This window comes from Aeromonas sobria (assembly GCF_006243315.1).
Classification (GTDB): domain Bacteria; phylum Pseudomonadota; class Gammaproteobacteria; order Enterobacterales; family Aeromonadaceae; genus Aeromonas; species Aeromonas sobria_A.
Map to the genome: position 1 here is coordinate 1 of NZ_NKWE01000042.1, position 91,368 is coordinate 91,368.

Consider the following 91,368-nt stretch of genomic DNA (forward strand, 5'->3'; position numbering starts at 1 on the left):
GAGAGTAGGACACTGCCAGGCTTTAATTAAGCAACTACAGCGATGTGGTTGGTCGCGATACAACGTAAGGTTGTGTTGGACGGAAGATTTAGATAACGCACACAGTGTGTTCTTTACCGGTTAGTGTGCTGATATGGCTCAGTTGGTAGAGCGCATCCTTGGTAAGGATGAGGTCCCCAGTTCGACTCTGGGTATCAGCACCAGTATTAAGTAATAAAGCTTTTGCCTGACGGCAATAGCGCCGTGGAACCACCTGATCCCATGCCGAACTCAGAAGTGAAACGCGGTAGCGCCGATGGTAGTGTGGCATTCGCCATGCGAGAGTAGGACACTGTCAGGCACCTATTTAGAAGAGGCCTCCCATTCGGGAGGCCTTTTTGCATTTGCGCGTTCCAAAAATCCGCTCTGCTGCCGGCATTTTAGTAAAAATGCTGGGCTATCAAGGGATTGCCCGTTACTCTTTAGCCGTTACCGATTAACAAGTGATGCTGCCAGAGAGGTATTGATGGCTACGTTGAAGGAAATAGCACAGGAGGCGGGGGTTTCGCTCGCCACGGTATCCCGGGTACTGAACGAGGATCCCAGCCTGAGCGTCAAGGAAGAGACCAGGCAGCGGATCTTCGAGATTGCCGAACGGCTGGAGTACAAGACCAGCAGTGCCCGCAAGGGGGTTCACAAGAGCAAACTGCACTTTCTGGTGGTCTACTCCTACCCGCAGAGTACTGAGGTCAATGATCCCTACTATCTCGCCATTCGCTATGGCATCGAGACCCAGAGTGCCCGCCTCAATATCGAACTGACCCACCTCTACAATTGTGGTGAGGGACGCGAGCTGACCGCGGTGGATGGTATCCTGGTGGTGGGGAGCCTCTCTGCCGAGCGTCTGGCGCAGCTGCGAACCTGCTCCAGCATGCTGGTCTTTGTTGACTCCCGTGCCATGGAGGAGTTTGACTCGGTCGACGTGGATCTCGCTCTGATCAGCCAGCAAGTAGTGGATTACTTTATCGCTCAGGGACACCAGCGCATCGGCTATATCGGTGGGCAGGATGAGAACCCGGATCTGCGTGAGTTGGCCTTCCGGGATTATGGCCAGCGGTTGGGGGTAGTGCAGGAGAGTGATCTCTATCGCGGCGACTTCTCCAGTGCCTCTGGCTACCGCTTGGCAAAAGAGATGCTGACAGGGGATTGGCCCAAGGCGCTGTTCGTTGCCTCCGACTCCATCGCCATCGGGGTGCTGCGTGCCATCCACGAGAGGGGATTGGCCATTCCCCAGCAGATCGAGTTGATCAGCGTCAACGATATCCCGACCGCCAAGTTTACCTTCCCGCCGCTCTCTACGGTGCGGATCCACTCCGAGTTGATGGGCTCCCAGGGGGTCAATCTGCTGGTCGAACGGCTGCGTGACGAGCGTGACATTCCCCTGCGGGTACTGGTGCCGAGTCATCTGACCCTGCGTGGCACAACTCGTTAGTTTTACTAAAACCCTGCATTATCTTGGCTACATCATGGCATTCATGATGTAGCCAACCCCGCCTACATTCCCCACATCTATCAAATAAACCCCTTTATAATCAGTGAATTACCATCTGGATATAGTTAAATACATCAATAACCGTGCCATATCTGTTCTTGTCGGTGCGCTTTAAGCCAGTAATCTGAGATAGCTCACAAAGTGGGTCACCGGATGTGATCTGGTTAAAAGTTTACCAATCATTCGCTGATATTTAGTAAATGTTTATCTAGAGTTTACCCAGTCAAAGTTGCCTTGTTCCGGGAGGACATGTGAATAACTGGGAAAACGTTCAATTCGTTGGTGAAAACAGGCTGGCTCCGCGCGCCTACTTCTTCTCTTATGCCGACCACGCGCTGGCGGCCACCATGCAGCGCGAGCTGAGCCGCCGCTTTCTCTCCTTGAGCGGCCAGTGGCAGTTCAACTACTTTGCGCACCCCCTGCAGGTGCCGGAAGCCTTCTATCACAGCCCCATGAGCGAGTGGGGCCAGATCACAGTGCCCAACATGTGGCAGATGGAAGGGCATGGCAATCTGCAGTACACCGACGAAGGTTTTCCCTTCCCCATCGACGTGCCTTTCGTGCCGACCAACAACCCCACCGGCGCCTATCAGCGCAGCTTCACGCTGAGCCCGGCCTGGGACGGCGAGCAGGTGATCATCAAGTTTGATGGTGTGGAGACCTACTTCGAGGTCTATGTGAACGGCCACTATGTCGGCTTCAGCAAGGGCAGCCGCCTCACCGCCGAGTTCGACATCAGCGCCTACGCCAACACCGGCGAGAACCTGCTGTCGGTGCGGGTGATGCAGTGGGCCGACTCCACCTATATCGAAGATCAGGATATGTGGTGGATGGCAGGGATCTTCCGCGACGTCTATCTGGTGGGCAAACCGGCCGCCCATGTGCAGGACTTTTTCATCCGCACCGCGCTGGCCGATGACAATCAGATTGCCGGCCAGAGCGCTACCCTGAGCTGCGATATCCAGCTGGAAAATCTGGGGGCGGCTGCCCGTGATCACCGTCTGGTCTGGTCGCTGCTGGATCAGGGCAGCGAGATCGCCAGCGGTTCGCTCGATCATCTCGCCATCGACGGCAAGTGTGATTGCCGCTTCACGCTGGATCTGGCCAACCCTCACCTGTGGAGCGCCGAAGACCCTTACCTCTATCAGCTGCAACTCTCCCTCTACAACGGTCAGGGCGAGCTGCTGGAAGTGATCCCGCAGCGGGTCGGGGTGCGTGAAATCAAGGTCAAAGATGGCCTCTTCTACGTCAACGGCCACTACCTCAAGCTGCACGGGGTGAACCGTCACGACAACGATCACCTCAAGAGCCGTGCGGTCGGCATGGATCGGGTGGAGCGCGACATCGTGCTGATGAAGCAGCACAACCTCAACTCGGTGCGTACCGCCCACTACCCGAACGACCCGCGCTTCTACGAGCTGTGCGACCAGTACGGTCTATTCGTGATGGCGGAGACCGACGTGGAGACCCACGGTTTTGCCAACGTCGGCGATCTCAGTCGTATCACCGACGACCCCTTCTGGGAGCCGGTGTTCGTGGATCGCATCGAGCGCCACGTTCACGCCCAGAAGAACCACCCCTCCATCATCATCTGGTCGCTGGGTAACGAGTCCGGCTACGGCTGCAACATCAGAGCCATGTACCAGCGCTGCAAGGCACTCGACCCGACCCGGCTGGTGCACTACGAAGAGGATCGCGATGCCGAGGTGGTGGATGTGGTCAGCACCATGTATTCGCGCGTCTCCCAGATGAACTGCTTCGGCGAGTACCCGATGGAGAAGCCGCGCATTATCTGTGAATACGCCCACGCCATGGGCAACGGCCCGGGTGGCCTGAGCGAGTACCAGCAGGTGTTCGACCGCCATCCCCACATTCAGGGTCACTACATCTGGGAGTGGTGCGATCACGGCATTCTGGATCAGGACGAGCAGGGCCGCCCCGTTTACAAATACGGTGGCGACTACGGCGACTACCCCAACAACTACAACTTCTGCATGGATGGCCTCATCTATCCGGATCAGACCCCGGGGCCGGGCCTGCGCGAATACAAGCAGGTGATCTGCCCGGTCAAGGTTCGGGTCTTGGATCTGGCGAACGGCAAGCTTGAGCTGGAAAACCGCTACTGGTTCTCCAATCTCGACGACATCCGCCTGTTGGTTGAAGTGAAGGCCGAGGGCGAGCTGCTGGCCAGCCAGCAAATCCGGCTGGAAGGGGTTGCTCCAGGTGCCATCACAGAGTTGCAACTCGAGCTGCCCTCTCTCGATGGGCGGGAAACCTTCGTCCAGCTGCGGGTCATCAAGGCCACCGCCACTCGCTACAGTGCTGCGGAGCACGAGTTGGGCCAGTACCAGTTCCAGCTGAAAGAGTCGACTCGCCAGCTGCAGCCTTTTGCCAATCCCAACGCCACTCCGTTGCAGATTGCCGATGAGCGGCTCGACCTGACCCTGAGCGGCAGCGGCTTCACCCTGCGCTTCTCGCGCCTCGACGGCAAGCTGGTGAGCTGGCAGCAGGATGGCATCGAGCTGATTGAGCGGTCGCCGCGCCTCACCTTCTTCAAGCCGATGATCGACAACCACAAGCAGGAGTACGAGAGCCTGTGGCACCCGAACCACCTGCAGATCATGCAGGAGCACTTCCGCACTCTGAGCTGGCGTCAGCTGGGTGAGGCGGTCGAGGTGACGGTAGAGAGCCTGATCGCGCCGCCGGTGTTCGACTTCGGCATGCGCTGCCGCTACGTCTACACCCTGAGCCCGAACGGCCAGCTGCATGTGGCACTGTCCGGTCAGCCCTACGGCGGCTATGACGACATCATTCCCAAGATCGGCTTTGAGCTGGGTATTCGTCAGGATCTCGACCGGGTGCACTACCTTGGCATGGGTCCGGGTGAAAACTATCAGGACAGCCGCCAGAGCAACTGGATCGACCGCTTCAACAGCACGGTGGGCGAGATGTGGGAGCACTACCCCTTCCCGCAGGACAACGGCAACCGCCAGCAGGTGCGCTGGGCGACCCTGACCAACCGTCACGGTGCCGGTCTCTATGTGCGGCCCGATGCTCCCATCAACCTGAGCGTCTGGCCCTACAGCTGGGAGCATATCCACGGGGCGCAGCACATCAACGAGCTGGAGCCGAGCGGTTATCTCACCCTCAATCTGGATCACAAGGTGCTGGGGTTGGGCTCCAACTCCTGGGGCTCCGAGGTGCTGGACTCCTGGCGGGTGCGCTTCGAGCCGTTCAGCTTCGGCCTGACCCTGCTGCCCATCGCCCGCGGCAACCTCAATCCGGCTGCACTGGCCGGGCTCGATCTCACCATCAACGGCGGGAGGAACCTCGCATGATCACCCTGGACAACCTGACCCTGTTCAAAAACATCTACCGGGAGGGCAAGAAGTGGGGCCGCTGCGTGGAGGCCATCAACAATCTGGCCAACCTCAAGCCCGGTATCTGCCACTCCATCGGTGACTCCCTCACCTACCGCTTGCAGGAGGGGGCCAGCCCGGCCACCTCACTGTTCGAGGGGCAGCGTCGCTACTTCGACGTCCACTACTACCTGGAAGGGGAAGAGACGGTGGAGTGGGCTGCCAAAAGCGAGCTGGGAGTAGAGCAGGCCTATGACGACACCACGGATCGCGAGTGGCTGGCTGGTGAGGTGAGTGAGCGCCAGAAGGTCGGCAACGGTCAGGTGGTGATCTTCGAGAACGACGAGGCTTACCGGTTCACAGGCGACAGCCCGGTGCGCAAGCTGATCATCAAGGTCACCGTCGAAGGCGGCTACTTCAAGAACAAATAACACGCCGCTGGTTCTGCACTGATAAAAACCGGAAGGGCGGGGCTCACCCTACAACCCACGCCCCGCCCTTTCGCTGCAATAACTACAGGTCTGGAGATGCACCATGTCTGATTCCAAACGGAATACGATAGGCAAGTTTGGTCTGCTGTCGCTCACCTTCGCGGCGGTATTCAGCTTCAACAACGTCATCAACAACAACATCGAGATCGGTCTGGCCTCGGCCCCGATGTTCTTTCTGGCCACCATTTTTTACTTCATTCCGTTCTGCCTGATCATTGCGGAATTTGTGTCATTGAATAAGAACTCCGAAGCGGGCGTCTATGCCTGGGTGAAGAGCTCCCTCGGCGGGCGCTGGGCCTTTATCTCCGCCTACACCTACTGGTTCGTGAACCTGTTTTTCTTCACCTCGCTGCTGCCGCGGGTCATCGCCTACGCCTCCTATGCCTTTTTGGGCTACGAATACATTTTCACCCCGCTGGCGACCACGGGTCTGAGCATGGTGCTGTTTGCCTTTGCCACCTATGTCTCCACCAACGGCGCCAAGATGCTCGGCCCCATCACCTCGGTGACCTCGTCCCTGATGCTGCTGCTGACTCTTTCCTACATTCTGCTGGCAGGTGTGGCGTTAGTCGGTGGTGTACAACCGGCCGACCCCATCACGGTAGAGGCCATGATCCCCGATTTCAGCTGGGCCTTCCTCGGCATTACCACCTGGATCTTTATGGCAGCCGGTGGCGCCGAGTCGGTGGCGGTCTACGTCAATGACGTGAAAGGGGGCTCCAAGTCGTTCGTGAAGGTGATCATCATCGCCGGGCTCTTTATCGGGGTGCTCTACTCCATCGCCTCCCTGCTGATCAACGTGTTCGTGCCGAGCGATACCCTGCATTTCACTGGCGGCTCGGTACAGGTGTTCGAGGGGTTGGCGGCCCATTTCGGTCTGCCGGCCGTGTTTATGAACCGCTTCGTGGGTCTGGTCTCCTTTACCGCCATGTTCGGTTCCCTGCTGATGTGGACGGCTACGCCGGTGAAGATTTTCTTCTCCGAGATCCCGGCCGGCATCTTCGGCAAGAAGACGGTCGAGCTGAACGAGAACGGCGTGCCCGCCCGTGCAGCCTGGATCCAGTACCTGATCGTATTTCCGCTGATGCTGATCCCGACCCTGGGCTCCAACACCGCGCAAGAGCTGATGAATACCGTCATCAACATGACCGCTGCCGCCTCCATGCTGCCGCCGCTGTTCATCATGCTGGCCTACCTCAATCTGCGCCTGAAGCTGGATCACTTGCCACGGGATTTCAAGATGGGTTCGCGTACCACAGGTATCGCAGTGGTCTCGGTGCTGATCGCCATCTTCTCGGTGGGCTTCCTCGCCTCCACCTTCCCGACCGGCGCCGACATCATGACCATCATCTTCTACAACGTCGGCGGGATCGTGATTTTCCTCGGCTTCGCCTGGTGGAAGTACAACCGCTACGAAGCCTCCCTGAGTGCTGACGCGCGGGTGAAAGAGGCCCAGCCGACCAGCCAGATTTCCGTCCGGGCATCCTGACGATAACCCTGATCAAACCGGCCCGCGTGGCCAAGAGAGATCAACCGGGTGGCTGCGGCCACCCGTTACCCGTTGCACCATTGAGCACAAGAACTGAACACAAGGAGAAAGGAATGAGCGAGACGATCGAGTTTGCCGAATTCAAACGGGTCGAGATGAAGGTGGGCAAGGTGCTGGAGGTGGTGCGCCACCCCGGGGCCGACAAACTCTATATCGTCCAGATCGACGTGGGCGGCGAGCGGCCGTTGCAGACCGTCACCAGTCTGGTGCCCTACTACAGCGAAGAGGAGTTGATGGGCAGCGAGGTGGTGGTGTTGACCAACCTCAAGCCGACCAAGATGCGCGGCGAGCGATCCGAGTGCATGTTGCTCTGCGCCGAGACCCCGGACGAGAGCCAGAGCGTGCTGTTGCAACCGCGGGTGCCGATGGCGCCGGGTACCCCGATCGTTTAAGCGAGCGACTGATTTAACACCGGGGCAGCAGGGCTGCGCCTGTGTGCGCGAAGGGGCGCCATGAGCTGCCCCTCTGACCATAACAAGAGAGTAAACGGCGCGGCCAGCTGGCTGGTGCCGAACACATTCAGAGTCAAAGCGCCCCGTGCGAAGGGGCGTGAATCCACCGGAGGACATCATGTCTGAATCAGTACGCGGCACCATCGGCAAGTTTGCCCTGTTGTCGATGACCTTTGCCGCCGTGTTCAACGTGCGCAACATCGTCAACAACAACATCGAGCTAGGGCTCAGTTCTGCCCCCATTTTCCTGCTGGCGACGTTGGTCTACTTTGTGCCATTCGTCTTCATCATTGCCGAGTTCGTCTCGGCCAACAAAGATTCCGAGTCAGGGATGTACGACTGGCTGAAAAAGCCGCTCGGCACCCGAATGGCCTATCTGGGCTCCTTCCTCTACTGGTTCGTTAACCTGTTCTGGTTTATCTCGTTGCTGCCCAACGTCATCGCCTACGCCTCCTACGCCATGCTGGGCTATGAGTACAGCTTCTCGCCCATGGTGACGTCGATCATCTCCATCGTGCTGTTTGCGGCGGCGACCCATATCTCCACCAAGGGGGCGACCTGGCTCGGCAAGATTGCCGAGATGGTGGCCTACGGGGTGTTTGCCCTGTTCGCCATCTATGTGTTGGGTGCCCTGACTGCGCTCGGCGGTGACCATGTGGCGGCCCAACCCATCACCATGGCAGCCATGACCCCCACCATCAACTGGGCGACCCTCGGCATCATGTGCTGGATCTTCCAGGCGGCGGGCGGTGCCGAAACGGCGGCGGCCTATCTCAATGATGTGAAGGGCGGCCAGAAGTCCTTTATCAAGGTGATCATCACCGCCGGTATCGTCATCGGTGCCATGTATGCGCTGGGTTCCCTGCTGGTGAACGTGTTCGTGCCGCGTGAAAGCCTCACCTATGCCGGTGGCATGGTGGAGATCTTCACCGGCATGGCCCAGTACTTCGGGCTTTCCGAGACGTTGGTGGGTCGTGCGGTCGGTATCGTGCTGTTCATCGCCATGTTCGGTTCCATGATGATGTGGACCTCGGCGCCGGTGAAGATCCACTTCTCCGAGATCCCGCAGGGTGTCTACGGTGACAAGACCACCCGCCTCAACAAGCATGGCGTGCCGGTGCGCGCCGCCTGGTGGCAGTTTGTCTTCGTGTTTGTGATGCTGGTGGTCAACGGCTTTGGCTCCGAGTCGGTGCAGCAGATGATGAACACCGCCATCAACCTCACCGCCGGTACCGCCATGTTGCCGCCGATCTTCATCATGGTGGCCTACTTCGTGTTCCGCTGGAAACATGACGACACCCCCCGCGATTTTCGCATGGGATCGCGCAAGTTCGGCATGGCGGTGGTCTCGGTGCTGATCGCCATCTTCGTGGTGAGCATGAGCGCCTCCGCCTTCCCGAGCGGGGTGGATCTGGTGCGCGCCTTCTTCATCAACGTCTTTATGACCGCAGTCTTCTCGGCGCTGGCCTACTGGTGGATCTCCCGCTTCGAGAAGCGTCAGGCCCGCAAGCTCGGTGGTAGTGACAAGAAAAGCGGCAACGGCAAGCTGGCCAGTCAGCGCTGATCGGCTGACAGTCAACGGGAGACGGGCGGCCATGGTCGCCCGTTTTTTTATCCATTTCTCGCCGTTGGGGGGGGGCGGTCAGGGCAGTCTGGTCGTCAACTTTTGCTATTTGGCAGAGCAAAGACGTTAAGCATTGATTAACAATTAACCGCCGTGCAACGCCGCGTAACGTTGCGCCTCTTTGATATCGGGGTAAGCTGGAGGTTCGTTTCAACGGGAGGTGCCAGACACCTCCTGTTGTGTTTCTTGTCCTCCCCGCTCCTGACCTTCCGCCACGAAGGCAGGATGCCCGCTGATGGAGACTCCTTGTGCGTCTGGATCCCTTTACTGTTGTGCTGATTGCGGTGGTCACCCTGGCCTCCCTCTTCCCCTGCGAGGGGCAGGTGGCCGTCTGGTTCGGTCTGCTGACCAAGCTGGCGGTGGCATTGCTCTTCTTCATGCACGGCGCCAAGCTGTCGCGCCAGAACCTGCTGGCGGGCCTCGGCCACTGGCGGCTCCATCTGGTGGTGATGCTGAGTACCTTTGTGCTGTTCCCGCTACTCGGGCTGCTGCTCACCCCGCTGGTGCCGAGCTGGCTGAGCCCGGCCATCTACCTTGGCTTCCTCTACCTCTGCGCTTTGCCTGCCACAGTGCAGTCGGCCATCGCCTTCACCTCGATGGCGGGGGGCAATGTGTCGGCGGCGGTGTGCAGTGCCTCGGCCTCCAGCATCCTCGGCATCTTCCTCTCGCCGGTGCTGGTGGGGATGATGATCCACGTGCAGGGGGAGGGGATCGACACCTGGCACTCCATTCAGGCGATCATGGTGCAGCTGATGCTGCCGTTCGTGCTGGGCCATTTGTCGCGGCCGCTGATCGGCGGCTGGGTCGACAGCCATCGCCCGATGATCGGCAAGCTGGATCAGAGCTCCATTCTGCTGGTGGTCTACGTCGCCTTTAGCGAGGCGGTGGTGCAGGGGATTTGGCGTCAAGTAAGTTGGTACGATCTGGCCAGTATCGTGCTGCTGAGCTGCGTCTTGCTGGCACTGGTGCTCTGCTGGAATGTCTGGATCAGCCGTCGCCTCGGCTTCAACAAGGCGGACGAGATCACCATCGTCTTTTGCGGCTCCAAGAAGAGCCTCGCCAACGGGGTGCCGATGGCCAACGTCATGTTCCCCGCCGCCAGCGTCGGGGTGATGGTGCTGCCGCTGATGATCTTCCACCAGATCCAGCTGATGGTCTGCGCCGTGCTGGCCCGCCGCTACCACGAGCAGGGACATTGATACTCGCGCCGTTTTTGCTGCCATAACAAGAGGGAGGCCCGTTGGCCTCCCTCTTCACATCTGCATGCCGATCGGCGGGTTAGCGTTTGCGCCAGACGGTCAGCTGCGCCACCGTGTGCTGGTATTTGCGGGCGGTTTCGCGGATGACGAAGGGCACATCCTGGGGCGGGCAGTGTTCCTCGAACTCCGCTGCCAGCAGCCGTTGCAGCGCTTGATAGGTGGTGAGCGCTTCGCCGTTTTCACGAATGCCGCCGAGCCAGTTGGCGGGCGGGGTATATTCCGCCAGCCAGGTGTAGGGGCTGGTGAGCACCAGCAGGCCGCCGCTGCGCAGCCGGGGAGCGATATCCCGCAGGAAGCGAGCTGGCTCCCGCAGCCGGTCGATCAGGTTGGCGGCGAGCACCAGATCGTAGTGGTCATATTTGGGCTTGAGGTTGCAGGCATCCCCCTGACTGAAGTGGATGCGCTCAATCTCGCTCGCCCCCAGCCCATGGCTCGACAGGCGCGCCTCGCAATACGCCACCAGTTCGCCCTCCTGCGGGATGGCATAGCGGAAGCTCTCTTGGCTGGCGAGGGCCTGCGCCACATCGATGAAGCGGGCCGAGTAGTCCACCCCGTCCACATGCTGGAAGTGGCGGGCCAGCTCGAAGCTGGCGCGGCCGGTGGCACAGCCGATATCCAGTGCCCGCTGGTGGTTGCTGCACAGCTCGCTGGCCAGTTCGGCCAGGGTCTTGGCGTAGTTGGCTACCCCGAAGTGGCTCGGGCCGTACTGGAAGTCGAGGTACTGTGCGACCAGGGTGTCGGTTTCATAAGGATTCACGATAACGGGTTCCTGATAACGGGAGACCAGATAGCGGAAACCCGCATGCTGGAAGAAGTGACGCCGGAAAGCGTAACGGGATGATTTGAGCGCCTCGTTGCCGGTGCTGATCCAGCTGCCGCCCTTGATGAGGGTGTGTTTGCCATCAAAGGTGGGGGTGGAGAAGTCATCGTAGAGCGGATGGATCCGAAAGCCGTCGAAGCCATCAATGGCGGTGCTGGTCCACTGCCAGACATTGCCCACCAGATCGAAGAACTCCCCCTGAGGAGAGGCATCCACCGCACAGGGGGAGGCAAAACGGGCCAGATTGATATTGCCGGGGGCCTCCGTCCAGTCCGGTTGATCGCCGGGTACCTGCTTGCGCAGCAGCTGCCACTCTGCCTCGCTCGGCAGTTGGACTGGCAGACCGGTGCGGGCTGCCAGCCAGCGGCAGAAGGCGGCAGCTTCCAGTTGGTTTACCTCGGCGGGCCAGTCCCAGGGCATGGCGACCTGCTCGGTCATCAGCCGCAGCTGCAATTGCGCTGGTTCGGTGGGATCACCGACCCAGAAGGTGGGCATCTGCGCCTTGGCATACTGGCGCCAGCTCCACCCCTCCTCATCCCACCACTGCTGCTGGTCATAACCCCCCGCATGTACGAAGGCGAGGTACTCGGCATTGCTCACCAGCATGCGGCTGGCCTGAAACGGGGTCAGTTCGATATGGCGCTCGCCATATTCGTTGTCCCAGCCGTAGGTGGCGTCCTGTTTGCCAAGGCGCACCTTGCCGCCAGCTACCGGCAGCAGGCTGTTGGCGGGCACCTGGTCAATCCGGTGGCGCGCTACGGTGCAGGCGGGCCAATAAGGTTGTGGCCGCACCCAGGTCAGTGGTAGCTGGCGGATCAGCACGCTGGAGGTCTCGAGGTGGATGCGCTCGTGTTCTATCCCCATCAGGATCACCCATGCCGGGCTCTGCCAGTGGATGGGCAGGGTGATTGGCATCTGGCGGATGAAGTCGCAAACCAGCGTACGGACTTTGGCCCGATAGCTGCGCAGCTCGGTGACCTTGGGCCAGTCGTAGTGGGTCTCGTCCAGATCGTCCCAGCTCATCTCGTCTACACCGATGGCGACCATGGCCTCGATGCGGGCATTTAGCCGCTGGTCGATCAGGCGGGCTGCCAGCAGCTTGTTGATGAAGAAGGCGGCGGTGTGGCCGTAGTAAAAGATCAGCGGGTGGCGCAGCGGGATCGCCTTGGTGAACCAGGCACGTTCGTCAGCCAGGCAGTCGAACAGCGAATCGTAGAGATCGAAGGTCTGGCAGAAGTAGCTGAGCAACTCGCGCCGTTTCTGCTCGGGATCGCTGCCGGTCAGCAGCGGGGTGCGGGTCGATGCAGGCAGACCGATGGCAGTGGCATGGTGAGGGCTTGCTTGTGTCACGCTCTGATTCCTTTTGGCAGTGAGGACTGACAAGACAGTGGTAAGACATTACCGCTATGGAGAGCTTGGTACGCACGAGGCACCACTATTGGCTCAACAGACCGGTACGGCAATCAAAATATTACACGGCTTGTCAGCATAGTGAGCCGCGGGACGACCCGCCAACCCAGCATGAGGAGAGGGGTGAGGAAAGTGGTGAGGTGAGTCGAGTTGGCTGCTGAGCCGCCCCGATCATCATATCTGGCAAGCAAACAGGCCCGTGACGGGCCTGGGTTGATCAGAGGTGGCGGGCGTGAAAGCGCAGGTGCGCCTCGATAAAGCTCGCCACGAAGTAGTAGCTGTGGTCATAGCCCTCGTGGCGGTTGAGCTCCAGCGGCCACCCCTTGCTGGCGGCCGCTTCTGCCAGCGCATCGATGTGCAGTTGCTCGGCAAGGAAGGGATCATCCAGCCCCACATCCACCAGGGTCGGCAGCTGCGTGACCGGCTGGTGGCGCAGCAGCTGGCAGGCATCCCACTCCTGCCACAACAAGGGATTACTGCCGAGGTAGGCACCAAGCGCCTTCTGGCCCCAGGGGCAGCGGCTCGGGTGGCAGATGGGGCTGAACGCCGAGACCGAGCGGTAGCGACCCGGCTCCCGCAACGCGGCGATCAGTGCACCGTGACCGCCCATGGAGTGGCCGCTGATGGCGCGCCGGGTCGAGACCGGGAAGTGGGTCTCTATCACCTCGGGCAACTCGCGGGTGACGTAGTCATACATCTGATAGTGCGCCTGCCAGGGGCTCTGGCTGGCATTGACGTAAAAACCTGCGCCCATGCCGAGGTCATAACCGGGATCGTCGGCTACGCCGTCGCCGCGGGGGCTGGTGTCCGGCGCCACCAGGGCGATGCCGAGCTCGGCGGCGATGCGTTGGGCACCCGCCTTCTGCATAAAGTTCTCATCGGTGCAGGTGAGGCCGCTGAGCCAGTAGAGCACGGGCACCTTCTGGCCGGAGAGGGCCTGGGGCGGCAGATAGATGGCAAAATTCATCTCGCAGCCGAGCACGCTGGCGTGGTGGCGATAGCGCTTGTGCCAGCCGCCGAAGCTTTTGTTGCTGCTGATAATCTCCAGATTCATCGAAGAACTCCTGCACCCCGCCCACGATAGCGGGCGGGGCGATCATGCTCAGTAGTGGATGACGGTGCGGATGCTCTTGCCTTGGTGCATCAGATCGAACGCCTCGTTGATCTGCTCCAGCGGCATGGTGTGGGTGATGAAATCGTCCAGTTGGAACTCACCTTGCATGTAGCGCTGCACATAGCTCGGCAGTTCGCTGCGACCGCGTACCCCGCCGAAAGCGCTGCCGCGCCAGACCCGACCGGTCACCAGCTGGAACGGACGGGTGCTGATCTCCTGACCCGCTCCGGCGACGCCGATAATGACCGACTCGCCCCAGCCCTTGTGGCAGCACTCCAGCGCCGCCCGCATCACCTTGACGTTGCCGATGCACTCGAAGGAGAAGTCGACGCCGCCATCGGTCAGCTCGACGATCACCTCCTGAATCGGTTTGTCGTAATCGTTCGGGTTGATGCAGTCGGTGGCACCCAGCTTGCGGGCCAGTTCAAACTTGCTCTCGTTGATGTCGATGGCGATGATGCGACCGGCCTTGGCCAGACGGGCTCCGATCACCGCCGAGAGGCCGATCCCCCCCAGCCCGAAGATGGCGACGCTCTCGCCCTCTTTCACCTTGGCGGTGTTCATCACGGCGCCGATGCCGGTGGTGACGCCGCAACCGAGCAGGCAGACCTCTTCCAGCGGGGCGGCCGGGTCCACCTTGGCGATGGAGATCTCCGGCAGTACCGTGTATTCGCTGAAGGTGGAGGTGCCCATGTAGTGATAGATGGGCTGGCCATCCTTGGAGAAACGGGTGGTGCCGTCCGGCATCAGCCCCTTACCCTGGGTGGCGCGGATCTTCTGGCACAGGTTGGTCTTGCCGGATTTGCAGAATTTGCACTCGCCGCACTCGGGGGTGTAGAGCGGGATCACGTGATCGCCGACCTTGACGCTGGTCACCCCTTCGCCGATGGACTCGACGATGCCGCCCCCCTCGTGGCCAAGGATGCAGGGGAAGACCCCTTCCGGATCCTCACCAGACAGCGTGAAGGCATCGGTGTGGCAGACGCCGGTGGCGACGATGCGTACCCTCACCTCACCAGCCTGGGGCGGCATGACCTCCACTTCTTCGATGGAGAGGGGCTGGCCCGGTCCCCAGGCGATGGCGGCTTTACACTTGATGGTTTGAACCTGTGCCATGAATGACATCCTTCTTGTTGCGGTAGGTGAACAGAAATGAACTCAGGTATGCAGTGTAGTTTCTCTTCTATTTGGTGATAATAAGGCTAAATATCAAATCACTTTTACACACAGGTAATAATGCTCGGCTGGGAAGGGATCTGTGAATTTGTCAGCGTGGCGGAGCAGGGTGGCTTTACCCCGGCGGCGCGCAAGCTGGGGGTGTCGGTGGCGCAAGTCAGCCGACAGGTGGCGCAGCTGGAAGACAGGCTGCAGGCCAAGCTGCTGCTACGCACCACCCGTCAGGTGCGGCTCACCGAGCTTGGTGAGATCTACTATCGCCACTGCCGCCAGCTACTCGACAATCTTTACGAGGCGGAGCTGGCGGTAGGGCGCCATCAGGCGGTGCCGCAAGGGTCGTTGCGCATCACGGCCCCCGTCTCCTACGGCGAGAGCCGCATCGCCCCGTTGGTGAACGACTTCATGGTGCGCTTCCCCCAGCTGGAGGTGACCCTCAACCTCACCAACCAGCTGCTGGATCTGGTGCACGAAGGCTACGATCTGGCGCTGCGGCTCGGTCACCTCAAGGACTCCAGCCTGGTGGCGCGCAAGCTGGCGCAGCGGGTGCCCTATGTTTGCGCCTCACCGGCCTACACCGCCCGTCACGGCATGCCCAACAGCCTCTCCGAGCTGACCCGCCATACCTGTCTGGTGGGCAACGGCGACGAGTGGCACTTCACTCTGGATGGTCGCCCCCACAGCGTGCGGGTGCGCGGCCTGTTGCAGTGCAACAGCGGCCACGCCCTGCTGGATGCTGCGCTCAAGGGGATCGGCATCATCCAGCTGCCGGACTACTACGTGAGCGACCATCTGGCCCGTGGCGAACTGATCGAACTGCTGCCCGAACTGCGGGCCCCGGCGGAGGGGATCTGGGCCCTCTATCCCCACAATCGTCACCTCTCCCCCAAGGTGCGGCTGCTGGTGGACTATCTGTCCGAACGGCTGAGCGATCCTCACCAACCGGCGCTGGTGATGCCGATAGGCTAGGGCGCCCCTCGCTCGTTGACTCACCGGCGGTGGGCGACAGGTGCGCTATCGCTATGGCCGCAAAATAAAAGAGCCCTTGAGGAATCAAGGGCTCTTTTACAGGTAACAACCGGATAGTCAGCGACCCATCACTCGATGTTCTGGATCTGATTAGATGATGGATTGTAAATAACTATAAAAATCATAGGCATGATGAGATTTTTATTATTTTTTTAAGAAAAATCACCCAAAGTACTACCCAGACAATGGTGATAGCCCCCTATTTATGCTGAACCATCCCCACGCTGGCCAGGTAGAGGTGGGAAAAGTGGGAAACCGGGAAAACTGGGCCCGGATGTGAGGTGGCAATGGTTGGTGCTTATGTTTTGTCTCTGGCCAGGATTCATTTCACTTGGTTGACTACCGAGTTAAGCGCTGCGCTCTGGTGCTGAGCCCATCCAGAATCGAGTCCGCAATCTGGGCGGGAAATGTATCTGGTAACTGCTGACGGACGGCCAAGATCACTTCATCCACCCTGCTTGCCATTTCGTTTAGGATCATTTCCATTTGCACCTTTTCAAATCCCACCGCTTTGGCAGTCTGATAGAAATGGCGAGGAAATATCTGCCATGACTCATGGTACTGAAACTGATGGGCACCACTGGTAGTTTTGGTGAATGTGCCTACCCGATAGCCGTTCATGTAGACAGCCAGATGGGCCATTACCACTCCTCCTTCCAGCCCGATGCCGGACTATCGGATGACTCATTGCGGGGTTTGATATCCAGTGACAACTCGAGTGCTGCGAGGATTTTGAACAGGGTCTCCAGCTTGGTGGACTCAGGGTTGAGCTCGAAGCTGGAGACTGTGTCTTGCCTAATCCCCACTTTCTCGGCCACTTTGCCTTGAGAGAGCTTCTGAGAAAGCCTGGCATCCTTGATACAGGCGCTGAGCTGCTTGGCGCTGGTTACTTTCATGATTCGCCTACCTGGTCGCGTGCGTTCTTCCAATTTACACGCTATGGCAGGTATATCAATATTTACCTGTTACAGAGGGTAAGTATCATTTACACGCCATAGGCGGTATTTAACATTTATCAGCACAACATTAAGGCGTCATTGCCAGACGTTTCCTGGGCCAGAAGGCTCGCTATCAAGAGCAGCTCTCCTTGTTGCTTTATGAGTCTGAAATCAACAAAACCCGGCTGATTTTATGAGAGAATCTTGAGCAATATTGTCCCCCGACCGGAAGAGTGCTCATGGCCGAGATCAACAAAGCGACCCTCACCGAAGCCGACATCATCTCCAAATACTTGCTGCCTGCCATCAAGGCGGCAGGGTGGGATGACCTGACCCAGGTCCGCCAGGAGGTGAAGCTGCGGGATGGCAAAGTGGTGGTGCGCGGCCAGATGGCGGCACGTAAAAAGGTCAAATCGGCCGATATCGTGCTCTATCACAAGATGGGCTTGCCACTGGCGGTGATCGAGGCCAAAGCCAACAAGCATGAGATTGGCAAGGGAATGCAACAGGGGCTCGATTATGCCCGCCTGCTGGATGTGCCGTTCGTATTTGCCAGCAACGGCGATGGCTTCGTCTTTCATGACAAGACCAATCCGGCCAAGCTGGAATCCGAGATCGCGCTGGAGGAGTTCCCCGGCCCGGGCCAGCTTTGGGATAAGCTCTGCACCTGGAAGGGCTACACCCAAGCCCAACTGCCTGTCATCAGTCAGGACTACTACTCGGATGGCAGCGGCAAATCTCCCCGCTACTACCAGCTGCAGGCTATCAACAAGACCGTAGCAGCCATCTCGAAAGGTGAGGATCGGGTATTGCTGGTGATGGCCACCGGCACTGGAAAGACCTACACCGCATTCCAGATCATCTGGCGTTTGTGGAAGGCGGGCGCCAAGAAGCGCATCCTGTTTCTGGCCGATCGCAACATTCTGGTCGATCAGACCAAGATCAATGATTTTCAGCCCTTTGGCTCGGCCATGACCAAGGTCACCGGGCGAATGATCGACCCCGCCTATGAGATCCACCTTGCCCTCTATCAGGCGCTCACCGGGCCGGAAGAGTCACAAAAAGCCTTTAAGCAGGTCTCTCCCGACTTCTTCGACCTGATCGTGGTGGATGAGTGCCATCGGGGCAGCGCCGCCGAAGACAGCGCCTGGCGCGAGATCCTCGAATACTTCTCATCGGCCACCCAGATTGGTCTCACCGCCACGCCCAAGGAGACCGAAACCGTCTCCAGCACCGATTACTTCCGTGACCCTGTTTATACCTACTCCCTCAAAGAGGGGATCGAAGATGGCTTTCTTGCCCCCTACAAGGTGGTGCGGGTCGATATCGATGTCGATCTGCAGGGGTGGCGTCCCACCAAAGGGCAGATGGACAAACAGGGCAACCTGATTGAAGACCGTATCTATAACCAGAAGGATTTCGACCGCACTCTGGTGATCGACGAGCGTACCCAGCTGGTGGCTGAGACCATCACCAACTACCTCAAGAAAACCGACCCGATGGCCAAGACCATAGTGTTCTGCAACGACATAGATCATGCCGACCGGATGCGACGGGCGCTGGCAAACCTCAACCCCGAGCAGATGTTGAAAGATGACCGCTATGTGATGAAAATCACCGGCGATGATGACCTTGGCAAGGCCCAGCTCGACAACTTCATCAACCCGAAAAAGCCCTATCCGGTCATTGCCACCACTTCCGAGCTGATGACCACCGGCGTTGATGCAAAGACCTGCAAGCTGGTGGTGCTGGATCAAAACATTCAGTCCATGACCAAGTTCAAGCAGATCATCGGCCGTGGCACCCGTATCGACGACAAGTACGGCAAGCTCTGGTTCACCATTCTCGATTTCAAGAAGGCCACCGAGCTGTTTGCCGATCCCCGTTTCGACGGCGAACCGGAGCGCGTCATGGTGGTCAAACCGGCAGACATCAACAATCCGGATGAAGGCCTGGACGATATCATCGACGGAGCCGATCCACTGCCAGCCGATGAACCCAGCAACAATGACGATCCGCTTGCCCCCGGGGTTGATGAGCAACCCGGCACTTACACAACCGGTAGTGACGGTGGCCAGAGTGGCGCAGGGGGGCAGGGCGCAGGCCCGCTGGGTGGTCCAACGCCTGGAGTCAGCAAGTATTATGTCAATGGCGTGGCGGTCAGCGTCATTGCCGAGCGGGTGCAGTATTACGATGCCGATGGCAAGCTGGTGACCGAATCCTTCAAGGACTACACCAAAAAGACCCTGCTCAAGGAGTTTGCCACCCTCGATGCCTTCACCAAACGCTGGCAAGGCGCGCAGCGCAAGCAAGCCATCATGGATGAATTGGCTCAGGCGGGCGTGCTGTGGGAGGTGCTGGAACAGGAAGTGGGCAAGGAGCTCGACCCGTTCGACCTTATCTGCCACGTGGTATACGATCAGCCGCCACTGACCCGCCGCGAGCGGGCCAACAACGTCAAAAAGCGCAACTACTTCACCAAGTACAACGACACCGCCCAGCAGGTGCTTACCAGACTGCTCGACAAGTATGCCGATCAGGGGGTGACCGAGATTGAGACCAAGGATGCGCTAAAAGTCGCCCCTTTTACCGAGTTGGGGCGCCCGCTGGAGTTGGCCAAGAAGGGGTTTGGTGGTCCCAAACAGTTCGAGCAGGCTATCACCGAGCTGGAGCAAGAAATTTACCGTGAGCAGCAGAGCGCCTGACGCCGGGGCTGCAACAGAACAACAGTGCGGCCATGGCAATCATGGTCGCTTGTTTTATCGATATTCCTGACGCATTCGCCCCTGTTTTCGTCACCATTTTTGTAAAAAGCAGAGAATCCCATGTCATCCATCAGCTCAGTCATCAAATCCATTCAGGACATCATGCGCAAGGACGCCGGTATCGACGGCGATGCCCAGCGTCTTGGCCAGCTCTCCTGGCTGCTGTTTTTGAAAGTGTTCGACGCCCAGGAAGAGGAGCTGGAGTTTGAGCAGGATAACTACCGCTGCCCCATCCCCGAGCGCTTCCTGTGGCGCAACTGGGCGGCCGATAGCGAAGGGCTGACTGGCGATGCTCTACTTGCATTCGTCAACGATGACCTGTTCGACAGCCTGAAAAACCAGCCTGCCAATATCAGTCTCAACCCCCGTGGCTATGTGGTGAAAGAGGCGTTCAGCGATGCCTTCAACTACATGAAAAACGGCACCCTGCTCAAGCAGGTGATCAACAAGCTCAACGAGATCGACTTTACCGACAGCAGCGAGCGCCACCTGTTTGGCGACATCTACGAGCAGATCCTGCGCGACCTGCAAAGCGCCGGTAACGCGGGTGAGTTCTACACCCCGCGCGCCGTCACCCGCTTTATGGTCAACCGCATCGACCCCAAACTCGGCGAGCGGATCATGGACCCGGCCTGCGGCACTGGCGGCTTTCTCGCCTGCGCGTTTGATCATGTCAAAGAGCACTATGTCGAGACCTCGGCTGATCATCAGACCTTGCAACAGCAGATCCTGGGGGTCGAGAAGAAACAGCTGCCGCACCTGCTCTGCACCACCAATATGCTGCTGCACGGCATCGAGGTGCCGGTGCAAATTCGCCACGGCAACACCCTCGACAAGCCGCTGTCGAGCTGGGATAGCGATATCGATGTGATCCTCACCAACCCGCCCTTTGGTGGCACCGAGGAGGATGGCATCGAGCAGAACTTTCCCGCCGATCTGCGCACCCGCGAGACCGCCGACCTGTTCCTGCAGCTGATTATCGAAGTCCTTGCCCCTGCAACAAATGGCAAGGGCGGTCGCGCCGCCGTGGTACTGCCCGATGGCACCCTGTTTGGCGAAGGGGTCAAAACCAAGATCAAGCAACTGCTTACCAGCGAGTGCAACCTGCACACCATAGTGCGGCTGCCCAATGGGGTGTTTGCCCCCTATACCGGCATCAAGACCAATATCCTCTTCTTCACCAAGGGCCAGCCCACCAAGGATGTCTGGTTCTACGAGCACCCCTATCCGGCCGGGGTGAAGAACTACAGCAAAACCAAGCCGATGAAGTTCGAGGAGTTCGAAGCCGAGATCGCTTGGTGGGGTGATGAGGCTGACGGCTTTGCCGCCCGGGTAGAGAACGAGCAAGCCTGGAAGGTCGGTATCGACAACATTATCGAGCGTAACTTTAACCTCGATATCAAAAACCCCCATGTCGGCGAGCAGATAAGCCATGACCCTGACGAGCTGCTGGCGCGCTATGCCACAGAACAGGCTGAAATCCAGTGCCTGCGTGACCAGCTAAAAACCATTCTGGGTGACGCCTTGGGCAACAAGGCGCCGCTCGGCAAGGGCGAGGCAGGTCAAGACCATGAGTGACACGGCGCAACAGATTGCCATCTTCGAGGGGGAGAGCGGCGAGATCAACGTCACTTTGCAACAGGAGACCGTCTGGCTCAATCAGGCCCAACTGGCCCAGCTGTTTGCCAAAAACAAACGCACCATCTCCGAGCATATTCGCAACCTGTTTAAAGAGGGCGAGCTGGAAGAGAGCGCAGTTGTCCGGAATTTCCGGACAACTGCCAGCGATGGTAAAAGCTACGATACCCAACACTACAACCTCGATGTCATCATCTCGGTCGGCTATCGGGTCAAATCACCGCAAGGAGTGCGCTTTCGCCAGTGGGCCACCCGGCTGTTAAAAGAACACCTGCTCAAGGGCTACACCCTCAACCAGCAGCGCTTTGAGCAGAACGCTAGCGAACTGGTGGCAGAGTCGGCCCCGGCACAAAAAGAGACCCTGATCCGCCTGATTATCAATATGTTGACCCCCGCACTGACCGCGACCAACTTTGGAACGACCCCATGAGCCATCTCGATACCCTGATCACCGACCATCTGGATCTCTGGAGTGCGGCGGTGCGCCCGAAAAGCAGTGCCGGGCGCGGCAGCAATAGCAAGCTGGAGCTGACCGGCATCAAAAAGCTGCGAGAGCTGATCCTGGAGTTGGCCGTGCGCGGCAAACTGGTACCGCAAGACCCCAGCGATGAACCCGCCTCCGCCCTGCTGGAACACATCGCTGCCGAAAAGGCGCGGCTGGTGAAAAAGGAAGGACTAAGGACATCCGCCAATGAGGTTGTCGATATTGCTGATGAATATATTGAATGTCCAAGTCACTGGAAATGGGTTCGACTCGGCAATATAGCAAAATTTATTGATTACAGAGGAAAAACCCCAAATAAAATTGATGCTGGTGTTAGGTTGATTACTGCCAAAAATATTCGGTATGGCTACATTGACCTTGTCCCAGAGGAGTTCATTTCAGAAGCAGATTATGATCAATGGATGACAAGGGGATTTCCAAGGGTTGGGGATACACTATTTACAACCGAAGCTCCGCTAGGTAATGCAGCTGTAATTGATATAAATGAACGTTTTGCGCTTGCCCAAAGGGCAATTTGTTTTCAGTGGCATTATTCTACTGTTAGTAGGTTTATGCTTATTCAGATATTAGCATCACCATTTCAAAATCAGCTGATTGATAATTCTTCAGGGATGACAGCTACAGGGGTAAAAGCTTCACGGCTAAAAGAAATACCTGTAGTAATTCCTCCAGCTGAGGAACAACAACGTATCGTAGCCAAAGTGGATGAGCTAATGGCCCTCTGCGACCAGTTGGAGCTGCGTAGCGAATCACAGCTGGCGGCCCATCAGACGCTGGTGGAGACCCTGCTCGCTACGCTCACAGACGGTGCCGATGCCGACGAGTTGGCGCAAAACTGGGCGCGGCTAAGCACTCGCTTCGATACCCTCTTTACCACCGAGGCCAGTATTGACGCCCTGAAACAGACTATCCTGCAATTGGCCGTGATGGGTAAGCTGGTACCGCAAGACCCGAGCGATGAACCCGCCTCCGCCCTGCTGGAGCGCATCGCCACCGAAAAAGCGCGACTGGTCAAAGAGAAGAAAATCAAAAAAGAGAAACAGCTACCTGTTATCAGTGAGGATGAAAAACCATTTGAGCTACCGCAGGGGTGGGAGTGGTGCAGATTAGGTTCGCTGATGCCACAGTTTCAGAATGGAGCCTCTAGTCGTGGTGATAATGAAGGTATCCCAATCACGGTATTAAGACTGGCTGACATTAAAGATTGGAAAGTATCCCTTGTTGATACAAGAGAACTATCTATAGATTCCAAATCGATAGATAAATATCTATTAGAGAAAGGTGACACATTAATCATTCGCGTGAATGGTAGCTCTGATATTGTGGGTAGATTTATTGGTTGTGATGAAAGTTATGATGCAATTTACTGTGATCACTTCATCAGAATGCGTTTCTTGATAGAGGTGTTTAATACTAAATATCTATATCTACTTGGTTCTAGCAATATTGTCCGCGCTAAGATTGCGGATCTTTTTGTCAGTACTGCAGGGCAAAAAACTGTCAATCAAGGCCATATATCTTCAATTGTATTACCACTACCATCGATAACAGAACAGCATCGCATCGTCGCTAAAGTCGATGAACTGATGACCCTCTGCGATCAACTAAAATCTCGCCTGCAAACCAGCCAGCAGACCCAGCTTGCCTTGGCCGAGTCGCTGGTGGAAGGTGCTCTGGTCTGATAAGCCCCTTGCTGGCCTTCGCCCGATGATAAGAGGCATTGATGATGAAACTCAGTCGTAACGATCCTTGCCCCTGTGGTAGCGGTAAAAAATTTAAACGTTGTTGTATGACCCGCGAGGGCAAGCTGCATGCCGACGTGCAGGATGAGGTCGCCGCCATGTTGGCCATGAACCCACATTTGAGCCTGGCCGATCTCAATGTGGCGTTACAGCACAAAATGGCGGATCGTAATCATCAACCGCATCCCGATTTTTGTGGGGTGACGCCAAGCCAAATGGCCAATTGGCTTTATGCACCGTTCGATCAATTACAGTGGCTCACCATCAGCACCCCAGACAATCTTTCTGCCAGCCCGGTGATGCGCTATCTAGGCCTCATGCTTGATGAGGCCATGGCGCAAGAGGGGTCATTCAACGCCACCAGCAAAGGCAACTTGCCGACCAAATTAGTCAAACAGGCCTGTGCGTTATTGCCGGAGTTTGCCGTGGCGCAATGCATATCTGACCTCGGTATCTGTGAGTTTGCGGGCAATAACGAAGACAAATTCAATGCCCTGCACTACACCAGAGTGTTAGCCGAACTCAGTGGGATTATTTATCGCCGTAGCGGTCGCTATCATGTGAAAAAAGCAGCGCAAAAGCAGTATCAGGCGGCAGGGATACAGCCCTTTTTTAAACCTATGCTAGCGGCTGCCGTCAGCCAATATAACTGGGCGTATTTTGACCAACATCCATTCGATGTCGATGTGCGTATATTTTGGGTGTTTATGCTGTGGCGCCTGCAACACCACCACAGTGCTGCCGAGTTGGTGCAAGAGGTGATGACGGCGTTCCCCGATCTGCTCTTGACCATCCCTACCGACCATTACTTTTCACCGGAACAAACCTTATCCATGATCATCGAATCACGGTTTATTGAACGATTTTTACAATACTGGGGATTTGTGACGGTTGAGCCGAGGCGTTATATCAACGCTGAACCGGTCGCCAGAAGGGTTCATATCCAGCCTTTGTTGCAGCAAACCTTTCAATTCACCCTTAACCGATAGCAAGGTCATCGTGAGCGAATATCAATACTACAAATTTGAGCGTGTCGACGGGCAGTTAGCCCCTCACGCCCGCCAAGCACTCAGAGCCATTTCAAGTCGAGCCGAGATTACCGCGACCGCTTTTCAGGTCTATTACACCTACAGTGACTTGAAGGCTGAGCCTGCTGAGCTGATGTTGAAATATTTCGACATCGGTTTTTACTATGCCAATTGGGGCTCTATTTATGCTTATATCAAGCTGCCTGCCGGCACGATCCCCGATGCGTTACTTGGCTTTTCGCTCGATGGCCTTCATGTAGATGAAAGCGATGAATGGCAATTGCTGACTTTTTCCATCGAAGAGTATGGCGAATATTTTGACGATGAACAGGCTGACCACTTTTTCCAACATTTAGCCGCTTTGCGCAGTGCCTTAATTCAGGGTGATTGGCGTCTTATCTATTTTATGTGGCTGAAAGCGTGCGAATTTAATGAAGAAGTTGATGGGGTACCTTTAATTCATTTCGATTTTGAGCACCTCAGTGAGGAGCTGCAGGCGTTTGTCACCCTTTATGATATTCCCTTAGCTTGGGTTAACGCACTGGCGATGGTGCTGAAGGCACAACCCAGTCACCCAGCCAAACAGGCCGAGTTGCAATTTGACGGCTGGTTCCATCAGCTTATTGACGCGGAGAAACGGACGCTATTAAGCACGCTGTTTGAACAAGGCCAGTTAACCCGTCATCAAGCCTTGGCGATGACGCGAAAAGAATCGGCCAACCAAGACCCAGCCTATCACTATTGGTTAACTCCCGACGTGATCACTCCTTACGTTGCACAAGCGCAACGCCAATTACAGCAAGCGCAAGCCGACGCGCTCGCAAAGAAAATGGCGATTGAAAAAGCGGAAAAAGAGAAAGCATTGACGGATATCTACCATCAGCGCGAACACACTTGGCAGCAAGCACAAGAACAAGCGGATCGCACCTGCGCCAGTGGCTACGATGCGGCATCACGCTATGTGCATCAGTTATGCGAAGCCTATCAGTGCAAAGGCGATAGCCCCGCGTTTGCCCAGCGCTTTAAGCGATTTGTGGTGGCGAATAACAGCCGTAAAGCGCTGTTAACCCGGCTGAAAGATCTCCTGTAGGCGGGTATCCGGTTACGCAACATGAGCCTGAGTTGTTGCGTGATGTTCCCTGCCGCCATGGTGTTCGCCTCAACATGACCCCTGGCGGCGAGCTGGGAGCCATCATCGTCGAACAAAACAAGCAGGCGCGGCATGTCGGTTGTCACCGACATCTGCCACATCTATGTGGCCGGTAAAATGAAAAAGCCCTGTATCTACCCTGCTATTCACAAGGTAATACGGGGCTTTCAAGAGCTGCTTGGGCGGGTGAAAAAATTATTCGATGTTTTGAATTTGTTCCCGCATTTGCTCGATCAGGACCTTCAGCTCGACGGCGGATTGGGTCACTTCGGCGTTGATGGACTTGGAGCCCAAGGTGTTCGACTCGCGGTTGAACTCTTGCATCATGAAGTCGAGACGACGGCCACAGGCGCCACCTTTCTTCATGATCTTGATGGTCTCGCTGATGTGCATCTCCAGACGATCCAGCTCTTCGGCTACGTCGATCTTCTGGGCCAGCATCACGATCTCCTGCTCGATGCGGGCCGGATCCAGCTCCACCTTGGCTTCGGCCAGACGGTCGGTGAGCTTCTGGCGCTGCCACTCGATGATCTGCGGCAGGTGGACGCGCACCTTCTTCACTTCCACCTGAATGCCATCCAGACGCTGCTGGATCAGGTTCTTGAGGTTGGCACCTTCGCTGGCGCGGGAGGCGAGGAAATCTTCCATGGTCTGATCGAACCCGCCGAGCAGCTCGGTGGCGACCGCGTCCATATCCTGTTCGGCGGCGGCCATGACACCCGGCCAGCGCAGCACGTCGACCGGGTTGAGCTGGCCCTGGCCTGCTTCTTTCATTACCCAGTTGGCGCTGTCGATGATCAGTTTGGCCAGATCTTCATTGATGTGCAGCTGGCTGGCTGCGGCTTGTGCGGCTTCGAAACGCAGGTTGCACTCCACCTTGCCGCGCTGCAGCTTGGCGCGGAAACGCTCACGCAGTACCGGCTCCAGGCTGCGCAGTTGCTCCGGCAGGCGAATGTAGGTTTCCAGATAGCGCTGGTTTACCGAACGAATTTCCCAAACGGCTGTGCCCCAGTCGCCCTTGAATTCCTTGCGGGCGTAGGCGGTCATGCTGTGAATCATTGATTGTTCCGGGCTTGATGAAGTGTGCGGCCAGTATACTCAGCCCGGCCCTGCTCGTCAGCCGATGCCGTGGTTTTAGCGGCTGATATTTGGGGCCTAATGACTTATACTCCTTCGCCAATTTGAGCCAGCCCAGAGGTCCATTCCATGTCACGTCCAAGCGATCGCAGTGCCGCGCAACTTCGCCCGGTTACCATTACCCGCAATTTCACCAAACATGCAGAAGGCTCAGTGCTGGTGGAGTTCGGTAACACTCGCGTGCTCTGCACCGCCAGCGTCGACACCAGCGTTCCGCGCTTCCTGAAAGGCAAGGGTCAGGGTTGGATCACTGCCGAATACGGCATGCTGCCGCGCTCCACTCACTCCCGGATGAACCGCGAAGCGGCTTCTGGCAAGCAGAGCGGCCGTACTCTGGAGATCTCCCGACTGATCGCCCGCTCCCTGCGTGCAGCGGTAGACCTGACTGCGCTGGGCGAGCACTCCATCACTGTGGACTGTGACGTGCTGCAAGCAGATGGTGGCACTCGTACTGCAGCTATTACCGGTGCCTGTGTGGCGCTGGTGGATGCACTGAACTGGATGGTGGCACAGGGCAAACTGAAGCAGAGCCCGCTCAAGCAGATGATCGCCGCCGTTTCTGTCGGTATGTATCAGGGCGAAGCCATCTGTGATCTGGAGTACATCGAAGACTCCGCCGCCGAGACCGACATGAACGTGGTGATGACCGAAGATGGTCGGATCATCGAGGTGCAGGGCACCGCGGAGGCCGAGCCCTTCACCCATGAGGAGCTGCTGGCGATGCTGGGGCTCGCCAAGGGCGGCATTGCCGAGATCATTGCGCTGCAGAAGCAGTCACTCTCCTGATTTTAAAAACGCGGCATTGGCCGCGTTTTTTTATACCCCCACACAAGTAAACGACAAGCCAAGCAAGGAGCCAGAATGAAAGCCTACCAGCGTCAATTTATCGAGTTCGCCCTGGAGAAACAGGTCCTCAAATTCGGTGAATTCACCCTGAAATCCGGTCGTAAAAGCCCCTACTTCTTCAACGCCGGTCTGTTCAACAGCGGCCGCGATCTGGCCCGCCTCGGCCGCTTCTATGCCGCTGCCCTGATGGATGCCGGCATCGAGTTCGATGTGCTGTTTGGCCCGGCCTACAAGGGTATCCCCATCGCCTCCGCCACCGCCGTGCAGCTGGTGGAGCAACACGATGTGGATGTGCCCTGGTGCTTCAACCGCAAGGAGGCCAAGGATCACGGTGAGGGCGGCAATCTGGTGGGCAGCCCGCTCAAGGGTCGCATCATGCTGGTGGACGACGTCATCACCGCTGGCACCGCCATTCGCGAATCCATGGATCTGATCCAGGCCAACGGCGCCTCGCTGGCGGGCGTGCTGATCGCGCTGGACCGTCAGGAGAAGGGCAAGGGCGAGCTCTCCGCCATTCAGGAAGTGGAGCGTGACTACGGCGCCCACATCATCGCCATCATCCAGATGAGCGATCTCATCGCCTATCTGGAGGAGAAGCAGGCCGAACAGCCGGAGCTGGCAGCACAGCTGACCGCCATGCAGGCTTACCGCGCCCAGTACGGTATCTGATAAGCCCCGAAGCGAAATGAAGTGAAACAGGATGGCGCCACTCTCGCCGAGGGTGGCGCCATTTTTTATCCGCGTTTTTCCCACACATTCTTAAAAAGCGGCTGTGAACTGCTTGAGCTTGCCCTTAAGGTAAAGGTTAGGGTTTGCCGGTCGGCGTTTTTTGGTGCCGACGGGTTCCGGGGAGGAACAGCATGACGACTCAACAGCAACACCTCATTCATCTGCAATTGCCGCTCAGCGGCATGAGCTGCGCCAACTGCGCCAGCCGCATCGCGGCCAACCTCAACAAACTCGACGGGGTCGCGGCGACCGTCAACTTCGCGCTGGAGCAGGCGGCCATCGAGCTGACCAGCCCCGACCGTCTGCCTGTGGTGCTCGACAGCATCAAGAGTCAGGGTTACGACTACGGCCGCGAAACACTGTCTTTCCAGATCCGCGGCATGACCTGCGCAGGTTGTTCGGCGCGACTGAACAAGATGCTGGCAGCGCTGCCCGGCGTGATCTCTGCCGAGGTCAACTTTTCCATCGAGCAGGCCCGTATCGTGCTGGTGCCCGGTATGCAGACCCCGGCCGCATTACGCGAGCAGATCGAGGCGCTCGGCTTTGGCGCCCAGCTGGCACAGGGTTCGGCCAGCGGCCGCCGCCAGCAGTTGCTGGAGCGGGAAGCGCAGGATGCCGCCAGCGCCGGTCAGGCGCAAACCCGGGTCATCGTCTCGGCCCTGCTGACTCTGCCGCTGCTGGTGGGGATGCTGGCCATGGCCGGGCTGTTCCCCTGGCATCTGCCCGCCTGGCTGGAGCTGCTGCTCGCCACCCCGGTGCAGTTCTGGATCGGGGCCCGCTTCTATCGCGGCGCCTGGCTTGCCCTCAAGAACCGCGCGGCCAATATGGATGTGCTGGTGGCCACCGGCACCAGCGCTGCCTACTTCTACAGCCTCTATCTGCTGCTGACGCTGGGGATGGCCGCCAGCGGCAAGCTCTATTTCGAGGCGAGCGCCATCATCATTACCCTGATTTCGTTGGGAAAACTGCTGGAAGCGCGGGCCAGACGCAGCACCCAGTCAGCCATTCGCGAGCTGATGGCGCTGCGGCCGGAAACTGCCACCGTCTGGCATGGCGAGAGCTGGCAGAGCGTGGCCATCGACGAGGTGCTACGCGGCGATCGGCTGCGGGTGCTGGTGGGGGAGCGGGTGCCGGTGGATGGCAGGATAGTGAGCGGCGCCAGCGAGCTGGACGAGTCGATCCTCACCGGCGAGAGCCTGCCGGTGCCGCGCAGTGCGGGCGACAAGGTGCTGGGCGGCGCCATCAACCGCTCCGGTGTGCTGGAGATCGAAGCCACTACGGTGGGGGAGGAGTCCAGCCTCAGCAAGATCATCGCGTTGGTGGAGAGCGCCCAGATGGGCAAGGCACCGCTGCAACAGCTGGTGGACAAGGTTTCCGCTGTCTTTGTGCCGGTGGTGATGGCCATCGCCCTGTTTACCCTGCTGGTGTGGTACGCCATCAGCAATGATTTCGGTCAGGCGCTGCTGGCGGCGGTGGCGGTACTGGTGATTGCCTGTCCCTGCGCCCTCGGGTTGGCGACCCCCGCTGCCATCGTCACCGGCACCGGGGTGGCGGCCCGTCACGGCATTCTGATCAAGGATGTCGATACTCTGCAGAAGGCCCACGCCATCAAGGCGCTGATCTTCGACAAGACCGGCACCCTGACTCAGGGTCGGCCGCTGCTGGCGAGCTGGAGCGGCACTGCCGAGCAGCTGCACCTCGCCGCCGCCCTGCAGCAGGCGAGCGAACACCCGCTGGCGCTGGCGATGCGCGAGGCGGTCGGCAAAGGGCTGACGCTACCCCAGCCGGAGACGGTAGAGGTGCGGGTCGGTGCCGGTATTGTCGGTCAGGTGGCGGGCCACAGGGTCGCCATCGGTAATAGCTCCCTGCTGGCCCAGCTCGGCATTGCAGCGCCGCGACAGGATGAACAGCCCACCGACGGCGCAACGCGGGTCTGGGTCGCCATCGACGGCGTGGTGGCTGGCATTGCGGCACTGGCCGACACCTTGCGCCCCGAGAGTGCGGAAGCCATCGCCACCCTGCGCCAGCGCGGCATCGCCAGCTGGCTGGTGAGCGGCGATGCGCCAGCGCCGGTGGCGCACATCGCCGCCCAGCTGGGGTTGGACGGAGCGTTTGACTCGGTGCTGCCAGCCGGTAAGGTTGAAAAAGTCGAGGCGCTGCGAGTGCAAACCCGCGGGCTGGTAGCCATGGTGGGGGATGGGGTGAACGATGCCCCGGCGCTGGCGGCAGCAGACGTGGGCATCGCCATGGGCTCCGGCTCCGATGTGGCGATGGAGACCGCCTCCATCACGCTCATGCGATCTGACCCGCGGCTGGTGGCCGATGCCATCGACATCTCGGCGGCCACCTGGCGCACCATCCAGCAGAATCTGTTCTGGGCCTTCGTGTTCAATATCATCGGCATTCCGTTGGCGGCGCTGGGCTATCTCAGCCCCGAGCTGGCGGGGGCCGCCATGGCCCTGAGCAGCATCACTGTATTGAGCAATTCCCTGTTATTGAAACGCTGGCAGCCCAAGGCGGCGCACGGGCCAGCATCCAACCAGATCAGTAAGGAGGCATAAATGAACATCAGCAAGGTTGCCAAGGCCACGGGGCTGACCGCCAAGACCATCCGCTACTACGAGAGTATCGGTCTCATCAAGGCGCCAGTGCGCAGCGACAACGGCTATCGCAGCTATACCGAGGGTTCGCTGCGGGAGTTGCGCTTCGTCAAGCGGGCGCGGGAGACCGGCTTTAATCTGGAGGAGTGTCAGGAGCTGCTGGCGCTCTATCGCAACGAGCATCGCACCAGTGCCCAGGTGAAGAAGCTGGCACAGGAGAAGATCGTCGATCTGCGGGCCCGTATCAGCGGTCTGCAGGCGATGCTCAGCTCGCTGGAAGGGTTGGTCTGTTGCTGCCACGGTGACGAAAATCCCGAGTGCCCGATCCTCGACGAGCTGGAGCGGGGGTGAGCAAGGACTCACTGGCCAGCGTCGGAGAAAACGCCGATGATTGATTAAATTCTTAATAAACGGCGCTTTATTGTTGCTGGTCAGGGGGGAGTGGTAGACTGCTCGGCTCTTGTACAGGAGTACTCAGTTGACCCAGAGTGTGACACACCAGGTTAAGCAGGCCATCATGGCCCAGCTCTATACCCACGCATCCTTCAGTCTCCCCTGTTTGGGCGTGTTGGCATTTGGTTGGAGTCTGCTGTTTCACGACTATCTGCCCGCCAGCGAGGCGCTGGGCTGGTTGGCCGGGGTGCTGTTGCTGCTGCTCTGTCGGGGCTGGCACTTGCGCTGGCGGCAATCCCGCCTGCAACAGATACCGTTGCCGGTGCTGGAACGCGAGCTGTTTATCGGCGCCACCATCACCTCCATCGCCTGGGCCCTCGGGGTGCTGCTCTACATGAATGCGCTGCCCGATACCTACCGGGCCGCCATGATGATGCTCTCCAGCCTCATTCTCACCGGCAGCGCCATCATGCTGTTTGGTAGCCGTCGCACCCTCTATGGCGACGTGTTGCCGCTGGGCATGGCGATGCTGTTCGAGCTGGGCAATGGCAACGAGCAGGAGCGGATCGTCTCCTGCATGCTGGCGGGTTATCTGTTCGTCTTTCTGCCAACCCTGTTGCGGCGGATGCGGCGGGATCAGATCGCCTCGCTCCATCACCGTTTTTCCAACGCCGAACTGGTGGCCGAGCTGAAGGTGGTCTCCGAGCATCTGCGCCTCACCTCTCGTCTCGATGGCTTGACCGGTATCGCTAATCGCGCCCATCTTGATGACTGTCTGGAGCTGACCTGGCGTCGCTGCCATCGGGCCAAGGTGCCCCTGTCACTGGTGCTGGTGGATGTGGATTACTTCAAGCAGTTCAATGACCATTATGGTCATCAAGCGGGAGATGACTGTCTGCAACAGGTGGCCGCCTTGCTGGCCGAGGTGGAGCGGCGGGAGGATGATCTGGCGGCCCGTTACGGGGGCGAGGAGTTCGCGCTGCTGCTGCCCTGTACCGGCATGCAGGGGGCGTTGCAGGTGGCGGATCATGTGCGGCAAGCCCTCAAGGAGCTTGATATTCCTCATCAGAAGTCGCTGGTCTCCGGTCGGGTCACATGTAGTTTTGGTGTTGCCACACTGATACCGGATAACAGCATGAAAATCGCCGATTTGATCCAGAAAGCGGATGCGGCCCTCTATCAGGCCAAGCATAATGGGCGGGATCGAATCGAAGTAGCCTTGATGGGTAAGGTTGCCTGAGTTTAACGTGACAGATTAAAGAGGTTGTCTATGCAATGTCATCGTATCGAAGAGCTGCTGGAGTTGTTGCAGCCTGCCTGGATCAAGGAACAGGATCTCAGCCTGGTGCAGTTTGTAGCCAAACTGGCCAACGAAGCGGGATTTGAAGGTCCTCTGTCCGAGCTGACCGACGACATGCTGATCTATCACCTCAAGATGCGGGAATCCGACAAGCAGGCGATGATCCCCGGTCTGGCCAAGGATCATGTGCCCGATTTCAAAGAGGCACTGCTCAAGGCTCGCGGAATCAAGTGAACCTTTGTTGGAAGCGCACCACCCCGGGGTGGTGCGCTTTTTTGTTGCTAAAAATTGCGATCAAACGCCAATATTAGATACATCTAATCCACACAATTAGCATGCTGTTTAAGATATAATCCGCTCCATAACAAATAAGGGAGCGATGTCTTGCAATGGCCGACCACGACAAAATCGATATCAAGGACGTTACCGACAAGGGCGTAACCGGGACCTACAATCCCAACACGTTCAAAGCCAGCGACGACAGGTTCAACCCCGGCAACCGTATCTATGTGCGGGCCCAGACCGGAACATGGCAGCGGGTGCGCAAGGCCATGGGCTGGTTTTTCGTCGCCCTCTTTGTGCTGCTGCCCTGGCTGCGTTATGACGGCCGTCAGGCGGTGCTGTTCGATCTTGGCCATCAGCAGTTCCATATTTTTGGTGCCACCATCTGGCCGCAGGATCTGACCCTGCTGGCCTGGATCTTCATGATTGCCGCTTTTGCCCTGTTCTTTGTCACCACCTTTCTCGGCCGGGTCTGGTGCGGCTATCTCTGCCCGCAGACGGTATGGACCTTCACCTTCATCTGGTTTGAAGAGAAGCTGGAGGGGGCGGCCAACAAACGACGCAAGCTGGATGCCGGTCCCTGGTCGGCAGAGAAGCTGGCCCGCAAGGGGGCCAAGCATCTGGCCTGGCTGCTCATCTCGCTGGTAACCGGTCTCACCTTCGTCGCCTACTTCCAGGATGTGACTGAACTGGTGCCCGATTTCTTCACCCTGCAGGCGGGTGGCTGGGTACTGTTCTGGGTGCTCTTCTTCACAGTGATCACCTACGGCAATGCGGGCTGGATGCGCGCCATCATGTGCATCCACATGTGCCCTTATGCCCGTTTCCAGTCCGCCATGTTCGACAAAGACACCTTCATCGTCGGCTACGACAGCAAGCGTGGCGAAACACGTGGCGCCCGCTCCCGCAAGGCGGATCCCAAGGCGCTGGGGTTGGGGGATTGCATCGACTGCGACCTCTGTGTGCAGGTCTGTCCGACCGGCATCGATATCCGCGATGGTCTGCAGTACGAGTGCATCAACTGCGGCGCCTGCGTCGATGCCTGCGACCAGACCATGGAGCGGATGGGTTATCCGAAAGGGCTCATCAGCTACACCACTGAGCACAAGCTGGCCAACGACTCCACCCATGTGGCGCGGCCCAAGCTGATTGGCTACGGGCTGGTGATGGCGGTGATGCTGGGGGTATTTGTTTATAACGCCATGTCCATCATGCCGATGGGGCTCGATATCCTGCGGGATCGCAACCAGTTGTTCCGTGAAAACAGCGAGGGGCTGATCGAGAACACCTACACCCTCAAGATCCTCAACAAGACCCTGCAACCCCAGACCTACCAGCTGGATGTGGAGGGCTTGCCCGAGTATCAGTGGTTCGGGCCCCGTGAAGTGACCCTCAAGGCGGGCGAGATCTACACCCTGCCGGTCAGTCTGGCGGTTGACCCCTACAACCTGAAGCGGCCGACGCTGGACATCAAGTTTGTGCTGAAACGGGAAGGGGCGGCGCCTGATGACAGCAAGGGCAACCTGCGTCAGGGCAGCAAGTTTATCAGCCGCTTGTAATGTCCGCCGGTTGCCGTGGACTGCCCTCGGCGCCGGAGTTACATAAGTCCGGTCACCAGCGAGCAGGGTAATAGCGGGTAGTAGTGATAGAATGGGGCGCAACGGCGCCCCTTTCTTATGGTGGATGACATGCGTTTCAACTATTCCGATCTCACACCCGACCTCATCATGGACGCGCTCGACCTCAGCGGTCTGCGGCTCGACTCCGGTCTCATCGAACTCAACAGCTATGAGAACCGGGTCTACCAGTTTCAGGATGAGGAGCGTCGCCGCTATGTGGTGAAGTTCTACCGTCCCGGTCGCTGGAGCCGGGCCCAGATCCTCGAAGAGCATGAGTATGCTGCCCGGCTTTGTGATGCGGAGATCCCGGTGGCCGCCCCGATCGCCTTCGCGGGCGAAACCCTGCTGGAGCATCAGGGCTATCCGTTCGCCATCTGGCAGAGCGTCGGTGGCCGCCAGTTTGAGGTGGATAACCTCGAGCAGCTGGAGTGGGTCGGGCGCTATCTTGGCCGCATCCATCAGATTGGTGCCAGCAAGCCGTTTCACCATCGAGTGCGGCTCGATGTGGAGAGCATGCTGCACGAACCGCGTCAGCTGTTGGCGTCCGGCGAATGGCTGCCAAGCGGGCTGGCGAAGCAATTCTTCGGGGTACTCGACGAGCTGATCAAGCACGTTTGCGATGCCATGACCCTGGATGTGGCGCAGATCTCGCTGCATGGTGACTGTCATCCGGGCAACATTCTGTGGCGCGACGGCCCCATGTTTGTCGATCTCGATGACTGCCGCACCGGCCCTGCCATTCAGGATCTCTGGATGATGCTGAGCGGCGAGTGTCACGAGCAGCAGATCCAGCTCGATACCCTGCTGGCGGGCTACGAGGAGTTCATGGAGTTTGATTCGCGCGAGCTGGCGCTGATTGAGCCGCTGCGGGCGATGCGGATCGTCCACTACATGGCATGGCTGGCGCGACGCTGGGAAGACCCTGCGTTTCCCCGTCACTTTCCCTGGTTCAACACCGATCACTACTGGCGCCAGCAGATCGCCACGTTGCATGATCAGCTCGATGCATTGAAGGCACCGCCGTTGACCCTTATGCCGGGGTGGTAACTTATCCGGTGGCCAGCAGATCGCCCCACCTGCGGCACGATCAGCTGGAGGCACTGAAGGCGCCACCGTTGAGCCTGATGCCAAACTGGTGAAATTGAAGGGATCTTGCGTGGCAAGTGTGACTCGATCTCCGGCCCTGACCATTGACGTCAGCATGGCGAAACAATAGGCTTGGCACTGCTTCGGTTCGCCGGGCGTGCCTCACAGTGATCCCTTAACAGGAAACATCATGAAAAAAGTTTTATTTTTCCTCGCAGCCATGCTGATGGTCCCCATGGTTCACGCCGCCCCCGAATTCAAGGAAGGCGTCAACTACGATGTGGTCAAGCAGACTGCCTCTGCCAAGCCAGAAGTGATGGAGTTTTTCTCTTACTTCTGCCCGCATTGCGCGACGTTTGAACCGATCGTTGAGCAACTGCAGGCTGGCTTGCCAAAAGATGTGCCCCTCAAGAAGAACCCGGTGAACTTCATGGGTGGCGAGATGGGGCCAGAGATGCAGCGTGCCTACGCGGTTGCCACTTTGCTCAATGCAGAGAGCAAGGTCACTCCCGCCATCTTTAGCAAGATGCAACAGCGCCAGTATCCGACCAGCCGTGACGATGTGAAGAAAATTTTTGTCGACAACGGTGTTCCGGCCGAGGAGTTTGACGGTGCCGTCGACAGCTTCGCGGTTTCCGGCATGGTCTCCCAGTTCGATCGCAACATGCAGAGCTACAACATCCGTGGTGTGCCTGCGTTTTTGGTCAACGGCAAGTACATGGTGAAGATTGAATCCATCACCTCTCAAGAGCAGTTCAACAAATTGGTGCAGTTCCTGCTGACCAAGAAAGACTGATACCCCTTGAGTCGATAAAAAAGCCCGCCGGTGTGAACCGGCGGGCTTTTTGTTTTCTGGCAGCCTGGAAGATCAGACCCCGACGTGGAACGCCTGCTTGAGGTTGCGAATAAACTCCGCATCCCGACAGAGGGTCTTGCCCGGGCTGTCGGAGATCTTGGCAACCGGGCCGCCGTTGCACTCCATCAGCTTGAAGACGATGTTCATCGGGCTGACACCGGGCAGGTCGCAGGTGAGCTTGGTGCCGATACCGAAACTGGTATTGATGCGGCCGCGGAAGTGACGCAGCAGCTGTACTGCTTTGTCGAGATTGAGCCCATCGGAGAAGACCAGGGTCTTGTCGGTGGGGTCGATACCGAGGCGCTGGTAGTGGCTGATGGCCTTCTCACCCCACACCACGGGATCGCCGGAGTCGTGGCGTAGCCCCTGATAGCGGCTGGCCAGCTCGAAATCGAAATCACGCAGGAAGGCATCCATGGTGATGCAGTCGGTCAGGGCGATGCCGAGATGGTCGGTGAACTCTTCCAGCCAGCTGGTGAGGGCGGCGCGTTGGCTGTGTTCGAGCGGAAAACCGAGCTGCTGGTGGGCCTGGAACCACTCGTGGGCCTGGGTGCCCACGGCGGATAACTGGTACTTCTGGGCCAGCAGGTAGTTGCTGGTGCCGCGAAACGCTGGCAGCCGCTCCTTGAGGCGGCCTACCACCGCATCTTGCACCCCATGGGAGAAGCGGCGGCGGGTGCCAAAATCGATGAGGTTGAACTCGCTCATCTCTTCGGGACTCAGTTCCCGCTCCAGCTTGTCGAGCTTCTGGTCGAGTCGATCCAGCGCATGGCTGACGCCAAACTGGGGATAGCGGAAGCGGTTGCGCATCTCGCTGATGATGGCGAGCACCGGGATCTCCCACAGGATCACATCCTGCCAGGCCCCTTCGACCCGCACATTGATGCGGCCATCCTGCTCGAACACCTTGAGCAGGGAGGCATCGAGCGGCTTGCGACGGAGGTGGTCGAGGTAGTCAGGGGTGAAGAAGGGACGTTCGGCGAGAAAATCGAGCTCGGGTTTGGTCAGTCGCAGGGAGCCAGCGAGGCGCAGTTGCTCCTCGATCTGCCCCATCATGGGCAGCAGATCCTCTTCATTGCGGCTGTGGAATTCTGCCACCACCTCGGCATCCGGATAGCGATGGAACACCGCCTGCTGCATATGCAGCTTGTAGGCATCGGTGTCGAGCAGGCTGGTTAGTATGGGTGGCATATCAGACTCCCCGCAGGCGGGCGAACGCCAGTCGCATAGGTAGATTGCAGGCGCCGGTATCGAGCAGGCTGGTGAGGATAGGGGGCATATCAGGCGTCCAGCAGGCGTTGTACATCGATCAGGGTCTGAGCCAGTTCGGCGCCAGCCTCGATCATCTGGGTGTGGGCGCTGGCAACCGTCGCGGGAGCGATGCCACGGCAGGCATCGAGATGGACGATCACCCGGAAACCGGCGCGGCGCAGTTGCAGCACGCTGGTTTTGACACAGTAGTCGGTGGCGAGGCCGCCGACCAGCACGGTATCGACCTTGCGGGCTTGCAGAAATTCGATGAGTCCGGTGCTGCGCCGTTCGGCCAGGTCGTGGAAGCAGGTGCCGTAGGGATGCAGATCCGGCTCGACCCCCTTCCAGACGAAGAAGTCATAGTCGATGGGGGCAGGCAGGCCGTCGAGCAGTTCGAAGCCCTTGCTGCCCGGCACGCAGTGCACCGGCCAAGTGAGGTCGGCGTTGGGCAGGTCTAGCGGCAGCAACATGCCAGCGGGGTCACTGACGGCCCAGTCGGCATTGGCCGGGTGAGCGTCCTTGCTGCCGATCCGCAGCGTGGCGAGGGTGGCCTGAGCGTTGAGCGCGGCCACAATATCATCACCGCCCGCGACGGGCAGTTCGTTCGGGCAGAGAGGGGTAAAGCCCTTCTGCGCATCAATATCCAGGCTGGCGACGGTTCCCATGATTGGCTCCTGCACATACTATTCGTGTGATATTATCTACCAAACATTAATGGAAGGCGAGCAGGGCGATCGGCATGCTGAGAATGAGTCTGGATATGGTGGTGCTGCGGTTGCATGACGAGCGGCTCGAGCTGCTGCTCGAGACCCGTGATCGCCCCCCCTTTGCCCACAGTTGGCAGCTACCCGGCTTGCGCATCGATGAGGCACTGGATCGGGATCTGGATGCCGCCCAGCGCCGCCTGCTGGCGGAGTGGGGGCTCGGTCACTGCTACAGCGAGCAGGTCTGCACCCTCGGCAGTCTGGAGCGGGATCCCCGCGGCTGGTCCACGACCCTGGTCTATCTCTGCTTGGTCGATCCGGAAGTGGAGGCCATCCACGGCTGCTGGCATCCGCTCTGCAACCTGCCGGGGCTGAGCCTCGCCTTCGACCATGTCCAGCTCATCGCCAAGGGGCTGGAGCGGCTGCGGATCAAGAGTCGCTACAGCACCTTGCCGCTGCAACTGCTGGGGCCCGAGTTCACCCTCTCCGAGGTGCAGCGCGCCTTCGAAATCATCCTGCAAACCCCGATGAACACGGCGGCGTTTCGCAAGCGGATCCATCGTGCCGACATTCTGGTGGACAGCGGCCGCAAGCGCACCGGCAAACAGCGCCCCGCTATCCTTTACCGGTTGGAGAGTCCCTGCTGCGTGATGTTCGATCAGGTGATGCATGGAGCAGAAGCGTGAGTATCAATTCCGTTCGCGTGCTGGTAAGCGCTTGCCTGCTGGGCCAGCCAGTGCGTTACGACGGTCAAAGCAAGGGGATTGTCAGCGACTGGCTGAATGAACTGGGTGCCGAAGGGCGAGTGCTGGCCTTCTGCCCCGAAGTGGCGGGCGGTTTGCCGACCCCGCGCCCTCCTGCCGAGCGGCAAGGTGAGCGGGTGGTGACGGCGAGCGGGCTGGATGTGACCGCCGAGTTTGATCGCGGCGCCGAGCTGGTGCTGGAAATCTGTCAAGCGCAGGGCATTCGCTTCGCGCTGCTGAAAGAGGGCAGCCCCTCATGTGGCAGCGGCCGTATCTATAACGGCCGCTTCGAAGGGGTCTCTGTGGCGGGCGAGGGCAAGACCACCGCCCTGCTGCGCCGCCACGGGATTGCAGTCTTTTCCGAAGATCAGTTGGCCGAGTTGGCCTCGGTGCTCTCTGTGGATGCCTCTTGGTTGGATATCCCTTCGGTAGCAACCCGCAGCGGCGCCTGACCGCGCTGCCACCCCTCCAGCACCTCGTCCTTCTCCTGCCAGCGCTGGTTTAGCCACTCCTGAAAACCCCGTTTGAACTGCTTGTCATTGAAGTAATCACCGACCAGCGCCTCATCCACCGGCAGCTCCTCAATCCGCACCTGAATGCGCTTTACCCGTCCCATCAGGAAGTCCTTGAACGGGGTCTCGGCGTTGTCCGGATAGCGGATGGTGACGTTGATCAGGCTGTCAAACTGCTCCCCCATGGCCGCCAGGGTGAAGGCCAGACCCGCCGCCTTGGGCGGCATCAGATGACGGTAGCGGGAGCGGGCCGCGTCCCGTTTCTGCTCGGTGAAGCGGGTCCCTTCCACGAAGTTGATGACGGTGGTGGGGATGTGGCGAAACTTCTCGCAGGCATTGCGGGTGGTCTCGATATCCTTGCCGCGCAGGTGCGGGTTGCGTAGCAAAAACGCCCGTGAATAGCGGCGCATAAAGGGCATGTCGAGCCCCCAGCAGGCGAGCCCCAGCAGCGGGATGTAGATCAGCTCGTGCTTCATGAAGAACTTGGGCACCGGCAGCCGATCGCGGAACAGATGACCCAGCACCACTATGTCGGTCCAGCTCATATGGTTGCTGATGACGAGATACCAGCCATCCTTGCGCAGTCGGGTCTCATCTTCGATCTGCCAGTCGATGCGCATGGTGAGACGGATCACCAGGGCGTTGCAACCGAGCCACAGCCTCATGAAACGGTTGTTGAGCCGGCTGCAGGCGCGGCCAAAGGCCGGGATCGGCAGCAGCAGCTTGGCCAGCGACACCAGCAGGATCAAGCTGGCGCACAAGGCGGTGAACAGGATGGTCAGGCCCGCGCTGATGATCAGCACCAGCGGGCCGGGAAGCAGGGATAGCATGAATGTCTACTGCGCCTTGGTTGCCAGCAGTTGGCTCAGGGTCTGGTCCTTCTCGTGCCAGATCCCGTTCAACCACTGTTGAAACTCTTGTTGGAACTCGGGGTCATTGAAGTAATCCCCCACCAGCTTACGGTCGATCGGCAAATAGCGGACCTGAACCTTGATTTGCCCGACCCGGCCGCACATGAAGTCCCAGTAGCTGGGAATGCCGTCCGGATAGGCGATGGTGACATCAACCAGTTGCTGCAACTGGTCACCCATGGCTGCCAGGGTGAAGGCGATGCCCCCCGCTTTCGGGAGCAGCAAGTGGCGATAGGGCGAGCCCTGCTTCTGATGCTTGCTGCCGGTGAAACGGGTGCCTTCGACAAAGTTCATCACACTCACCGGAATATGGCGGAATTTGGCACAGGCCTGGCGCGTTGTTTCTATGTCTTTTCCCTTCAAATGTGGTCTTTTTTCCAGAAATTTACGGGAATATCGCCGCATGAAGGGAAAGTCGAGCGCCCACCATGCCAGACCGAGAAAAGGTACCCAAATCAGCTCTTTCTTGAGGAAAAACTTCAGGAAGGGGATTTTTTGGTTAAAAACCCGCTGCAATACCAGTATGTCGACCCAGGATTGATGGTTGGCAATCACCATATACCACTCATTCCGGTGCCCTTTGTCCACTCCGACCACCTCGAAAGGGGTCTGGATGATGGTTTTCTGGATCAGATTGTTGAAACCGATCCAGCAGCTGGCACAGCCATCCAGCAGAGTGTTGCAGAGGGTTCGCCACCCCTTGAACGGTAGCGGCAGCTTGAGCAAACCCAGCAAGAAGATGGGGACAAACCAGAAGAGGGTATTGAAAAAATAGAGCAGGGTAGAGAGGCTGCCGCGCAGTCGCTCTGTCAGCTTGTTGGGCATGAGTAAGGGTCCGTCTTGCTGTCGATAAAGGGCCATCAAGTGGTCAGATCTGTGGCCATAATATCAGCCGATGGCGCGCTAGACCATGCAGAGGGCGTTTGGCAGCAGGAAACCCTCGTTTCGTCATCTTGCAGCTTCAGCCGTTACGTAGCCGCGACAGCAGCCGATCCATGGCGCGATAACCGAGCGCCTCGATAAGATGCTCCTTGCCGATGGCCGGTTGCCCCGCCAGATCGGCGATGGTGCGCGACACCCGCAAAATGCGGTGCCAGGCCCGGATGCTGAGCCCCAGCTTCTGGATGGCGTTTTCCAAAAATTCGGCATCTTGTGGCGATAGTCGGCAAATATCTTCTATCTCGCGACTATCCAGCAGATTGTTGAGTTTGCCGTTACGGCCAAGCATGCGCTCCCGCGCCGCCAGTACCCGATCGCGGATCTGCTGGCTCGACTCTCCCCGCTCCGCCTTGCCGGTCAGGCTCCCCTTGGGCAGCAGTGGCACCTCTACTGTCAGATCGAACCGGTCGAGAAAGGGGCCGGAGAGCTTGCCGAGGTAGCGCAGGATCTGATCCGGGCTGGAGCGGGTCTGGCCGTCGCCATAGTGGCCACAGGGGCTGGGGTTCATGGCGCCCACCAGCTGGAAGCGGGCGGGAAAATCCACCTGACGGGCGGCCCGACTGATGGTGATGTGGCCCGTCTCCAGCGGTTCGCGCAGGGAATCGAGTACCTTGCGTTCGAACTCCGGCAGCTCGTCGAGAAACAGTACCCCATTGTGGGCCAACGAAATTTCGCCGGGTCTTGGGTGGCTGCCGCCTCCCACCAGCGCCACCGCCGAGGCGCTGTGGTGGGGCGTGCGATAGGGTCTGTGGTGCCAGCGTCCGGCGCGCGGGGTCAGGCCACCGATGGAGTGGATGGCGGCAGTCTGCTGCGCTTCCTGTTCGCTCAAGGGCGGCAGAATGCCGGGCAGGCGGCTCGCCAGCATGCTCTTGCCGGTGCCGGGCGGGCCGATGAACAGCAGGTTGTGACTGCCGGCGGCGGCGATCTCCAGCGCCCGCTTGGCCTGTGACTGGCCGATCACATCTTGCAGATCCGGCACGTCGGGCAGGCTCTCCGCGCTTTGGGGATCAGGCAGTGGCAGCTCGTACTGGCCTGCCAGCCAGGCGGTGACGGCCAGTAGCTGGTGGGCGGTGCGCACCTCCGCATCCTGAATGAGGGAGGCCTCCGGGCCGTTCTCTCGTGGCACCAGCAGGGTGCGTCCCGCATCGCGGCAGGCGAGCACCGCGGGCAGCACTCCAAGCACGGGACGGATCTCGCCGGTCAGGGCCAACTCCCCCAAAAATTCATGATCGAGCAGGTATTTTGCCGGTATCTGCTTGGAAGCGGCGAGAATGCCGATGGCGATGGCCAGATCGAAACGGCCGCCCTCCTTGGGCAGATCGGCGGGGGCCAGATTGACCGTGATGTGTTTGCTCGGGAACTCGAAATTACCGTTGAGCAGAGCGCTGCGCACCCGATCCCGCGACTCTTTCACCGAGGTTTCCGGCAGGCCGACCATGTTGAAGGCGGGCAGGCCGTTGGAGAGGTGAACTTCCACTGTAACTTGCGGGGCCGCGATCCCGAGGCTGGCACGGCTATAAACCACAGCTAATGACATAAATCCCGTCCTTGAGTTGATATATGTTCTGACTAACTGCTTTTTGTTGGTTTTTTATTCCAGAGTTCCGGCTGGGGAATAGCCAAAATCAGTGGGTTGTCACAGAAAAAATCCTTGCCCAATAAAAATCACCGTGCTAGTTCTAATAGCCATTCGCGGTGCAAACCGCCCCAATTTCACAGGATTTCCGGTTGTAACTATGAACATGGCCTCCCGTTTCGTCAGCATTATTGTGGTCCTAGTGGTGATTATTATCTCACCGCTCGGGGCTCGTTTAGCTGCACGGAACAAGGGATAGACCCACCACCGGACAGAACGAAACAAGCGACCCCCGAGCCTCACAGCTCGGGGGTTTTTTTTCGACCAAAGGACAGGATTCTCCACATGAACGGCGCGCAGTTTTTGGTACAGGCTCTCAAGAAACAGGGTGTGACCCAGGTGTTTGGTTACCCGGGCGGGGCCATCATGCCGGTCTACGATGCCCTGTATGACGGTGGTCTGGCCCATCAGCTCTGCCGCCACGAGCAGGGCGCCGCCATGGCGGCGGTCGGTTATGCCCGCGCCTCCGGTCAGGTGGGGGTCTGCATCGCCACCTCCGGCCCCGGTGCCACCAATCTGGTGACCGGTTTGGCGGAGGCGCTGCTTGATTCCGTGCCGCTGGTGGCCATCAGTGGACAGGTGCCCTGTTCCGCCATCGGCACCGATGCGTTTCAGGAGGTCGATGTGCTCGGCATGTCCCTCTCCTGCACCAAGCACTCCTTCATGGTGACGGATGTGGCGGATCTGCCGCAGGTTATCGCCGATGCCTTTGCTATCGCCAGCGAGGGGCGTCCGGGGCCGGTATTGATCGATCTGCCCAAGGATGTGCAGCTGGCCGCCGTGACTACCCAGAGCCCGCTGTTTGCGGTGGCAGAGCCAGAAGCGCTCAATCCTTCAGAATTGGCCGCTGCCCGCACCTTGCTGGCTGCTGCCGAGCGCCCGCTGCTCTACGTCGGTGGCGGGGTGGGCATGGCCAATGCCGAGCAGCAGTTGCGCGACTTTGCCGCCGTCACCGGCATGCCTGCGGTCACCACCCTCAAGGGGATTGGTGCGCTCGACCCCGACAGCCCCGTTTATCTCGGCATGCTCGGTATGCACGGCACCAAGGCCGCCAACTACGCGGTGCAGCAGTGCGACCTGCTAGTGGTGGTCGGTGCCCGTTTCGACGACAGGGTGACCGGCAAGCTGGAGGAGTTCGCCCCCGAGGCGAAAGTGATCCATCTGGATGTGGATGCTGCCGAGTTCGGCAAGCGCCGCGCCGCCGAGGTGGGCATCACCACGGATCTCAAGCGGGTGTTGCCCGCCCTCGCCATGTCCCTCTCCATTGACCCCTGGCGTGAACACTGCGCCGCCATGGCCCGCGAATATGCGTTTCGCTACGACCACCCGGGGCAGGCCATCTATGCGCCGGCGCTGCTCAAACAGCTATCCGCCAAGCTGCCGGAGAGCAGCGTGGTGGCCTGCGACGTGGGTCAGCACCAGATGTGGGTAGCCCAGCACATGCGCTTCACCAGCCCGCGCAACCACCTCTCCAGTGCCGGTCTTGGCACCATGGGCTTCGGTCTGCCCGCCGCCATCGGCGCCAAGATGTCGCGCCCGCAGGATGAAGTGGTGCTGGTGAGCGGTGATGGCTCTTTCATGATGAATGTGCAGGAGCTCGGCACCATCCGCCGCGCCCAGCTCAAGGTGAAGATGGTGCTGCTGGATAACCAGCGCCTCGGCATGGTGCGTCAGTGGCAGGAGCTGTTCTTCGACGGCCGCTACAGCGAGACCATCCTCTCCGACAACCCCGATTTCGTCGCGCTGGCTGCCGCCTTCGGCATTCCGGGCGAGACCATCACATGCAAGGAGCAGATAGCCGGTGCCCTCGACCGCCTGCTGAAGAGCGAAAGCGCCTATCTGTTGCATGTGGCTATTTCAGAGGAAGAAAACGTCTGGCCCCTGGTTCCGCCGGGAGTCGCCAACCACAAGATGATGGAGCAACGCCCATGAACCCGCACACCCTTGCACAGCCAGCATTTGCACAGCACACCCTGCATATCCACGCCCAGCCCAGGCCCGAAGTGATGGAGCGGGTGCTGCGGGTGGTGCGTCACCGCGGCTTCAATCTCTGCGCCTTGAATATGGAGCAGGATTGCCAACAGCTGCGGATCACGGTTACTGTCGAGTCGGCGCGTCCTATCCAACAGTTGTGGAGCCAGCTGGTGAAGCTGGTGGACGTCTCCCGGGTCGATGCACTGGAACAGCAACCCCGGATCAGAGCTTAAGGAGCAAAGCCAATGTCACAGCCTTCCCAATCAGCCACTCACCCACAATACATCTGGTTCAACGGCAAACTGGTGCCCTGGCAAGATGCCCAGGTACACGTCATGAGCCACGCCCTGCACTACGGCTCCTCGGTGTTCGAGGGTGTGCGCGCCTACGATACCCCCAAGGGCACCTGTATCTTCCGCCTGCAGGAGCACACCCGCCGCCTGTTCGACTCCGCCAAGATCTACTGGATGGATGTGCCCTACAGCGAGTCTGACGTGAATGAAGCCTGCCGCACCGTGGTGCGCGAGAACGGCCTGAAGAGCGGCTATCTGCGCCCGCTGGCCTTTGTCGGCAACGTGGGGCTGGGGCTGCATCCGCCGCTGGATGCCAAGGCCGACCTGATGGTGGCCGCCCTGCCGTGGGGCGCCTATCTGGGTGAAGAGGGGCTGAAAAACGGGGTGGATGTCTGCGTCACCTCCTGGAGCCGGCTTGCTCCCAATACCATTCCCACCGGCGCCAAGGCGGGCGGCAACTACCTCTCTTCCCAACTGATCAGCCGTGAGGCCAAACGCAACGGCTTTGCCGAGGGGTTGGCACTGGATGTGAACGGCTATCTGAGCGAAGGGGCGGGGGAGAACCTGTTTCTGGTGAAGAATGGCGTGCTGTTCACCCCGCCTGCCACCGCGGCCATCCTGCCCGGCATCACCCGCGACACCATCATGACGCTGGCTCGTGATCTGGGTTACGAGGTGCGTGAGCAGGCGCTGCCCCGCGAGGCGCTCTACGTGGCGGACGAGATCTTCATGACCGGCACCGCCGCCGAAGTGACCCCGGTGCGTTCCGTTGATCGGATGAAGGTGGGCGCTGGCAGCCGTGGCCCGGTGACCGAGCAACTGCAAAACGCCTTTTTCGGCCTATTCAATGGCCAGACCGAGGACAAGTGGGGCTGGTTGACGCCAGTTAACGACTGATGAGAGAGGGGAGGTGATGTGCCTCCCCGAGTCGCTTCTGGTGAGAGCTTCCCAGAGGAGCCTTCACCAGGATCGATTCCGATCCACTCGTATCATCACCGCATAACGCATCGAGCCCATATGGGCATTCAGGGAGTAGAGACAATGCCGAAGTTGAGATCCGCCACCACCACCCACGGACGTAACATGGCCGGGGCCCGCGCCCTGTGGCGTGCCACCGGAATGACTGATCAGGATTTTGGCAAGCCCATCATCGCCGTGGTCAACTCCTTCACCCAGTTTGTACCGGGCCACGTCCACCTCAAGGATCTGGGCCAGCTGGTGGCGCGGGAAATTGAAGCCGCGGGTGGCGTTGCCAAGGAGTTCAACACCATAGCCGTGGATGACGGCATCGCCATGGGCCACGGCGGCATGCTTTACTCCCTGCCATCGCGGGAGCTGATCGCCGACTCGGTGGAGTACATGGTCAACGCCCACTGCGCCGATGCCATGGTCTGCATCTCCAACTGCGACAAGATCACCCCAGGGATGCTGATGGCGGCTCTGCGTATCAATATCCCGGTCATTTTCGTCTCCGGCGGCCCGATGGAAGCGGGCAAGACCAAGCTCTCCGACCAGATCATCAAGCTGGATCTGGTGGACGCCATGATCCAGGGCGCCGATCCCAAGGTCTCCGACGCCCAGAGCGATCAGATCGAGCGCAGCGCTTGCCCCACCTGCGGCTCCTGCTCCGGCATGTTTACCGCCAACTCCATGAACTGTCTGACCGAGGCGCTTGGCCTCTCCCAGCCGGGTAACGGCTCCATGCTGGCGACTCACAGCGATCGCGAGCAGCTGTTCAAGCTGGCGGGCCAGCGCATCGTGACGCTGGCCAAGCGCTGGTATGAGCAGGATGACGAGAGTGCCCTGCCGCGCAATATCGCCAACAAGGCAGCGTTCGAAAACGCCATGGCGCTGGATATCGCCATGGGCGGCTCCACCAATACCGTGTTGCACCTGCTGGCGGCGGCGCAGGAGGCTGGGGTGGACTTCACCATGGCCGATATCGATCGCATGTCGCGCAAGGTGCCGCAGCTGTGCAAGGTGGCGCCCTCCACCCAGAAGTACCACATGGAAGATGTGCACCGCGCCGGTGGTGTGGTCGCCATTTTGGGTCAGCTGGAAAAAGCGGGTCTGGTGCATGGCGATACCCGTACCGTGCTGGGTTGTTCGCTGGCCGAGCAGCTCGATGAATATGATGTCAGCCGCCAGCCGAGTCAGGCGGTGGTGGACTTCTACCGCGCTGGCCCAGCTGGCATCCGCACCACCAAGGCCTTCAGCCAGAATTGCCGTTGGGATGAGCTGGATGTGGATCGCGCCGGGGGCTGCATCCGCTCGCTGGAGCACGCTTACAGTCTGGAAGGGGGCCTTGCGGTACTTTCCGGCAATCTGGCCCTTGATGGTGCCATCGTAAAAACGGCCGGGGTGGATGACGAGAACCTCACCTTCCGCGGCCCGGCCCGGGTGTTCGAGAGTCAGGATACGGCGGTCGCCGGCATTCTGGACGGCACGGTCAAGGCCGGTGAGGTGGTGGTGATCCGCTATGAGGGGCCAAAAGGGGGCCCCGGTATGCAGGAGATGCTCTACCCCACCACCTATCTGAAATCCATGGGATTGGGCAAGCAGTGCGCCCTGATCACCGATGGCCGCTTCTCCGGCGGTACTTCGGGTCTCTCCATCGGCCACGTATCACCAGAAGCGGCCTCTGGCGGCACTATCGGTCTGGTGGAGGATGGCGACATCATCAGCATCAACATCCCGGCCCGCAGCATGGTGCTGGAGGTGGCCGACAGCGTGCTGGCCGCCCGCCGCGTTGCCGTCGAAGCCCGTGGCTGGAAGCCGCTCGATCGCCAGCGTCAGGTCTCCTTTGCCCTGCGCGCCTACGCCATGCTCGCCACCAGCGCTGACAAGGGCGCGGTGCGTGACCGCAGCAAGCTGGAGGAGTAAACCATGGTCTCTGCGGCTGATTATCTGCGCAAGGTGTTGCTCTCCCCCGTCTATGAGGCGGCGCGGGTGACCCCCTTGCAGACGCTTAAGAAATTGTCCGAGCGGCTCGGCAATCACGTCAGTCTGAAGCGGGAGGATCTGCAACCGGTTCACTCCTTCAAGCTGCGCGGCGCCTATCACAAGATTGCCACCCTGACTCAGGAACAGAAGGATCACGGCGTTATCGCCGCCTCTGCGGGCAACCATGCGCAGGGGGTCGCCCTGTCTGCCGCCAAGCTCGGCATCAAGGCGATCATAGTGATGCCCAACACCACGCCGGACATCAAGATCGACGCAGTGCGCCGTCAGGGCGGTAACGTCATGCTGTTTGGCAACAGCTTCGACGAGGCCTATGCCGAGAGCCGCCGCCTCGCCGAACTGGAGGGCTATACCCTGATCCCTCCATTCGACGATGTCGAGGTGATAGCCGGGCAGGGCACCATCGGCAAGGAGCTGCTGGATCAGGACATCCACCTTACCCACGTCTTCGTGCCGGTGGGGGGCGGCGGTCTGGCCGCCGGGGTAGCGGTCTACATCAAGCAACTGCTGCCGGATGTGAAGGTGATCGGGGTGGAGGCGGAGGGCTCCGCTTGCCTCAAGGCGGCCATGGCGGCGGGCGAGCCGGTCAATCTGGAGCGCGTCTCGCTGTTTGCCGACGGGGTGGCGGTCAGGCGCATCGGCGAGGAGACGTTTCGGCTGTGCAACCAGTATCTGGACGAGGTGGTGACCGTCTCCAACGATCAGATCTGCGCCGCACTGAAAGATATCTTCGACGACTGCCGCGCCATCGCCGAGCCATCGGGGGCCCTGTCGTTGGCGGGGCTCAAGGCCTACAGCGAGCGGGAGCAGGTCAAAGGGGGGCGGATGGCGGCCATTCTGTCGGGTGCCAACGTCAACTTCCACAGCCTGCGCTACGTGTCGGAGCGCTGCGAGATCGGCGAGAAGCGCGAGGGCATGCTGGCGGTGACTATCCCCGAGCGCAAAGGGGCCTTCCTCGACTTCTGCCGTCAGCTTGGGCCCCGCATGGTGACCGAGTTCAACTACCGCTATTCAGATGCGGTGCAGGCGTCGCTGTTCGTCTCGGTGCGTCTCACCGGCGGCGACCAGGAGCTGGGCCAGATCATCGATCAACTCGGCGGCAACGGCTATCCGGTGGTCAACATGACCGAGAGCGAGCTGGCCAAAAACCACGTACGCTACATGATTGGCGGCCGCCCGGCCCGGCCTTTGGGTGAGCGTCTCTACAGCTTCAAGTTTCCGGAGCAGCCGGGCGCCCTGATGCGCTTTCTCGAGACCCTCGGCTGTCGCTGGAACATCAGTCTGTTCCACTACCGCAACCACGGCGCCGACTACGGGCGGGTGCTCTGTGCCTTCGAACTGCCGGACGAGGATATCGCCGCCTTCCACGACTACCTGCGGGAGATTGGCTACCGTTGGAAAGAGGTGAGCGACGATCCCGCCTACCGGCTGTTTCTGGCCAGTTGATGGGGATGAAGAGAGAGGGAGGCTGTGGCCTCCCTCTGTTTTTCAGGCTGTTGCTAGCCACCTTCGTCTGAGCCATTGAAATCCGTTGGCCAGCACCATTAGCAGCAAAGTACCGGGCAGTACTGTCTGCCACAGGAACGCCGGCTCTTGTCCTGTCATCAGGATCAGCAAGGGATTGGCGCCTGCCGGAGGGTGGATGACATTCAGTCCCTGCATCAGGGCGATGGCCAGCCCGGTTGCCAGAGCCATCTGCACTTCAACGGGGAGGGGAAGCAAGCCGATGAGCAGCCCGATGCTGGCCGTCAGCAGGTGACCACCCAGCACGTTTTTGGGGCGCGCCAGTGGACTATCGGGCAGGGAAAACAGCAACACGCAGCTGGCCCCGAAAGGTGCCATTATCAGCGCCACCTGCCAGCTCAGATTGAGCCATTCCAATATGCCGATGGTGAGTGCAGCGCCCACGCCTGCCCATAATGGGCCATACCATTTTGTCATCATGTTTTCCTCTTGGTTTGCCAGCACTGATTAGGCACATTAGGTAGACAGATCGGTGTACTTCAAGAGGAAAATCATGAGCGAGAAGCGTCAACAGCTGGTGGCGACGGCCTACCGTCTGTTCAACCGTCATGGCTTCCATGCCACCGGCATAGATCGCATCTGGGCCGAAGCGGGCAGTACCAAACGCACCCTCTATCGCCACTTCCCGACCAAGGATGCCTTGATTGAGGAGGTGCTGCTCGCGCGTGACCGGGAGTTCTTCGCCCTGCTTGAGCAGCGGCTGGCCGGCGTGACCGGACGCGAGGCTCGCCTGCAGGGGCTGTTCGATGGTTTCGCAGAGTGGTTTGGCCGCTCTGATTTCTATGGCTGTAACTTCATCAACGCCAGCGCCGAGTTTGCCGAGCCGCGCCATCCGGTGCGCAAGCTGGTGATGGCGCACAAGCAGGCGTTGCTGAGCTGGGTGATGACCCAGCTCGAGTGCTCTCTGGCTCAGGCGACCGGGCTTTGCCTGTTGCTGGAGGGGGCGATTGTGATGGCTCACAGCTATCAGCAGCCGCTGGCTCTGGAGCAGGCCAGAATGCTGGCAAAGAGCATTTTGGCCGACGATGCCGTGATAATGCTGGCCGCTTCACACTCCTGAGCTGCTGGTCATTTGAGGCTGCGTTCGGATGGGATACTCTGGAATGCGGGAAGCTGCCTGACGGCTTCACACAGGGAGAGTGCGCACTCAGGCGCCCATAACGACTTATTGCAGAGGCGAAAATATGAATAAATCCATGCTTGCCGTATTGGTCAGTGGTTTGCTGGCGGCCGGGGCCGTGCAGGCCGCCGCGCAGGACAATACGTGGTATGTCGGTGGCAAGGCCGGTTGGTCCAATTACTATGGCGTTGATTACAACCAACAAGTTAAGGATGTAGTCGATTTTGTATCACCCAGTGATAAACAAAGTGATCTCGGTTTGGGTGGTTTTGTCGGCTATCAGCTTAATCAGAACTTGGGTTTTGAGTTGGGTTATGACTGGCTTGGTAAGTACCAGCTTGATAAAACTGCGTCCTTGGGAACCCTGTCTGCCGGGTTGCATGGCGAAGCTAAAGCGCAAATGATACAGGCCACCATGAAGATTAGTTTCCCTGCTACATCTGTATTGGATGTCTATGGTCGCTTGGGCGGCGCGTATGCCTGGACGGAGAGCTCTTATTCCGGTTGGTATAAAGATTCCGCTGCTCCAGCCAACGATGCTTCATTTGACAATAATGGACACAAATACCATGGAGCTGCGTTTGTTGGCGCACTTGGTGTTGAATATGCCATCGATAAAGACTGGGCTGCTCGCCTTGAATACCAATACACCACCCCGTTGGGCAGCACATCTGAAGATCGTTCCGGTATAGAAATGGATAATGGTCTGCTCTCTGTTGGCATGCTCTATCGCTTCGGTCAGCAAGGTGGCGAGGTTGTCGTGCCTGCGCCGGCACCAGCAGTTGAACCAGCTCCGGTAGCCGTGGTTGAGCCCAAGACCTTCAGTTTGAGTTCCGATGTGCTGTTCGAGTTCAACAAGGCGACCCTGAAGCCTTCGGCCAATCAGGCGCTCGACGCCCTGTTCAGCCAGATTGTGGCGGCCAATCCGAAGGATGGCGTCGCGACTGTCATCGGTTATACCGACCGCATTGGCTCCGACAACTACAACCTGGCCCTCTCCGAAAAACGGGCCCAGAGCGTGGCCAGCTATCTGGTCTCCAAAGGCTTGTATGCCGACAAGGTGCGGGTCGAGGGGCGTGGCAAGGCCAATCCGGTCACTGGCAGCAACTGCGCCAGCAACTCCAAGCAGGAGTTGATCGCCTGTCTGGCACCGGATCGCCGGGTGGAGATCAATCTGGAAGGGGTCTCCCAGCCAGTCCAATAAGCAGGGCGACGGGATCGATAAATACAACAACGGGAGGCCTGGCCTCCCGTTTTCTATGGTGCGTTTGCGATATCGCGTGTCAGAGCCCGAACAGCGGGCGCAGGCGAATGCCGATCAGGCTGCCTGCCAGTGCCATCAGCATCCAGACCCAGCCGTGCAGGCTGCCAGACGCAGTGCCATCGAAGAAACCGCCGAGGTTGCAGGCGGCGTACATGGCCCCCATCCCCATCAACAGGCCGCCGATGATGGATGCCAGACTGTTACCGAGTCGCATCGGGGCGAAGTTGCCACCCCCGCTGATGCAGCGCGCCAGCATGGCCCCCAGAATGCCAAGCCAGAACATACCGACCATGGGGTTGATAAAGAGCGGCTGGGCCAGTTTCGGGTTCCCCTCGAACAGGCCAAACAGGGAGGCGCCGCGCAACGCCATGTCATAGACGGCGCCGGTAATGGTCCAGGCCGAGCCGTGCAGGGCGACCACGGTCGAGTTGAGCACCGCGATGATGATGCCACCGGTCAGCACGGTGAAGCGGCCATCGCGCCAGAACAGGTTGCCGCCGCTGAAGAGGGGCTTGAGTTCGCCGGTGCGTTTGAGCTCGCTGTTGCGAAACAGCAGGAACAACACGGCGACCAGCGCCAGGTTGAGCAGCATGCCGCTCCAGATATTGCCGGTCAGGTCTTTGGCCAATACCACATGGCTGGAGAAGGTGGCGGTCAGTTCTGGCCGGAACTGGTTGCTGATGAGGGTGCCGATGCCGTAGCAGATCAGCACCAGCCAGAAGCGGGGTTGCCCCTCGCCACAGCAGTAGAGAGTACCGGTGGCGCAGACGCCCGCCAGTTGCATGCCGATGCCAAACAGGAAGGCACCGCCGATGAAAGGAATGCCGATAGCCATCACGTTGCCCACCATGGCATCGCCAAACAGGGCGTGGCTAAAGGAGAGGAAGCAGGTGAACAGCAGAATTTCGATGGCGATGGTGAGCAGGTGAACCCGCACGTAGTAGCTGTTGCGCTTGGTCAGCATTTCGCGCCAACCGAAGACGATGCCGAAGCGGCTGAAGGAGAGGGTGAAGCCGAAGCCGAATCCGATCAGGGCCATCAGAGCCCATTTCATACCAAAGGTGTTGCCAAGCCAGAGTAACGCTCCCCCCGCGAGTGCCACGATGGGGAGCGACCATTTTCGATTCATGTCAGTTGATCCTTGCAATTGGTTTTTTAGAGGGGCGGATCCTATTCCCTCATGGAGTCCAATGCTACCCATTTTGCCAACGCAGCGGAAAATGGGGGCGCTGACTCCCGTCATCGCCGCAGATCAGTGGTGGGTGGTGTCGAGATGGAAATGGTGAGTCTGCTTGGTCAGGATGCGGGCATGCTGGGCGACCATGGTCGCCTCTTCGGCGGCGTGGCTGGCGCTCTGGTTGACCTCGGCCGCCAGCCGGGACATCTCACCGACCTGATGATTAATCCCCTGAATGAGGCGGGTCTCATCGCTCATCAGCTGATCGACCTGAGCGATGCGCTGGTTGATCTCCTCGCAGCTCTGGCCGATCCGGGCGACGCTCTGGCGAGCTGTCATCGCGTGGGCGACCGCCTGTTCGACCCGGGCCAGCTCGGCATCCATCTCGCTGGCGGCGCGCAGGCTGACATCCTGGATCTTGCCGATGATGGTGTTGATCTCGGTGGTGGCGCTACCGGTACGGGTCGCCAGCGAGCGGACCTCATCGGCCACCACGGCAAAACCGCGCCCCTGTTCGCCCGCTCGGGCGGCTTCGATGGCGGCGTTGAGCGCCAGTAGATTGGTCTGTTCCGCAATGCCGTGGATAGCGCCCGCCAGCCCGGCAATTTGCTGCGAGAGTCCGGTCAGATCCGAAATGGTGCGAGATACCCGCTTCACCCCCGCCGCTTGCTCCTCGATCACCTGTTCAACGGTGTGCATGGCGTGCGTGGCTTCTTGTGCGCGGGTGGCGGACTGCAGGGTTTGCTCCCCCACTTGATGCAGCTGGCTACCCGCCTGCTCGATGGCGTGGGTGAGTTGCTCTATGGCTTGTTCAATATGTTGGGCTGCGCCGACCTGTGCCTCACTGTCATTGGCGTGGCGCTGTGCCATGGCTGTCAGGTTGGTGGCGCGATCATCCAGGGTGCTGGCGCTGCGCTGCAGCGATTCCACCAGAGTGGCAAGCTGGTCGCGCATTGCCCCGATCTGGTGGATCAGTTCACCGATGGCATCAAGACCCGGCTCCGGCATAGGGCTGTTTAGCTCTCCTTTGGCGATGGCGGCGGTGGCTTTGCCGGCGGCCAGCAGTCGCTGCAGGGTGGGGCGTCCCAGCCAGAAGATGAGCCCGGCGCCCAGCAGTGCGGCGCACAGCAGCAGGCCATAGCAGAGGCGAGTGGTGTCGGTCAGATGCGTCATCTGGTCGGCGGCATATTGGTTGCCGCTGATGACGGTGGCGTCCACTCCCAGCCGGTGGGCGTTATAGAGGGTGTGCAGGCGCGCGGCAATCGCTCCCGCCTGCGTCAGATCGCCCGCCTTGATGGCGGGGACAAACTTGGCGTTGAGCAGTTGCCAGAACAGCTCCCCCTGTACTTTTTGCTCCCCCAGCAGCAGCTCCCTGAGGGGCTCGTTCAGATTGCTCTCTTGCCAGAAGCGGTTGCGGCTCTCGAACTCTTGCTGCAGCCGGGTGAGGGTTTGCAGCAACGCTTCCCGCTCCTCCGGTTTGGCATGGAGCAGGGTGTAGACCTGCAACTGGGATTCGATGAGGTAGAGGGGCGGCGGCAGAATATCGGCCACCACGTCCTTCCCCTGTCCCATCTGGTCGGCTGCACTCCGGACCGAGTAAAGCCCGAAAAAGCTGATGGAGATCAGCGTGATAATGACCATGATCCCCAGAACCTGGCCAAAAAGCAGGGATCTGTCGTGAATTTGCTTGAGCATGTTGCCTCCATTCGGCTCCGTTCATGGATAGCATAGCTCTCTGTGAGGAGGATATGACTCGGATGTGGCCTTTGGAGCGTCAGGTAGCCGGTTGTCGGCTCTGATGAGCGTCAAGGGGGGCTGGCGGCGCAAAAAAGAACCCCGGCTGATGAGCCGGGGCAGAGGGTCGGTGGCGTTATGCCTGTTTTGGCGCGGCTCTGCCGCTGCGCAGCCCATCCAGACTGAACAGCACCAGCGCGCTCCAGATGCAGGCAAAGGTGAGCAGTTTGTCCATCGCCAGTGCTTCCCCATAGAGGGTGACGGCGAGGATGAACATCAGGCTGGGGCCTATGTACTGGAAGAAGCCCAGGGTGGAGAGCTTGAGCCGGGTCGCGGCGGCGGTGAAGCAGAGCAGGGGGGCCGTGGTGACGGCGCCTGCGGCGATCAGCAGCAGGTTGAGGTGCCAGTCGTTCTGGGTGAGATGGCTGGTCGGACTGTCGGCAAAGCCCCACAGATAGATGGCCGCTGGCGGCAGCATGATCATGGTTTCGATCAGCAGGCCGGTGAGGGCATCGAGGGCCAGTTTTTTGCGCATCAGACCATAGATGGCAAAGCTCGACGCCAGCACCAGCGCAATCCAGGGGAGCGAACCAAAGGCGATGAGCTGGATCGCCACCCCGGCAAAGGCCAGTGCGACGGCCCACCACTGCAGGCGGCGCAGCTTCTCGCTCAGAAACACCATCCCCAGCAACACGTTGAACAGCGGGTTGATGTAGTAGCCGAGGCTGGCATCCAGCATGTGGCCGTTGTTGATGGCCCAGATAAACAGCAGCCAGTTACCGCCGATGGTGATCGAGGTAAACGCCAGGGTCAGCAACACTTTTGGCTGGCGTAGCACCGCTTGCACCTTGTGCCACTGGCGACCAAGCAGGGTCAGCACCATCAGCAAGGCGCAGGACCAGATCATCCGGTGGGTCAGGATCTCGGCGGCCGGGACGGCAGAGAGGGTCTTGAAATAGACAGGGGCTATGCCCCAAAGGGTATAGGCGCACAGGGCGTAGATGACGCCCTGACGCTGGATCTGTTGCGGCATGGGGATGACCTTTACTGAAGCGTTGGATGCGGGAAAACATCGCAAAAAATCAGTGTAGCGATCCTTTTGCGGGGAAAGAAGCGAATAAACGAAGTTTGAGGGGAAGCGAGTGGCTGGCTGGTCAGTCAGCCTTTACCGCGGCGGATCTTGTCGACATCCATCAACAGCCACAACATCAGGGCGATGGCGGAGATCCAGGGGCCCCAGGTCACGTAGGCCTCGCCGTGCCCCAGCACGAAGAACAGCAGGGGCAAACCGATCACCAGAAAAAGTACGCTTCCCAGAAAAAATAGCATTTTTGTCTTTATATTTAACATGTTGGCTTTTTTATCATTATAAGGATTGAGCCCGGTGATGGAAGGCCAAAAATGCAAAAGGGGGATTTCTCCCCCTTTTTGATCCGATAGTGCTGCTTTGTCGTGTTAATCCAGCTGAATCCAGGTGCTTTTCAGCTCGGTGTACTTCTCCAGCGCATGAAGTGACTTGTCGCGACCGTTGCCGGACTGTTTGAAGCCGCCAAACGGCATGGTCATGTCACCACCGTCCCAGTTGTTGACGAACACGGTACCGGCGCGCAGGGCGCGCGAGCCTTTCACCGCCTTGTTGAGATCCGCCGTCCAGATCGCCGCCGCCAGCCCATAGTCGGTGTCGTTGCCCAGCGCAATGGCTTCTTCCAGGGTATCGAAGCCGGTCACCGCCAGCACAGGGCCGAAGATCTCCTCGCGGAAGATGCGCATCTGCGGGGTCACGTCGTCGAAAATGGTGGGTTCGATATAGAAGCCGCCACTCTCCATATTGGTGCGGTTGCCGCCCAGCAGCAGCTTGGCCCCCTCCTGCTTGCCAATCTCGATATAGCGCAGCACCTGCTCCATCTGGATGTGGTCCACCATGGCGCCGATGCGGGTGGCAGGATCGAGCGGGTCGGCCGCAATCCACTCCTTGGCGTGGGCCAGCAGCCGCTCCATAAATTGCGGCTTGATGCTGTTTTGCACCAGTAGGCGAGAGGCGGCGGTACACACCTCGCCCTGGTTGTAGAAGATGGCGCCAGCGGCGCTCTTGGCTGCGGCGTCCAGATCCGGTGCATCCGCCAGTATGATGTTGGGGCTCTTGCCGCCGCACTCCATAAAGGCGCGCTTGAGGTTGGACTTGCCGGAGCACTGCACCAGATGCTTGCCGATCTTGGTGGAGCCGGTGAAGGTGATGCAGTCCACATCCATGTGCATGGCCAGCGCTTCACCCACGGTATGGCCAAAGCCCGGCAACACGTTGAACACCCCATCCGGAATGCCCGCCTCTTTGGCCAGACCCGCGATGCGCAGGGCGGTCAGGGGGGATTTTTCGGAAGGTTTGAGGATCACCGAGTTGCCGGTGGCCAGCGCCGGACCCAGTTTCCAGCAGGCCATCACCAGCGGGAAGTTCCACGGCACTATGGCGGCGATCACCCCGAGCGCCTCGCGGGTCACCAGTGCCAGGGCGGACTCCTCAACCGGGGCGACTTGATCGTAGATCTTGTCAATCGCTTCGGCGTTCCAGGCGATGCAGTTGGCAGCGGCGGGGGCGTCATAGCCCATGGCATCGCCGATGGGTTTACCCATATCCAGCGACTCCAGCAGCGCCAGCTCCACCTTGTTGAGGCGCATCAGCTCGGCGAAGCGCTGCATGATCAGTTTGCGCTGTTTCGGGGCCAGCCCGCTCCAGCGTTTGTCGTTAAAGGCGTCACGGGCGGCCTGCACCGCCAGTTCGGCATCGGCGGCATCGCAGGCAGCCACCTTGGTCAGCAGCTTGCCGTTGGCCGGGTTGATGCAATCGAAGGTGGCGCCATTGACGGCATCCCTATAGCTGCCGTTGATAAAGGCTTGCGAGGGCAGGGTCAGATGGGCGGCCTTGTGTTGCCACTGGGCCAGGGTCAGGTCACTCATGTTCACTCCTTGAACCGGCAAAAGTCAGTTTCCGCGTATCAATATGCTAAACATCCTGCCGCTTGTAAATCCATCTTGTAACAATTCATTAAACATTCGCTCCCTGCCAGACTCGCGTCTGGATGTCAGAAGCTGGCGGGGGTGTTGGCTGAAATCAGCATGCACTCCTGCTCGCCACTATTGCGAAAACGGTGGGGTGTGCGGCTGTCGAAGTAGTAGCCGTCCCCGGCGCCCAGCAGGTAGATCTGTTCGCCCACGGTCACTTCAACTTCGCCCTTGATGACGATGCCGCACTCTTCACCCTCGTGGCTCAGCATGTCGTCGCCGGTGTCGGCGCCCGGTGGCAGTACCTCCTGCAACATGCCGATGGCGCGGTTGGCACGGCTATGCCCGACCAGCCGGTAGCTGATGGGGTGAGTGCCGAGATCCGGCATATCGGCGGCACGGAAGATCACTTCGGTGCTCATTTCGGTCTCTTCGGTGAAGAAGCTGGCCAGCGACATGGGGATGCCTTCCAGCACCTTGCGCAGGGAGGAGACAGAGGGGCTCACCTGATTTTTCTCGATCTGGGAGATAAATCCGTTGGTCACACCGGAGCGCTTGGCCAGCTCGCGCTGAGAGAGGGCTGCCGTGGTGCGAACCGCCTTGAGGCGGTGACCGATATCCATCTATAGACACTCCTTGACTGTTTACTATTATTAAAATTGTGTTAAATATCTTATACCACCCTGTTGATGCGTCTAGCTAGGGGTGGCACCAGACAGGGCGATAACGGGCCCTTTTTTATGGATTCAGGTGTTTAATTTAATAGGCATTGGCCGACAGTTGCTAAACACCTTAAGGATGAGGTGACCATGAAACCGATCAGCGACATCAATACGCCCTCCGACATGTCCGCGTTCTGGATGCCGTTCACCGCCAACCAGCAGTTCAAGGCGACGCCGCGCATCCTGAAGTCGGCAGAGGGGATGTATTATCACTCAGAGGATGGCCGCAAGATACTGGATGGCACAGCCGGACTCTGGTGTTGCAACGCGGGCCATGGTCGGCGCGAGATTGCCGAGGCGGTCTCCCAGCAGATTTCCCACCTCGATTTTGCCCCTACTTTCCAGATGGGCCACCCCCTGCCGTTCGAACTGGCCAACAAACTGGTGGAGATTGCCCCCAAGGGGTTTGGCCACGTCTTCTATACCAACTCCGGCTCAGAGTCGGTCGATACTGCGCTGAAAATCGCGTTGGCCTGGCAGCGGGCCCGCGGTCAGGGCACTCGCACCCGACTGATTGGCCGCGAGCGTGGCTATCACGGGGTCGGCTTTGGCGGCATCTCGGTGGGGGGCATTCCCGGCAACCGCAAGTGGTTCGGCTCCCTGCTGACCGGGGTGGATCATCTGCCGCATACCCTCAACATCGCCAAGAATGCCTTCACCAAAGGGCTGCCCGAGGAGGATGTGGCGCTGGCCGACGAGCTGGAGAAGATCGTCTTCCTGCACGATGCCAGCAATATCGCAGCGGTGATCGTCGAGCCCATCGCCGGCAGTACCGGCGTGCTGATGCCCCCCAAAGGCTACCTCAAGCGGTTGCGGGAGATCTGTACCAAACACGGTATTCTGCTGATTTTTGACGAGGTGATCACCGGTTTCGGTCGTCTCGGCTCCCCCTTTGCGGCACAGGAGTTCGATGTCATACCCGACATGATCACCTGCGCCAAGGGGCTCACCAACGGCGCTATTCCGATGGGGGCGGTGCTGGTGCAGAAGCACATTTATGACGACATGATGGCGGCAGGCAAGGGGGCTATCGAGCTGTTCCACGGCTACACCTACTCGGGCCATCCGGTGGCGGCGGCAGCCGGGCTGGCGACACTCGAGATCTATCGCAACGAGAACCTGCTCAGTCGCGCCGCCGATCTGGCGGGCTACTGGGAGGAGGCGGCGCATTCGCTGAAGGGCTGCAAGCATGTGAAGGATGTGCGCAACTACGGGCTGGTGGCGGGTATCGAGCTGGAATCGATGCCGGATGCGCCGGGCAAGCGCGCCTATGAGGTGTTTGTGCGCTGCTTCGAGAAGGGTCTGCTTATCCGGGTGACCGGCGACATCATAGCTCTGTCGCCACCCCTCATCATCGAACGCAGCCAGATCGACGATCTCTTCACCCTGCTGCAGGATGTCCTGCAGGCACAACCCTAACCCATTTGATGGCCCCGCACTGGCGGGGCCTTGCGTTGGCGCACATCGGCAAGCGCAACGCAGTCACCACATCAGTTATCACGGAGGATACATGACATACAGGGTCAGCAACTTCATCAATGGCCAGCTGCAGGAGAGTCGCAGCGAGCGCCAGGGTGCCATCTTCAATCCCGCCTGCGGCAAGCAGCAGGGGAGCGTCGGGCTGTCGAGCGCCGCCGAGTGTCAGGAGGCGATCGCCATCGCCGAGCGCGCCTTTGCCGACTGGTCGCAAACCCCGCCGCTGGTACGGGCCCGGGTCTTGTTCCGCTTCAAGGAGTTGATGGAGCAGCACAGGGACGAGCTGGCCCAGCTCATCAGCCGCGAGCATGGCAAGGTCTTCTCCGATGCGCAGGGTGAGCTGACCCGTGGGCTGGAGGTGGTGGAGTTTGCCTGCGGCATCCCCCATCTGCTCAAGGGGGAGCACTCCCTCAACGTCGGCCGCGGGGTGGATAGCTACTCCATGATGCAGCCGGTGGGGGTTTGCGCCGGTATCACCCCGTTCAACTTCCCGGCCATGGTGCCGCTCTGGATGTTTCCGGTCGCCATCGCCTGCGGCAATACCTTTATCCTCAAACCCTCCGAGAAGGATCCCTCCCTCTCCCTGCGGATGGCCGAGCTGCTCAAGGAGGCCGGTCTGCCGGACGGCGTGCTCAACGTGGTGAACGGTGACAAGGAGGTGGTGGATGTGCTGCTGACCGACCCGCGAGTGGGTGCCGTGTCGTTTGTCGGCTCCACCCCCATCGCCCAGTACATCTACGCCACCGCCTCGGCCCACGGCAAGCGGGTGCAGGCGCTGGGTGGCGCCAAGAACCATATGCTGGTGATGCCGGATGCGGATCTCGATCAGGCGGTCTCCGCCCTGATGGGGGCCGCTTATGGGGCGGCGGGCGAGCGCTGCATGGCCATTTCGGTGGCGGTGGTGGTGGGTGACGAGACCGCCGATGCGCTGGTGGCCAAGCTGACGCCGCTGGTGGAACAGCTGCGAGTCGGCCCGGGGCTGGGCCAGAGCCCGGAGAACGAGATGGGGCCGCTCATCAGCCGGGAGCATTTGGCCAAGGTGCGCGGTTATGTGGATCAGGGGGTGGCCGAAGGGGCCGCGCTGCGGGTCGATGGCCGCACGCTGAACCACGAGGAGGGTTACTTCATCGGTGGCTGCCTGTTTGACGAGGTGACGCCAGAGATGCGCATCTACCGCGAGGAGATCTTCGGCCCTGTGCTCGCCATCGTGCGGGTGCCGGACTACGAGACGGCGCTGCGGCTCATCAATGAACATGAGTACGGCAACGGCACCGCTATCTTTACCTGTGATGGGGATACCGCGCGGGACTTCACGGCGCGGGTGCAGGTCGGTATGGTAGGGGTGAACGTTCCCATTCCGGTGCCGATGGCGTTTCACAGCTTTGGTGGCTGGAAGCGCTCCATCTTCGGGCCGCTCAACATGCACGGGCCGGACGGGGTTCGCTTCTATACCCGGATGAAGACGGTGACGGCGCGCTGGCCCCAGAGCCTGCGCAGTGGTGCCGAGTTCTCCATGCCGACCATGAAGTGACGCGCTGGCGCGTGCTCATGGCCTAACCTTCTTGCCCCCGCCAGTCGTTGATTGGCGGGGGCGAACTCTGTAAAGGAACAACAGATGCGATTGGGAATTCTCGATTGTGACCGGCTCGATCCCGATCTGGCGGATCGTTTTGGCCCCGTTTACTCCGAGATGTTTATCAGGGGCTTTGCGGCCCTGGCCCCCGAACTGGAATTTCGGGTCTGGTCGGCTCTCGATGGGGAGCTGCCGGAGGATCTGCACGAGTGCGATGCCTGGCTCATCACAGGTTCGCGCCACGATGCCTACAGTGACATCCCCTGGATTCAGGCGCTGCGGGCGTGGATCCGCCAGGCGCACGATGCCGACGTCAAGCTGGCCGGTGTCTGCTTCGGTCATCAAGTGATCGCCCAGGCGTTGGGTGGCGAAGTGGTGAAGTCCACCAAGGGGTGGGGGCTGGGGGTGGCGGTGCATCCCATGCTGGCGGATGCCCCCTGGATGGCGCCGGCGCGGGATCAGATCCGCATTCTGGCCAGCCATCAGGATCAGGTGGCCCTGCTGCCGCCGGGGGCGACCCGACTGGCGGGCAACGATTTTTGCCCCAACTTCATGTTTTTGCAGGGGGATCACATAGTCGCCATTCAGGGGCACCCGGAGTTCTCGGTGGAGTACAACCGGGCGCTGATCGAGCGGCGGCGGGGCCTGTTGCCCGACGAGCGTTACCGGAGCAGCCTCTCTTCGCTGGAGGGAGAGGTGGATTCCGCCACCATGATGCAGTGGCTGCTACAGTTTTTGGGGATTTTGTCGCTGCAGGCTGGCGCGGCCTGAACCCGGTTTGTGGTTTGTCAGCCCCCTCTTCGGGTGCTAGATTCTGTAGCAAAATGAAGGACCAAGCACTGCGATGTCGGGATCGGGTGATACACTGGCCACCCTTTGTGGCGGCCAGTTTGTCTGGCTTGATCGCCGCACCAGTCTGAGCCAACCCCGCCTGAGCACAGAGAGTGAAGCCGTGAAACTACAGCAGTTAAAGTATTTGATCGCGATCCGGGACCACAACCTCAATGTGTCCGTGGCATCTGATGCGCTTTATACCAGTCAGCCCGGGGTCAGCAAACAGATTGGCCTGCTGGAGGGCGAGCTGGGGGTGCGGATCTTCGAGCGCCGCGGCAAGCACCTGCACCGCATTACGCCGGTGGGGGCAGAGATCATCAAGTGTGCCGAGGCGATGCTCAACATCGAGAGCAAGATCAAGGCGATCTCCCGCGAGTATTTGGACCCGACCGTGGGCACCCTCAATATTCACACCACCCACACCATAGCCCGCTATCTGCTGCCCAAGTCGGTCACCTACTTCACCAAGAAGTACCCCAAGATTTCGTTCCACCTCCATCCGGTGATGTCGGCGAGCAAGGAGCAGATCAGCAAGGGTTACTCCGATTTTTCCATCGTTGCCCACGAGATTGGCTGTGACAAGGAGCTTATCGCGCTGCCCGCCTATCTTTGGACCCTCTCGCTGGTGGTACCGCAGGACCACTCGTTGGCCAAGGTGAAGAAGCCGACCCTGGAGCAGCTCTGCCACTACCCGATCCTCAGTTACGAGAGTGGAGCAACCGGTCGGCAGGTGCAGGACGAGGTGTTCCATGCCGCCGGTCTCACCCCGAGCTACTACATGACGGTGATGGATGCCGGGGTGATCAAGCGCTACGTGGAGTTGGGCTTTGGCATCGGCATCATCTCCTCGCTGGTGGCCAATGACACCGATGCACCCGGGCTGGTCTCCATCAATCTGGAGCACCTGTTCAAACCCTGCCCGGCGCAGATCTGTTTCAGCAAGAGCATACTGCTGCAAAACTATATGTATGACTTCATCAGCTCCTTCTCGCCTCACCTCACCAAGGAGGTGATCCAGAGCGTGATGCAGCAGCCGAGTCAGGCGCGCATCGACGAGCTGTTGACGGGGGTGGAGCTGCCCATCTATTGATCCCGATCGGATTCCCGATCGCCGCCGGTTGTCTCTTCTGTCAGGCTGGGCTCTACTCGGGGTTCAGCCTTCTTTTCTGGGCTATCTCCATCGTCCGAGGTCTCTATGTCCCGCATTCTGCTGCTTGCCAATCTCAACTGTGATCATGTGCTCTCCCTCTCCGAACCGCTGGTGGCGGGGGCCCGGCTGCAATATGTGGATCAGGGACGCAGGCTGGGCGGCGGCGCCGCCAACACCGGCATCGGGCTGGTGTGGGCGGGCCACGAGGTGACCATTGCCTCCCGCATCGGACTGGATGAGGCCGGTGACTGGCTGCTGGAGCAGGCGGCCGGTTACGGGCTGGATTGCAGCCATGTGGAGCGTTTCGGCGGCGAAACCGGCGAGCTGCTGATTCTGGTGGACTCCACCGGCGAGCGCACCATACTGCGCCGCCCGCGGCGCCCCGATCTGCCCGGCGATCTGCCGCTGGAGGGGGTGGATTGCCTCTATGTGAACTATCCCGGCACCGCCATCATCAGCTATATGCGTCAGATGCTCGGCAAGAGCTTCGTGGTGGCCCAGTATCCCAAAGGGGGGCAGGCGCGCCGCCCCTGCCATGTGCTGGTGGCCTCCCGCTCCGATCTCGGGGAGGTGAGCGACCCCTGGCAACATGCCCGTCAGCTGGCGGGGGAGCAGCTCGAATGGCTGGTGCTGACTGAGGGCAAGGCAGGGGCCGTTGCTATCCACGGTGACGAGCAGATCCGGGTTGCTGCCCGGCCGGTTTCGGTGGTCGATACCACCGGGGCGGGGGATGCCTTCGCTGGCGGTCTGATCCACGGGCTGGCGCGAGGCATGGCGATCAAGGATGCCCTGCAGTGCGCGGTGGATTGGGGCGCGTTTGCTGTGGCATCCGAGAGCTCCATCCCCTCGATTGCCCTGAAAAACTGGCTGAAACAGCCCCACTGAGCCACCTCGCTGGCGGTCGATTGAGGATCGGATCGCGGGCCATATGGCTGCTCGTAGAGGGGGCTTGGCGAGGGGGACGGTTCGGGAGATTTACCCGCAATAAAGCGGGTAAACGTTGGGTTAACCCGGCAAGTTTGCGATCAATCAAAGAAAGTGTCGATTTATGTGCATCTTCATCGACACCCGCTGGTGCTGCTCTTAACCTGTCACTCCGCAACTCAGATTAAGAGACAGGTCCCCTTGGTGAACAGGGACGATCCGGTTGTCTCCTGCCTCTTAGCTCAATGTTGTCGTCCTGATTCCTGGCTTGTAGTAAGAGGCAAGTGAGACCATGCAACTGACACGATTTACCGACTACGCCCTGCGTACCCTGACCTTTCTGGCGATTCAGCCAGGGGATCGCCTGTCGACAATTACCGAAGTGGCCGACACCTTTGCGATCTCGCGCAACCATGTGGTCAAAATTGTGCACCAGCTTGGCATCAAGGGGTATATCGAGACGGTACGTGGCAAGCACGGTGGCATCCGCTTGGGTCGCTCTGCGGTCTCCATCAATTTGCGGGATGTGGTGATGGACATGGAGCACGTGCTCTGCCCGGTCGACTGCAAGCGCGAGAACTGTCGTCTCTCCGGTGGCTGCCGCATTCAGGGCATTCTGCGCCGCGCCATGAATGCTTTCCTCGAAGTACTGGGTGAATACACCCTGGCCGATGCGGTGCGTGATCCTAATCGTCTCTGCCACCTGCTGGGTATCGAGCAGGATCCCATCGTGACCATGGCCTGACGGGGCGGACAATAACGAACAAGATATGAAAGGGGCCTGATGGCCCCTTTTGCTGTTGTGCACAGCTGGTTTTTAACGACTGCCCGGCTGGCGGATCAGGGTGATGGCGCCGTGCAGGCAGGCGAGGCCGCAGGCACCGCAGCCGTTGCAGGCATCCATGTTGACGTTGATGCCATCGGCGCTGGCCTTGATCGCCTGCTGGGGGCAGGCATCTTCACAGAGCAGGCAGTAGAAACCCTGTCTGGCCTGACAGCTCTCCTCGATCTGGACCCGGGTCTGCACCTGACGGCCCAGTTGCAGATCGAGGGCGCCGGTGGGACAAGCTCTGGCGCAACTGCCGCAGTAGCTGCACTGGCCGCAGGCGAGATCGAGCACCGGGGTGCCCTCAATGGGGCTCCCCTCGTACTCCTCTTGGGTGGCCGGTTTGAGCAGGCCGCGCGGGCAGGCCTTGAAGCACTCGCCGCAACGGTTGCACAGCGAGAGGTACTGGGACTCCTCGATGGCCCACGGCGGGCGCGCTTCATGGCAAACCACGGCGGGCTTGCGGGAAGCTTGCCAGCCTTGCGTCAGCCAACGGAGGAAATAGTGAGTCATGCGCGCCCCTGATACCTATTAGGGGTTAATTTTATCGAAGTTTCGGCAAGCAGGCCAGAGAATAGCGGCCGCCAGGATCGCAAGCGCAGTTGCCCTTGTGTAAGCTAGGCGGGTCTTTTTGCCTGGTTGAATGAAACATATGTGGTTATTTCTCTGGCGTGCTTCCCTGCTCTACGTCTTTCCGCTGCTGATGTGGGCCTATTGCCGCATCAAGGATATCGAGTTCGCCGAGCTCGATACCGGCGTCAACAGCCACAAGTGGGTGGTGCTGGCCGCCTACCTGATCTACGTGGTGCTCTGGATTTTGGCTAACCGCTATCTCGAGCTGTTCTTGCGTCAACGGAGTCGCAAATGATCGACCCCGGGCTCTGGGGGATCTTGCTGCCTGCCGCCGTGCTGGCCCTCGGGCTTGGTTGGCTGGTCGGGCGGCGAGCGGCCACTGCGCAGGCTCAGGAACTGATGCTGGTGCAGGAGCGCCATCAGGCGCTGCAAGATCGCTTCGACGAGTTGCAGGAGGAGCGGATGCAGGGCCAGCAGAAGCTGGATCAGCAGCAGACCCTGTTGATCAAGCTCACCGCTCGCCTCAAGGATGCGGAGGCGACCCTGCGCAGCGAGCGGCTGGCCGCCGCCGAGAAGCTGCAACTGCAACAGGAGGCGGAACAGCGCCTCAGCCAGCAGTTCGAGAATCTAGCCAACCGGATCTTCGAGCAAAACTCCGGTAACTTCCGCGAACTGAACCAGAACAGCCTGGATCTGCTGCTCACCCCGCTCAAAGAGCAGTTGGAGGGTTTCCGCCGTCAGGTGGGAGAGACCCACGCCCAGGAGACGGTCCAGCGCCACAGCCTCAAGTTCGAGCTGGAGCGCCTCGCCGAGCTCAATGCCCGCATGACCGAAGAGGCGGCGGCGTTGACTCGCGCCCTCAAGGGGGACAGCAAGCAGCAGGGCAACTGGGGTGAAGTGGTGCTGGCGCGGATCCTCAGCGAGTGCGGTCTGCGCGAGGGTCACGAGTACCACACCCAGGTCAATATCGAGGTGGAGAAGGGCAAGCGCTACCAGCCCGACGTGATCGTCCACCTGCCGCAGGAGAAGGACATCATCATCGACGCCAAGGTGTCGCTGACCGCCTACGAACGCTGGTTCAACGCCGGGGATGAGCTGGAGAAGGCGGTAGCGCTCAAGGAGCACGTTGCCTCGGTGCGCAACCATATCCGCGAGCTAGGCCGCAAGGATTACCAGCAGCTGCCCGGGGTGCGCACCCTCGACTATGTGCTGATGTTCGTGGCGGTGGAGCCTGCCTTTTTCACCGCGCTGGAGGCCGATCCCTCGCTGGTGCGTTACGGTCTTGACCACAACATCCTGCTGGTGAGCCCTACCAACCTGATGGTGGCGCTGCGCACCATCGAGAACCTGTGGCGCTATGAGCGGCAGAACCAGAATGCCCGCCAGATTGCCGAGCGGGCCGGTCGCCTTTACGAGAAGCTGCGGCTGTTTGTCGAGGAGATGCAACAGATGGGCGGCAGCCTGCACAAGGCGCAGGAGAGCTACGACAAGGCGATGGGACGGCTGGTCAACGGCCGCGGCAACCTGATCGCGCAGGTCGAGCGCTTCCGCGAGTTGGGGGTGGAGGTGACCAAGAGCCTGCCCGAGCCGCTGGTGGAGCGGGCGCTGGAACGTGACAAGGATCGGGAGTAGTTATTTCCCTGCGCCGCCCTCAGCCAAGGCCCAAACCCGGTTTGGGCCTTTTGCTATCTGCCAGTTGGCCCCGTGCTCACTTGTCATCAGAAATCCGAAAAGCAAACGGCCCACCGAAGTGGGCCGTTGTTATTTGCAGTGCCGGTGTGGATCAGCGGCTGGCGGCGCGGGCGCTCAGCGCTGCTTTCTCGCTATCGCTCAGGAAGGCCAGGGTCAGGCCGTTCTGCTGGGCGGTGCGGATCTCGCTCGCCGTCATGCCCGCGGCCGGAGCGGCCACCTCATATTCGTGGGGCAGGTCGATGCCCTCTACCGCCGGATCGTCGGTGTTGAGGCAGGCCAGTACCCCGGCAGCCAGGAACTGGCGGATCGGGTGGTCGGTCAGGCTCGCCACCGTGGTGGTCTGGATGTTGGAGGTGAGGCATGATTCGATGCCGATGCGGTGCTCGGCCAGATAGGCCATCAGGGCCGGATCCGCAATCGCCTTGACGCCGTGGCCGATCCGCTCGGCGCCTAGCTCGCGAATGGCTTGCCACATGCTCTCGGGGCCAGCGGCTTCACCGGCGTGCACGGTGACACGCAGGCCGGCATCGCGCACCTTGCGAAAGTGCTCGGTAAAGAGGGTGCCCGGGAAGCCCAGCTCATCACCGGCCAGATCGATGGCGACCAGCTTGTCGCGAAGGGCCAGACAGGCGGCCAGCTCCTGATTGCACTGCTCGGTGCCAAAGGTGCGGCTCATAATGCCGATCAGGTTGGTCTTGATGCCGAAGTCACGGCTGCCAGCGGCCACGCCGTCGATGATGGCTTCCACCACGCCCTGCGGGTGCAGCTTGTGGGCCATCGCCATATAGGCCGGGCTGAAACGCAGCTCGGCATAGTCGATACCGGCGCGTAGCAGATCTTCCACGTTCTCGTAGGCGACCCGGCGGCAGGCGTCATAATCGGCCAGCACGGCAACACCCCAATCCAGCTTCTTCAGGAAGGCAACCAGACTCGGCTCGTTCTCGACGATCTGCACGTGAGGGCGCAGCGCTTCCAGCTCAAAGGCGGGCAGCTGGATATTGTGTTGGCGACCCAGCTCGAGGATGGTTTGCGGGCGGATGTTGCCGTCCAGATGGCGGTGCAGGTCGGTCAGGGGGAGAGATCTGTCAATCATGGGGGCGCCCTCGTCGAGTCAGGTTTGAAAGCCTGCCATTCTAGGCGGGGCTTTCAAAAAAGATACCCCGTTTACGGCTAAACGGGGTTCTGGCATGCGGTGATTTGTCAGGGCGTGATGGGAATCGTTTTTCCCCGGGACTCATGAGAGATCGAGTTCCTTCAGCTTGCGGGTCAGGGTGTTGCGACCCCAACCGAGCAGGCGCGCCGCCTCCTGCTTGTGGCCATGGGTGTGCTCCAGTGCCGTCTCCAGCATGATCCGCTCGAACTGGGGCATGGCATCGGCCAGGATGTCGGTCTCCCCCAGCGCCAGCTTGGCGGCAATCCACTCCTGTAACTGCTGTTGCCAGCAACCGGGCATGGCCGGTTGGCCCGGTTCGGCACTATTGCTGATCGGGGTCAGCAGTTCGGCAGGCAGGTCGCCGACCAGCACCTCCTGACCAGAGGCCATCACGGTGAGCCAGCGGCAGACGTTCTCCAGCTGGCGCACATTGCCCGGCCAGGGCAGACGGCTGATATAGGCCTGGGTGTCCGGGTGCAGGCTCTTGGCCTCCACGTTCAGCTCTTTGGCCGCCCGCAGCAGGAAGTGGTGGGCCAGCTGGGGAATATCCTCGCGGCGCTCCCTGAGGGCCGGGATGTGGATGCGGATGACGTTGAGACGGTGGAACAGATCCTCGCGAAACTCGCCATCGGCCACCCGTTTTTCAAGATTCTGGTGGGTAGCGGCGATGATCCGCACATCCACCTGCACCGGCTGGTGACCACCGACCCGGTAGAACTGGCCATCGGCCAATACCCGCAGCAGCCGGGTCTGCACATCCAGCGGCATGTCGCCGATCTCGTCGAGGAACAGGGTGCCGCCGTCGGCCTGCTCGAAGCGGCCGTGGCGGATATTGTTGGCGCCGGTGAAGGCCCCCTTCTCGTGGCCGAACAGCTCCGATTCGATGAGATCTTTCGGAATAGCGGCCATGTTGAGGGCGATGAAGTTCTTGTGAGCGCGCGGGCTGTGCTTGTGCAGCGCATGGGCGACCAGCTCCTTGCCGGTACCGCTCTGGCCGTTGATCAGCACAGATATGCTGGAGCGCGACAGGCGACCGATGGCGCGGAACACCTCCTGCATCGCCGGTGCCTCGCCGATGATCTCCGGTGTGGCGGTGGTCTCCTGCTGGCGTACCTTGCGCTTGGTGCGCTGCTCTTTGAGGTGATTCTCGGCGCGGCGCACCAGGGTCACTGCTTCGTCGATATCGAACGGTTTGGGCAGGTACTCGAAGGCACCGCGCTGGTAGGCGTTGACCGCGCTGTCGAGATCCGAGTGGGCGGTCATGATGATGATGGGCAGATCGGCCTGACGGCGGTGGATCTGCTCCAGCAGGCTGAGGCCATCGATACCGGGCATCCGGATATCGGAGAGGATCACATCGGGCGAGCGCAGCTCAAGGGCGTGCAGCAGCGCTTCGCCATCGGCAAAGCTCTCGCAGTTGAAGCCTTCGCTGCCGAGGGTGCGCTCCAGCACCCAGCGGATAGAGCTGTCGTCATCGACGATCCACACTTTGGCGGTCATGGGGTTCCCTTACTTGCGAAGCGGTAGAAAAATGGTGAATTCGGTGTGACCCGGCCAGCTGATGCAGTCAATCCGCCCCTTGTGCTGGTCGATCAGGTTCTGGGCGATGGAGAGGCCGAGCCCGGTGCCCCCCTCCTTGCCGGTGATCATCGGGTAGAACAGGGTGTCGCGGATGGCATCGGGAATGCCGGGGCCGTTGTCGATGATCTTGATCTCCGCCGCCAGCCGGTAGCGCTGGCCGTGGATGGTGATCTGGAAGGCGGTGCGGGTCTTGATGCGGATAAGCCCGGTCTGATCGCCCAGCGCTTCGGCGGCGTTGCGCACTATGTTGAGAAACGCCTGCTGCAGCTGGTCCGGCTCCATCTCGAATTCCGGGATGCTGGGGTCGTAATCCCGCTCGATGCGTACCGTGGGCGGCAGCTCCAGCTCTACCAAGCGACGCACTTGCTCCAGTACCGAATGGACATTGTGCATCTGGTGGCGGCCGGGGCGCTGGGGGCCGAGCAGCCGATCGACCAGTACCCGCAGCCGGTCAGCCTGTTCGATGATGATGCCGGTGTATTCGCGCAAGGCCGGGTCCGGCAGCTCTTTTTGCAGCAGTTGGGCTGCGCCGCGCAGGCCGCCGAGGGGATTCTTGATCTCGTGGGCCAATCCGCGCACCAGCTCCTTGGCAGCCAGTTGCTGGGCATGTTGCTGCTGCTCCTGGCTGATCTTCTTCTGCTGGTCGATTTTACGCAGCTCCACCACCATCAGTCGCTGCTCATGGTCGGCGAGCGGGCTGACGCTGATCTCCACCAGTCTGGGTTCTCCCTCCACCACCAGGGTCACTTCGCTGTCGGTAAAGCCTTGCCCTGAAACGAGGCAATGCTTGAGCCGCTGCAAGTCGAGGGAGATATGCTCCAGCAGATGGGGCAGTTCGATGCCGATCAACCGGCGTTCACTGAGGGAAAGTAGCTGTTCCGCTGCCGGGTTGACGAATTGAATGCAGAGCCGCTCATCCATCAGGATCACGGCGGTAAATAAATTATCCAATAGGGTCTTGGCATTATCCGAGCGGGTTGGCACAGGTTTCTCCCTAAAACGGTGCTATGCACCTGTAATGCACCGACATGGTGCATTGAGTTTACCCGCATCGGTGCGCTATATCACCCCTAGTCGGCCTTGGGGGTGGGTGTGGGAGCGGGAGTCACGCTTGCTCTATGCAGGTAAAAGGTGACTGAGCTGGATTTAGCAAGGATCGTACCGTCTTTGGCGAGCAGCTCGAGCTGCGCCTCGTGGGCACCGCGATCGACGTTTTCTACCCGGATCGACAGGCTGTTGCTGACGATGGGGGCGGCTTTGCCATCCAGGGTCAGGCGCACATCGTACTGGGTGGGTGGTTTGGGGCTGATGGTGCCCTGAAAGACGATGTTGCCGGTGTTGTCGCGCAGCGTACTGCCCTGCTCAGGGGAGAGCAGTTCAATCGCCAGCTTGGCCGCCTCTTTTTCCTTCTTGGCATCGGCGCCGGTCAGGCTGTTGAAGTTGTCCACCTGTACCGAACGGGGCGAGCTACCGATGAGGGGGGCGACCCGCAGATCGACCTCTTTGGCACTCTTGCCCGGTGGTGGTGCATCTGTGTAGTGGGTGACGCCACTGCCATCGACCCAGGAGTAAACCTTGGCCGCATCTGCAGCGAACGAGGTCAGCAACAGGAGGGCGAGAGTCCCTATGCCATGTTTGTTGTTCATCCATCTCTCCTTGACGGTATCTCGCTTAATCCTATCAGAGAAAAAACCCGCCAGATGGCGGGTTTGGTCACGATTAAGCAAGCTGGCCGGATTTAAACGGGCAGGCTGTTCTGACTTAAACGGAGTAGTACAGTTCGAACTCCAGCGGGTGCGGGGTCATGCGCACACGGTCAACGTCATGCTGCTTCAGCTCCAGATAGGAGTTGATGAAGTCATCGCTGAACACGCCACCACGGGTCAGGAACTCGCGGTCTGCATTCAAGGCTGACAGCGCTTCGTCCAGAGAGCCAGCAACGGTCGGCACTTCTGCGGCTTCTTCCGGCGGCAGGTCATACAAGTTCTTGTCCATGGCATCGCCCGGATGGATCTTGTTGATGATACCGTCCAGACCGGCCATCAGCTGGGCTGCGAAGGCCAGGTACGGGTTGGCGGCCGGATCCGGGAAGCGTACTTCGATACGACGGGCTTTCGGGCTCGGTACCACCGGGATACGGATGGAGGCAGAGCGGTTGCGGGCAGAGTAGGCCAGCATGACCGGTGCTTCATAACCCGGCACCAGACGCTTGTAGGAGTTGGTGGTCGGGTTGGCGAAGGCGTTGATAGCCTTGGCGTGCTTGATGATACCGCCGATGTAGTGCAGAGCCATCTCGGACAGGCCGCCGTACAGGTCGCCTGCAAACAGGTTGACACCGTTCTTGGCCAGCGACTGGTGGCAATGCATGCCGGAGCCGTTGTCACCGAACATGGGTTTCGGCATGAAGGTGACGGTCTTGTTGTAGGCGTGGGCCACGTTGTGGATCACGTACTTCAGTACCTGTACTTCGTCAGCCTTCAGGGTAAGGGTGTTGAAGCGGGTAGCGATCTCGTTCTGACCGGCCGTGGCCACTTCGTGGTGGTGAGCTTCAACGACCTGGCCCATCTCTTCCAGCACCAGACACATGGCGGCGCGGATATCCTGGGAGGAGTCGACCGGTGCAACCGGGAAGTAGCCGCCTTTTACGAACGGACGGTGGCCCTTGTTGCCGTGCTCATACTCGGTGCCGGAGTTCCATGCAGCCTCTTCAGATTCGATTTTCACGAAGCTGTGGCCCATGGTGTTGGAGAAGGTGATGTTGTCGAACATGAAGAATTCCGGCTCCGGCCCGAACAGCACGGTGTCAGCGATGCCGCTGGACTTCAGGAAATCTTCGGCGCGCTTGGCGATGGAGCGCGGGTCACGGTCGTAGCCCTGCATGGTGGCAGGCTCGAGTACGTCACAAACGATGTTCAGGGTGGTCTCTTCAGTGAAGGGATCCAGCTTGGCGGAGGCTGCGTCCGGCATCAGTACCATGTCGGATTCGTTGATACCTTTCCAGCCGCCGATGGAGGAACCATCGAACATCTTGCCGTCTTCAAAGAAATCTTCGTTGACCTGATGAGAAGGGATGGATACGTGCTGCTCTTTACCCTTGGTGTCGGTAAAGCGCAGATCAACAAACTTGACTTCGTGTTCCTGGATCAGGGCCAAAACGTTCTGGGCTGACATGCTAAGTAACCTCCGGTGTTAAAAATCTTTGGGTGAATGCGTCATCGTATTCACATAAGCCAGTATCGTGCCAAGTTTGTGGCAGCGTGATTTCAGCGTCATCCCGCAGGAGACGTGCCCCAAAATCAGGCGGTCATGACTGGTAACGCATCAAATTAGTGCAACGATGGATCGTTTTGGTGCTCTAAAGTGGTGCATATCATACGGTCACTTCCCATCTAAGCAGGGTTTGTCGGGGCGGTCTATGATCCAGATCTGTTGTTGTGCGTGAATGGACTGCAATTCTGCTAGGCAGATCACAAAGGCGAGAGTACAATTAGCGCCCAATTTTACCCGGTGATTGAGGCGAGAATGTTAGAGAATTTACGCAATATTGCGATTATTGCGCACGTAGACCACGGCAAAACTACCCTGGTTGATAAGCTGCTGCAGCAGTCTGGAACCCTGGACCGTACCACTGATGGTCAAGAGCGTCTGATGGATTCCAACGACCTGGAAAAGGAACGTGGTATTACCATTCTCGCCAAGAACACCGCGATCCGCTGGAATGACTACCGCATCAACATCGTTGATACCCCGGGTCACGCCGACTTCGGTGGTGAGGTTGAGCGTGTTCTGTCCATGGTTGACTCCGTGCTGCTGCTGGTTGATGCCGTTGACGGCCCGATGCCACAGACCCGTTTCGTGACCCAGAAAGCATTTGCCAAGGGTCTGAAGCCGATCGTGGTTATCAACAAGGTTGACCGTCCGGGCGCTCGTCCTGATTGGGTTATGGATCAGGTGTTTGACCTGTTTGACAACCTGGGTGCCACTGATGAGCAGCTGGACTTTAAAGTTGTTTACGCCTCTGCGCTGAACGGCTGGGCCTCCATGGATCAGGACGTTGAGTCTGACAGCATGGAGCCGCTGTTCCAGGCTATCGTTGATAACGTGAAAGCACCGAACGCCGACCCTGAAGGCGGCTTCCAGATGCAGATCTCCCAGATCGATTACAACTCCTACGTGGGTGTTATCGGTATCGGCCGTATCAGCCGTGGTCGCGTCAAGAGCAACCAGCAGGTTACTGTTGTTGGTGCTGATGGCAAGACTCGTACTGGTAAGGTTGGTCAGGTACTGGGTTATCTGGGTCTGGCTCGTACTGAAGTTGCAAGCGCACAAGCGGGCGACATCATCGCTATCACCGGTCTGGGTGAGCTGAAAATCTCCGACACCATCTGTGATAACAACGCAGTTGAAGCCTTGCCGGCGCTGTCTGTTGATGAGCCGACCGTGAACATGACCTTCCAGGTCAACACCTCACCGTTTGCCGGTAAAGAAGGTAAGTTCGTTACTTCCCGTAACATCCGTGAGCGTCTTGACCAAGAGCTGGTTCACAACGTGGCCCTGCGTGTTGAAGACACTGATGACCAGGACAAGTTCCGTGTATCCGGTCGTGGTGAACTGCACCTCTCCATCCTGATCGAAAACATGCGTCGCGAAGGCTACGAACTGGCGGTATCCCGTCCAGAAGTTATCCTGCGCACCATCGATGGCGTGCTTCACGAACCGTATGAGACAGTCACTGTCGATGTGGAAGAAGCGAACCAGGGTTCCGTGATGGAGCAACTCGGCCTGCGTAAGGGTGAGATGACCAACATGACTCCGGATGGCAAAGGCCGTGTGCGTCTTGACTTCATGATCCCGAGCCGTGGCTTGATCGGTTTCCAGACCGAGTTCCTGACCATGACCTCCGGTACCGGTCTGCTGTATCACAGCTTCGACCATTACGGTCCGCACAAGGGTGGCAGCATCGGCGAGCGTCAGAATGGCGTGCTGATCTCCAACGCAACCGGTAAGGCTCTGACTTTCGCCCTGTTCGGTCTGCAAGACCGCGGTCGTCTGTTTATCGGTCACGCTACCGAAGTGTACGAAGGCCAGGTGATCGGTATTCACTCCCGTTCCAACGACCTGACAGTTAACTGCCTGAAGGGCAAGCAGCTGACCAACATGCGTGCCTCCGGTACCGATGAAGCTCAAGTGCTTACTCCGCCGATCCGCATGACCCTGGAACAGGCTCTCGAGTTCATCGACAACGATGAACTGGTAGAAGTTACTCCTAAGGCAGTCCGCATTCGTAAGAAGCTGCTGACTGAGATGGATCGTAAGCGCGCAGGTCGTGCTTAATCCAACGGCTTGAGCTGTTGATGGTCGTCACTGACTGCTAATGGTTTATTGCAAAACACCCCCAAGCCCCTGGCTTGGGGGTGTTTTTTCATGTCTGGCTATCAGGAGATGGCGCTCAAGCCAGCTGGCTGTCAGCCGATGGGTCGATGGTTCTGTGCCCTATATGAAAAAGCCGCAGCGGGTGAACGCTGCGGCTTTTTGCTGGCATGCAGAGAGGAGTTACTGACGCCAGAAGGAGGGGAAGAACAGCACGGCGACCGTCAGGATCTCCAGTCGGCCCAGCAGCATGCCGAACGACAGCAGCCATTTGGCCGAGTCGGGCAGGCTGGCGAAGTTGGTGCTGGGGCCGACTACGGGGCCCATACCCGGCCCTACGTTGGCGACGGCGGTGATGGAGCTGGAGATGGAGGTCAGGGGGTCGAGTCCGATGGCCGCCAGCAGCGCCGCAATCACCAGAATGATGGCGAAGTAGGCTAACACGAAGGAGATCATCGAGCGGATGATGGCGTCATTGACCGTCCGGCCGTTGTATTTTTGCGGGAACACCGCAGAGGGGTGCATCAGCTGGCGCATCTGTTTTCTGAACAGGGCAAATGCCACCTGTACCCGGAAGATCTTCAGGCCACCCGCGGTGGACCCGGAGCAGGCGCCCAGTGCCAACAGCACGATGAAGACGATGCTGGCCAGCGGCCCCCAGGTGCCGAAGTCACCGAGACCGAAGCCGGTGGTGGTGAGTACCGAGACGATATTGAAGCAGCTGATGCGCAAGGCATCCATAAAACTGAACAGGTCCCGCTGCCACAAATAGAAGGTCATGATGGCCGTCACCCAGACGACCAGCCAGAAAAAGCCGCGTACCTGGGCATCCTGGAACAGGCTGTAATCCTTGTGGTTGAGGCTCTGCACGTAGAGCAGGAAGGGCAGGCCACCGAGGAACATGAACAGGGTGCCAATCCAGTGTGCCGAGTTGGAGAAGTGGGACATGGATTGATCGGAGGTCGAGTATCCACCGGTACTCAAGGTGGTCATGGCGTGGTTGATTGCCTCGAACATGTTCATGCCGCTGGCCCAGTAAGCCATGAAGCAGAGCATGGAGAGCACCAGATACACCACGACTATGTTGTTGGCCACCGTTTTGGCTCGTGGCGCGCTCTTGTCAGACCAATCCGAGCTCTCGGTCTGGAACAGCTTCATACCCCCCACGTTGAGGTAAGGCAGGATGGCGACCGCCATGACGATAAAGCCAACGCCTCCCAGCCACTGCAGGATAGATCGCCACAACAGGATGCTGTGGGCCATATTGTCGAGCCCGGAGAGCACCGTAGACCCTGTGGTGGTCACCCCTGACATGGTCTCGAAATAGGCGTCCGCAAAGCCGATGTGATTGATGAAGACAAAAGGCAGGGCGCCAAAGATACAGGCCACTACCCAGACTGAGGTGGTGAGCAGGAACATCTCCCGCACCCCCAGATGAAATTCTGCCTTGCGGCCATAGTGCAGGCAGAGCAGCGCAGCACCGTGGGTGATCAGCACCGATTTGAGAAACTCGACGAATCCTTCAGAGCCGGTGAGTAGCGCCAGCAAGGTGGGCAGCCACATGAAGAGCGCCAGCTTGGAGAGCACCAACCCGAGGGTGAAGATAATGGGACGCAGCTTGATCATGTTCGATAACCTGGTCGTTGATTAAAAAAGACCCGGACAATTCCCTTCAGGGAGCCGGGTCTGGTTTGACAGCCTGTGCGCATCAATACGTTACAGGAAGAAAGGACTTGGCTGAAACAGCCGTTCCACTTCAGGGATGTACTTCTTGTCCACCAGGAACATGACGACGTGGTCATCCTGCTGGATTTTGGTGCGATCGTGGGCGATCAGCACCTCATCCCCGCGAACGATGGCGCCAATAGTAGTACCTGGTGGCAGCCTAAGTTCACCCACTGTCTTGCCGACCACCTTGGAGGTATTCTCATCGCCATGGGCGATCGCCTCAATGGCCTCAGCAGCGCCACGGCGCAAACTGTAGACGTTGGCGATGTCTGCCCGGCGTACGTGAGTCAGCAGGGCTGAAATGGTGGCCTGCTGGGGTGATATGGCGATATCGATCGGACCACCTTGCACCAAATCCACGTAGGCACCGCGCTGGATCAGCACCATGGTCTTCTTGGCGCCCATCTTCTTGGCGAGCAGTGCCGACATGATGTTGGCCTCGTCCTCGTTGGTCACCGCGATAAAGACGTCGATCTGATCGATATGCTCCTCGGCCAGCAGTTCCTGGTCTGACGCATCGCCACAGAAGACGATGGTGTTTTCCAACAGCTCGGAAAGCTGTTCTGCCCGCTTCTGGTTGCGCTCAATGAGTTTGACGCTGTAACGCTTCTCCAGCTGGCGTGCCAGACCGGCGCCGATATTGCCACCACCGACGATCATGATGCGGCGGTAGGGGCTCTCGAGGCGCTGTAACTCCGACATCACTGCGCGGATATGGCCTGCCGCCGCCACAAAGAACACCTCGTCATCCGCTTCGATGATGGTGGTGCCTTGCGGGCGGATCGGGCGCCCCTGACGGAAAATGGCCGCTACCCGGGTCTCGATGTTGGGCATATGTTCGCGCAGGGTGGAGAGGGCATTGCCCACCAGTGGACCGCCGTAGTAAGCCTTTACCGCCACTAAACCCACTCTACCACCTGCAAAATCAACCACTTGCAGGGCACCCGGATACTCGATCAGACGACGGACATAGTCGGTGACCAGTTGCTCGGGGGCGATTAGGTGATCGACCGGCACAGATTCAGGCAGGAACAGGCGGTCCCGCTCGCTGAGATAGGCAGGGGAGCGGATCCGCGCCACCTTGTTCGGGGTGTTGAACAGGGTGTAGGCCACCTGACAGGCAATCATATTGGTTTCGTCACTGTTGGTGACGGCTACCAGCATGTCAGCATCTTGCGCTCCCGCTTCGCGCAGTACCTTGGGGTGAGCACCGTGGCCGTTGACCACCCGCAGGTCAAACTTGTCCTGCAGCTCGCGCAGGCGTTCGCTGTCGGTATCGACGATGGTGATGTCGTTGTTCTCCCCGGCCAGGTTCTCGGCCAGGGTGCCGCCGACTTGGCCGGCTCCCAAAATGATAATTTTCATAGGGAACGTCTACTCACATTGGTGCAGTAAAAGGGGCAGCCAGCGGATGTCTGGCTGCTTTCCTGAACGAGGGGCGTCATCTCAGGTTCAGAGCTTGATCAGTTTGGCGTAGTAGAAGCCATCCATCTCGGCTTCACCCGGCAGGAACTGACGACCCGGGCAATCCGGGGTGTCTTGCGGGTGCAGCGGTACCAATTTGGCACCTTTGGTGGCCGCAAGGAAGGCGCGGATCTGCTCGCGGTTCTCTTCCGGCAGTACCGAGCAGGTGGCATAAAGCAAGGTGCCGCCGCTTTTCAGCTTGCCCCAGAGGGCATTGAGAATGCGGCGCTGCAGTTCGGCCAGCTCACGAATGTCCTGATCCCGGCGCAGCCACTTGATGTCGGGATGACGACGGATCACGCCAGTGGCGGAGCAGGGCGCATCCAGCAAAATGCGGTCGAACTGGCCCTCTGGCCACCACTGATCCGGGGTGCTGGCATCGCCATGGATCACCTGAGCGGTGAGGCCGATGCGAACCAGGTTCTCTTGCACCCGTTTGAGGCGTTTTTCGTCAGCATCGACGGCAACTACACCGGCAAGCTTGGGCTGACGCTCCAGCAGGTGGGCGGTTTTGCCACCGGGGGCGGCGCAGGCGTCGAGTACCCACTCACCCGGTTGGGGGTCGAGCAGTTGTGCGGCCTGCTGTGCGGCGCCATCTTGTACCGAGCAGTCACCGGCCTCGAAGCCGGGCAGCTTGGTCACATCGCAAGGGCGTTCCAGCAGGATGCAATCTTCCCCTTCCTCGCCGGCTACTGCATTGATGCCCACTTCGGCCATGCGGGCCAGCATCTGTTCGCGGCTCTGGCGCTGGCTGTTGTTGCGGATCCACATGGGCGGGCGCTGGTTGTTGGCCTCCATGATCAATTCCCACTGATCAGGGTAAGCCTGGCGCAGCCGTTTGGTCAGCCACTCTGGATGACCGAGGCGAATATTGGGGACCCGGTCGATGCGCAGCAGGATGACTTCAGCGCTGCGCTGGAAGTTGCGCAGCACGCCGTTGATCAGGCCACGCAGGGAGGTACCCTTAAGCAATTTGACGGCATTGACCGTCTCGGCCACCGCGGCGTGGGCCGGAATGCGGGTATAGATGAGCTGATAGAGGCCGACCAGAATGAGGTAATGAAAGATGCGGCTCTTGTTCTTGAGCGGCTTGTCCATCATCTCGCTCACCGCCGCATCGAGGCGGGGTAGCCAGCGCAGGGTGCCATAGCAAAGTTCTTGCAGGAGGGCGCGGTCGCGAGGCGCAACCTTCTCCTGGGCAGCAGGCAGAACAGCGGAGAGAGATTGACCCTGATCCAGCACCTGTTGAATAACGAGAGCAGCCTGTGCGCGTGTTTTCATAATGTTACCTTAGATGCGCAAGTCGGGGCCTTGGCCCCGCTTGTGTCAATTCAGTTCAATTGCGTGCCGGGTTCAAACCAGTCGCGGCGAGAGTTCAGCAGATCTGCAACCGACATGGCTTTTTTGCCGGGTGGCTGCAGGGCCAGCAGGCGCAAGATGCCTTGGCCGGTGGCGATGTCGATCCCCTGTTTGTCTGCGTTGAGCAGGGTGCCGGGTTGCTGACCGTGCTCGCTGGCGATGACCTCTGCTTGCCATACCTTGATGGTTTGGTCAGCCACCTCAAACCAGCTGATAGGCCAGGGGTTGAAGGCACGGATACAACGCTCAATCGTCACTGCGTCCATTGACCAGTCGATGCGAGCCTCCTCTTTGGAGAGCTTCTCGGCGTAGTTGGCCAGCGCATCATCTTGCGCGTCGGCGGCGGTTTCACCGGCCGCCATGGCATTGATGGTATCGACCAGTGCCTGCGGGCCCAGTTCCGCCAGCTTGTCGTACAGGCTGGCCGAGGTGTCGTCGGCCGAGATGGGGCAGTGTACCTTGCGGATCATGGCGCCGGTATCGAGCCCCACATCCATCTGCATAATAGTGACACCGGTTTCGTCATCGCCCGCCCAGATAGCGCGCTGGATCGGCGCAGCACCGCGCCAGCGTGGCAGCAGCGAGCCGTGGACGTTGATGCAGCCCAGCAGGGGGGTATCGAGCACAGCCTTGGGCAGGATCAGGCCATAGGCCACCACCACCATCAGGTCGGCACTCAAGGCGGCCAACTCGGCTTGCGCCTCTTCTTTGCGCAGGGAGGCTGGTTGGTAAACCGGCAGATTGTGGGTCAGGGCCAGCTCTTTGACCGAGCTGGCGGTGAGCTTCTGACCGCGACCGGCAGGCTTGTCAGGCTGGGTATAAACGGCAACGACCTCGTGGTCGGAAGACAACAACGCCGCCAAGTGACGGGCGGCGAAGTCGGGAGTACCGGCAAAAATCAGTTTCAGTTTCTTCAATGCAACAGGTCCTCAGAGGGCTTTGCGATCTTCACGGGCCATTTTTTCCAGCTTCTGACGAATGCGCTGGCGCTTGAGTGGGGACAAGTAATCCACAAACAGCTTGCCGACCAGATGATCCATCTCATGCTGGATGCAGATAGCGAGCAGATCGTCCGCTGCCAGTTCGAATGACTTGCCGTGACGATCCAGAGCCCTGATGGTGAGCTGTTCGGCGCGAGGCACCAAGGCACGATGTTCCGGAACTGAGAGGCAACCCTCTTCAATGCCGGTACTGCCGCTCTGCTCGAGGATCTCCGGATTGATCAATACCAGAGGATCTTCACGGTTTTCAGAGACATCGATCACTATGATGCGCTGATGAATGTTGACTTGAGTTGCGGCCAGGCCAATGCCTTCCTCCGCATACATTGTTTCGAACATATCATCTACAATGTGTTGTAACTCGGGTGTAAAGGTCTCGACAGGGGCTGCTACAGTGCGCAGACGTTCATCGGGAAAGCGCAATACATCTAGAATGGCCATAGTTTTTTCTTTCGTTTCGTATAAATGCAGTCAAATATTGGCGTAATTCTAGTCATTTACGCCGACAAAAAACAGCAACACTTTGCGTGCAGAAGTAACAGGGAGTGTTATGTATCTGAAGCAAACCATCTTCGCCTGCTTGTTGGTGACAGTGGGCCAGTCAGCCTTGGCCGAGCCGTTGCAGCTGAAGCAGGGTTATCCCGACAGTTATGTGGTGCAAAAAGGCGACACCTTGTGGGATATCTCCGGCCAGTATCTGGCAGAACCCTGGCTGTGGCCGCGCCTCTGGAACATTAATCCGCAGATTGCCAACCCGCACTGGATCTATCCCGGCGATGTGCTGCATCTGACCTGGGTCAACGGGGAGCCCCGTCTTGGCAAGGAGATACAGGGGGGCAAGCAAGTCATCCGCCTTAGCCCCAAAAACCGCTATGAGAACAAGGCCAACCCTATTCCGACCTTGCCCATCAGCGAGATCGGCCCTTTCTTGCAAACCGACCATATTTTGGCAGACAGCCAGCAGCAGAAGACTCTGCCTTATCTGCTGGGATCGGACCAGAAACACATAGGCATGCTGGAGGGGGATACCCTCTATGTGCAGGGTTCACTGACGCCGGGGCAGGTCTATGGCATCTATCACCCCGGGGTGATCTACAAGGATCGTGAAACCGGTGAACTGCTGGGCCAGGAGGCGATCTTCGCCGGTGTGGTGCGTGCCGTGGCTCGTCTTGATGGCGACCGGACCAAAGTAACCCTGACCCACAACCAGCGCGAAGTGCTGCAGGGTGACAAGGTGATGCCATTACCCGCTCAGGAGAACATGCCTGCTGTATTTATGCCCCGAGCCGCGCCTGCTATTGCCCCCGGTTACATTATCGGCTTGCCAAACAAGACCCGTGGAGGGGGCAAGTTTGATGTGGTGTTGATCAATCGGGGTGCCCGTGATCAACTGGTCGCTGGGGATGTGCTGGATGTCAAACGCCCAGGGGCCGCGTTGGTAACCAAAAATGGCGATGTGCAGTACAAGGAGCTGTCGTCGGTCTTTAACCGGGTGTTTTACAGCAGTAATAACAAGGCACCGCTGCCTTCCGAAGCGATTGCCCGAGTCATGTTGTTTAAGGTCTATGACAAGCTGAGCTACGGTCTCATCATGCAGAGTAATGACATGGTGAGCTCGGGTTATCAGGTCACTCATTTCTGACGTGACTTATCCAGATGAGCGTCTGGCGCTCTGGCTGACCCTGGATGCAGTCGCCGGTATTGGCCCGGTGACTGCTGCCCGCCTGCTGGAGCGGGTTGGGAGAAGCATTGATGCGCTGTTTCAGTGCGACGAAACAGAGCTTCATGGCTTGGGGCTATCCTCGGAGCAGATAAGGCAATTGCGGTGGCCATCACCAGTTGTCGAGCAGAGCCTGGCTTGGGCGGCACTGTCCGGTAACGCCCTGATCCCGCAAGATCATCCGGTTTATCCTCCCTTGTTACGTGAAATTCCCGCCGCCCCTTTGCTGCTCTACTGTCGCGGCGATCTTGCTGCCCTGTCACTGCCTCAGTTGGCGATGGTCGGGACGCGCCATCCTACCTATGCCGGCAAGGATAATGCGTCCCGTCTCTGTGGCGAGCTGGTTGGGTATGGGTTGGCCATCACCTCGGGCCTTGCGCTCGGTATCGATGGTGTCTGCCATCAGCAGGCGCTGGCTTGTAGTGGCATCACCCTTGCGGTGTTGGGGTCGGGTCTCGACAGCCTCTATCCCAAACGCCATCAGGGGTTGGCCGGCCAGATTCTGGAGAATGATGGTTTGCTTATCTCCGAGCTGGCGCCCGAGAAAGGGCCGCTCGCTGAACATTTTCCTCGGCGCAACCGTATTATCAGTGGACTCTCTCTGGGCACCCTGGTGGTGGAGGCGACCGAACAGAGCGGTTCATTGATCACCGCCCGTTATGCATTGGAACAGGGGCGCGAGGTGTTTGCGGTGCCCGGCGCGCCACAAAATGCCCAAGCCATAGGGTGCAACAGATTAATTCAGCAGGGGGCCAAACTTGTGCTGAGTGCGGCCGATATAGTGGAAGAGCTGCCTGAGTGGAGCGTTCGGTCGCAGTGGCCGGCTGCATCATCTGAGCAACAGCATAATAGCGAATTGCCTTATGCCGATTTGTTGGATAACGTAGATTATGAGACCACGAGCGTGGATACCGTTGCCGAGCGGGCCCAGCTTCCTGTCGAAGTGGTATTAGGCAGGTTGGTAGAGCTGGAGCTGGCCGGTGCAGTGATGGCGGTAGCCGGTGGATACGTCAGAGCGAGGAGGGCGAATCATGTTTGATGTATTGATGTACCTTTTCGAGACCTACATCCACAGCGATGCAGATGTGATGGTCGAGCAGGATGAGCTCAGCGACGAGTTGACTCGGGCCGGTTTCGATAAAGATGAAATCGACAAGGCACTGAATTGGCTGGAGCGACTGGCCAACTTGCACGATAGCGAACGGGAGATCTATGTCACCGCCAGCGCGCAAGGCTCGATGCGTATCTATGCCCCGCAGGAGCTGGCTCGCCTCGGCACTGAGTGCCGTGGTTTCCTGCTCTTCCTGGAGCAGGCTCAAGTATTGAATGCCGAAACCCGCGAGATCTGTATCGAGCGCCTGCTCGAGCTGGATAAGCCGGATATCGAGCTGGATGACCTGAAGTGGGTCGTCATGATGGTGCTGTTCAACGTACCGGGCAGTGAAAATGCCTACCAGCAGATGGAAGAGCTGGTGTTTGATGAGTCAGACGGCGTCATTCACTGACAGTCCGGTGCCGCGCTGGTAGAATTCAGGCCATCTGGATTTCAAGGCGCGGCCCATGTCAAAAATCGATCATCACCTCTTTTCAGCCCACGAACATGCCTTCGAGCGCGAGCCGTGCCCGCAGTGTGGAGCCGAACTGGTGATGCGCCAGGGCAAGCATGGCCTGTTTCTTGGCTGCTCCACGTACCCTTCCTGTGACTATATCCGCTCCCTGACACCATCCGGCCGCGACATCGAAAAGGTGCTTGAAGGCTCTGCCTGTCCCGATTGCGGACAGCCGTTGGCGATCAAGAAGGGGCGTTACGGTCTGTTTGTCGGCTGCACCCACTATCCGGCCTGTCAGCACATCGCATCCTTGCAGGAGAGTGACGATACCCAGATCCTCTGCCCCGCGTGCGGCAAGGATCATCTGGTGAGCCGAACCTCCCGCTATGGCAAGCAATTTTACTCCTGTGATGGGTATCCCCATTGCAAATATGTGGTGAACGACAAGCCGATCCCCATGCCGTGCCCTGCGTGTGGTTGGGGCATCATGGTCGAGAAAAAAGTGCGGGGAAATCTGCGCTGGGTCTGTCCGCAAAAGAAATGCGGCCACCAAAGTGAGCGGGTATAATCGCGCCGCCGCAAGCAGATAAAAACGTTTTCGGTGAACATCATCCCCCACTTGGAGTAAGGACATCTTCACCATGAGTAAACCCTTTGTTGCCGTCTTGATGGGCTCTGATTCTGATTTTCCGGTGATGCAAACCACCCTTGAGGTGCTCAAGTCGTTTGATATCACTGTGGAAGTTAAAGTGACCTCCGCGCACCGCACTCCGGCAGCGACCCATCAGTATGTGACTGATGCCGAGGCCCGTGGCTGCAAGGTCTTTATCTGTGCGGCCGGTCTGGCTGCTCATCTGGCTGGTGCCGTTGCTGGCATCACCACTCGCCCGGTGATCGGCGTGCCTATCGATGGCGGCCCGCTCAAGGGGCTGGATGCGTTGCTCTCTACCGTGCAGATGCCGGGCGGTGTACCGGTGGCGACGGTGGCAATCGGCAAGGCCGGCGCCAAGAACGCAGGTTACCTGGCCGCGCAGATGCTGGCGGTGGCTGATGATGAACTGGCGGTCAAGGTTCGTGCTGAACGGCAGAAGAATGCCGAAGAGGTAATGGCCAAGGATGCCGCTCTGCAGGCTCTACTCAAATAAGTCGGTTGGTCGCGATCTGAAGATGACGTATTTTTCTGTGCTTCAGCCAGCACGTCTATCCGCCATGATCGCTGCCACCTTGATTCAATTTGCAACCAAGTGATGAGGCGGCAGCCAGACTGCCGCATTTTTATATGCCAAACAAATTTGAACTCGCAGTTACCGCTCTCCAGCAGGATGGGGTGATTGCCTACGCAACCGAAGCCGTGTTTGGCTTGGGTTGTGATCCTGACTCCGAGGTTGCGGTGCAGCGGCTGCTGGCCATCAAGCAACGCCCGGTGGAGAAGGGACTGATCCTGATCGCGGCAGATCTGGAACAATTGCAGGATTATATCGATTTGAGCCTGCTCACCTGCGAACAGCTGGCACGGGTTGAGGCTAGCTGGCCCGGCCCTTTCACCTGGATCATGCCGGCCCGTGCGACGACACCGGCCTGGCTGACCGGACAGTTCGACACCCTGGCGGTGCGCGTCACTGCCCATCCTCAGGTACAGGGGTTGTGCCGCGCCTTTGGCAAGCCGCTGGTCTCCACCAGTGCCAACCTGACCGGTGAGGAGCCGGCCCGCCGGGTGGCCGATATCGGTGAGCTGCTGGCAAGCAAACTGGCCTACATCCTGCCCGGCGAAGTCGGAGGGAATGCCAATCCGTCCGAAATCAAGGATGCGCGCACTGGTTCCATTATTCGCCCCTCCTGAGCGGGCGGGGCATGCTGATTTACCGTCATGGTGATGAGATCATGACGTGATACCACAACAAAAATGGACAGGACGTTCAAGATCCTGCCTGACTGGAGACAAGATGAGCAAACCGGATGTGGCCCAGGTCAAGGCCTTCCTGTTGCAGTTGCAGGATGAGATCTGCCGTGGTCTGGAGCTGGCTGACGGCGGCGGACACTTTGTGGAAGATAGCTGGAGCCGTGAAGGCGGTGGCGGCGGCCGCACCCGGGTGCTGCGTCACGGTGCTGCGATCGAACAGGGGGGCGTCAATTTCTCCCATGTCTATGGCGATGCTATGCCTGCCTCTGCTACGGCCCATCGCCCCGAGTTGGCCGGTCGCAAGTTCGAGGCGATGGGTGTGTCGCTGGTGATTCATCCGCACAGCCCCTATGTGCCGACCAGCCATGCCAACGTCCGTTTCTTCATTGCCGAGAAGGAAGGCGAAGAGCCGATCTGGTGGTTTGGCGGTGGTTTCGATTTGACGCCCTTCTACCCGTTTGCCGAAGATGTGCAGCACTGGCATCAGGTCTCCCGTGATCTTTGCCAGCCTTTTGGTGATGAGATCTATCCCGAGTTTAAATCCTGGTGTGATCGTTACTTCTTCCTCAAGCATCGCAACGAGACTCGAGGGGTCGGTGGCCTTTTCTTCGACGATCTGAATCGCTGGCCCTTTGCCGACTGCTTCGCCTTTATGCAGGCGGTAGGTCGGGGTTATCTCGATGCCTACCAGCCGATCATTGAGCGACGCAAGGCGCAGCCCTTTGGCGAGCGGGAGCGGGAGTTCCAGCTCTATCGCCGCGGTCGTTATGTGGAGTTCAATCTGGTGTATGACCGGGGCACCCTGTTCGGCTTGCAGACCGGCGGACGTACCGAGTCGATCCTGATGTCGATGCCGCCACTGGCACGTTGGGAGTATGACTGGCAGCCGGAAGTGGGCAGCCCGGAAGCCTTGCTCTACAGTGACTACCTCACGCCACGAGAGTGGTTGTGACCCGAGGGGCCATGATGGCCCCTTTTTGCTGGCCGATATTCGGCTTGTTCCTGAGTGCGAAAACCCGTTAAATCGGAATATTGCCCTCTGATGGAACTCTTTGATGGATCGTTATCTGGTTTTTGGCCACCCGGTGCGCCACAGCAAGTCCCCCTTCATTCATACCCTGTTTGCCAGACAAACCCAGCAAGAGCTGGAGTATGGGCTGGCCGAGCCTGCCGTCGACGAGTTTGCTGACACCCTGCACAGCTTCTTTGCCGAGGGAGGGAAGGGGTGCAATGTCACCGTGCCCTTCAAGGAGCAGGCATTCGCGCTGGTCGATCAGTTGAGCCCGAGAGCCAAGCGGGCGGGCGCAGTCAATACCATCAAGCTGACCGATGATGGCGTACTGCTGGGCGACAATACTGATGGCGCAGGACTGGTTGCCGATCTTAAAGCTCATGGTGTGACGTTGGCGGGCAGCCGGATCTTGCTGCTGGGGGCTGGTGGGGCGGCCCGCGGTGCATTGGCGCCGCTGCTGGCCGAGAAGCCGAGTGAGCTGGTGATTGCCAACCGTACGCACGGGAAAGCGCAACAACTGGCTGCCGAATTTCACGATCTGGGTACGGTCACTGCCGAGACCTATGAGTTATTGACTGGGCGATTCGATCTCATCATCAACTCCACTTCGGCCAGTTTGCAGGGTGAGCTGCCGCCGCTGGCTCCCGCCATTATCCATGCGGATATTGCCATCTACGACATGATGTACGGTGCAACGCAGACTCTTTTTATTCGCTGGGCCAAACAGCATGGTGCACGGCTGGCAATGGATGGACTCGGCATGCTGGTGGAGCAGGCAGCGGAAGCCTTTACCGTGTGGCGTGGAATCCGTCCAGGGACTAAACAGGTATTGAGAGAGTTGAAACGTAATCTGGGGATCCTATGAACCAAAGCATTTTGTTTCCCGACCTGATGGAGTGGCAGGCTAGCGAACAGCGGGTGCGTTTTCCCGCCCAGCAAATGGGGGCGCTGATAGATTGTTACATCAGCCAGCGGCGACTGGAGAAAATGACGGGTCTGGTGTTGACCAAGGAAGATGACATCGTCAGAGCCTTCGAAAGTGTGCGCTTTGACATCGAGGATGTTGCAGAAAAACTCATTGAAGAACAAGAGTTTGCTGAGGATGGCGCCATCTACCTCTGATCTTTTAAAGTTTTTTTGTTTTGTAGCGGAACTACTTTGAAATGGTGCTGACTAACTAGATAGTTGAGGTAGTGCTAGCTAGTCACCTTTATAACTCCCCGGTATTCGTACTGGGGATTTTTTTATCTGCATGAAAATAAAAGATTTTTTCTTAACCTGTGAATTGTGAAACTAAATTACAGAAATTACTTTCACTTTCTGCTGCTTTGTCGTACAGTTATCTGCGTAGGGTACAGAGGTAAGATGTTCTATCTTTCAGACCTTTTATTTCACGTAATTGAATGTAGCTGAATAGCTGCCCCGGTGAGGTTCTCGTCGGGGTATTTTTTTATGGGTGGCGTTTAGAGTAAATGCTTTAAAATACTGGTGCGTTTGATAGAATAAGGCTGCTGCTTGAGGGATACCTGTCGTCTGGTACTCTAAATTCAGCTTCTTCTCAATTTTTGAACTTATTGTTTCAGGCTGGATGGCATCACTGTCGTCCGGCCTCATTTTTATCCGTCGCTTTAAGTTGTGTAATTTAATTTCATATTTTGAGATTTTTTGTTATTTGGCTTGGTGTTAAAAGAACAAAGTTGAAAACGCTATCAGCATAAAATCATGTTAATTCTCGATGCGAAATTTTAATCTAACCATATGAAAAATATGAATTAATTTGTTTTTATTGGATTTTGGAATTGAGATGATGCCGCAATAACAATGAAAGCGGCAATCTGAAACCCTTTCAATCAGCGGAGGAGTACTCCGCTAATTGCAAGGACGGCGAGGAGTAGATTATTCCCCGGCGGGTTCGTGTTGATCGGCGTCTGCGAGTTGTTGATCATCACCGCTGAGATACCATTCGGTGAGAGTTTGTTCCAACTTGTCCAAACCAATGTTGGTAGTAGACGAGAAGGCGGCCACCTGGATCTGTGAGCCCAGATTGGCAACGGCTTGGCGCACCTTGATCACCTGATTATTGCGCGGACCCGGACTCAGTTTGTCGGCCTTGGTCAGCAGCAGCATCACAGGTAGATCACGGTGGGAGCTCCACTCCAGCATGTTCATGTCGGTATCTTTGAGCGGGTGGCGAATATCCATCAGGATCACCAGACCTTTCAATGATTCACGACACTGCAGATACTCTGCCAGTGACTTTTGCCACTTGAGCTTCATTTCTAGCGGAACTTGCGCATAACCGTAACCCGGCAGGTCGACCAGGCGCTTGCCCGGCTCCAGTTCAAACAGGTTGATTAGCTGGGTTCGACCGGGTGTTTTACTGGTACGAGCCAGGTTCTTGTGTTTAGTTAAGGTGTTCAATGCAGATGACTTACCGGCGTTGGAACGGCCGGCAAACGCGATCTCGACACCCCCATCATTTGGCAGGTGGCGGATGTCGGGTGCGCTGGTCACAAAATGCACCTTATTGAAATTCAGAGTTTGTGTATCCAACGTAAATTCCCCATGGAGATAGAGGGTTATAGAGTTACTTTTTTGTAAAATGGTGTAAAATAGCGTCGCTTAAACGCGTTTATTTTAACATGCCTTCAGCGGCATGGGATCTGGAAGCCTAATAACGAAAAGTTGGAACGCCATGAAGAACCTAGTCATTACTCTTGCTCTGATGGTTGGCGTAACGGGGATGGCACAAGCCAAGGGCGATGCCGCTGCGGGACAAACCAAGGCTGCCGTTTGTGCGGCGTGTCATGGACCGGACGGAAACAGCCTGATTGATATGTACCCCAAAATTGCTGGTCAGCATGCATCATATATCAAAAAGCAGTTAGTTGAACTGAAGGCTGCCGCTTCTGGTCAAATTGGCCGGGTTGCACCTGTGATGGGGCCCATGGCATTGCCCTTGTCGGAACAGGACATGGACGACCTGGCGGCTTACTTCTCCAGCTTGAAAGTCACCCCGATAGCCGTGCCTGACGACGTGGTCGAAGCTGGCAAGGCGCTCTATATGGGTGGTGATATGAGCCGTGGTTTGGCGGCCTGTACGGCTTGCCATGGCCCCCGAGGCTCGGGTGTCGAACAGGCCAAGTATCCAAGCCTGTCCGGCCAGCATCCTGCTTATATCAAAGCTCAGCTCACCGCATTTCGTGCAGCTGCGCGGGATAACGACCCCAATGGTATGATGCGGGACGTTGCCAAGAAGCTGACTGATCAGGATATCGAAGTCCTGTCTAAATATGTGGCGGGTCTGCACTGATACCGCCGATATGGTCGATTTGAGTTGAAACGGGGAGCCTTTGCTCCCCGTTTTTTATGGCTCTGTCCCAATTATGTGTTGAAAGGCTAAGCTTGAAGTAGGCCATCACCTTGAGGTCTACCATCATGGATACCCCAGCCTTTCAACACCTGTTGTCTCTCTTTCCACAGCTTACCCTGCGCCAACGCCGTGTTGCCCGGCAGGAGCTCACTGCGCCCCACGCCATTACCTCACTCAATACCCAGTTACCGGCATGCTGTGGCTGCCCACATTGTCAGGCCG

81 protein-coding genes, 1 tRNA gene, 1 rRNA gene and 1 pseudogene are annotated in these 91,368 nt (G+C 59.1%); 54 read left to right on the forward strand and 30 right to left on the reverse strand.

Annotated features, from left to right (window positions below; all coding sequences use genetic code 11):
* Nucleotides 1–127 precede the first annotated feature (127 nt).
* From CF137_RS13620 to CF137_RS13660, 9 genes are all read left to right on the forward strand, one after another.
* Nucleotides 128–203 (forward strand) — tRNA-Thr (locus CF137_RS13620).
* 22 nt (nucleotides 204–225) lie between these two features.
* A 5S ribosomal RNA gene (gene rrf, locus CF137_RS13625) occupies nucleotides 226–340 on the forward strand.
* A 165-nt stretch (nucleotides 341–505) separates the two neighbouring features.
* A complete protein-coding gene (ebgR, locus tag CF137_RS13630; protein ID WP_139719659.1) occupies nucleotides 506–1,471 on the forward strand; it encodes a transcriptional regulator EbgR in 966 nt (321 codons plus the stop codon).
* 311 nt (nucleotides 1,472–1,782) lie between these two features.
* Entirely contained in the window at nucleotides 1,783–4,869 is a 3,087-nt protein-coding gene (gene ebgA, locus CF137_RS13635) for a beta-galactosidase subunit alpha (RefSeq protein WP_139719661.1), read from the forward strand.
* The gene (locus CF137_RS13640) at nucleotides 4,866–5,321 is read left to right on the forward strand and encodes a beta-galactosidase subunit beta (protein WP_139719663.1); all 456 of its coding nucleotides are present in this window, start codon (nucleotides 4,866–4,868) and stop codon (nucleotides 5,319–5,321) included. The genes ebgA and CF137_RS13640 overlap by 4 nt, the downstream gene beginning before the upstream one ends.
* A gap of 103 nt (nucleotides 5,322–5,424) precedes the next feature.
* Nucleotides 5,425–6,870: an amino acid permease gene (locus CF137_RS13645; RefSeq protein WP_139719665.1), complete on the forward strand. Its 1,446-nt coding sequence runs from the start codon at nucleotides 5,425–5,427 to the stop codon at nucleotides 6,868–6,870.
* 113 nt (nucleotides 6,871–6,983) lie between these two features.
* Nucleotides 6,984–7,322, forward strand: a complete 339-nt coding sequence (locus CF137_RS13650; protein WP_005342042.1) for a tRNA-binding protein — start codon at nucleotides 6,984–6,986, stop codon at nucleotides 7,320–7,322.
* Between the two features lie 178 nt (nucleotides 7,323–7,500).
* Entirely contained in the window at nucleotides 7,501–8,946 is a 1,446-nt protein-coding gene (locus tag CF137_RS13655) for an amino acid permease (protein WP_139719667.1), read from the forward strand.
* Between the two features lie 308 nt (nucleotides 8,947–9,254).
* On the forward strand, nucleotides 9,255–10,205 hold the full coding sequence (locus tag CF137_RS13660; RefSeq protein ID WP_139719670.1) for a bile acid:sodium symporter family protein: 951 nt from the start codon (nucleotides 9,255–9,257) through the stop codon (nucleotides 10,203–10,205).
* A 79-nt stretch (nucleotides 10,206–10,284) separates the two neighbouring features.
* Here the strand turns inward: CF137_RS13660 and ovoA are convergent, their stop codons facing one another.
* The 3 genes from ovoA to CF137_RS13675 form a co-directional block, all read right to left on the reverse strand.
* Entirely contained in the window at nucleotides 10,285–12,435 is a 2,151-nt protein-coding gene (gene ovoA, locus CF137_RS13665) for a 5-histidylcysteine sulfoxide synthase (protein ID WP_139719672.1), read from the reverse strand.
* Between the two features lie 277 nt (nucleotides 12,436–12,712).
* A complete protein-coding gene (gene fghA / locus CF137_RS13670) occupies nucleotides 12,713–13,549 on the reverse strand; it encodes an S-formylglutathione hydrolase (RefSeq protein ID WP_139719674.1) in 837 nt (278 codons plus the stop codon).
* Between the two features lie 48 nt (nucleotides 13,550–13,597).
* Nucleotides 13,598–14,725, reverse strand: coding sequence for an S-(hydroxymethyl)glutathione dehydrogenase/class III alcohol dehydrogenase (locus CF137_RS13675; protein WP_139719676.1), 1,128 nt, complete (start codon nucleotides 14,723–14,725; stop codon nucleotides 13,598–13,600).
* A gap of 120 nt (nucleotides 14,726–14,845) precedes the next feature.
* Here CF137_RS13675 and CF137_RS13680 point away from each other — a divergent pair, with 120 nt between their 5' ends.
* Nucleotides 14,846–15,751: a LysR substrate-binding domain-containing protein gene (locus CF137_RS13680; RefSeq protein ID WP_139719678.1), complete on the forward strand. Its 906-nt coding sequence runs from the start codon at nucleotides 14,846–14,848 to the stop codon at nucleotides 15,749–15,751.
* A gap of 399 nt (nucleotides 15,752–16,150) precedes the next feature.
* Here CF137_RS13680 and CF137_RS13685 read toward each other — a convergent pair whose 3' ends face one another.
* Nucleotides 16,151–16,453, reverse strand: coding sequence for a hypothetical protein (locus tag CF137_RS13685; RefSeq protein ID WP_240038553.1), 303 nt, complete (start codon nucleotides 16,451–16,453; stop codon nucleotides 16,151–16,153).
* Complete coding sequence (locus CF137_RS13690) at nucleotides 16,453–16,707, reverse strand: helix-turn-helix domain-containing protein (RefSeq protein ID WP_042047685.1); 255 nt, start codon at nucleotides 16,705–16,707, stop codon at nucleotides 16,453–16,455. The genes CF137_RS13685 and CF137_RS13690 overlap by 1 nt, the downstream gene beginning before the upstream one ends.
* A gap of 281 nt (nucleotides 16,708–16,988) precedes the next feature.
* On the opposite strand from CF137_RS13690, the gene hsdR reads away from it, so the two are divergent.
* The 6 genes from hsdR to CF137_RS13720 all read left to right on the forward strand — a co-directional run bounded on the left by hsdR (nucleotide 16,989) and on the right by CF137_RS13720 (nucleotide 25,517).
* Nucleotides 16,989–19,454: an EcoAI/FtnUII family type I restriction enzme subunit R gene (gene hsdR / locus CF137_RS13695; protein ID WP_139719680.1), complete on the forward strand. Its 2,466-nt coding sequence runs from the start codon at nucleotides 16,989–16,991 to the stop codon at nucleotides 19,452–19,454.
* Between the two features lie 120 nt (nucleotides 19,455–19,574).
* A complete protein-coding gene (locus CF137_RS13700; protein ID WP_139719681.1) occupies nucleotides 19,575–21,092 on the forward strand; it encodes an N-6 DNA methylase in 1,518 nt (505 codons plus the stop codon).
* Nucleotides 21,085–21,582 carry a virulence RhuM family protein gene (locus CF137_RS13705; protein ID WP_139719683.1) on the forward strand — a complete coding sequence of 166 codons (498 nt, stop codon included), beginning with the start codon at nucleotides 21,085–21,087 and terminating at the stop codon, nucleotides 21,580–21,582. The genes CF137_RS13700 and CF137_RS13705 overlap by 8 nt, the downstream gene beginning before the upstream one ends.
* Entirely contained in the window at nucleotides 21,579–23,339 is a 1,761-nt protein-coding gene (locus CF137_RS13710) for a restriction endonuclease subunit S (RefSeq protein WP_139719685.1), read from the forward strand. The genes CF137_RS13705 and CF137_RS13710 overlap by 4 nt, the downstream gene beginning before the upstream one ends.
* A 41-nt stretch (nucleotides 23,340–23,380) precedes the next feature.
* Nucleotides 23,381–24,388, forward strand: a complete 1,008-nt coding sequence (locus tag CF137_RS13715; RefSeq protein ID WP_204787373.1) for a YecA family protein — start codon at nucleotides 23,381–23,383, stop codon at nucleotides 24,386–24,388.
* A 10-nt stretch (nucleotides 24,389–24,398) separates the two neighbouring features.
* Nucleotides 24,399–25,517 carry a hypothetical protein gene (locus CF137_RS13720; protein WP_139719687.1) on the forward strand — a complete coding sequence of 373 codons (1,119 nt, stop codon included), beginning with the start codon at nucleotides 24,399–24,401 and terminating at the stop codon, nucleotides 25,515–25,517.
* A 255-nt stretch (nucleotides 25,518–25,772) separates the two neighbouring features.
* Here the strand turns inward: CF137_RS13720 and CF137_RS13725 are convergent, their stop codons facing one another.
* Entirely contained in the window at nucleotides 25,773–26,636 is an 864-nt protein-coding gene (locus tag CF137_RS13725) for a YicC/YloC family endoribonuclease (RefSeq protein ID WP_042018053.1), read from the reverse strand.
* 147 nt (nucleotides 26,637–26,783) lie between these two features.
* Between CF137_RS13725 and rph the strand changes: the two genes are divergently transcribed.
* The 9 genes from rph (at nucleotide 26,784) to CF137_RS13770 (ending at nucleotide 36,365) form a co-directional block, all read left to right on the forward strand.
* Nucleotides 26,784–27,500: a ribonuclease PH gene (gene rph / locus CF137_RS13730; protein ID WP_139719689.1), complete on the forward strand. Its 717-nt coding sequence runs from the start codon at nucleotides 26,784–26,786 to the stop codon at nucleotides 27,498–27,500.
* Between the two features lie 75 nt (nucleotides 27,501–27,575).
* Nucleotides 27,576–28,229, forward strand: a complete 654-nt coding sequence (gene pyrE / locus CF137_RS13735; RefSeq protein WP_139719691.1) for an orotate phosphoribosyltransferase — start codon at nucleotides 27,576–27,578, stop codon at nucleotides 28,227–28,229.
* 191 nt (nucleotides 28,230–28,420) lie between these two features.
* Nucleotides 28,421–30,850, forward strand: a complete 2,430-nt coding sequence (locus CF137_RS13740; RefSeq protein WP_139719693.1) for a heavy metal translocating P-type ATPase — start codon at nucleotides 28,421–28,423, stop codon at nucleotides 30,848–30,850.
* Complete coding sequence (cueR, locus tag CF137_RS13745; protein WP_101319570.1) at nucleotides 30,851–31,240, forward strand: Cu(I)-responsive transcriptional regulator; 390 nt, start codon at nucleotides 30,851–30,853, stop codon at nucleotides 31,238–31,240.
* A gap of 127 nt (nucleotides 31,241–31,367) precedes the next feature.
* Entirely contained in the window at nucleotides 31,368–32,522 is a 1,155-nt protein-coding gene (locus CF137_RS13750; RefSeq protein ID WP_162515940.1) for a GGDEF domain-containing protein, read from the forward strand.
* Between the two features lie 30 nt (nucleotides 32,523–32,552).
* Nucleotides 32,553–32,816, forward strand: a complete 264-nt coding sequence (locus CF137_RS13755) for a YihD family protein (RefSeq protein ID WP_033135400.1) — start codon at nucleotides 32,553–32,555, stop codon at nucleotides 32,814–32,816.
* Nucleotides 32,817–32,971: 155 nt separating this feature from the next.
* Nucleotides 32,972–34,423, forward strand: a complete 1,452-nt coding sequence (gene ccoG / locus CF137_RS13760; RefSeq protein WP_139719696.1) for a cytochrome c oxidase accessory protein CcoG — start codon at nucleotides 32,972–32,974, stop codon at nucleotides 34,421–34,423.
* A 117-nt stretch (nucleotides 34,424–34,540) separates the two neighbouring features.
* Nucleotides 34,541–35,530 (forward strand): serine/threonine protein kinase, encoded by a 990-nt coding sequence (locus CF137_RS13765; RefSeq protein WP_139719699.1) that lies wholly within the window; start codon nucleotides 34,541–34,543, stop codon nucleotides 35,528–35,530.
* Nucleotides 35,531–35,759: 229 nt separating this feature from the next.
* Entirely contained in the window at nucleotides 35,760–36,365 is a 606-nt protein-coding gene (locus tag CF137_RS13770; protein WP_042018045.1) for a thiol:disulfide interchange protein DsbA/DsbL, read from the forward strand.
* Nucleotides 36,366–36,437: 72 nt separating this feature from the next.
* On the opposite strand, the gene pncB is transcribed toward CF137_RS13770, so the two are convergent.
* Nucleotides 36,438–37,616, reverse strand: a complete 1,179-nt coding sequence (gene pncB, locus CF137_RS13775) for a nicotinate phosphoribosyltransferase (protein WP_101319564.1) — start codon at nucleotides 37,614–37,616, stop codon at nucleotides 36,438–36,440.
* An 89-nt stretch (nucleotides 37,617–37,705) separates the two neighbouring features.
* Nucleotides 37,706–38,341 carry a nicotinamidase gene (locus tag CF137_RS13780; RefSeq protein ID WP_139692116.1) on the reverse strand — a complete coding sequence of 212 codons (636 nt, stop codon included), beginning with the start codon at nucleotides 38,339–38,341 and terminating at the stop codon, nucleotides 37,706–37,708.
* A gap of 74 nt (nucleotides 38,342–38,415) precedes the next feature.
* On the opposite strand from CF137_RS13780, the gene CF137_RS13785 reads away from it, so the two are divergent.
* Complete coding sequence (locus CF137_RS13785; RefSeq protein ID WP_139719701.1) at nucleotides 38,416–39,066, forward strand: NUDIX hydrolase; 651 nt, start codon at nucleotides 38,416–38,418, stop codon at nucleotides 39,064–39,066.
* The gene (locus CF137_RS13790; protein ID WP_139719703.1) at nucleotides 39,063–39,575 is read left to right on the forward strand and encodes a 2-thiouracil desulfurase family protein; all 513 of its coding nucleotides are present in this window, start codon (nucleotides 39,063–39,065) and stop codon (nucleotides 39,573–39,575) included. The genes CF137_RS13785 and CF137_RS13790 overlap by 4 nt, the downstream gene beginning before the upstream one ends.
* Here the strand turns inward: CF137_RS13790 and CF137_RS13795 are convergent.
* From CF137_RS13795 to CF137_RS13805, 3 genes are all read right to left on the reverse strand, one after another.
* Nucleotides 39,491–40,465, reverse strand: a complete 975-nt coding sequence (locus tag CF137_RS13795; RefSeq protein WP_139719706.1) for an acyltransferase — start codon at nucleotides 40,463–40,465, stop codon at nucleotides 39,491–39,493. The genes CF137_RS13790 and CF137_RS13795 overlap by 85 nt on opposite strands.
* 6 nt (nucleotides 40,466–40,471) lie before the next feature.
* Nucleotides 40,472–41,371 carry an acyltransferase gene (locus tag CF137_RS13800; protein WP_068978244.1) on the reverse strand — a complete coding sequence of 300 codons (900 nt, stop codon included), beginning with the start codon at nucleotides 41,369–41,371 and terminating at the stop codon, nucleotides 40,472–40,474.
* A 136-nt stretch (nucleotides 41,372–41,507) separates the two neighbouring features.
* Nucleotides 41,508–43,022, reverse strand: coding sequence for a YifB family Mg chelatase-like AAA ATPase (locus CF137_RS13805; protein WP_139719708.1), 1,515 nt, complete (start codon nucleotides 43,020–43,022; stop codon nucleotides 41,508–41,510).
* 384 nt (nucleotides 43,023–43,406) lie between these two features.
* Here CF137_RS13805 and ilvG point away from each other — a divergent pair, with 384 nt between their 5' ends.
* The 5 genes from ilvG to ilvA all read left to right on the forward strand — a co-directional run bounded on the left by ilvG (nucleotide 43,407) and on the right by ilvA (nucleotide 49,795).
* Nucleotides 43,407–45,053 carry an acetolactate synthase 2 catalytic subunit gene (ilvG, locus tag CF137_RS13815; protein WP_139719710.1) on the forward strand — a complete coding sequence of 549 codons (1,647 nt, stop codon included), beginning with the start codon at nucleotides 43,407–43,409 and terminating at the stop codon, nucleotides 45,051–45,053.
* The gene (gene ilvM / locus CF137_RS13820) at nucleotides 45,050–45,328 is read left to right on the forward strand and encodes an acetolactate synthase 2 small subunit (protein ID WP_101323319.1); all 279 of its coding nucleotides are present in this window, start codon (nucleotides 45,050–45,052) and stop codon (nucleotides 45,326–45,328) included. Before ilvG ends, ilvM begins: the two co-directional genes overlap by 4 nt.
* Nucleotides 45,329–45,340: 12 nt before the next feature.
* A complete protein-coding gene (locus tag CF137_RS13825) occupies nucleotides 45,341–46,285 on the forward strand; it encodes a branched-chain amino acid transaminase (RefSeq protein ID WP_101323320.1) in 945 nt (314 codons plus the stop codon).
* Between the two features lie 144 nt (nucleotides 46,286–46,429).
* The gene (gene ilvD / locus CF137_RS13830; protein ID WP_139719712.1) at nucleotides 46,430–48,271 is read left to right on the forward strand and encodes a dihydroxy-acid dehydratase; all 1,842 of its coding nucleotides are present in this window, start codon (nucleotides 46,430–46,432) and stop codon (nucleotides 48,269–48,271) included.
* A 3-nt stretch (nucleotides 48,272–48,274) separates the two neighbouring features.
* Entirely contained in the window at nucleotides 48,275–49,795 is a 1,521-nt protein-coding gene (ilvA, locus tag CF137_RS13835) for a threonine ammonia-lyase, biosynthetic (protein WP_101323322.1), read from the forward strand.
* Nucleotides 49,796–49,837: 42 nt separating this feature from the next.
* On the opposite strand, the gene CF137_RS13840 is transcribed toward ilvA, so the two are convergent.
* On the reverse strand, nucleotides 49,838–50,290 hold the full coding sequence (locus CF137_RS13840) for an HPP family protein (protein ID WP_139719752.1): 453 nt from the start codon (nucleotides 50,288–50,290) through the stop codon (nucleotides 49,838–49,840).
* A gap of 76 nt (nucleotides 50,291–50,366) precedes the next feature.
* On the opposite strand from CF137_RS13840, the gene CF137_RS13845 reads away from it, so the two are divergent.
* Both CF137_RS13845 and ompA read left to right on the forward strand, forming a co-directional pair.
* Nucleotides 50,367–50,933 carry a TetR/AcrR family transcriptional regulator gene (locus CF137_RS13845; protein WP_139719714.1) on the forward strand — a complete coding sequence of 189 codons (567 nt, stop codon included), beginning with the start codon at nucleotides 50,367–50,369 and terminating at the stop codon, nucleotides 50,931–50,933.
* 124 nt (nucleotides 50,934–51,057) lie between these two features.
* Nucleotides 51,058–52,197 (forward strand): porin OmpA, encoded by a 1,140-nt coding sequence (ompA, locus tag CF137_RS13850; protein ID WP_139719716.1) that lies wholly within the window; start codon nucleotides 51,058–51,060, stop codon nucleotides 52,195–52,197.
* A 79-nt stretch (nucleotides 52,198–52,276) separates the two neighbouring features.
* On the opposite strand, the gene CF137_RS13855 is transcribed toward ompA, so the two are convergent.
* The 6 genes from CF137_RS13855 to CF137_RS13880 all read right to left on the reverse strand — a co-directional run bounded on the left by CF137_RS13855 (nucleotide 52,277) and on the right by CF137_RS13880 (nucleotide 58,788).
* Nucleotides 52,277–53,386: a YeeE/YedE thiosulfate transporter family protein gene (locus CF137_RS13855; protein WP_193556571.1), complete on the reverse strand. Its 1,110-nt coding sequence runs from the start codon at nucleotides 53,384–53,386 to the stop codon at nucleotides 52,277–52,279.
* Between the two features lie 123 nt (nucleotides 53,387–53,509).
* Nucleotides 53,510–55,129, reverse strand: coding sequence for a methyl-accepting chemotaxis protein (locus CF137_RS13860; protein WP_139719718.1), 1,620 nt, complete (start codon nucleotides 55,127–55,129; stop codon nucleotides 53,510–53,512).
* A 175-nt stretch (nucleotides 55,130–55,304) separates the two neighbouring features.
* The gene (gene rarD, locus CF137_RS13865) at nucleotides 55,305–56,201 is read right to left on the reverse strand and encodes an EamA family transporter RarD (RefSeq protein ID WP_139719721.1); all 897 of its coding nucleotides are present in this window, start codon (nucleotides 56,199–56,201) and stop codon (nucleotides 55,305–55,307) included.
* 125 nt (nucleotides 56,202–56,326) lie between these two features.
* Nucleotides 56,327–56,497, reverse strand: coding sequence for a hypothetical protein (locus CF137_RS22120; RefSeq protein ID WP_005341999.1), 171 nt, complete (start codon nucleotides 56,495–56,497; stop codon nucleotides 56,327–56,329).
* A gap of 126 nt (nucleotides 56,498–56,623) precedes the next feature.
* Complete coding sequence (locus tag CF137_RS13875) at nucleotides 56,624–58,120, reverse strand: aldehyde dehydrogenase (RefSeq protein WP_139719723.1); 1,497 nt, start codon at nucleotides 58,118–58,120, stop codon at nucleotides 56,624–56,626.
* 125 nt (nucleotides 58,121–58,245) lie between these two features.
* Nucleotides 58,246–58,788 (reverse strand): cupin domain-containing protein, encoded by a 543-nt coding sequence (locus CF137_RS13880; protein WP_068978255.1) that lies wholly within the window; start codon nucleotides 58,786–58,788, stop codon nucleotides 58,246–58,248.
* A 186-nt stretch (nucleotides 58,789–58,974) separates the two neighbouring features.
* Here CF137_RS13880 and aptA point away from each other — a divergent pair, with 186 nt between their 5' ends.
* The 6 genes from aptA to CF137_RS13910 all read left to right on the forward strand — a co-directional run bounded on the left by aptA (nucleotide 58,975) and on the right by CF137_RS13910 (nucleotide 65,589).
* Nucleotides 58,975–60,306, forward strand: coding sequence for an omega-aminotransferase AptA (gene aptA / locus CF137_RS13885; RefSeq protein ID WP_139719725.1), 1,332 nt, complete (start codon nucleotides 58,975–58,977; stop codon nucleotides 60,304–60,306).
* Between the two features lie 91 nt (nucleotides 60,307–60,397).
* Nucleotides 60,398–61,894: a CoA-acylating methylmalonate-semialdehyde dehydrogenase gene (locus tag CF137_RS13890; RefSeq protein ID WP_139719727.1), complete on the forward strand. Its 1,497-nt coding sequence runs from the start codon at nucleotides 60,398–60,400 to the stop codon at nucleotides 61,892–61,894.
* Between the two features lie 84 nt (nucleotides 61,895–61,978).
* Nucleotides 61,979–62,707, forward strand: coding sequence for a glutamine amidotransferase-related protein (locus tag CF137_RS13895; protein ID WP_101318498.1), 729 nt, complete (start codon nucleotides 61,979–61,981; stop codon nucleotides 62,705–62,707).
* A 181-nt stretch (nucleotides 62,708–62,888) separates the two neighbouring features.
* A complete protein-coding gene (locus CF137_RS13900) occupies nucleotides 62,889–63,860 on the forward strand; it encodes a LysR substrate-binding domain-containing protein (RefSeq protein ID WP_139719756.1) in 972 nt (323 codons plus the stop codon).
* A 105-nt stretch (nucleotides 63,861–63,965) separates the two neighbouring features.
* Nucleotides 63,966–64,805, forward strand: a complete 840-nt coding sequence (locus CF137_RS13905) for a PfkB family carbohydrate kinase (RefSeq protein WP_139719729.1) — start codon at nucleotides 63,966–63,968, stop codon at nucleotides 64,803–64,805.
* Between the two features lie 331 nt (nucleotides 64,806–65,136).
* Nucleotides 65,137–65,589: an Rrf2 family transcriptional regulator gene (locus CF137_RS13910; RefSeq protein ID WP_101318496.1), complete on the forward strand. Its 453-nt coding sequence runs from the start codon at nucleotides 65,137–65,139 to the stop codon at nucleotides 65,587–65,589.
* A 72-nt stretch (nucleotides 65,590–65,661) separates the two neighbouring features.
* Here CF137_RS13910 and CF137_RS13915 read toward each other — a convergent pair whose 3' ends face one another.
* Nucleotides 65,662–66,183: a ferredoxin-type protein NapF gene (locus CF137_RS13915; protein ID WP_101318494.1), complete on the reverse strand. Its 522-nt coding sequence runs from the start codon at nucleotides 66,181–66,183 to the stop codon at nucleotides 65,662–65,664.
* A 139-nt stretch (nucleotides 66,184–66,322) separates the two neighbouring features.
* On the opposite strand from CF137_RS13915, the gene CF137_RS13920 reads away from it, so the two are divergent.
* The gene (locus tag CF137_RS13920) at nucleotides 66,323–66,538 is read left to right on the forward strand and encodes a hypothetical protein (RefSeq protein ID WP_101323341.1); all 216 of its coding nucleotides are present in this window, start codon (nucleotides 66,323–66,325) and stop codon (nucleotides 66,536–66,538) included.
* Nucleotides 66,535–67,875 (forward strand): DNA recombination protein RmuC, encoded by a 1,341-nt coding sequence (rmuC, locus tag CF137_RS13925; RefSeq protein ID WP_139719731.1) that lies wholly within the window; start codon nucleotides 66,535–66,537, stop codon nucleotides 67,873–67,875. The genes CF137_RS13920 and rmuC overlap by 4 nt, the downstream gene beginning before the upstream one ends.
* 151 nt (nucleotides 67,876–68,026) lie before the next feature.
* On the opposite strand, the gene add is transcribed toward rmuC, so the two are convergent.
* The 5 genes from add to glnA all read right to left on the reverse strand — a co-directional run bounded on the left by add (nucleotide 68,027) and on the right by glnA (nucleotide 73,840).
* Complete coding sequence (gene add / locus CF137_RS13930) at nucleotides 68,027–69,028, reverse strand: adenosine deaminase (RefSeq protein WP_139719733.1); 1,002 nt, start codon at nucleotides 69,026–69,028, stop codon at nucleotides 68,027–68,029.
* 141 nt (nucleotides 69,029–69,169) lie between these two features.
* Nucleotides 69,170–70,588 carry a nitrogen regulation protein NR(I) gene (glnG, locus tag CF137_RS13935; protein ID WP_068978261.1) on the reverse strand — a complete coding sequence of 473 codons (1,419 nt, stop codon included), beginning with the start codon at nucleotides 70,586–70,588 and terminating at the stop codon, nucleotides 69,170–69,172.
* Between the two features lie 9 nt (nucleotides 70,589–70,597).
* Nucleotides 70,598–71,653 carry a nitrogen regulation protein NR(II) gene (gene glnL, locus CF137_RS13940; RefSeq protein ID WP_042018014.1) on the reverse strand — a complete coding sequence of 352 codons (1,056 nt, stop codon included), beginning with the start codon at nucleotides 71,651–71,653 and terminating at the stop codon, nucleotides 70,598–70,600.
* An 86-nt stretch (nucleotides 71,654–71,739) separates the two neighbouring features.
* A complete protein-coding gene (locus CF137_RS13945; RefSeq protein WP_101323345.1) occupies nucleotides 71,740–72,315 on the reverse strand; it encodes a DUF4124 domain-containing protein in 576 nt (191 codons plus the stop codon).
* Between the two features lie 115 nt (nucleotides 72,316–72,430).
* A complete protein-coding gene (gene glnA / locus CF137_RS13950) occupies nucleotides 72,431–73,840 on the reverse strand; it encodes a glutamate--ammonia ligase (protein WP_042018012.1) in 1,410 nt (469 codons plus the stop codon).
* Nucleotides 73,841–74,191: 351 nt separating this feature from the next.
* Between glnA and typA the strand changes: the two genes are divergently transcribed.
* The gene (gene typA, locus CF137_RS13955) at nucleotides 74,192–76,003 is read left to right on the forward strand and encodes a translational GTPase TypA (protein ID WP_068978264.1); all 1,812 of its coding nucleotides are present in this window, start codon (nucleotides 74,192–74,194) and stop codon (nucleotides 76,001–76,003) included.
* Nucleotides 76,004–76,222: 219 nt separating this feature from the next.
* Here typA and CF137_RS13960 read toward each other — a convergent pair whose 3' ends face one another.
* From CF137_RS13960 to def, 5 genes are all read right to left on the reverse strand, one after another.
* On the reverse strand, nucleotides 76,223–77,665 hold the full coding sequence (locus CF137_RS13960) for a TrkH family potassium uptake protein (RefSeq protein ID WP_101323346.1): 1,443 nt from the start codon (nucleotides 77,663–77,665) through the stop codon (nucleotides 76,223–76,225).
* Nucleotides 77,666–77,755: 90 nt separating this feature from the next.
* Nucleotides 77,756–79,132, reverse strand: coding sequence for a Trk system potassium transporter TrkA (trkA, locus tag CF137_RS13965; RefSeq protein ID WP_042018008.1), 1,377 nt, complete (start codon nucleotides 79,130–79,132; stop codon nucleotides 77,756–77,758).
* An 87-nt stretch (nucleotides 79,133–79,219) separates the two neighbouring features.
* Nucleotides 79,220–80,512, reverse strand: coding sequence for a 16S rRNA (cytosine(967)-C(5))-methyltransferase RsmB (gene rsmB / locus CF137_RS13970; RefSeq protein ID WP_139719735.1), 1,293 nt, complete (start codon nucleotides 80,510–80,512; stop codon nucleotides 79,220–79,222).
* Nucleotides 80,513–80,562: 50 nt separating this feature from the next.
* Nucleotides 80,563–81,507, reverse strand: coding sequence for a methionyl-tRNA formyltransferase (gene fmt / locus CF137_RS13975; RefSeq protein ID WP_139719737.1), 945 nt, complete (start codon nucleotides 81,505–81,507; stop codon nucleotides 80,563–80,565).
* A 12-nt stretch (nucleotides 81,508–81,519) separates the two neighbouring features.
* Nucleotides 81,520–82,032, reverse strand: coding sequence for a peptide deformylase (gene def, locus CF137_RS13980; RefSeq protein WP_068978268.1), 513 nt, complete (start codon nucleotides 82,030–82,032; stop codon nucleotides 81,520–81,522).
* 109 nt (nucleotides 82,033–82,141) lie between these two features.
* Here def and CF137_RS13985 point away from each other — a divergent pair, with 109 nt between their 5' ends.
* From CF137_RS13985 to CF137_RS14025, 9 genes are all read left to right on the forward strand, one after another.
* Nucleotides 82,142–83,233: a LysM peptidoglycan-binding domain-containing protein gene (locus CF137_RS13985; protein ID WP_139719739.1), complete on the forward strand. Its 1,092-nt coding sequence runs from the start codon at nucleotides 82,142–82,144 to the stop codon at nucleotides 83,231–83,233.
* Between the two features lies 1 nt (nucleotide 83,234).
* Complete coding sequence (dprA, locus tag CF137_RS13990) at nucleotides 83,235–84,350, forward strand: DNA-processing protein DprA (protein ID WP_139719741.1); 1,116 nt, start codon at nucleotides 83,235–83,237, stop codon at nucleotides 84,348–84,350.
* Nucleotides 84,343–84,816 carry a DUF494 family protein gene (locus CF137_RS13995; RefSeq protein WP_042018000.1) on the forward strand — a complete coding sequence of 158 codons (474 nt, stop codon included), beginning with the start codon at nucleotides 84,343–84,345 and terminating at the stop codon, nucleotides 84,814–84,816. Before dprA ends, CF137_RS13995 begins: the two co-directional genes overlap by 8 nt.
* A gap of 55 nt (nucleotides 84,817–84,871) precedes the next feature.
* Nucleotides 84,872–85,429 carry a DNA topoisomerase family protein gene (locus tag CF137_RS14000; RefSeq protein WP_101323351.1) on the forward strand — a complete coding sequence of 186 codons (558 nt, stop codon included), beginning with the start codon at nucleotides 84,872–84,874 and terminating at the stop codon, nucleotides 85,427–85,429.
* A gap of 73 nt (nucleotides 85,430–85,502) precedes the next feature.
* On the forward strand, nucleotides 85,503–86,006 hold the full coding sequence (gene purE, locus CF137_RS14005; RefSeq protein ID WP_068978272.1) for a 5-(carboxyamino)imidazole ribonucleotide mutase: 504 nt from the start codon (nucleotides 85,503–85,505) through the stop codon (nucleotides 86,004–86,006).
* A 134-nt stretch (nucleotides 86,007–86,140) separates the two neighbouring features.
* Nucleotides 86,141–86,701: an L-threonylcarbamoyladenylate synthase type 1 TsaC gene (tsaC, locus tag CF137_RS14010; RefSeq protein WP_139719743.1), complete on the forward strand. Its 561-nt coding sequence runs from the start codon at nucleotides 86,141–86,143 to the stop codon at nucleotides 86,699–86,701.
* A gap of 103 nt (nucleotides 86,702–86,804) precedes the next feature.
* Nucleotides 86,805–87,713, forward strand: coding sequence for an oxygen-dependent coproporphyrinogen oxidase (hemF, locus tag CF137_RS14015; protein ID WP_139719745.1), 909 nt, complete (start codon nucleotides 86,805–86,807; stop codon nucleotides 87,711–87,713).
* 103 nt (nucleotides 87,714–87,816) lie between these two features.
* A complete protein-coding gene (aroE, locus tag CF137_RS14020) occupies nucleotides 87,817–88,638 on the forward strand; it encodes a shikimate dehydrogenase (RefSeq protein WP_139719747.1) in 822 nt (273 codons plus the stop codon).
* A complete protein-coding gene (locus CF137_RS14025; protein WP_139693134.1) occupies nucleotides 88,635–88,895 on the forward strand; it encodes a DUF1488 family protein in 261 nt (86 codons plus the stop codon). The genes aroE and CF137_RS14025 overlap by 4 nt, the downstream gene beginning before the upstream one ends.
* Before the next feature lie 774 nt (nucleotides 88,896–89,669).
* Here CF137_RS14025 and yihA read toward each other — a convergent pair.
* Complete coding sequence (gene yihA, locus CF137_RS14030; RefSeq protein WP_042017989.1) at nucleotides 89,670–90,326, reverse strand: ribosome biogenesis GTP-binding protein YihA/YsxC; 657 nt, start codon at nucleotides 90,324–90,326, stop codon at nucleotides 89,670–89,672.
* A gap of 142 nt (nucleotides 90,327–90,468) precedes the next feature.
* Here yihA and CF137_RS14035 point away from each other — a divergent pair, with 142 nt between their 5' ends.
* Nucleotides 90,469–91,086: a c-type cytochrome gene (locus CF137_RS14035; protein WP_162511937.1), complete on the forward strand. Its 618-nt coding sequence runs from the start codon at nucleotides 90,469–90,471 to the stop codon at nucleotides 91,084–91,086.
* A 125-nt stretch (nucleotides 91,087–91,211) separates the two neighbouring features.
* Nucleotides 91,212–91,368, forward strand: a pseudogene (locus CF137_RS14040) (IS1595 family transposase); the annotation flags it as partial.

Bases quoted from the DNA above. Each gene is read 5' to 3' on its own strand.
- CF137_RS13725 (WP_042018053.1), bottom strand. From the start codon at position 26,636: ATGATTCACAGCATGACCGCCTACGCCCGCAAGGAATTCAAGGGCGAC.
- CF137_RS13685 (WP_240038553.1), bottom strand. From the start codon at position 16,453: ATGGCCCATCTGGCTGTCTACATGAACGGCTATCGGGTAGGCACATTC.
- CF137_RS13845 (WP_139719714.1), top strand. From the start codon at position 50,367: ATGAGCGAGAAGCGTCAACAGCTGGTGGCGACGGCCTACCGTCTGTTC.
- CF137_RS13740 (WP_139719693.1), top strand. From the start codon at position 28,421: ATGACGACTCAACAGCAACACCTCATTCATCTGCAATTGCCGCTCAGC.
- CF137_RS13680 (WP_139719678.1), top strand. From the start codon at position 14,846: ATGCTCGGCTGGGAAGGGATCTGTGAATTTGTCAGCGTGGCGGAGCAG.
- CF137_RS13880 (WP_068978255.1), bottom strand. From the start codon at position 58,788: ATGGATATCGGTCACCGCCTCAAGGCGGTTCGCACCACGGCAGCCCTC.
- CF137_RS13795 (WP_139719706.1), bottom strand. From the start codon at position 40,465: ATGCTATCCCTGCTTCCCGGCCCGCTGGTGCTGATCATCAGCGCGGGC.
- pncB (WP_101319564.1), bottom strand. From the start codon at position 37,616: ATGCCACCCATACTAACCAGCCTGCTCGACACCGATGCCTACAAGCTG.
- CF137_RS13910 (WP_101318496.1), top strand. From the start codon at position 65,137: ATGCAACTGACACGATTTACCGACTACGCCCTGCGTACCCTGACCTTT.
- trkA (WP_042018008.1), bottom strand. From the start codon at position 79,132: ATGAAAATTATCATTTTGGGAGCCGGCCAAGTCGGCGGCACCCTGGCC.
- CF137_RS13960 (WP_101323346.1), bottom strand. From the start codon at position 77,665: ATGATCAAGCTGCGTCCCATTATCTTCACCCTCGGGTTGGTGCTCTCC.
- CF137_RS13675 (WP_139719676.1), bottom strand. From the start codon at position 14,725: ATGGCACAGGTTCAAACCATCAAGTGTAAAGCCGCCATCGCCTGGGGA.
- ilvG (WP_139719710.1), top strand. From the start codon at position 43,407: ATGAACGGCGCGCAGTTTTTGGTACAGGCTCTCAAGAAACAGGGTGTG.
- rph (WP_139719689.1), top strand. From the start codon at position 26,784: ATGTCACGTCCAAGCGATCGCAGTGCCGCGCAACTTCGCCCGGTTACC.
- CF137_RS13650 (WP_005342042.1), top strand. From the start codon at position 6,984: ATGAGCGAGACGATCGAGTTTGCCGAATTCAAACGGGTCGAGATGAAG.
- hemF (WP_139719745.1), top strand. From the start codon at position 86,805: ATGAGCAAACCGGATGTGGCCCAGGTCAAGGCCTTCCTGTTGCAGTTG.
- CF137_RS13640 (WP_139719663.1), top strand. From the start codon at position 4,866: ATGATCACCCTGGACAACCTGACCCTGTTCAAAAACATCTACCGGGAG.
- add (WP_139719733.1), bottom strand. From the start codon at position 69,028: ATGATTGACAGATCTCTCCCCCTGACCGACCTGCACCGCCATCTGGAC.
- CF137_RS13700 (WP_139719681.1), top strand. From the start codon at position 19,575: ATGTCATCCATCAGCTCAGTCATCAAATCCATTCAGGACATCATGCGC.
- CF137_RS13645 (WP_139719665.1), top strand. From the start codon at position 5,425: ATGTCTGATTCCAAACGGAATACGATAGGCAAGTTTGGTCTGCTGTCG.
- CF137_RS13655 (WP_139719667.1), top strand. From the start codon at position 7,501: ATGTCTGAATCAGTACGCGGCACCATCGGCAAGTTTGCCCTGTTGTCG.
- CF137_RS22120 (WP_005341999.1), bottom strand. From the start codon at position 56,497: ATGCTATTTTTTCTGGGAAGCGTACTTTTTCTGGTGATCGGTTTGCCC.
- rarD (WP_139719721.1), bottom strand. From the start codon at position 56,201: ATGCCGCAACAGATCCAGCGTCAGGGCGTCATCTACGCCCTGTGCGCC.
- CF137_RS13920 (WP_101323341.1), top strand. From the start codon at position 66,323: ATGTGGTTATTTCTCTGGCGTGCTTCCCTGCTCTACGTCTTTCCGCTG.
- CF137_RS13985 (WP_139719739.1), top strand. From the start codon at position 82,142: ATGTATCTGAAGCAAACCATCTTCGCCTGCTTGTTGGTGACAGTGGGC.
- CF137_RS13855 (WP_193556571.1), bottom strand. From the start codon at position 53,386: ATGAATCGAAAATGGTCGCTCCCCATCGTGGCACTCGCGGGGGGAGCG.
- CF137_RS13710 (WP_139719685.1), top strand. From the start codon at position 21,579: ATGAGCCATCTCGATACCCTGATCACCGACCATCTGGATCTCTGGAGT.
- purE (WP_068978272.1), top strand. From the start codon at position 85,503: ATGAGTAAACCCTTTGTTGCCGTCTTGATGGGCTCTGATTCTGATTTT.
- CF137_RS13945 (WP_101323345.1), bottom strand. From the start codon at position 72,315: ATGAACAACAAACATGGCATAGGGACTCTCGCCCTCCTGTTGCTGACC.
- CF137_RS13895 (WP_101318498.1), top strand. From the start codon at position 61,979: ATGCGATTGGGAATTCTCGATTGTGACCGGCTCGATCCCGATCTGGCG.
- CF137_RS13915 (WP_101318494.1), bottom strand. From the start codon at position 66,183: ATGACTCACTATTTCCTCCGTTGGCTGACGCAAGGCTGGCAAGCTTCC.
- CF137_RS13890 (WP_139719727.1), top strand. From the start codon at position 60,398: ATGACATACAGGGTCAGCAACTTCATCAATGGCCAGCTGCAGGAGAGT.
- CF137_RS14025 (WP_139693134.1), top strand. From the start codon at position 88,635: ATGAACCAAAGCATTTTGTTTCCCGACCTGATGGAGTGGCAGGCTAGC.
- aroE (WP_139719747.1), top strand. From the start codon at position 87,817: ATGGATCGTTATCTGGTTTTTGGCCACCCGGTGCGCCACAGCAAGTCC.
- tsaC (WP_139719743.1), top strand. From the start codon at position 86,141: ATGCCAAACAAATTTGAACTCGCAGTTACCGCTCTCCAGCAGGATGGG.
- rmuC (WP_139719731.1), top strand. From the start codon at position 66,535: ATGATCGACCCCGGGCTCTGGGGGATCTTGCTGCCTGCCGCCGTGCTG.
- CF137_RS13860 (WP_139719718.1), bottom strand. From the start codon at position 55,129: ATGCTCAAGCAAATTCACGACAGATCCCTGCTTTTTGGCCAGGTTCTG.
- CF137_RS13800 (WP_068978244.1), bottom strand. From the start codon at position 41,371: ATGCCCAACAAGCTGACAGAGCGACTGCGCGGCAGCCTCTCTACCCTG.
- CF137_RS13755 (WP_033135400.1), top strand. From the start codon at position 32,553: ATGCAATGTCATCGTATCGAAGAGCTGCTGGAGTTGTTGCAGCCTGCC.
- CF137_RS13770 (WP_042018045.1), top strand. From the start codon at position 35,760: ATGAAAAAAGTTTTATTTTTCCTCGCAGCCATGCTGATGGTCCCCATG.
- CF137_RS13765 (WP_139719699.1), top strand. From the start codon at position 34,541: ATGGTGGATGACATGCGTTTCAACTATTCCGATCTCACACCCGACCTC.
- CF137_RS13840 (WP_139719752.1), bottom strand. From the start codon at position 50,290: ATGACAAAATGGTATGGCCCATTATGGGCAGGCGTGGGCGCTGCACTC.
- ilvM (WP_101323319.1), top strand. From the start codon at position 45,050: ATGAACCCGCACACCCTTGCACAGCCAGCATTTGCACAGCACACCCTG.
- glnA (WP_042018012.1), bottom strand. From the start codon at position 73,840: ATGTCAGCCCAGAACGTTTTGGCCCTGATCCAGGAACACGAAGTCAAG.
- rsmB (WP_139719735.1), bottom strand. From the start codon at position 80,512: ATGAAAACACGCGCACAGGCTGCTCTCGTTATTCAACAGGTGCTGGAT.
- CF137_RS13690 (WP_042047685.1), bottom strand. From the start codon at position 16,707: ATGAAAGTAACCAGCGCCAAGCAGCTCAGCGCCTGTATCAAGGATGCC.
- CF137_RS13905 (WP_139719729.1), top strand. From the start codon at position 63,966: ATGTCCCGCATTCTGCTGCTTGCCAATCTCAACTGTGATCATGTGCTC.
- ilvD (WP_139719712.1), top strand. From the start codon at position 46,430: ATGCCGAAGTTGAGATCCGCCACCACCACCCACGGACGTAACATGGCC.
- CF137_RS13780 (WP_139692116.1), bottom strand. From the start codon at position 38,341: ATGGGAACCGTCGCCAGCCTGGATATTGATGCGCAGAAGGGCTTTACC.
- ccoG (WP_139719696.1), top strand. From the start codon at position 32,972: ATGGCCGACCACGACAAAATCGATATCAAGGACGTTACCGACAAGGGC.
- pyrE (WP_139719691.1), top strand. From the start codon at position 27,576: ATGAAAGCCTACCAGCGTCAATTTATCGAGTTCGCCCTGGAGAAACAG.
- ompA (WP_139719716.1), top strand. From the start codon at position 51,058: ATGAATAAATCCATGCTTGCCGTATTGGTCAGTGGTTTGCTGGCGGCC.
- fghA (WP_139719674.1), bottom strand. From the start codon at position 13,549: ATGAATCTGGAGATTATCAGCAGCAACAAAAGCTTCGGCGGCTGGCAC.
- CF137_RS13705 (WP_139719683.1), top strand. From the start codon at position 21,085: ATGAGTGACACGGCGCAACAGATTGCCATCTTCGAGGGGGAGAGCGGC.
- typA (WP_068978264.1), top strand. From the start codon at position 74,192: ATGTTAGAGAATTTACGCAATATTGCGATTATTGCGCACGTAGACCAC.
- CF137_RS13805 (WP_139719708.1), bottom strand. From the start codon at position 43,022: ATGTCATTAGCTGTGGTTTATAGCCGTGCCAGCCTCGGGATCGCGGCC.
- CF137_RS13995 (WP_042018000.1), top strand. From the start codon at position 84,343: ATGTTTGATGTATTGATGTACCTTTTCGAGACCTACATCCACAGCGAT.
- def (WP_068978268.1), bottom strand. From the start codon at position 82,032: ATGGCCATTCTAGATGTATTGCGCTTTCCCGATGAACGTCTGCGCACT.
- CF137_RS13785 (WP_139719701.1), top strand. From the start codon at position 38,416: ATGCTGAGAATGAGTCTGGATATGGTGGTGCTGCGGTTGCATGACGAG.
- glnG (WP_068978261.1), bottom strand. From the start codon at position 70,588: ATGACCGCCAAAGTGTGGATCGTCGATGACGACAGCTCTATCCGCTGG.
- CF137_RS14035 (WP_162511937.1), top strand. From the start codon at position 90,469: ATGAAGAACCTAGTCATTACTCTTGCTCTGATGGTTGGCGTAACGGGG.
- ebgR (WP_139719659.1), top strand. From the start codon at position 506: ATGGCTACGTTGAAGGAAATAGCACAGGAGGCGGGGGTTTCGCTCGCC.
- CF137_RS13825 (WP_101323320.1), top strand. From the start codon at position 45,341: ATGTCACAGCCTTCCCAATCAGCCACTCACCCACAATACATCTGGTTC.
- ilvA (WP_101323322.1), top strand. From the start codon at position 48,275: ATGGTCTCTGCGGCTGATTATCTGCGCAAGGTGTTGCTCTCCCCCGTC.
- CF137_RS14000 (WP_101323351.1), top strand. From the start codon at position 84,872: ATGTCAAAAATCGATCATCACCTCTTTTCAGCCCACGAACATGCCTTC.
- aptA (WP_139719725.1), top strand. From the start codon at position 58,975: ATGAAACCGATCAGCGACATCAATACGCCCTCCGACATGTCCGCGTTC.
- hsdR (WP_139719680.1), top strand. From the start codon at position 16,989: ATGGCCGAGATCAACAAAGCGACCCTCACCGAAGCCGACATCATCTCC.
- CF137_RS13875 (WP_139719723.1), bottom strand. From the start codon at position 58,120: ATGAGTGACCTGACCCTGGCCCAGTGGCAACACAAGGCCGCCCATCTG.
- CF137_RS13715 (WP_204787373.1), top strand. From the start codon at position 23,381: ATGATGAAACTCAGTCGTAACGATCCTTGCCCCTGTGGTAGCGGTAAA.
- cueR (WP_101319570.1), top strand. From the start codon at position 30,851: ATGAACATCAGCAAGGTTGCCAAGGCCACGGGGCTGACCGCCAAGACC.